This is a genomic window from Pseudomonas sp. MBLB4123 (genome assembly GCF_051904775.1).
Lineage (GTDB): Bacteria > Pseudomonadota > Gammaproteobacteria > Pseudomonadales > Pseudomonadaceae > Aquipseudomonas > Aquipseudomonas benzenivorans_B.
On sequence record NZ_CP196711.1, the window covers coordinates 1,586,686 to 1,702,028 of the forward strand.

Here is a 115,343-nt window from a genome sequence, read left to right on the forward strand (position 1 = left end):
GCAGAAACCCTGTCTCATTAAAAAATCAGGTTTTTTTTCATGGGTGCATAGTTATCGGCCGCGGATGAAATTAGCGCCGGCCCGTCCCGTGCCACCGGCGCTCGGCTGGCGTCCGGCCAAGAGAGCCGCCGCCGTCGGCGACGGGCGGCGAGCGGACCTGGCGCGGCCCTGCGGCGCGCCGGACAAGGCGGCCGAAAATCGCCTGCCGGCACTCTTGTCAAGCCGGACGCCTTGGTGCAGCATAGTGAAAAACACAATAATTATTTCACGAGGGTGTAAAAATGAAAAATACCATCTCCAGCGTGGACCCCGACGGCCTGCTCGAATACTCGGTGGTCTATACCGACCGTTCCCTCAACCATATGTCGCAGTCGTTCCAGCAGGTGATGAACGACATTTCCAGCACCCTGAAGGAGGTCTACAACGCCCAGGCCGTGGCGATAGTGCCGGGGAGCGGCACCTTCGGCATGGAGGCGGTGGCCCGCCAGCTGGCCACCGCTCGACACTGCCTGGTGATCCGCAACGGCTGGTTCAGCTATCGCTGGACGCAGATCCTCGAGATGGGCGACATCCCCGCGGCGACCACGGTGCTCAAGGCCAGGCCGCTGAGCGAGCAGCGCCAGGCCGCCTTCGCCCCGCCGCCGCTGGAGGAAGTGCTCGCCGCCATCCTGGCGCACAGGCCCCAGGTGGTATTCGCCCCCCATGTCGAGACCTCGTCGGGGATGATGCTGCCCGATGCCTACCTGCGCGCCGTGGCCGATGCCGTGCACGACGTCGGCGGTCTGTTCGTGCTGGACTGCATCGCCTCGGGCACCCTCTGGGTGGACATGCAGGCCTGCGGCATCGATGTGCTGATCAGCGCGCCGCAGAAGGGCTGGAGCGGATCGCCCTGCTGCGCGCTGGTGATGCTCAGCCAGCTGGCCGTCGAGCGCGTCGACGCCACCCAGAGCAGCAGCTTCGCCTGCGACCTGAAGAAGTGGCTGCAGATCATGCAGGCCTACGAGCAGGGCGGCCATGCCTACCACGCCACCATGCCCAGCGATGCGCTGCGGCGCTTCCGCGACGTGATGAAGGAAACCCAGGCCTACGGCTTCGCCAGCGTGCGCGCCGAGCAACTGGAACTGGGCGAGCGGGTACGGGCGCTGCTGAGCCGCAAGGGCTTCAAGAGCGTCGCCGCCCCGGGCTTCGAGGCGCCCGGGGTGGTGGTTTGCTACACCGACGATGGCGAGATCAAGAACGGCAAGAAGTTCGCCGCCCAGGGCCTGCAGATCGCCGCCGGCGTGCCCCTGCAATGCGACGAGCCGGGCGACTTCCAGACCTTCCGCATCGGCCTGTTCGGCCTCGACAAGCTGAACAACATCGAACGCACCCTGGCGACGCTCGAGCAGGCCCTCGATGGCGTCCTCGGCGCCTGAGCGCAGCCCCCGAATCACTACGAGACTGAGGTCGATAACAATGAAAATGGTACCCAGACTTACCCTGGCCGACGCCCAGGTCATCATGCAGGCCTGCGTGCGCAAGGCCAAGGAAATCGCCGTCGACATGGACATCGCCATCACCGACGACGCCGGCCACCTGCTGCTGTTCCAGCGCATGGACAACGCCCGCATCACCAGCATCGACATCGCCCTGGGCAAGTCCTTCACCGCCTCAGCCGCCCGCAAATCCACCCGCGCCTACGGCGAAGTGAGCGTGCCCGGCAAGCCGGCCTTCGGCATCAACACCAGCAACCAGGGGCGCTTCTCCATAGTCGCCGGCGGCCTGCCGCTGTTTCTCCACGAACAGATCATCGGCGGCATCGGCTGCAGTTCGGGCACCCCGGACCAGGACGAACTGGTCGCCCAGGCCGGCGTCGAAGCCTTCCAGGCCTACGTCATCAACTGACCCCCTGCCGGGTGCCGGGCGCGACCTGCGCCTTGGCCCCGGCCGCAGGAGATAGCACCCCATGTTCCGCAAACAAGACCAAATCCAGGGCTACGACGACGAACTGCTGGCGGCGATGAACGCCGAAGAAGCGCGTCAGGAGCATCACATCGAGCTGATCGCCTCGGAAAACTACTGCAGCAAGCGCGTCATGGAAGCCCAGGGCAGCGGCCTGACCAACAAGTACGCCGAAGGCTATCCGGGCAAGCGCTACTACGGCGGCTGCGAGCACGTCGACGTGGTCGAGCAACTGGCCATCGACCGCGCCAAGCAGTTGTTCGGCGCCGATTTCGCCAACGTCCAGCCGCACTCCGGCTCCTCGGCCAACAGCGCCGTCTACCTGGCCCTGCTCAACGCCGGCGACACCATCCTGGGCATGAGCCTGGCCCACGGCGGCCACCTGACCCACGGCTCCAAGGTCAGCTCCTCCGGCAAGCTGTACAACGCCGTGCAGTACGGCCTGGACACCGCCACCGGCCTGATCGACTACGACGAGGTCGAGCGCCTGGCCGTCGAGCACAAGCCGAAGATGATCGTCGCCGGCTTCAGCGCCTACTCCAAGACCCTGGACTTCCCGCGCTTCCGCGCCATCGCCGACAAGGTCGGTGCGCTGCTGTTCGTCGACATGGCCCACGTCGCCGGCCTGGTCGCCGCCGGCCTGTACCCGAACCCGATTCCGTTCGCCGACGTGGTCACCACCACCACCCACAAGACCCTGCGCGGTCCGCGTGGCGGCCTGATCCTGGCCAAGGCCAACCCGGAGATCGAGAAGAAGCTCAACGCCGCGGTCTTCCCCGGCGCCCAGGGCGGCCCGCTGATGCACGTGATCGCCGCCAAGGCGGTGTGCTTCAAGGAGGCCCTGGAGCCGGGCTTCAAGGACTACCAGCAGCAGGTGATCAGGAACGCCCAGGCCATGGCCAAGGTCTTCGTCGAGCGCGGCTATGACGTGGTCTCCGGCGGCACCGACAACCACCTGTTCCTGGTCAGCCTGATTCGCCAGGGCCTGACCGGCAAGGATGCCGACGCGGCGCTGGGCCACGTCGGCATCACGGTGAACAAGAACGCCGTGCCGAACGATCCGCAGTCGCCGTTCGTCACCTCGGGCCTGCGCATCGGCACCCCGGCGGTGACCAGCCGCGGCTTCAAGCAGGGCCAGTGCATCGAGCTGGCCGGCTGGATCTGCGACATCCTCGACCGCCTCGGCGACGAGGACGTGGAGGCCCGCGTCGCCACCCTGGTGGCCGACCTGTGCGCGGACTACCCGGTCTACGCCTAGCAGCGCCCTCCGCCACTGCCACTCCAAGAGGCCGGTCTATGGCTATCAGTCTGTTCGATCTGTTCAAGGTGGGCATAGGGCCCTCGAGTTCCCATACCGTGGGGCCGATGCGCGCGGCGCAGATGTTCGCCCAGCGGCTGCACAACGACGCGCTGCTCGAGCGCGTGGCGCGGGTGCGCACCGTGCTCTACGGCTCGCTCGGCGCCACGGGCAAGGGCCACGGCAGCGGCGCGGCGGTCCTGCTCGGACTGGAGGGACACGCCCCCGACCTGGTCGACCCGCAGATCATGGCACCGCGCGCCGAGGCCATCCAGGCCGGCGGGCGCCTGCGCCTGCTGGAGCGCCACGAGATCGCCTTCCAGGCCGAGGACGACCTGGTCTTCCACCGCAGCGAATCCCTGCCCTTTCATCCCAATGGCATGATCTGTACGGCCTTCGATGCCGCCGGCCACGAGCTGTGCCGCAAGACCTACTACTCGGTCGGCGGCGGCTTCGTCGTCGGCGAGGACAGCGCCGGCGCCGGCGTCATACAGGCCGCGACAGTGCCATTGGTGCACGACTACAAGTCGGCGGACCAGTTGCTGCAGATCTGCCAGGACACGGGCCTGTCGATCGCCGAGGTGACCCTGGAGAACGAGAAGCAGTGGCGCAGCGAAGAGCAGATCCGCCGCGAGATCCTGGCGCTCTGGCAGGTCATGCAGGACTGCGTCCAGCAGGGCATCCGCAACGAGGGCATCCTCCCCGGCGGCCTGAAGGTCAAACGCCGGGCCGCCGCCTGGTACCGGGACCTGAAGAACCGCCAGCGCATGGACCTGATCACCCCGTCCCTGGGCGCCATGGACTGGGTCAACCTCTATGCCCTGGCGGTGAACGAGGAGAATGCCGCCGGCGGGCGCATCGTCACGGCCCCGACCAACGGCGCCGCCGGCATCATTCCGGCGGTCCTGCACTACTACCTGAACTTCTGCCCGAACGCCGACGAGGAGGGGGTGATCCGCTTCTTCCTCGCGGCCTCGGCGATCGGCTTCCTGTTCAAGGCCAAGGCCTCGATCTCCGGCGCCGAAGTGGGCTGCCAGGGCGAGGTCGGCTCCGCCTGCGCCATGGCCGCGGCGGGCCTGGCCGAGGCCGTCGGCGCCACCCCGCAACAGGTGGAGAACGCCGCCGAGATCGGCATGGAGCACAACCTCGGCCTGACCTGCGACCCGGTCGGCGGCCTGGTCCAGGTGCCCTGCATCGAACGCAACGCCATGGCCGCCATGAAGGCCATCAACGCCGCGTCCATGGCCCTGCGCGGCGACGGCCATCACTTCGTCTCCCTGGACAAGGTGATCAAGACGATGCGCGACACCGGCCGGGACATGCTCGACAAGTACAAGGAGACCTCCCGCGGCGGTCTCGCGGTCAACGTCATCGAGTGCTGAGCGGCCCATGGCCTGGCGGGCGGCAGGCAAGCCGCCCGCCAGGCCAGGCCGCGACAGGACACGCAACGCCCTCCCCCTGCAGCCAGGCTCTGCCGATCCCCCTAGCCGGACTCGAGCCGGCTTAGACGCCTGGCGCAGATCACTGGCCAGCCTCCGTCCGGTTGCGCCATACCCCACCCCGATACGCCCGCCGGCAACCACACGCTGGGCTGGCCGGCCGAAGCCGCCAGCCCAGCGGAAAAGGGCCGCGCGCTCCCCAAAAAAAGCACGAACCGATGTTCGTGCCTCCAGGAAAGTGCCGCCTGCAAGGCTGACCGCCTTCCCAGCGCCCCCGCAGGCGCCAGAGGCGGCAGCACGGAGAACCCTCACATGTTCGGGTAGCTGGGGCCGCCGCCGCCTTCCGGCGCCACCCAGCGGATGTTCTGGGCCGGGTCCTTGATGTCGCAGGTCTTGCAGTGCAGGCAGTTCTGCGCGTTGATCTGCAAGCGCTTGCCCGCCTCCTCCTCGACCACCTCGTAGACCCCCGCCGGGCAGTAGCGCTGCGCCGGCTCGAGGTAGCGCGGCAGGTTGTGCTGCATCGGCACATCCGGGTCCAGCAATTGCAGATGGCAGGGCTGATCCTCGACGTGGTTGGTGTTGGACAGGAACACCGAGGACAGCTTGTCGAAACTCAGCACGCCATCCGGTTTCGGATAGTGGATCGGCGGGCAGAGCGCCGCCGGCTTCATCTGCGCATGGTCGGGCAGCGGGTCGCGCAGGCGGATCGGCAGCTTGCCACCGAACAGGTTCTGCTCGATGAAGTTGAAGGCGCCGCCCAGCACGGGGCCGAACTTGTGCAGCGCCGGCCCGAAGTTGCGGCTGGCCTGCAGCTCCTGGTACAGCCAGCTGGCCTCGAAGCGCGCGCGGTAGCCCGACAGCTCGTTGCCGCCAGCGTCGCCCTGGCGCAGCGCCTCGAACACCTCCTCGGCCGCCAGCATCCCCGACTTCATCGCCGTGTGGGTGCCCTTGATCTTGGCGAAATTCAGGGTGCCGGCGTTGCAGCCGATCAGCAGCCCGCCCGGGAAGCTCATCTTCGGCAGGGCATTGAAGCCGCCCTTGGCGATGGCGCGCGCGCCGTAGGCGACGCGCTTGCCGCCCTCCAGGTACTGGGCCAGCGCCGGGTGATGCTTGAGCCGCTGGAACTCGTCGAAGGGGCTGACGTGGGGGTTCGAATAATTCAGGTCGACGATCAGGCCGACGACGACTTGGTGGTTGTCGCCGTGGTAGAGGAAGAAACCGCCCGAGGTGCCGTCGCTCAGCGGCCAGCCGCTACCGTGCAGGACCAGCCCGGGGCTGTGCTTGCTCGGCTCGATGTCCCACAGCTCCTTGATCCCCAGGCCGTAGTGTTGGCTGTCGGCCTCGGCATCCAGGGCGAAGCGCTGGTACAGCGTCTTGCCCAGGTGCCCGCGGCAGCCCTCGGCGAACAGGGTGTACTTGGCATGCAGCTCCATGCCCGGCATGAAGCCGTCGCTGGCCTGGCCGTCGCGGCCGACGCCCATGTCGCCGGTGGCGATGCCCTTGACCGAGCCGTCCTCGCGGTACAGCACCTCGCTCGCCGCGAAGCCGGGGAAGATCTCCACGCCCAGGGCCTCGGCCTGCTCGGCCAGCCAGCGGCACAGGTTGCCCAGGCTGATGATGTAGTTGCCCGCGTTGTGCAGGGTCTTGGGCACCATCCAGTTGGGCAGGCGCAGGGCGCGCCGCGGGTCGCGCAGCAGCAGGATCTGATCCTGCGCCACCCGGGTGTGCAGCGGCGCGCCGCGCTCGGCCCAGTCGGGAAACAGCTCATCCAGCGCGCGGGTCTCCAGGATAGCCCCGGAGAGGATATGGGCGCCGACCTCCGAGCCCTTCTCGACCACACAGACACTCAGCTCCTGTCCCGTGGCCCGGGCCTGTTGCATCAACTTGCAGGCGGCGGCCAGCCCCGACGGCCCAGCACCGACGATGACGACATCGAACTCCATGGATTCACGCGCAGTCTGGCTCACGAAAATGTTCCTTGTTGTTATGGCTAGCCGCGACCGGCACGGCTAGCGGATTGACTCGGCTGCGCAAAACGGGCGCAGGGGCAGGCCGCCGCTGCGCGTCGGGACGCGCAGCGGATGGGCTTGTCTGGGGACTCGGGCGCCGCAGGCGGCGCGTTAGCGGATGCGCTGCCGGGCGGCGCTCAGGGTATTGCGCAACAGGCAGGCCACGGTCATCGGCCCGATGCCGCCGGGCACCGGCGTCAGCGCGCCGGCCACCGGCGAAGCCGCGGCGAAGTCGACGTCGCCGACCAGCTGCGACTGCCCCTGCGCGTCCTCGACCCGGTTGATGCCGACATCCAGCACCGTGGCGCCCGGCTTGATGTGCTCGGCGCCGATCAGCCCCGGGCGGCCGACCGCCACCACCAGGATGTCGGCCCGGCGGCACTCCTCGGCCATGTCGCGGCTGCGCGAATGCACGGTGGTGACCGTGCAGTGGGCATTGAGCAGCAGTTGCGCCATCGGCTTGCCGACGATATTGGAACGCCCGACCACCACCGCCTTGCGGCCGCTGAGGTCGCCCAGACGGTCCTGCAGCAGCAGCAGGCAGCCCAGCGGGGTGCAGGGCACCAGCCCCGGCTGCCCGGCGCTCAGGCGGCCGACGTTGTAGGGATGGAAGCCGTCGACATCCTTGTCCGGCGCGATGGCCTCGATCACCGCGGCCTCGCTGATGCCGGCCGGCAACGGCAGCTGCACCAGGATGCCGTCGACCCGCTCATCGCGGTTGAGCGAGTCGATCAGGGCCAGCAGCTCGGCCTCGCCGGTGTCGGCCCCCAGCAGGTGGGGGAAGGAGGCGATGCCCACCTCCGCGGCCTGGCGCATCTTGGTGCGCACATAGACCTGGCTGGCCGGGTCGCTGCCCACCAGCACCACCGCCAGCCCCGGCTGGCGCCCCGTCTCGCGCAGGAAGCCGGCCGCGCCCTCGGCCACCTCGCCGCGCAGCTTCGCGGCGAAGGCCTTGCCGTCGATCAGCTCGGCCGCGGCTGCAGCCGGGTGGATTTCGCTCGCCAGATCGCTCATCGGTGCCAGTCCTCTCTCTTAGAAAACAACGGTGCGCAGCCCGTTCAGGAACACGCGGTGGGACACGTGATACTTCACCGCCCGGGCCAGCGCCTGGGCCTCCATGTCACGACCGATCTGGGTCAGGTGCAGGGCATCGTGGGAGTGATTCACCCGGTCGACCATCTGCTCGATGATCGGCCCCTCGTCGAGGTCGCCGGTGACGTAGTGCGCGGTCGCCCCGATCAGCTTCACGCCGCGGTCGTAGGCCTGGTAGTAGGGCTTGGCCCCCTTGAAGCCCGGCAGGAAGGAGTGGTGAATGTTAATGCAGCGACCGGCCAGTTTCTGGCTCAGTTCGTCGGACAGCACCTGCATGTAGCGCGCCAGCACCACCAGCTCGGTGCCGGTGCCCTCGATGATCTCCAGCAGGCGGGCCTCCTGCTGCGGCTTGGTGTCCTTGGTCACCGGCAGGTGGATGTACTCGATGCCTTCGTGCTCGGCCATCGCCCGCAGGTCTTCGTGGTTGGAGACGATGGCGGTGATGTCGATCGGCAGCTCGCCGGTCGCCCGGCGGTAGAGCAGATCGCGCAGGCAGTGGTCGTACTTCGACACCATGATCAGCACCTTGGCGCGCTCGGAGGCGTCGTGGATCTCCCAGTCCATCTCGAAGCGCAGCGCCGTGACCTCGAAGGCCGCCTTCAGCTGTTCGACGCTGAAGGTGCGCTCGCCCTCGAAGACGAACTCGATGGTGGAGAAGAAGCGACCCGAGTCCAGGTCGTCGAACTGGTGAAGTTCCTTGATGAAACAGCCCCGATCGGCCATGAAGTTGCCGATGGCGGCGACGATGCCGACCCGCCCCGGGCAGGAAACCTTGAGGATATACGAGGGTTTGTTCTTCATTTCGTTTCTCTTCTGACTCGCACGGGTTGAATTAGAGCGCCGCCTCGAGCTGCGGCAGGACCTCGAACAGATCGCCGACAATACCGTAATCGGCCACCTGGAAGATCGGTGCATCGGCATCCTTGTTGATCGCCACGATCAGCTTGGAGTCCTTCATGCCCGCCAGGTGCTGGATGGCCCCGGAGATACCCACGGCGATGTACAGCTCCGGCGCCACCACCTTGCCGGTCTGGCCGACCTGCAGGTCGTTCGCGGCGAAGCCGGCGTCCACCGCGGCACGCGACGCACCGACCGCGGCGCCGAGCTTGTCGGCGACCGCCTCGAGCAGGGCGAAACTTGCACCACTGCCCATGCCGCGTCCACCGGAAATCACGATGCGCGCCGTCGCCAGCTCGGGCCCCTCGGACTTGGCCGCGGTGCGGCCGACCACCACGGCGCCCTCACGGGCCGCCGGAGCCGACCGGCTCAGCTGCTCGGCGGCGCCGCCGCTGGCAGCCACCGCCGCGAACTTGGTGCTGCGCACGGTGATCACCTTGACCGCCTCGCGACTGCGGTAGGTGGCCAGGACGTTGCCGGCGTAGATCGGCCGCTCGAACGTCTCGGCGTCGATCACCGCACTGATGTCGGAGAGCTGGGCCACGTCCAGCAGGGCGGCGACCCGCGGCATCAGGTTCTTGCCGAAGCTGTTGGCCGGGGCCAGCAGGTGGCTGTAGCCCTCGGCGCATTCGCGCACCAGCGGCGCCAGGTCCTCGGCCACCGGTTGCCCGAGGTGCTCGGCGTCGACGCTGATCACCCGGCGCACCCCGGGGATGGCCGCGGCCGCCTGGCTGACGGCGGCGCAGCCGTGGCCCATCACCAGCAGGTCGATGTCACCGCCGATCTGCTGCGCAGCGCCGAGGGTGTTGAAGGTGGCGGCCGCGATGGCGGCGTTGTCGTGTTCGACTATTACGAGACTGGACATTCTTCGACTCCCTAGAGCACTGCCGCTTCGGTTTTCAGTTTGGCCACCAGCTCGGCGGCATTGGCTACCAGTACCCCACCGGCCTGGCGCACGGGCGGCTCGGCCGCCGACAGCAGCTCCAGGCGTGGGCTCAGATCGACGCCCAGCTCGTCGGCCGTGACCTGCTCCAGGGGCTTCTTCTTGGCCTTCATGATCGCCGGCAACGAGGCGAAGCGCGGCTCGTTCAGGCGCAGATCGACGCTGACCACCGCCGGCAGCGCGAGGGCCAGGGTCTCCAGGCCGCCGTCGACTTCGCGCACCACCTCGAGCTTGCCGTCGGTCAGCTGCAGGCCCGAGGCGAAGGTGCCTTGCGGCCAGTCCAGCAGCGCCGCCAGCATCTGCCCGGTCTGGTTGCAGTCGTCATCGATCGCCTGCTTGCCGAGCATCACCAGTTGCGCCGACTCCTTGGCCACCAGCGCCCGCAGGGCCTTGGCCACCGACAGCGGCTCGGTGATTCCACCGTACGGGATGAGAATCGCCCGGTCGACGCCCATCGCCAGGGTCTGGCGCAGGGTTTCCTGGGCCTTCTCCGGGCCGATGGACACGGCCACCACCTCGCTGGCGATCCCGGCCTCCTTGAGCCTGATCGCCGCCTCGACGGCGATCTCGTCGAAGGGGTTGATCGCCATCTTGGCGTTGTCCAGGTCCACGCCCGAGCCGTCCGGTTTGACTCGTACCTTTACGTTGTGGTCGATGACCCGCTTCACGCCTACCAAGATCTTCATGCGCTGTTCTCCTGCTTGAATGCCTAATCAATCAACACTTGATGCGTTCGTTAGTCGGGTCGTAGAAGGGCCGCAGCGACGGCTGCACCTTGTAACGCACGCACTCCACCTCGATCTCGAACTGGGCGTTCTCCAGCCATTCCTTGGTCACGCCCGGGCCATGCTCGACATAGCCCATGGCGATGCCGGTGCCCAGGGTGTGGCCGAACATCCCGGCCGTGGTGCGGCCGACTATCCGGCCATCGGCGTAGATCGGCTCCTCGTGGTAGCACAGCGGTTCGGGATCCTCGAACAGGAAGGCCACGAAGCGCTTGCTCAGGCTGCCCTTGGCCTTCTGCGCCAGCAGCGCTTCCTTGCCGATGAAGCCGCCGGGCTTGTCGAAGTCGACGGCGAAGCCCAGGCCGGCTTCGAGCGGCGTGTCTTCGTCGGTGATGTCGTGGCCCCAGTGGCGGTAGCCCTTCTCCATGCGCAGCGAGTTCATGGTGTGGTAGCCGTAGGGGCGGATGCCGAACTCCTGGCCCGCGGCCAGCACCGCCTCGTACACGCTCGGCGCGTACTCGGTGGGGATATACAGCTCCCAGCCCAGCTCGCCGACGTAGGTGATGCGCGAGGCGCGCACCACGGCATAGTTCAGGTCGATCTCCCGCGACGTGGCGAAGGGGAAGCCCTCGTGCGACAGGTCGGCCTCGGTCAGCTTGCTCAGGGTCTCGCGCGAGCTCGGCCCCATGACCGTGACCACCGCGTAGGCCGAGGTCATGTCGGTGATCGCCACCCGGGCGTTCGCGGGCTTGTTGCGCTTGAGCCAGTCGAGGTCGCGGTTCTGGCAGGCCACCCCCGAGACCACCAGGAAGCGGTCGGCGGCCAGGCGGGTGACGGTGACGTCGGCCTCGATGCCGCCGCGCTCGTTCAGCCACTGGGTGTAGACCATGCGGCCCACCGCCACCGCGACGTTGTTGGCGCAGATGCGGTTGAGGAAGGCCTCGGCGTCGGCCCCCTCGACCTGGTACTTGGAGAAGGAACTCTGGTCGATCACGCCGACCGCGTTGCGCACGGTGGCATGCTCCAGGGCATTGTTGGCGAACCAGTTCTGCCGGCCGAAGGAGTATTCGTACTCCGCCTTCTGCCCCTCGGCGGCGAACCAGTTCGCCCGCTCCCAGCCGTTCTCCACGCCGAAGCAGGCGCCCTGGGCCTTGAGCTGCTCATGCAGCACGGAGCGGCGCACGCCGCGGGCGGTCTTGAACTGCTTGAACGGGTAGTGGGTCTCGTACAGCAGGCCCAGGGACTCGGTGGTGCGCTCGTACAGGTAGCGCTGGGTGCCCTGGAACGGCATGTTGCGGCGGATGTCCACGCCCCACAGGTCGCGCGGCGCATGGCCCTTGTGAATCCACTCGGCGAGCATCTTGCCGGCGCCGCCGGCGGACTGGATGCCCACCGAGTTGAAGCCGGCGGCGACGAAGTAGTTCTTCAGCTCCGGGGCCTCGCCGATGTGGTAGCGGTCGTCCGGGGTGAAGGATTCCGGGCCATTGAAGAACACCTGCAGACCGGTGCGTTCGAGCACCGGCAGGCGGTGCATCGCCGACTCCAGATAGGGCTCCAGGTGGGCGAAATCGGTGGGCAGCTCGTCGAAGCAGAAGCTCTCCGGGATGCCCTCCATGCCCCAGGGCTTGGCGTTGGGCTCGAAGGTGCCGATCAGCAGCTTGCCGGCATCCGGCTTGTAGTAGTTGAAGCCGTCCATGTCGCGCAGGGTGGCCAGGTCGCGGCCCAGCTCGGGGATGCTTTCGGTCACCACGTAGTAGTGCTCCGCCGCGTGCAGCGGCACGTTGACCCCGGCCTTGCGGCCGAACTCGCGGGCCCACATGCCGGCGCAGTTGACCACGTACTCGGCGTCGATATCGCCCTGCTCGGTGACCACCCCGGCGGCGCGGCCGTCGCGGATCTTGATGTCCAGCACGCGGGTGTTCTCGAAGATCCGCGCGCCGCCCAGGCGCGCGCCCTTGGCCAGCGCCTGGGTGGTGTCGACCGGGCTGGTCATGCCGTCCATCGGCAAGTGGATGGCGCCGATCACGTCGTCGATGTTCAGCAGCGGCCACAGCTCCAGCGCCTGCTCCGCGCCGATCAGGTGGCAGGGAAAGCCCGCCACCTTGGCCATCGAGGCGCCGCGCTTGATCTCCGCCAGGCGCTCCTGGTTGGTGGCGATGGTCAGCGAGCCGTTGCGCACGAAACCGGTGGCCTGGCCGGTCTCGGCCTCCAGCTGCTCGTAGAGGCTGGCGCTGTAGTTGGCCAGCATGGACATGGTGTAGTTGGCGCGCAGGGTCGGTACCAGGCCGGCGGCGTGCCAGGTGGTACCGCAGGTCAGGGTCTTGCGCTCGAGCAGCACGACATCGCGCATGCCCAGCTTGGTCAGGTGGTAGGCCAGACTGCAGCCGATCACGCCGCCACCCACTATCACCACTTGCGCCTGATTCGGCATTGAGCTGCTCATAAACCCTCTCTCTTGTTCTCGTTGGCCGGTTCGCAATGGGAGGCTCGCGTGCATCGACCCCGGCGCGCGAAGACGCCCCGCCGCAGCCGCTCCCTCCTCGCTCGATCTGCCTGGACAAGCCGCACGCCAACCAGGCAAAGCAATCGCCCAAAAGCGTGAACTTGAAGATCATCTACCCGGGCAAAATGATGCTATACACAATAAAAAAATGTATCAATGAAAAACATAAATATTTTTTCATTTTATTGAAAACAAAGAGCGCGAAATCACTCCTATAGACGCCGACTCGTCAGGACCTTCAGCTAGCCGGCCAGAAACCAAGCGGTCAGCGTCGGGGTTTCGGCTTCAAGCCCGCGACATTCCCCTATAAACTCGCCCTTTTCAGCCCGCCGGAAGCCCACCCCATGTCCGCAGCCCCACTCGACCTCCTCCTGCTCCCCACCTGGCTGGTGCCGGTGGAACCGGCCGGCGTGGTGCTGCACGAGTACGGCCTGGGCATCCGCGACGGGCGCATCGCCCTGCTCGCCCCCCGCGCCGAAGCCCTCAAGCAGCCAGCCCTGGAAGTGCGCGAACTGCCGGGCCGCCTGCTGACGCCGGGCCTGATCAACGCCCACGGCCATGCCGCCATGACCCTGTTCCGCGGCCTGGCCGACGACCTGCCGCTGATGACCTGGCTGCAGGAGCACATCTGGCCCGCCGAGGCCAAATGGGTGGATGAGGACTTCATCCGCGACGGCACCGAACTGGCCATCGCCGAGCAGCTCAAGGGCGGCATCACCTGCTTCTCGGACATGTACTTCTTTCCCGCGGCCGCCAGCGAACTGGTGCACAAGAGCGGCATTCGCGCCCAGATCACCATTCCGGTGCTGGACTTCCCCATCCCCGGCGCCCGCGATGCCGATGAAGCGCTGCGCAAAGGCCTGGAGCTGTTCGACGACCTCAAGCAGCACCCGCGCCTGAAGGTGGCGTTCGGCCCCCACGCCCCCTACACCGTGAGCGACGACAAGCTGGAGAACATCCGCATGCTCGCCGAGGAGCTGGATGCCGGCATTCACATGCACGTGCAGGAGACCGCCTTCGAGGTGCAACAGAGCCTCGAACTGCACGGCGCGCGCCCCCTGGCACGCCTGGCACGCCTCGGCCTGCTCGGCCCGCGCTTCCAGGCCGTGCACATGACCCAGGTCGACGACGATGACCTGGCGCTGCTGGTGGACAGCAACAGCAGCGTGATCCACTGCCCCGAGTCCAACCTCAAGCTGGCCAGCGGCTTCTGCCCGGTGGAGCGGCTCTGGCAGGCCGGCGTCAACGTCGCCATCGGCACCGACGGCGCGGCCAGCAACAACGACCTGGACCTGCTCGGCGAGACCCGCACCGCCGCCCTGCTGGCCAAGGCCGTAGCCGGCTCGGCCACCGCCCTGGACGCCCACCGCGCCCTGCGCATGGCCACCCTGAACGGTGCCCGCGCCCTAGGCCTGGACGCGCAGATCGGCTCACTGGAACCGGGCAAGCTCGCCGACCTGACCGCCTTCGACCTCTCCGGCCTGGCCCAGCAACCGGTCTACGACCCGGTCTCGCAACTGATCTATGCCAGCGGGCGCAACTGCGTCGAACATGTCTGGGTGGCCGGCAAGTCGCTGCTCGACGGCGGCCGCCTGACCCGCCTGGACGAACAGCGCATCATCGCCAATGCCCGCGCCTGGGGCGCGAAAATCGCCGGCCGGGCTTAGGCGCTGCGACAAACTGACATACATTGAGCCACCCGCGAGCGCGCACCGCACGCGAGGAAACTGGCACCATAGGCGCCCGAGCCCCGAACCTCCGGCCTGCCGCTCTACCCAGGAAACCCCATGAGCAACGTCGATCACGCCGAAATCGCCAAATTCGAAGCCCTCGCCCACCGCTGGTGGGATCGCGAGAGCGAGTTCAAGCCGCTGCACGACATCAATCCGCTGCGGGTCAACTGGATCGACGAGCGCGTCGGCCTGGCCGGCAAGCGCGTGCTCGACGTCGGCTGCGGCGGCGGCATCCTCAGCGAGGCCATGGCCCTGCGCGGCGCAAGCGTCACCGGCATCGACATGGGCGAGGCGCCGCTGGCGGTGGCCCAGCTGCACCAGCTGGAGTCCGGGGTATCGGTGGAGTACCGGCAGATCACCGCCGAGGCGATCGCCGCGGAACTGCCCGGGCAGTTCGACGTGGTCACCTGCCTGGAGATGCTCGAGCACGTGCCGGACCCGGCCTCGGTGATCCGCGCCTGCCACGCCCTGGTCAAGCCCGGCGGCCAGGTGTTCTTCTCCACCATCAACCGCAACCCCAAGGCCTACCTGTTCGCGGTGATCGGCGCCGAATACCTGCTGCGCCTGCTGCCGCGCGGCACCCACGACTTCAAGAAGTTCATCCGCCCCTCCGAGCTGGGCGCCTGGAGCCGCGCCGCCGGCCTGGAGGTCAAGGACATCATCGGCCTGACCTACAACCCGCTGACCAAGCACTACAAGCTGGAAGCCGACGTCGACGTCAACTACATGATCCAGACCCTGAAGGAGGCCTAGGGCGTGCCATTGGTTATTTCCCTGCTGCGTTGCCGCCAGAAAACCGGCCAGGCTAGGCGCTGGCCGCAGGCAATGGTTGCTCCATTGCCAAGGACAGCAACAACGCATGGCCGATTTTCTGACGCAACCCATAGGGCCGGGTCTGTTTTGGCGCGATGCGGCGTTTCTCGCCGCTCATTTGAAACAACCAAACTTCACGGCTCGTGCCTTGCCTCGCGCCAAAACAGACTCCGGCGCAGCGAGGGAAATGGCCAATGACACGCCCAATGCGCCTGCGCGCGGTTCTTTTCGACATGGACGGCACCCTGCTCGACAGCGCGCCGGACTTTATCGCCATCTGCCAGGCGATGCGCGCCGAACGTGGCCTGCCCCCCATCGCCGACAAGCTGATTCGCGACCAGATCTCCGGCGGCGCCCGCGCCATGGTTGCCGCCAGCTTCGCCCTGGACCCGCAGGACGCGCTGTTCGAACCCCTGCGCCTGGAATTCCTCGAGCGCTATCAGCAGCATTGCGCCGTACTCACCCGCCCGTTCGACGGCATCGAACAGCTGCTCGCCGACATCGAGCGAGCCAGGCTGATCTGGGGCGTGGTCACCAACAAGCCGCTGCGCTTCGCCGAACCGATCATGCAGCAACTGGGCCTGGCCGAACGCTCGGCCATTCTGATCTGCCCGGATCACGTGACCCGCAGCAAACCCGACCCGGAGCCCATGACCCTGGCCTGCAGCCGCCTGGACCTGGAGCCGGCCAGCGTGCTGTTCGTCGGCGACGACCTGCGCGACATCGAGTCGGGCCGCGCCGCCGGCACCCGCACCGCGGCGGTGACCTATGGCTACATCCACCCCGAAGACAACCCGAGGAACTGGGGCGCCGACGTGGTGGTCGACCACCCGCTGGAATTGCGCGCCGTGCTCGATCGCGCGCTGTGTTCCTGCTGAGGGGCCGCGCCACAGATTCTTCGGTGCGCTCGGCCGCCCCGGGCCAACCACTAAACTCAGCCACTACCACGCATAAACGAGGCGCTTCCCCATGTTCGACTATTCCGCCCGCCCCGACCTGCTCAAGGATCGCGTGATTCTGGTCACCGGCGCCGGCCGCGGGATCGGCGCCGCCGCCGCCCAGACCTTCGCCGCCCATGGCGCCACCGTGCTGCTGCTGGGCAAGACCGAAGAACACCTGAGCAAGGTCTACGACGCCATAGAAGCGGCCGGCCACCCGCAACCCGCGGTGATCCCCTTCAACCTGGAAACCGCCTTGCCGCACCAGTACGACGAGCTGGCGGCGATGATCGAGCGCGAGTTCGGCAAGCTCGACGGCCTGCTGCACAACGCCTCGATCATCGGCCCGCGCACGCCGCTGGAGCAGCTCTCCGGCGACAACTTCATGCGCGTGATGCAGGTCAACGTCAACGCCACCTTCATGCTCACCAGCACCTTGCTGCCGCTGCTCAAGCTCGCCCCGGACGCCTCGGTGGTCTTCACCTCCAGCAGCGTCGGGCGCAAGGGCCGCGCCTACTGGGGCGCCTACGCGGTGTCCAAGTTCGCCACCGAGGGCCTGATGCAGGTGCTGGCCGACGAACTCGACGGCATCGCCAGCGTGCGCGCCAACAGCGTCAACCCGGGCGCCACCCGCACCGACATGCGGGCCCAGGCCTACCCGGGGGAGAACCCGGCGAGCAACCCGGCGCCCGAGGCGATCATGCCGGTCTACCTGTACCTGATGGGGCCCGACAGCAACGGCGTCAACGGTCAGGCCTTCGACGCCCAATGAGGGCTTCGCCGCTCGCCAGGGCGGCAAAAAATTGGCGCATCGCCGCTCACCGGCAGAGGATTGCCGCCAAATAATCATGGCAAACAGCCATTAGCGGCCAATGGCCTTTATGCGCAACGCATAAAGGCCTGAATTAAAAAGCTTTTCCGCCGAATATGAACCTTTGGCACGATATTCGCTCCTACCCCTCTGTCCACGCACTAAAGCGCCAGAGGTTTAGCGTTTATGGGTCCTTCGAGCCAGACCAACACCATAGATTTCGATGCAGCGAAGCTGAAGCGCCTGGGCTTTTCCAATCAGCACACCCGCCCCCTGCGCCGAACCAACCTGGCGCAACTGCGCCAGCAGCTCGCCCTGCAGCTGCAGACCAGCCTGGACGCCGAGCGCGTGCTGTCGCTGTTCTTCGCCGCCGTGCAGCGCCTGGTGCCCCTGGATGCCCTGAGCTACCAGCAGCCGATCAGCGACCTGCGCCTGGAACTGGGTGAACGCGCCAGCCACTCCGCCGCCTACCGCCTCAGCCATGACGGCGAGTACCTCGGCGAGCTGGTGTTCCGTCGCAAGCTGCGCTTCAGTGACGAGGAGCTCGCTCAGCTGGAGTCGCTGCTGGCCAGCCTGCTGTTCCCCCTGCGCAATGCCCTGCTCTATCGTGCGGCCATCCAGGATGCCCTGCGCGACCCGCTGACCGGTACCGGCAACCGCATCGCCATGGACCAGACCCTGGCGCGCGAGGTCGAGCTGGCGCGGCGCAACCTGTTGCCGCTGTCCTTGCTGATGCTGGATCTCGACCACTTCAAGCAGGTCAACGACAAGCATGGCCACAGCGTCGGCGACGAAGTCCTCAAGGCGGTCGCCACCACCCTGAAGAATCAGCTGCGCAACGTCGACATGGTGTTCCGCTATGGCGGCGAAGAGTTCCTCGTGCTGCTGTCCGGCACCCCTCGCGAGGCCGCCGGGATGATCGGCGAACGCCTGCGCCACGCCGTGCTGGAACTGCAGTGCCTGGACCAGGGGCGACCCATCGAGCTGTCGATCAGCCTCGGCTGCGCCACCCTGCTGCCCGGCGAGGCGGCAGACAGCCTGCTACGCCGCGCCGACAGCGCGCTCTATGTCGCCAAGCGCGACGGCCGCAACCGCCTGACCATGGCCGGCTGATACGACCGAAACGAAAAAAGGGGCTCGATGAGCCCCTTTTTGCCGCGACCGCCCGCTTACTGCGGCTTGCGGCTACCGCGGCCGGACCCCGGACGCTGACCCTCTCCGGCCGGCTGACCGCGACGCTTGCTCGGCGCCGCCGCTGGCTTGCGGGCCGGGCGCTCGGCCAGCTCCACGCCCGGGCGCTTCTTGCGCACGTCCTGAGGACGCTCGGCCACCGGCGTGCTCCGCCCGGAGCGGCTCGACTCGGCCTCGGCCGGCCCGCCATGGGCCGGGCGCAGGGTACGCGGCTGACGCTCGCCGCGGCCGACCGGCTTGGCCGATTTGCGCTGCAGGCGGTCGAGCTTGTCGCGCACCTTCTCCTTCATCTGCGGCAAGGCCTGGGGCTTGAGGCCGACCTCTGCGCTGAGGATGTCCACCTCGCGCTGGCTCATTTCCCGCCAGCGCCCCATGGTCAGGTCGGAGGTCAGGAACACCGGACCGAAGCGCACCCGCTTCAGGCGGCTGACCACCAGCCCCTGGGACTCCCACAGGCGGCGCACCTCGCGGTTGCGCCCTTCCATCACCACACAGTGATACCAGTGATTGAAGCCCTCTCCCCCCGGCGCCTCCTTGATGTCGGTGAACTTGGCCGGACCGTCCTCGAGCATCACCCCGGCCTTCAACCGCTCGAGCATCTCCTCGTCGACCTCGCCGCGCACGCGCACGGCATACTCGCGGTCCATTTGATAGGAGGGATGCATCAGGCGATTGGCCAGCTCACCGTCGGTGGTGAACATCAGCAGACCGGTGGTATTGATGTCGAGGCGGCCGATATTGATCCAGCGTCCGTCCTTCGGTCGCGGCAGGCGGTCGAACACGGTCGGCCGGCCCTCGGGATCGTCGCGGGTGCAGATTTCGCCATCGGGCTTGTTGTAGATCAGCACGCGGCGCACGCTCTCCGCGGCCTCTTCGCGCTTGATCAGCCGACCATCGACGGCGATGGCATCATGCAGGTCGACCCGCGCGCCGAGGCTGGCGGTGACGCCATTGACCTTGACCCGGCCCTGCTCGATCCAGGCCTCGATTTCCCGGCGCGAGGCCAGGCCCATGCGGGCCAGGACCTTCTGCAGCTTCTCGCCAGCGGGGCTATGTTGTTCGGCTTCACTCATCTGGGCACCTCCCGGTGTTTCTCTAGTGAGGGACGACGGCATGTCGTCGAAGGGGCGCGCATGATACGCCGTTCGCCGGCCGCGCGCACGGACTGAGACTGGTCGCAGGGCGACTGCCCGTCGGTTTTCCAACGAGCGCCGAGCCGAGGCCGCTGCCGCGCTCAACGCCCGCCGAGATCGGCTTCGTCCGCCGGCTCCTCTAGTTCTTGCGGAACGCCGTCCGAACCGGCTTCCGGCAAGTCGTCGAAATCGCTCTTGAGCCCCTGCTCCATGGCGTCCAGCTCGGCCAGCAGGCTGCCGAAGCTGGTTTCCCCGCGCGCCTCGCCGGCCGGCGCATCGGCCGCCGCCAGGTCGGCACGTGCCTGCAGCCCGGCCGGCACCGCCGGATCATCGTCCAAGGGCAGCGGCTCGGGCTCCAGTTCGCGTAGCGCCGCCAGCGGCGGTAGCTCGTCGAGGCTCTTGAGGTTGAAATGGTCGAGAAAGGCCTTGGTGGTCGCAAACATTGCAGGCCGGCCCGGCACGTCGCGATGGCCGACCACGCGGATCCACTCGCGCTCCAGCAGGGTCTTGACGATCTGGCTGTTGACCGCCACCCCGCGCACATCCTCGATCTCGCCGCGGGTGATCGGCTGGCGGTAGGCGATCAGCGCCAGGGTCTCCAGCATGGCCCGGGAATAGCGCTGCGGGCGCTCCTCCCACAAACGGCCGACCCAGGGGGCGAAGCGCTCGCGCACCTGCAGGCGGTAACCCGAGGCCACCTCCTTGAGCTCGAAGGCACGTCCCTCGCAGGACTGCCGCAGCAGCTCCAGGGCCTCCCTGAACACCGTCGAGGGCGGCCGTTCGCGCTCCTCGAACAGCTCGCACAGACGCTCCAGGGATTGCGGCTTGCCGGAGGCCAGGAGGAAGGCTTCCAGCAGGCCGGCCAGTTCGCGGGGATCGCTCAGGTTCATGTCATTCGGCTCGCGCACGTACGTGGATAGGCCCGAAGGCCTCATTCTGCACCAGCTCGACCAGGGATTCCTTGATCAGCTCGAGCACCGCCATGAAGGTCACCACCACCCCCAGACGCCCCTCCTCCGCGGCGAACAGCTCGACGAAGGGCACGAAGGCGCCGCCCTTGAGGCGCTCGAGTACCTCGCTCATGCGCTCGCGGGTGGACAGCGCCTCGCGGGTCACCTGGTGGCTCTCGAACATGTCGGCCCGCCGCAACACCTCGGCCATCGACAGCAGCAGCTCTTCCAGGCTGACGTCCGGCAGCAGCTTGCGCGCCCGCGCCTGGGGCGCCTCCAGATGCGGCACCGTGTGATCGCGGCCGACCCGCGGCAACAGGTCGAGCCCCTCGGCCGCGGCCTTGTAGCGCTCGTACTCCTGCAGGCGGCGGATCAGCTCGGCGCGCGGGTCCTCTTCGTCTTCCTGCGCCTCGCTGGAGCGCGGCAGCAGCATGCGCGACTTGATCTCCGCGAGCATGGCGGCCATCACCAGGTATTCGGCGGCCAGCTCCAGGCGCACCGACTGCATCAGCTCGACATAGCCCATGTACTGCCGGGTGATCTCCGCCACCGGAATGTCCAGCACGTCGATGTTCTGCTTGCGGATCAGGTACAGCAGCAGGTCCAGGGGCCCCTCGAAGGCCTCGAGGAAGACCTCCAGCGCATCCGGCGGGATATACAGGTCCAGAGGCAGCTCGGTGACGGCCTGGCCATAGACCAGGGCGAACGGCAACTCCTGCTGGGCGCCGGCCTGGCTATCGGCGGGTTCATCGGGCGGCGCTGGGTTCATGGGCAGAATCGACTCAGCGGTAGTTCAGGCCCATGGCCAGACGCACTTCGGCCAGGGTCTCGCGCGCCTCGTTGCGCGCGCGCTCGGCGCCCTCGGCGAGGATGCGGCGGACCAGATCGAGGTCGCTCTGGTAATCCACGGCGCGCGCCTGCAGCGGCTTCAGTTCCTCCTGCACCGCTTCGATCAACGGCCCCTTGCACTCCAGGCAGCCGATCCCCGCACTCGTGCAGCCCTGCTGCACCCACTCGCAGGTCTGCTCGCTGGAGTACACCTGATGCAGGGGCCACACCGGGCAGTGCGCCGGGTTGCCGGGGTCGCTGCGGTGCACCCGGGCCGGGTCGGTCGGCATGCGGCGGATCTTCTCCTCCACCTCGACGGCGCTGTCGCGCAGGAAAATCGCGTTGCCGTTGCTGTTGGACATCTTGCCGCCATCCAGTCCCGGCAGCTTCGGCGCTTCGCCGAGCAGGGCCTGGGGCTCGGGCAGCAGCACCTTGCCGCCGCCCTCCAGGTAGCCGAACAGGCGCTCCTTGTCGCCCAGGGTGATGGTCTGCTGCTCCTTGAGCAGCGCCCGGGCGGTCTCCAGGGCCTCGACATCGCCCTGCTGCTGGAAGGCCTTGCGCAGGTTGTTGTACAGCGTCGCGGTCTTCTTGCCGAGCTTGCCGATGGCCGCCTCGGCCTTGTCCTCGAAACCCGGCTCGCGGCCGTAGAGATGGTTGAAACGCCGCGCCACCTCGCGGGCGAACTCGATGTGCGCCACCTGGTCGGCGCCGACCGGCACCACACCGGCGCGGTACAGCAGGATGTCCGCCGCCTGCAGCAGGGGGTAGCCGAGGAAGCCGTAGGTGCCGAGGTCCTTGCCCCGGGGTTGCTCCTGCTGTTCCTTGTAGGACGGCACCCGCTCCAACCAGCTGAGCGGGCAGATCATCGACAGCAGCAGATGCAGTTCGGCGTGCTCGGGCACTTGGGACTGGATGAACAGGGTCGCGGAGCTGGGGCTGACACCGGCGGCCAGCCAGTCCACCGCCATGTCCATGACATGCTGGGAGAGCTGGCCGACCTGTTCGTAGTCGGTGGTGAGCGCATGCCAGTCGACGATGCAGAAATAGCATTCGTAGGCGTGCTGCAACTTGACCCAGTTCTTCAGCACACCGTGATAGTGGCCGAGGTGCAAACGGCCACTGGGGCGCATGCCGGACAGCACGCGGCGCTCGGAGTCAACAAGGCTCAAACCGGTTTACCTGAAGGTTCCCACAAAGGCGCGAAGTATAGCGGGGCCGAAGGCCACAACGAAACCAAGGACGCGGGAACCGGCCGACCGGCGCATCTGTCCAAATTACGATGCCGTCTGGCGCATGCAGTGAGGCGCGCGGGCAGCTCTCCGCACAGCCCCAGGCGGCTGCCTGCGGCTACCATCCCGCCCTGGGAGAATCGCATGAAAATCTTCGCCAAGACCTTGGGGCTCGCCTTCCTTGTCGCCTGTCTAGGCGCCGCCCTGCAGATGCCGGCCCATGCGCAGATGATCGGCACCGCCGAAGTCCTTGCCGCACAAACCGACCCGGCCGATCGCGACGCACTTCGGCAGTTTCTCGATCGCCACGACGTCGCCGAACAACTGCAAGCCATGGATGTGCCTGCCGTAGAGGCGCGCAAGCGGGTCGATGCACTGACCCCCGCAGAGGCAGCCAGCCTCGTCCAACGGATCGATGCATTGCCGGCCGGCGGTGCGCTGAGCGGCAGCGATGTGATCATCATCTTGCTGGTGGCGATTCTGGTGGTGTTGATTCTCTGAACACCGGCTGAACGGTCCGCGTAAAGTGCCGCGCGCCTACTGGCGTACACCACCGGCACTAGTCCTCGACGAACGGCTTCGGGTCGCCGCAGCCTATGCGCAGCACCTGTGCCTCGTCCTCGAGCAGGCTGACCACGGTCGATGCCTCCAGCCCGCCAACGCCGCCGTCGATGATCAGGTCGACCTGATGCTCGAGAATCTGGCGCATCTCATGGGGATCGCTCAGCGGCAGCGTATCGCCCGGGAGTATCAGGCTGATACTCATCAGCGGCTCGCCGAATTCCTCCAGCAGCGCCAGGGCGATCGGATCACCCGGCACACGCAGACCAATGGTACGGCGCTTGGGGTGCAGCAACATGCGCGGCACCTCGCGGGTGGCATTGAGGATGAAGGTGTAGGGGCCCGGGGTATGGTTCTTCAGCAAGCGAAAGGCGCCGGTGTCGACCTTGGCGAACAGGCTGAGCTGGGACAGGTCGCGGCACAACAGGGTGAAATTGTGCTTGTCGTCGAGCTGGCGCAGGCGGCGGATGCGCTCCAGTGCGTTCTTGTCGCCGATACGGCAGCCAACCGCATAACAGGAGTCGGTCGGGTAGATCACCACGCCGCCCGCCCTGATGATCTCCACCGCCTGCCTGATCAGGCGCAACTGCGGGTTTTCCGGGTGAACCTGGAAAAATTGACTCACACTAACTCCCTGTTCAGATTGCGGCAGACTGCTGGACATTTCGAAAACGCGCCCAAAGGGGCGGGAGGTCTTGCGGAACGGGACGGTACATCCCCAGCTCCGACCACTCGCCAGGTGCATGGAAATCGCTGCCGGCGCTCACCAGCAGACCGAATTCACGGGCCAGGATCGCCAGGCTGCCCACCTGCTCGGCCGGTTGCATGCCATTGACCACCTCCAACGCATGACCGCCGGCCTGGACGAAATCGGCAATCAGCTTGCGCCGCTTACTACGAGTAAAGTCGTAGTGCCACGGGTGTGCCAGGCTGATCCAGGCGCCGGCCTGGCGCAGGGTGTCGACGGCCTCGACCAGGGTCGGCCAGTGCTGTTTGACGTCGCCCAATTTGCCCGAGCCGAGCCACTTGCGAAAGGCCTCGGCACGATCCTTGACGTGCCCGGCGCGCACCAGAAACTCGGCGAAATGCGGGCGGGCCGGGGCGTTGCCGCTGTCCCCCAACGCCTGCTGCACCGCCCGCGCGCCCTCCAGGGCACCCGGCATGCCCTTGGCCTCCAGGCGCCTGGCAATTTCCTCGGCACGCAGCCAGCGCCCCTGATGCAGGTCGGCAATCGCCTGACACAGGGCCGGCGCGTCGCAGTCGAAGGCATACCCCAGCACATGGATGGTTGCCCCGCCCCAGGTGCAGGACAGCTCGATGCCGCTGACCAGGTGCATATCCAGGGATTGTGCGGCCGCGCGCGCTTCAGCCAGCCCTTCGAGGGTGTCATGGTCGGTCAAGGCGAGCAGCCTGACGCCCCGCTCATGCGCCCGAGCGACCAGCACGGCAGGCGCCAGTGCGCCGTCGGAGGCCGTGCTGTGGCAGTGCAAATCAACTTCCATAGGAGCATTTTCCGAATATTTATGTTTGTTATTATGCCGTCACCTGCCGGCTTGCGCCGCCACAACGCGACATTTCCTCGACTCGCCCCATCGCCGCCAACTGCCTGCAAGCTGCACCTGTCGGCCAGTTCGCCAGACGCCAACAAGGACCCGAAATGCTCTACGCCATTATCGCCACCGACGTCGAAAACTCCCTGGAGAACCGCCTGGCCGCCCGCCCCGCCCACCTCGCGCGGCTGGAGCAGCTGAAGCAGGAAGGCCGCCTGGTCCTCGCCGGCCCGCATCCGGCGATCGACAGCAACGATCCGGGCCCCGCCGGCTTCACCGGCAGCCTGATCGTCGCCGAGTTCGACTCCCTCAACGCGGCACAGAGCTGGGCCGACGCCGATCCCTACCGCGCCGCCGGCGTGTATGCCTCGGTGCAGGTCAAGCCCTTCAAGTTGGTCCTGCCGTAAGCAGAACAACAGCCACGCTGCACGCCGATATCCGTCAGGAAATAGGAGTTCCGATGCGCCCAGGCCTTAAACCGTTGCTCTTTACCCTATGGCTAGCGCCCTTGCACCTGCATGCCGAGGAAGAGGCCGGGCAGCCCCTGCCCCAAGCCGAGGCCGTGCAGGCACAGCTGCAAACCCTGGAGCAGCGCCTGGCGGCCAGCGAGCAGCAGCGCGAGGCGCTGAAGGCCGAGTTGCAGGCCAACAACGGCGAGCGGGAATCGGCGCAGCTGCGCCGTCTGCGCCAGGAGAACCAGCGCCTCAAGCTGCAGCTCAAGAAAGTCCAGGCCGAGTCGCCGACGCACTTGCTCAGCGAGCAGCAAACCTGGTTTGCCATCGGCGCCGGAGCGGGACTGCTCGGGGTGCTCATCGGCGCGCTGCTCAGGGGCAATCGTCGCACCCGCCGCGAATGGATCAATTGAAGCCCCATGAATGAGCTGCTGTTGATCGATGACGACATCGAACTGTGCGAACTGCTGGCCAGCTGGCTGACCCAGGAAGGCTTCCAAGTCAGGGCCTGCCATGACGGCAACGGCGCCCGCCAGGCCCTGAGCGACCAGCGTCCGGACGCGGTGGTGCTCGATGTGATGCTGCCCGACGGCAGCGGCCTGGAACTGCTCAAGCAACTGCGCGGCGAACATCCTGAGCTGCCGGTCCTCATGCTGTCCGCCCGCGGCGAGCCGCTGGACCGGATTCTCGGCCTGGAACTCGGGGCCGACGATTACCTGGCCAAACCCTGCGACCCCCGCGAACTCACCGCCCGCCTGCGTGCCGTGCTGCGACGCAGCTCGCCCCCGGCAGTTGCCAGCCAGTTGGAGCTGGGCGACCTGCGCTTCAGCCAGGCCCGCGGGGTGGCCAGCATCGGCGAGCACGAAGTCGCCCTGACGCTCTCCGAAAGTCGTGTGCTCGAAGCCCTGCTGCAACAACCGGGCGAATCGGTCGACAAGCAGGAGCTGGCGCAACTGGCCCTGGGCCGCAAATTGACGCTCTACGACCGCAGCCTGGACATGCACGTCAGCAATCTGCGCAAGAAGCTCGGCCCTCACCCGGACGGACGCCCGCGCATTCTCGCCCTGCGTGGCCGCGGCTATTACTACAACGCCTGAAGGGACGGCCGCATACCTGGCCGGCAGCGTCTTTACCCAGGCTTTACCCTGGCCTGACCGCCCTTGACCTTGCCCGCCCTAGACTGGGCTCATCCGGCAACCGGCCGGTTCCCAGACTCAGGAGATCCATGATGCGCAAGACAATCACCGCCGCGCTGCTCGCACTGTCCCTACCGACCCTGGCCCTGGCCATGCCCGAAGGAGGCCCGCGCCACGGTGGCGAACACCAGATGCGAATGTTCCACGAACTGGACCTGAGCAAGGCGCAACAGCGCGAGATGCGCAAGTTGATGGGCGAGCAGATGAAGAACCGCCACGCCATCACCCAGCGCTACCTCGACAAGCTGCCCGCCGCCGAGCGCAAGGCCATGCAGGACGAGCTGCAGGCCGCCAAGCAACAGCAGCACAGCGCCATGCGCGCCCTGCTCAAGCCCGAACAACGCAAAGCCTTCGACGAACAGCTGAAGAAGAGGGAAGAGCGACGCGCCGAGCGCGAGGCCTTCAAGGCCTGGAAAGACGAACAGGCGAAGAAGGCCGAGTAGAACTGCCACAGCCCCGTCCTCCCGACTCGATGGGGCTGTCACTTGATCGAGGAGTCATCGTGCGCTCATTGTTCTGGCGGATCTTCGCCAGTTTCTGGTTGGCCGCCGCCCTGGTGGCCGGCCTGTCCATGCTCCTGGGCCGTGCACTGAATCAGGATGCCTGGATTCTCAGCCAGCACCCGGCCCTGGACGGCCTGGCCGAGACCTGGACCCGGCACTACGAACAGCAAGGCGCCGACGCCGCCCAGGCGTTTCTGGAACAACGGCGCAAAGCCTTCCGCGTTCACGTCCAGGTGCTCGGCGACAACGGCCAGCCTCTGGTCAAAGGCACCTTCCCACGCCGTGCCGCGGCCCTGGAGGCACGCCAGGCGCATGACCGACGCCTGCCCTGGCGCCGCCTGAGCGCCGAGTACAGCAGCCCCCGGAGCGGCGAAAGCTACCTGTTCATCTACCGCATTCCCCACCCGGAGCTGCTCGCCTGGCACCGCGGCAGCCTGCTCTGGCCACTCAGCGCACTGGGCATCGCCCTGGTGGTGCTGACCCTCACCAGCCTGTTGCTGACCCTGTCGATCACCCGCCCTCTGAATCGCCTGCGCGGGGCGGTGCATGACCTGGGACAAACCGCCTATCAGCAAAACAGCCTGGCCCGCCTGGCCCGCCGCCACGACGAGCTGGGCGTGCTGGCCCGCGATTTCAACCGCATGGGCGCACGCCTGCAGGGGCTGATCGGCAGCCAACGGCAACTGCTGCGCGACGTCTCCCACGAACTGCGCTCGCCCCTGGCTCGCCTGCGCGTCGCCCTGGCCCTGGCCGAACGCGCGCAACCCGCAGAGCGGGAGAAGCTCTGGCCACGCCTGGCCCAGGACTGCGACCGCCTGGAGGCCCTGATCGACGAGATACTGGCCCTCGCCCGCCTCGACGCCGACCCCGGTCCCGCCCAGCCGATCGACCTGGGCGCCCTGCTGCGCAAGCTGGAGGAAGACGCGCGGCTCAGCGCCCCGCAACAACGAATCAGCGTCCGAGTAGCGACCGACGCCCAGCTGCGCGGCTGGCCGGACATGCTCGAACGCGCGGTCGACAACCTGCTGCGCAACGCCCTGCGCTTCAACCCGGCCGGGCAGCCGATCGAACTCAGCGCGACACAGGAAGCAGGCGAACTGTGCATCACCGTACGCGACAAGGGACCGGGGGTCGCCGTCGAACACCTGAGACAGCTGGGCGAGCCCTTCTACCGCGCCCCCGGCCAGAGCGCACCGGGGCACGGCCTGGGCCTGGCCATCGCCCGCCGTGCCGCCGAGCGGCATGGCGGGCGGCTGCTGCTGGAGAACCGCCCGGCAGGCGGCTTCAGCGCCAGCCTGCGGCTGCCACCGAACGCCGCGGCCGGCGCCTAGTGGCGCGCAGGCCCGGCGCAGGCGTGGATCAAGCCGGCCAGGCGCTGACGAAGTCCGCCACCTGCACCGCTGCCGGCGTGCGCAGCTCGCGCTCCGGGGTGCCCATGTAGAGGAAGCCGACGATTTGCTCATCGGCACTCAGCCCAAGGCCTGCGGCGACCCTGGGGTCATAGGCCATCTCGCCGGTGCGCCAGACCGCGCCGATGCCCTGGACATGGGCGGCGAGCAGGATGGCGTGGGCCGCGCAACCGGCGGCGATCACCTGCTCCTGGGGCGGCACCTTGGGGTGCTCCTGCAGCCGTGCGATCACCACCACCAGCAAGGGGGCACGCAGCGGCATGGCCCGCGCCTTGGCCAGGGCCTCCTCGCCGGCATCGGCGCTGCGCGCCAGCAGCGCCTGGGCAAACAGTTCACCCAGCTGCTCGCGCGCGTCGCCCTCGACGGTCAGAAAGCGCCAGGGCCGCAGCAGGGCATGATCCGGCGCCCGCAGCGCGGCGCGGAACAACAGCTCACGCTGGGCCGCGTCGGGTCCGGGCGCCCGCAAACGCGGCGCGGAAACACGGTTAAGCAGGGCATCGAGCGCATCCATCGGCCACCTCCAGAAGAAAAGAAGCGGCAATTCTAGAGGCACGGCCCCGCCCGTTGGGGAAAAACTGCGGGCTGACGCTTAGGCCACGCGCTCCGGCGACACACTCGGCTGCAGCGGCGGAGTCAGCGGCGGCAGACCATGGGCGCGGCGGGCATCGTCGCAGCGCGGGTTGTGTTCGCCGTTGGCCCAGGATGCCTCGAACTCGCGGCAGGGGCTGGAGCGCTGCTCGTACAGGGTGCAGCGCACGCCCTGGCCGACATCGCCGAGCAGGGCGACGCAGCGCGCCGGCTTGGCCTCGGTGCCGCGCATGGCGACCCGGTGCGGGGTGACCTGGATTACCTGCTCATCCGGCACCAAACCGCCGGCCGACTGGCACTCACCCCAGAAGAAAGACACACGAAAATGCGCGCAGCAGGCGCCGCACGTAAGGCAAGGATTAGCATTCGACATGATTTTAGAGGGCTCAGAAACCGGCAAGGGCCGGCACCTGGCGCGCTATTCTATGCAGCGCCGAGCACTTGTAAAGCGCGGCATGCTGGCGGCTGTATTGCGCTCACGACAGGGGTAGAATGGCGCCCTTTGACGTCACCAGCCCGAGCCCATTTCATGGCCTTGCCGACCCTACGAGTCATCGCGTTCATCAACGGCATCTTTCTGATCACCCTGGCCATCAGCATGGTCGTGCCGATGCTCACCCTGCTGGTCTTCGAGCGCGCCCACGAGCTCAACGCCTTTCTCTGGTCGAGCCTGATCACCTTCGTCGCCGGCCTGGCCATGGTCGCCCAGGGCCGCCCGAAAGATACCCAGCTGCGCCCGCGCGACATGTACATGCTGACCGTGTCGAGCTGGCTGCTGGTCTGCGTGTTCGCCGCCATTCCCTTCATGTTCACCCAGCACATCAGCTACACCGACGCCTTCTTCGAGAGCATGTCCGGCATTACCACCACGGGCGCCACCGTGCTCAGCGGACTGGACAGCATGTCGCCGGGCATCCTGATCTGGCGCTCGCTGCTGCAGTGGCTCGGCGGCATCGGCTTCATCGCCATGGCCGTGGCGATCCTGCCGATGCTGCGCATCGGCGGTATGCGCCTGTTCCAGACCGAGTCCTCGGATCGCTCGGAAAAAGTCATGCCGCGCTCGCACATGGTCGCCAAATACATGATCGCCGCCTATCTCGGCCTGAGCCTACTCAGCGCTCTCGCCTTCTGGCTGGCCGGCATGGGCCTGTTCGACGCGATCAACCACGCCATGTCCGCCATCGCCACCGGCGGCTTCTCCACCTCCGACCGCTCCCTGGGCAACTGGAGCCAGCCGGCGGTGCATTGGGTGGCGGTGGTGGTGATGATCCTCGGCAGCCTGCCGTTCGCACTGTACGTCTCGACCCTGCGCGGCCACTACCGTGCCCTGCTCAGGGACCAGCAGGTGCAGGGCTTTCTTTCCATCCTACTGTTCACCTGGCTCGCCCTCGGCACCTGGTACTGCCTGACCAGCGAGCTGCATTGGCTGGAGGCCGTCCGCCATGTGGCGGTCAACAGCACCTCGATCATGACCACCAGCGGCTTCGCCGTGGGCGATTACACCCTGTGGGGCGGCTTCGCCGGCATGCTGTTCTTCTATCTGGGCTTCATCGGCGGCTGCTCCGGTTCCACCGCCGGCGGCCTGAAGATCTTCCGCTTCCAGGTCGCCTACGTACTGCTCAAGGCCAACCTGCAGCAGCTGGTGCACCCGCGCGCGGTGATCAAGCAGCAATACAACATGCACCGCCTGGACGAGGACATCGTCCGCTCGATCCTGACCTTCTCCTTCTTCTTCACCATCACCATCGCCGCCCTGGCCCTGGCCCTGACCCTCTGCGACCTGGACTGGATCACCGCGCTGAGCGGCGCCGCCAGCGCCGTCTCCGGCGTGGGCCCGGGCATGGGGCCGATCATCGGCCCGTCCGGCAACTACGCCCCGTTACCGGACATCGCCAAATGGCTGCTGACCCTGGGCATGCTGCTCGGTCGCCTGGAGATCCTCACCGTGCTGGTGCTGCTGATGCCGTCTTTCTGGCGCCACTGACGCCCCCAGAGGATTAGAGACGGGCGCGGTATTCGCCGGGGGTGCGAGCGAACCAACGACGGAAGGCGCGAAAGAAGTTGCTCGGGTCGGCGAACCCCAGCAAATAGGCAATCTCCAGCAGGGTCAGGTTGGGCTGGCCGAGGTACTGCTCGGCCAGTTCGCGGCGAGTGTCGTCGAGCAGCTGCTGGAAGCTGGTGCCCTCCTCCTGCAAGCGCCGCTGCAGGGTGCGCTGCGACAGGTGCAGCGCCTGGGCCACCGCCTCACGCTTGGGCTCGCCCTGGGGTAGTTGGCGACACAGTACCTGACGGGCCAGATGGGTCACCCGGCTCTCCGAAAAACGCGCCAGGTATTCACCGGCAAACCTGTCGTGCAACTGCGCCAGCGCTTCGTTGGCAGTCGGCAGTGGCGTGTCCAGATCCGCCCGCTCGAACAGCAGGGCGTAGTGCGCCGCATTGAACCTAAGCGGAGCCTGGAACACCTGTTCGAACGGCTGCAGGTCGGCCGGCGGATCGCCCTGGAACAGGATCTGCTGCGGGCGCAGCGGCTTGCCGGTCATCCAGCGGCAGAACGCCAGGGCATAGGCCAGCGAGGCTTCGGCACTCTGACGCGCCGGCGGCAGGCGATCACCATGGATCGCCAGCACCAGCTCGTAGCCCCGGGGGGTCGGACGAAAGCTCAGGTCGGCGCCCTCGGCGATGATCCGCTGGTAGCGCACCAGGCGCGTCAGCCCCTCCTTCAGTGTGCGGCTGGACATCAGCGCATAGCCGACCACGTGAAACGACGCGGGACGTACCACCTTGGCCATGTTCAAGCCGATCGCCGGATTACCCGACAGCTCGACCGCACGCTGCCACAATCGGGTCATGCCGTCTTGCGCGAAGCGGGCGTCGGGGTCCTGCAGGGCGGCATAGTCCAACCCCAGCTCAAGAAAGAGTGTCCGGCAGTCGACACCGCCCATTTCCAGCGCCTGGACGATGCCCAGGGCCCAGCTCGACGAGGTAGTGCGTTCGCTCATGGCGTTTTTCTTATTAGGCTGTGGATGACACTCCCAACGGGCCGGCGACGCAAGGGTACTAAACTGGCACTCAATGTCACTGGCCCGGCCCGAAGGCCGGCTTAGACTGCAGAAAAGCCCCGCCGGCTTCAATGGCCGGTGCGGCCAAAGCATCGACAGGAGGCAAGCCATGACCCGCCAGACCCAACAGCGATACCGCAGCTTCGCCGAGTTCTACCCCTATTACCTGCAGGAGCACAGCAACTCTGTCTGCCGCCGCCTGCACTATGCCGGCAGCCTGTTGGTATTGGGCATCCTCGGTTATGCCCTGGCCACCCAGCAGTGGCTATGGCTGCTTGCCCTGCCCTTTGCCGGCTACGGCTTCGCCTGGATCGGCCATTTCGTCTTCGAGAAGAACCGCCCGGCGACGTTCCAGTACCCGCTGTACAGTTTCATCGGCGACTGGGTCATGCTCAAGGATGCCTTTACCGGACGCATCAGGTTTTAAGGAGACTCAGCCAGACCGCCGTCCCTGCGACCGCCCGCCACCCGCAGCCCACCGCTGAGCCATGATGCTTGGCTATCGCCGCGAGCCTTGGTTATGATCCCAACCTTGTCCCAAGCTTGGCCCAGAGCTTGCAGACCCTCCAGGCGTCCAGCAGAGGCGTCAGAAAATCAGCAGGGATCGTCTCCACCCAATGAATGCCACCACTCGGCCCCATGCATTGCCGGCGCCGCCGCTGCGCGAGTACTACTCCCGCGTGCTGGCCTATATCGCAGTAGCCGCCAGCATTGCCGCCGGCACTCATGCCCAGCATTTCGCCTACAGCATTCTGTGGATGGTGCCCTACGCCCTGCTCTATCCGCACCTGGCTCATCACCTGAGCCTGCGCTTCAAGCGCAACCACCCACAGCGTACGACCCTGACTCTGCTGTTTGTCGACGCCCTGCACTGCGGCGCCGCACTCGCCTTGCTGGGGTTCTCGGTTGTGCCCAGCCTGATGTGCCTGCTGACCCTCGCCTTCAGCTCCCTGGTTATTGGCGGTTTGCGCCATATGGGCCTGGCCCTGCTGGTCGCGCTCAGCGGAACCCTGCTCAGCTGTGCGCTGATCGACCTGCAAATCAACCCCCAATCACCGGCCCTGGTCTCCCTGGTCAGCATCGTCTTCACCACCCTGTACATCTGCATCACCGCCTATTTCGTGCACCAGCAGGGCCTGCGCCTGGCCCAGGTGCGCAGCGAAATCAAGCGCGAGCAGGAAAAGGCCGCGCGCCTGGCGCGCAACCTGGCCAAATACCTGTCGCCCCAGGTGTGGGAGTCGATCTTCAGCGGCAAGAAGAGCGTGCGTCTGGAGACCCAGCGCAAGAAGCTCACGGTGTTCTTCTCCGACATCAAGGGCTTCACCGAGCTGTCCGAGGAGCTGGAAGCCGAGGCCCTGACCGACCTGCTCAACAGCTACCTCAACGAGATGTCGAAGATCTGCCTGAAATATGGCGGCACCATCGACAAGTTCATCGGCGATAGCGTCATGGTGTTCTTCGGCGACCCGTCCAGCAAGGGCGCCAAGAAGGACGCGGTGGCGGCGGTGTCGATGGCCATCGCCATGCGCAAGCACATGAAGGTGCTGCGTCAGCAATGGCGCAGCCAGGGCATCACCAAACCCCTGGAGATCCGCATGGGCCTGAACACCGGCTATTGCACGGTCGGCAACTTCGGCGCCGACACCCGCATGGACTACACCATCATCGGTCGCGACGTGAACCTGGCCAGCCGCCTGGAGAGCGCCGCCGAAGCCGGCGAGATCCTCATCTCCCACGAGACCTATTCCCTGGTCAAGGACCTGATCATGTGCCGCGACAAGGGCCAGATCGGCGTCAAGGGCTTCACCCGCCCCGTGCAGATCTATCAGGTGGTGGATTTCCGCCGCGACCTGGGCGCCACCTCCAGCTACGTCGAGCATGAGCTGCCCGGTTTCTCCATGTACCTGGACACCAACGGCATCCAGAACTTCGACAAGGAACGGGTCATCCAGGCCCTGCACCAGGCCGCGGAGAAGCTCCGCGACAAAGTGATCATGTGAGCATGCGGGGCCGCCGGAAGGCGGCCTCGTCATCAGAGGCCGGGAGACTCACGCCCCTAGGGCCTGGTCGCAACGGCCGCTAGATCGAGGCATGGCTCGCCGTCGAGCAGCCGCTGTTGCGCCAGAAACTCCAGGGCCGAGGCCCGCCAGGACTGACGCGCCGCCAGCTCGGCACACCGCGCGCGATCCAACTCCAGCGCAGCCAGGCAGGCCTCGCGCAAGTCCTCGGCCATCACCCCGTTGACGCCCTGCTCCAAGACATCCAGCGGCCCCGGGACCGGAAAGGCAGCCACCGGCGTGCCGCATGCCAGCGCCTCGAGCATTACCAGACCGTAGGTGTCGGTACGCGAAGGAAACACCAGCACGCTGGCCTGGCGATAGGCCTCGGCCAGGGCCTCCCCATGCCGGTAGCCGAGAAACCTCACCCGCGGAAAGCGGGCCTGCAGCTCCTCGCGCTGCGGACCATCACCCACCACCTGCAGCTCCCCCGGCAGGTCGAGAGCAAGGAAGGCCTGCAGGTTTTTCTCCGCGGCGATGCGCCCGACACAGAGAAATACCGGCTGCACGGGACCAGCCCCCCGCTCCCCGGGATGAAACAGCCGCGTGTCGACCCCCTTGCGCCACAACACCAGACGCCTGATTCGCCACTCCGCCAGCTCGCCCCGCAATCGCTCGGTACTCACCAGCACCGCCTGGCTCGGCCGATGGAACCAGCGCAGATAGGCATAGCCCCAGCTCAGCGGCAGCCAGGACCAGCGGGTGTTGAGATACTCCGGAAAGCGCGTGTGGACAGCGCTGGAGAACGCCAGCCGGCGCTTGCGCAGCCAGCGCCGCGCGGCCCAGCCCAGAGGGCCTTCGGTGGCGAGATGAACGCAATCCGGACGAAACTCGCGAATCGCCGGCCCGACTCGCCAGAGATCCCACACCAGGGGAATCTCCGGGTAGGTCGGGCAGGGCCGCGAACGAAAATCCGAGGGCGACAGCAGCTTGACCTGATGGCCCAAGCCACGCAGCTCGGCGACCAGAGCCTGCAGGCTGGTGACCACGCCGTTGACCTGCGGCGACCAGGCGTCGGAGACGATCAGTATCCTCATGCCAGCGGCTCGGCGAGGGCCGGCTGTTCCGCCTCCAGCTGCCCCTGCTCCTCGGCGAGCCGGTAGAGCAGAATGCTGCCATCCAGCTGCTCGATCAGCGCCGTGCAGGACTCGACCCAGTCGCCGCAGTTCATGTATTCGACGCCGCCCACCCTGCGGATCTCGGCGTGATGGATATGGCCGCAGACCACCCCATTGAAGCCGCGCTTGACGCACTCGTGAGCGATGGCCTCCTCGAAGTCGCTGATGAAGTTCACCGCGCTCTTGACCTTGTGCTTGAGGTAGGCCGACAGCGACCAGTAACCGTAGCCATAGCGCTGGCGCCAGTGATTGAGCCAACGGTTGAGGGTCAGGGTGAACTCGTAGGCCGAGTCGCCGAGGAAGGCCAGCCAGCGGTGGTAGCGGGTGATCACGTCGAACTGGTCGCCATGGATCACCAGCAGCCGGCGGCCGTCGGCAGTGAGGTGCTCGGCCTCGTCGACCAGCTGGATGTTGCCCAGCACCAGGCTGGAATAGCGGCGCAGGAACTCGTCGTGGTTGCCGGTAACATAGATCACCTCGGTGCCGCGCTTGCTCATGGTCAGCAGACGGCGGATCACGTTGCTGTGCGCCTGGGGCCAGTAGATGCCGCCGCGCAGCTTCCAGCCGTCGATGATGTCGCCGACCAGATAGACCCGGTCCGCCTGGTAGCGCTTGAGAAAGGCGGCCAGATGCTCGGCCTGGCAGTCCCGGGTGCCCAGGTGGACATCGGAGATCCACAGGGTGCGGACACGTTGCTTACGACTCGGCTTCACCAGCTGTGCGCTGCTCATGGGCGGCCTCCGCCAGGGTTTCGACGAGCATGGCCGACAGGGGTGAAGCCCTTATGACCGCTAGACTTCAATCGGATGACTGCGCCATTGGTCGGCCACAGGGAGTAGACTGACGGCCTTGCTCGAGGAACCGACCATGCCTTCGCTGCTTTCCCTGCGCCACTACAGCCACGAGCTGCTCAGCCATAGCCACGGCCATGCCCAGCTGGTGTTCGGCCTGAGCGGTCAGCTGGACTTCGAAGTGGCGGGCCGCGCCAGCCAGGTGATCCGTCAGACCCTGGCGGTGGTGCCCGCCGATGCCCGACACGCCTGCGGCAGCCGAAACGGCAGCCAATGCCTGGTGCTCGATGTGCCCTCGCAGCACTGGCTGCAGCAGCGCCTGGGCGGCCACGCCGACGCCAGCCTGCACCTGCTCGACCGCCCCGGCGCGCTGCAGCTCAGCCCGGCGCAGGGCCAACTGGTCAGCTGGCTCGCGGCCAGCCCGATCAACGACCCGGTCATCGCCGAGCAGGGCGCCGCCCTGCTCCTGGCCAGCCTGGCGGCCGAGACCCAGCCCCTGGGGGAGAGCCGCCGCCTGCCCCTGGCCGCCCTCGACGCCCATATCGACCGGCACGCCGCCCACCCCCTGCAAGTCGGCGACCTGGCTCGGCTGGCGGGCCTGTCCACCGCGCGCTTTCATGCCCGCTTCCTCGACGAAGTCGGGCAGACTCCGATGGAATACGTGCGCGGCCGACGCCTGCAACTCGCCCGCCACCTGCTGCAACACAGCCACCTGAGCGTCGGCGACATCGCCGCGCGGGTCGGCTACAGCTCGCAGAGCGCCTTCACCGCCGCCCTCTCGCGCCAGTTCGGCACCACCCCGCGCGCCCTACGCCGCGCCTGCGAGTGACGCGACAAAGCCCGCGACTCGCGCGACAGACAACGCCCATGACGCCCCCTAGACTGCACCCGAGATCAACAGTGGAGGCGTTATGCAGTCTATCGAATGGGACGATTTCCAGCGGGTCGAGTTGCGCGTCGGCACGGTAGTGTCCGCCGAACCCAATGCCAAGGCGCTGAAACCGGCATACGTGCTGCGCGTCGACCTCGGCGAACTCGGCGTCAAGACCTCCAGCGCCCAGCTGACCGCACACTACGGCTGCGACGAGCTGATCGGCCGGCAGGTGCTGTGCGTGTGCAACTTCGCCCCCAAACGCATCGCCGGGGTTCGCTCGGAAGTGCTGGTGACCGGTGTGTACGATGCCGCCGACAAGGTGGTGCTCGCCGGATTCGACAAACCGCTGCCCAACGGGGCGCGGCTGGCATGAGCGAAGGCAAGGCGCTGCTGGCGATCCACCTGGGCGCCCTGCTGTTCGGCCTCTCGGGGATATTCGGCAAGCTGGCCGACAGCGCCCCGCTGGTCATAGTGGTCGGCCGCGCGCTGTTCGCCGTACTGGCCCTGGCCCTGTTCGCCCAGCTGTTCGGGCAGGCCCGCGGCAAGCGCCCCAGCGGAACCCAACTGGGCCTGTTGGGGCTCGGCGGGCTGTTGCTCGGTGCTCATTGGATGACCTTTTTCCAGGCGGTCAACGTTTCCGGCGTGGCCATCGCCACCCTGGGCTTCGCCAGTTTCCCAGCCTTTACCGTGCTACTGGAGGGCCTGCTGTTCCGCGAGCGCACCCGGCCCAGTGAGTTTCTGATGGTGGGCGTGGTCTGCCTGGGCCTGGTGCTGGTCACGCCGAGTTTCGACCTGAACAGCCAGGGCACTGCCGGGCTGCTCTGGGCCGTGCTATCCGGCCTGCTGTTCGCCCTGCTGTCGCTGCTCAATCGGGCCAGCACCGGTGGCATCGACCCGGTCCGGGCCGCGCTGTGCCAGAACTTCACCGCACTGGCCTGCTTCATGCCCTTCGCCTGGCCGCTGCTAGCAGACCTGAGCCTGCTCGACTGGTTCTGGCTGGCCATGCTCGGGGTGCTCTGCACGGGATTGGCCCACAGCCTGTTCGTCGCCAGCCTGCGGGTGATCAAGGCGCGTAGCGCCGCGGTGATCTTCGCCCTGGAGCCGGTCTATGGCATCGCCTTCGCCTGGTGGCTGTTCCAGGAGGTGCCAACCCCGAGCATGTTCGCCGGCGGCGCGCTAATCATCCTGGCGATCTTCGCCTCGGCGCGTATGGCGCGCTGATCAGGCGTCGCGCGGGCGGTCGCTATGCCCCAGGTCGCGCTGGGGATCGATCTGGTCGCGCACCCGCTGCTTGAGCACCTTGGCCTCGGGAAAACCGCCATCGGCCTTGCGCTCCCAGATCTGCACCGTGTCGCAGGTGATGCGGAACACCCCACCAGTTCCGGGCTCCAGGCTGACCCTGGCCAAGTCATCGGCGAAGGTCGATAGCAGTTCCTGGGCCAGCCAGGCGGCGCGCAGCAACCACTGGCATTGGGTGCAATAGGTGATCACCACTTCCGCTTTGTGACTGGACATGGAACGACTCTGGTTGACGGGACGCGGTCATGATAGCGCCAGCGCGGACCTGACCGGGCAGAAAAAAGCCCGCGCAGATATATCTGAACGGGCGTGTTCGATGAGGCCACTCGGCGCCGATGACGCTAGGCGATCTTGGCCAGCAACTCGCGGGCTTGCTGCTTCTGCACCTCGTCGCCCTCGCTGAGCACCTGATTGAGAATGCCGCAGGCGCTGTCGAGGCTGCCTTGCTCTATATAGGCCAGTGCCAGGTTGAGCTTGGTGAGGTTGTCGCGGTCGCCCTCCAGTTGATCGAGCCCGACCAATAACGAGCCGTCATCCACCGAATCCTGCCGACTGAACTCTTCGGCCACCTCCTCCTGCAACCAGTCCTCGGCACTGGCTTCTTCGACCAGCATGGTCTCGGCAAAGGGACTGCGCACGTCCTGGGAGTCCTTCAGGCCCTTGCCAGGAGCGGCGTCGCCCGCCTCGCCTGGCGCCGCAGACTTCTTGCTGGACGGTGACTCGAAGGCGGTGACCAGATCCCAATCTGCGTCGAGCGACAGGTCGTCCAGATTGAGCTGGAAGTCTTCCTCCGCCGCGATCTCCATCCCCTGCGGCTCCTGGTCCTCGAACACCAGCACCGCATCATCCAGGGGCTCGCTGGCCGGCCGCTCACTCATTTGCGGGTAGCGTGCCTTGAGCTCATCGACACGCGACGAAGAGGAGCCTCCTTCGCGAAAGAGCGCCTCTTCCTGGGCGAAGGCCTGGACATCCCCCAGTTGAGCCAAGACCTCCAGCAACCGGAAGCGGATATCGTTGCGTTCCGGCTGGGCATCGAGTGCCTTGCGCAGGGCATCGGCAGCCGCACCGAAACGACCATAGGCGATGTAGATATTGGCACCTTCCAGTGCATCGGCAGGAGCGGCCTGACGCGCCGGCGCGGCACCCGTCAGCCGGATCTCGGGTTCGACCGCGGCCGCCTTCGGTGGCTGCACGAGCGGTGCCGGCGCTTCCTCCTCGACGGCAGCCATGACCCGAGGCTCGGGCTCGGGCTGCAGGGCCTCGAGTTGGGCCCGCCGTCGGTTGGAGCGCCAGAGCAGCCCCGCCAGGCTCGCCAACACCAGGAGCAAGGCCGCGACTCCGGCCCCGAACCAGTTGCGCCCCTGAATCGCGGCGGGTTCGTCCTGGGCCTGCTCGCTCAGAGCAGGCGCGGTGGACTCCGCGGCCTGACCGGCAGGCGTATCGGCCACCCCCTGGCCCTCACGCAGCCTGGCCTGCAAGGCAGCCAGCTGCTGGTCCTTGCTCTCCATCTGCGCCTGCAGCTGTTGAATCTGCGCCTGCACCTCGGCCAGCTGCTGCTGCAGTTGCAGGTTCTCCGCCGCCTGACCGGCCAGCTCCTGCTCCACGCGCCGCTGCGCCTGAGTGATCAGTTCGACCTGGGGATCGATGGGTTGAGGCGCGGGTGACTCGTTCGAGACGAGCGTCTTGGCGTCGGCTGTTTGCTCCGCCGCTGCGGCGGCAGCCTCGGCCTGCACAGAGGAAACCGCGCTATCCGGCAGCAGCAGCTCGACGCTGGCCAACAACTGGTTGATGTCGCCGCCGGCAAAGGCCTGGGGGTTGAGGGCATGAATATCCGCCATCAAATCCTGTTGCCTTGCCTGACTGCCCTCGGCACGCAAACGTGCGGCGATCTTCCACAGGCTGTCGCCGCGCACGACACGATAGCGCTTGTCCAGAATCGCCGGCGGCTTGGGCCCTGTTGTGCGAGGCGCAGCCGGAGGGGGCGCCACCCTCGCCCGCGCCCCGACCGACGCGGCAGGCGCCGAGGTCAGGGTGCGATAGGCCGAGGAGCCGGGCGGGTCCAGCAACAGGGTGTATTCACGCAGCAGCCGGCCATTGGGACGGGCCACTTCGACGATGAAGTTCAGGTACGGCTCACGCACCGGCTGGTTCGAACGAACCCGGATAATCCCGCTGCCATCGCGCAGCAAGGGAGTGAAGCGCAAGTCATTGAGAAAGTAGAAGCGCTCGACCCCGGAGCGACTGAAGACCTCGGCGGGCGCGAGCCTGACTTTCAGGTCGTCGGCGCTCAGATCGGCAATTTCGAGTAATTCGATATCCGCTTCGAGTGGTTGATTCAACGCCGAGTGCAGCGTGATTTCGCCCAACCCCAAGGCCGGTACCAGGCCTGAATAAAGTGCCGAACTGGATGCCAGGCCAAGCAATAATTGGCGAACCCTAGCCATATGACCCCCCCGGAAACTCCGTTCTTGAATGACTCACCACCTAGCGGCCGGCTATGCACTTCCTGTGAGCGATGAGAAGAAACGGTTTAGCAAAAAAGTGCATTGAGAAAGACGAGCCATGTCGAACTCAACTTGTCAGTGAGTATGGTCACAATATTCGATTTTGCGCAGTTTAGAGGGTAAACCAGGGTTCAGCCTATGGCTCTGGCCCGCAAAGTAGCAAAATCCCATCGACTCAACGACGAGTGACGCCCGCGCCTTGATCGGCGCTCGGACGCACGCCCACAGCGGCCAGCACAGTCAGGACGAACACCGCCGCCATCAGCCAGAAACTCTGCTGGAAGGCCAGAGCCTCGGCCATCCCGTGGCCACCCTCGGCGGCATGACGCCACTCGAGGAAGAAGGTCAGCAGGTTGACGCCGAACGCCCCCCCCAGTTGGCGCACGAAGGTGATGGCCCCGGCCCCCTGGGCCAGCTCCTGCGGGCTGAGGATGTCCAGCGAGCCGGTGCTCAATGCCGGCAACAGCAAGCCTAGGCCCACCCGGCCGACACAGGCCCAGAAGCACAGCAGGACGAACGGGGCTCCGGGTTCGAGCCAGGCCAGCCCGGCTGCCGACAAGGCGAAGATCAGCAGGCCGCTGGCCAGCAGCAACGCCGCCGAGGAGCGGTCGCTCAACCAGCCGCCGGCAAAGGAGGCGGCCCCCATCAGCACCCCGGTCGGCAGCAACAAGGCGCCGGCCAGACCGGCGCTGTAGCCCTGGATGGTCTGTAGATAGAGCGGGATCAGATAGGTCGAGCCGTACAGCCCTACCCCCAGCGTCAGTGCGACCCAGCTGGCGCTGCGAAAGCCCGCATGGCGCCACAGGTCGAGGGGCAGCAGCGGCGTGCCGCTGCGCCGGCTGCGGGCGAAGAAGCCGGCGAGCGCCACGGCCCCGATCACAGCCGGCAGCCATACCCGCGGTGTGTCCCAGGCGAAACGTTGCGCCTCGGCCAAGGCACCGAGGGCGGCGAACAGGGCCACGCACATCAACGCGAAGGCACCGACATCCAGCATGGGCGTGGTTCGCTCCCGCTGGCTGGGCAACAACCACTGCCCCGCCAACAGCGCCAGGACGCACAGGGGCAGCGGCAACCAGAACACCGCCGGCCAGCCGAAGTGATCGACCAGGTAACCGCCGATACTCGGGCCCAGCGTCGGCGCGACCATCACCCCGAGGCCGTAGATACCCAGGGCCATGCCACGCCCGGAGACGGCGAACACGCGGAAGATCAGGACCATAGCCAATGGCTGGACGATGCCCGCGCACAGGCCCTGGACGATGCGCAAGGCGATCAGCTGCCAGGCCGTCTGGGCGACTACGGCCAGCAACGAGGTCAGGATAAAGAGTGCCAGGCCGATCTGCGCGGTACGCCGCGCCCCCCAGCGCGCCTGCGCCCAGGCGGACAACAGCAGGCCGGCGGTCATCGCCGCGAGGAACCCGGTCGACAACCACTGCACCAGGGGCCGGCCAATGGCGAAGTCCGCCATGATCGCCGGCAAGGCCACGTTGATGGTGGTCGAGGCCAGGACCATGGCCATGCTGCCGAGCATCAACACGCCCAGCAACCACTGTGGGTAACGGGCGCCGAATCGAACCTGCAAAGCGTGCAGGTCTTGGGCCATCAGCGCTTTTCCAGGTTAGCCAGAACCCGGGCATGCACTTGCTGGCAGCGCCGCAGCTCCTCCTCGTCGATACCGGCGAAGCATTCCTTGCGCAGCTGGGTGGAGATGGCCTCGATCTGCTCGATCAACGGCTGGGCTTGCGGGCTCAGACTGATCTTCTTGGCCCGGCGGTCTTCGGGAACCGCCTGACGGCTCACCAGTCCTTGCGCCTCCAGGCTGTCGAGCAGGCGTGCCAACGTAGGCCCCTCGACGCCGACGCTCTTGGCCAGCTCGCGCTGGGTCGGCAGTTCGTCGAAACGGGCCAGGTGCAGGAGCACCAGCCAGCGGGCCTGAGAGAGCCCGAGCCCGACCAGTCGGCGGTCCAGCTCTGCGCGCCAGGCGCGGGACAATTGGGCGATCTGCATGGCGAAACGGTGTTGATCGGTGTGCGACATGGGTGAGCGGCTCTTATAATCATAAAAACTAATAATTAGCCAGCTAATCATAACCGCGCACCGAGAGCAAGCTTTCTCGACCGCCTCACCACTTCACATATTGATCCTCGACAAACCCCCACTGCCCGTCGATCACCACCTCAGGTCGTCCAGACGGGCGCAGGACGCCGCTGAACTGGCCGAAGATCTGCTTGAAGTTGCTGGCCAGGATGCCCAGGTTCATCCGCTCCTGGTGCAGGCCGCGGGCGTCGAATCTCAGGGCCACCTGGCCGTCGTGGGAACTGATGTGCCAGGGCTGCAGCGGCTGTTGCCGGTCGAAGGCGAAACGCACCGTGTCGACCTTGAGCAGCTCGCCGTCGAGCCAGTAGCAGTTCTCGGTGAAGCTGGTCTCGTTGACCCCGCACGACAGGTTCAGGCCGACACGCCGTCCCGCCGCCAGGCCGGACAGGCAGGCCCAGTTCCAGTGGGTCTCCGGGCGCATATAACCGGCCGACCAGTCGTGGTGGGCAAAGGCGCCGATGGCGGCCAGGTCGAAGTCGCCCAGGCTGCTCTTGACCTGGCCGGTGCAGCGCACGCCCGCCACCTTCTGCGCGTAGACCCAGCCGTTCACCGCGGTGGGCGTATTGATGCACATGGGCTGGAAGGCCGGCGCAACCTCGGAAAAGCAGGCGTCGATGCGCGTCCCGTCGTCCAGCTCGACCAACAGGCGCTTTTCCCTCGGCTGCGCACGGTTCTCCAGGCGCAGCCAGTTACGCCCGCTGCGCAGCTCGCACAGGCCGTCGTCGGGGCACTGGGAAAAGCGCGTGCCCAGACTCAGCGGCAGCTTGAACTGGCGCTCGATCATGCGGCCGCTGGGCGGATGGAACAGGTAGACGAAGCCTATGCCCGCCAGGCTCAGATTGGCCAGGGCGCAGCCGCCGATCAACTGATCGCTGATCAGGCCGAAATACTGGAACTGATGGAAGCGCCGCCATTTGGCCAGGGCGCCCAGGCGCCGGCCCATCGGCGAGCGGAACACGAAATCGCGGTAGTTGATCAGCCCCGGCGCGGCGGCAAAGATGCCGTAATGGGGTTGGCCATCGGCTTGAATCAGTCGCTCCATCGCAGGACGCCTCTCGGAAAAACCGCACGATGCTAGCACCGGCGATTCGCCTCGAGCACTGACGCCCTGCGCCATCGGCGCGGCAAAATCGGCCAGGCCGTGCGACAGCCCTGACTTAAGCGCCGATCAGACCTCGAACTCCGCCTGCAGCGCGGCGCGCACGCAGTGCAGCACGCCCTCCTCCAGGCGCCCGACGAACAACGGGGCAATCGCCGCCACCGGCGGCAGCTCGCCCTCGCCGTCGAGGAAGGCATCCTGCACCTCGCCGAGCAGGTCCTCGGGCAGGTCCAGGGCCTGCTCCAGGGACAACTGCTGGCGCCCGATGGCCTCGGCCAGCAGGTTGAAGACATTCTTCTCGCTGCACCTGAGTTGGCTGGCAATCTGCGCCGGGGTCATGCCGGCGCGGGCCAGGCTGATCAGCTCGTGGCGCAGGTCGACCACCACCGGCGGCGCGTCCGCGGCGCCGCCGAGCACCTCGAGGAAGGCCTCGCCATAGCGCTCCAGCTTGCGCGCGCCGACGCCGCTGACCCGGGCCATCTCGGCCAGGGTGCCGGGCTGGCTGCGGAGCATTTCCAACAGCGTCGCATCGGGGAAGATCACGTAAGGCGGCACCCCGTGCTCCTCGGCCAGCTTGCGCCGCAAGGCGCGCAGGGCCTCCCACTGCTCGCGCTCCTCGCCTCGAACCAGCTGACTGGCCGCACTGCTGGAGCCCTTGGCGCTGTGCTGGGGCTTGAGGTCGCGGCGCAGCTGCAGACTGACCTCGCCGCGCAGCAACGGTCGGCAGCTGTCGGACAGGCGCAGGCCGCCGTAGCCTTCCAGGTCGACATCGGCCAGGCCGCGGGCCACCAACTGGCGAAACAGCGAGCGCCACTCCCCCTCGGCCAGCGCCTTGCCGACGCCGAATACGCTCAGGTGCTGATGCCCCAAGCTGCGCACCTTGTCGTTGTCGCGGCCGAGCAGCAGGTCGACCAGGTGGCCGACGCCGTAACGCTGGCCGCTGCGATAGATCGCCGACAGGGCCTGGCGCGCCGGCTCGGTGGCGTCCCAGGTCTGCACGTCGTCGCTGCAGGTGTCGCAATGCCCGCACGGCTGCGGCAGTTCCTCGTCGAAATAGGCCAGCAGCGCCTGACGCCGGCAGCGGGTCTCCTCGCACAGGGCCAACATGGCGTCGAGCTTGTGCTGCTCGACGCGCTTGTGGCGCTCGTCGCCCTCGGAGTTGTTGAGCATCTGCTTGAGGAAGATCACGTCCTGCAGGCCATAGGCCATCCAGGCGTCCGCCGGCAGGCCGTCGCGGCCGGCACGACCGGTTTCCTGGTAGTAGGCCTCCAGGGATTTCGGCAGGTCGAGGTGGGCGACGAAGCGCACGTTGGGCTTGTCGATGCCCATGCCGAAGGCGATGGTCGCCACCATGATCAGGCCCTCCTCGTTGAGGAAGCGCTTCTGGTGGTAGGCGCGCAGCTCGTTGCTGAGGCCGGCGTGGTAGGGCAACGCCGGGAAGCCCTGCCCGGAGAGGAAGGCCGCCACCTCTTCGACCTTCTTGCGCGACAGGCAATAGACGATGCCGGCGTCGCCCTTTCGCGCCGCGAGGAAGGCCAGCAGCTGCTTGCGTGGCTGCTCCTTGGGCACGATGCGATAGAAGATGTTGGGCCGGTCGAAGCTCGACAGGAAGCGCTCGGCCTGCTGCAGATGCAGGCGGTTGACGATTTCCTCGCGGGTGCGCATGTCCGCGGTGGCGGTCAGGGCGATGCGCGGCACAGAGGGGAACAGTTCGGCCAGCTGGCCCAGCTGCAGGTATTCGGGGCGGAAGTCGTGCCCCCACTGCGACACGCAGTGGGCCTCGTCGATGGCGAACAGAGCGATCTGCGGCAGGCGCTGCAGGAAGGCCAGCATGCGCGGCTGTACCAGGCGCTCGGGAGCCAGGTAGAGCAGCTTGATCTCACCACGCTCGATACGCGCAGCGATCTCGCGCTGGGCCTCGGCATCCAGGCTCGAATTGAGTGCCACCGCCGCCACGCCCAACTCGTCGAGGGTGGCGACCTGGTCGTCCATCAGGGCGATCAGCGGCGACACCACCACCGCCAGGCCCTCGCGCAGCAGGGCCGGAACCTGAAAGCACAAGGACTTGCCGCCGCCGGTGGGCATCAGCACCAAGGCGTCGCCGCCATTGGCAACGCGCTCGATGATCGCCCCCTGATTTCCCCGGAAGGCATCGTAGCCGAAGATGTCTTTGAGGATGCGCTGGGCCTGTTCGAGCATAGAAACTCCCTATTGGCGGGGCCGGCTCCATCCCTGGAGCGGCCCCGAATCCGCCCACGGCGTGGACGCGGCGCCCTGGCGCCGTGACAAAGCCGCGCATTATACGCCAGTGGCCGGGCACACAGACCCACGCCTATCGGCCTCAGCGCGCGGACCAGCGAACGCTGGCGGCAGCCCGTTCCTGCCGCCCGCCTGCCGGGCCTCATGGGGAAGTTGGCGGATAAAAAAATCTGCCGGGCAGGCGCCGACACAGGGTGATCCGGGCTAAAATTCAGCCTCGTATACTCCTTCAAGGTAGCCCCCACGATGTCCTTCGCCGAGCAACTGTCCCGCCTGCAAGCCTTCCTAGATGCCGATGAGCTGCACGATGAGGCCTTGGACTATGTGGCCGCCCATGGCTACCTCACGGCTCTGTCGATCTGCCCGGAGCCGATTCCGGAGCGCGAATGGATCGACGCACTGTTCGCCGAGCCGCCGCATTATCGCAGCGACGCCGAGCGCGAGGAGATCGAAGCGACCCTGCTGCAACTCAAGGCCCACATCGCCCGTCAGCTGGCCAGCGACGATGATCCGGAGATGCCTTGCGAACTCGACCTGGGCGACGACCCGGACGACTCCGACCTGCGCGGCTGGTGCATCGGCTTCATGGAGGGGGTATTCCTGCGCGAATCGATCTGGTTCGAAGACGCCGAAGACGAGGTCAGCGAACTGCTGCTGCCGATCATGGTCGGTTCGGGCCTGTTCGACGAACAGCCGGAGTTCGCCGAAATCGCCCGTGACCAGGACCTGGTCGACAGCATGGTCGAGCAGATCCCCGAGCTGCTGACTGCGCTGTTCCTGCTGTGTCATGCCCCGGAAGAGAAGCCGGCACTGCTCAAGCCACGCCACCACTAAGCGACCGCGCCATGGCGCACGGCGATATCCGCGAAAGCAACCACCGCAGCGTGCGCTATGCGCTGCTCGCGGTGGGCTGGCTGTGTGTGCTGCTCGGGGTAGTCGGCATCTTCCTGCCGGTGCTGCCGACCACGCCCTTCCTGCTCCTGGCTGCGGCCTGTTTCGTGCGTAGCTCCAAGCGCTTCTACCACTGGCTGGTGTGTCACCCACACCTGGGGCCATGGATTCGTGACTACCTCGAGGGCCAAGGCATCCCGCGCCGCGCCAAGGTCTATGCCCTGACCCTGATGTGGCTGAGCATCGCCTTCTCCTGCTACCTGGTGCCACTACCCTGGGCGCGCGCCTTCATGCTGACCAGCGCGGTGCTGGTCAGCCTGTACATCCTCAAGCAGAAGACCCTGCCCAACCCTTGATCCGCCTCTCCGTTCGGGCGTGACGCATTGCCCGAGCCCGTCAAAAGCAGCGAAGCCTCGCGCCAGCTCCTAGACTAGATCCATCTTCTGCAGAGGCGCGGCACATGCAGCCACGGCAGCGCATTCATGGATGGAACCTGCGTCTGCACAGGCTGTGGATCGGCTTCGGGGTGCTGTGCATTGGACTGAGCGGCGCCCTGGCCAACTGGGACTTCGCCCTCGTTCTGCTGAATGCCGAGAGACGCTATGGCGAGCTCGGCACGGCCAGACAACGGATCGAGGCGTGGGATGCGTTGATCAAAGCCAGCGCCAACCTGCCAGAAAGGGCCCTGCTCGACGAGGTCAATGGCTTCTTCAACCGCCAGCTGCGCTTCGTCGGCGATGACCGCAACTGGCGACAAAAGGACTACTGGGCCACCCCGGTCGAGTCCTTGGTCAAGGGCGCCGGCGACTGCGAGGACTATTCCATCGCCAAGTACTTCACCCTGCGGCGCCTCGGCATTCCCAGCGACAAACTGCGCATCACCTATGTCAAGGCCCTGCGCCAGAACCAGGCGCACATGGTGCTGACCTATTACAGCAGTCCCGCCGCCGATCCCTTGGTGCTGGACAACCTGATCAATGGAATCCAGCCGGCATCGCAACGCAAAGACCTGCTCCCGGTATACGCCTTCAATGCCGAGGGCCTGTATCTGCCGGGCTCACGCATCAGGAAGAGCGACACCAAGAAACTCTCGCGCTGGCAGAACCTGCTGCAGAAGATGCGCGCGGAGGGCTTCGCCATCGGCGATGGCTAACGAGCACGCATGACGCACTGCGCGACTCGACTCTGCCCGGCACGCCCCGAGGCTTCAGTACGGCAGATGCTGCTGCTCGTCCACCAGTTTGCCGAGATCGTCCAGCTGCGCGCGCGCCTGGGCCCGGTGGCTGAGCTTGCTGCGCGCCGCCTCGGGCAGATCGGTGTAGCGGATCAAGCCGCGGCTGACCAACACGCTGACCAGGTCTTCGATTACCCGCACCAATTCCAGATCCGAGTGCTGCAGCGACATCAGGTGTGAATGCAGAGCATGGCTCGCCAACCAACTGCGTATCTCGGGATCGCCGGCCGACGCCTCTCCGGTCATCGCATCGAACGGCTCATGCTCGACCCGCAGTAGCCTTCCGTGCTCGTCGCGCTGTACATAGGCCATGGACGCCTCCTGCTTCTGCCCATAAGAAACCCGCCACCCGAAGATGGCGGGCGGCTCCGTTCCTGCAAGCCTAGACGGTGTCTACCTTCAGGGCATGATCGTCGAGGAGGTTCGCGATGAGTGTCGCCTCATCGCTCGTCCCGTAGAGCGTCGACAGATTGACGTTGTCCAGCACCACCTGCTGCTCCACCGGCCCTGCCGCCACCGTGCGTACGTCAATCGTCGTGGTGGTACCGCCGAAGGCGAAGTCCAGATAGCTCTGCAAGATATTTGAATCCGCTCCCACGTCAGACAACAGCTGCGACAGGTCCAGCGTGTCGGAATTGACCCCACTGAGATCGACATTGAAGTCGGTGATGTGGTCGACACCGCCACCCAGACCGCCTTTCTGCCAGATGTAGGTATCTTTGCCACTGCCGCCGGTCATGATGTCGCCACCCAAGCCGCCGACGAGGAAGTCATCGCCGCCATTGCCCAGCAAGGTATCGTTGCCGGCTCCACCGAACAGGTAGTTGACGCTGCCGTTGCCCGTCAAGGTGTCGGCGAAACTCGACCCGACCAGGTTTTCAATGCTGTTAAGCGTATCGGTGCCGGCACCGCCGGTGTTCTGCGCCACGGCGACACCGAGGTTGACACTCACACCGGCCGTGGCATCGATATAGCTGGCCGTATCCACGCCATTGCCACCATTCAGGGTGTCGTTGCCGGCGCCGCCTGCCAAAATGTCGTTGCCATTGCCGCCGTTGAGGGTGTCACCACCACCAAGGCCGATGAGGATGTCGTCGCCATCGTTGCCGTTGAGTACGTCACCGACGCCATCGCGCCCCAGTAGGATCTCGTTGCGGAAGGTCCCATCCAGAGTGTTCTCTCCATGCTGCCCGCGGTCCAGAGTGACGGTGGCGCTGTCCACTGCGGTGCTGCCGTTGAGCGATGCCGCGTAGTTGAACGTACCGCCGTCCCGACCACTGTTGCCGTTGGACGCACCCTCGGTGAAGCGTACGTAGTCCCCATTAAGGGCCGCGACGCCACTGGTCGCACCGGCCACGGACAATAGCGACAACAGCGAGCTGCTCGGGCCGCTATCGTTGGCCAAGAGTGCCCACTTCGGAATGTCGATGACATCCTGGCCGCTCTGCGTATCCACGTTGGTCAACACCAGGTCGTCGCGAATGACCATCGGCCCCTGCCCCGGGCTGATGGAAATATTGAGATTGGCAGAGGCCGTGTCGCCATCGTTGTCCATCAACGTGAAGGCGATGCTGGCGGCGATCACCATATTGATCGCGCTGGGTGGTGTGTAGGTATACGCCCCCGTCAGCATGTTCACCGCGATGCCCGCCCCTGCCCCCATGGAGACCGTCAACGTGGCTCCTGAAAGGCTGCCATTATTGGGACCTGGACCGCTGGCGACGAAGCTATTGGTGACTTTGTCATAGGTGTAGGTCTTGCCCTCCACCAGTAGGGTACGCACGAAGCCTCCATCGGCGCCAAAGCCTCCGCCCGTGGTGAGATTGCCTATCAGTGGCGAGGCCTGGGCAGTGGCCACCAGAGTCGCGGTAAGGTCGTTAAAGTCGTTGACCACTATCGCATTGGTATTGCTACCGCCATTGGTGCCGTTGTAGGCGATCGGGTTCAGCGCGCTGGCGTCCACACCAGTTCCCATCCCCAAGGCATAGGCGCGGATGTTGTTAGCAGTCAGGAAGTTGATCCAGGCCTGCTCCTCCGAAACCCCACCGTTGGAATAGGGGGTCGGCCATCCAGCAGCCGTCCCTGGTGCGTTGGAGATGCCGCTGTCACCACTCGGTGCATTGGGGAAGCCGTCCGAAAGGAAGTAGGCAACATTCTGCACGTTGCCGCTGGCGAGCTTGCCTCCGTCGCTGCCGGTTTGCCCGTAGGCAGTGATGGCATCGATCAGCGCATCATCGTAGTTGGTCAAATTGGTCGGGTTAAGCGCTAACAGGGCGGCTTTGGCATCGGCGATATTGACCCAGACTTCCTCGATGGTTGCGTTGGTGGAGAAGGAAACGAAGCTGACTTTCACATTGCCCAGGGCATCGTATTGCTCGAACAGTTCGAGCAGCGCATTCTTCGCTACTTCCAGGCGGGTCATACCACCGACACCCGAACCGTTGCCCATACTGCCGGAGTTGTCCAACACGATCAGCAGATTGGTGTTCAAGCTAGTGCTGGCCTGACCGGACTGGTTCTGGTTGAACGCCGTCGGGGCGTCGTCCCTGAAGCTGATGGCGAAGCCCAGATTCAGGGACGCGCTGGCCGAGTCCCCGTCCCAGTCGGTGACGGTGGAGGTCAGTTGCACCAGATCGGCCGCGCTCAGACTGACTGCCTGATCCGGCCCACTGTTCGGGCTGTGGAGAACAGCACGCGCCTGGTCCAGAGTCACCGCGCCGGTGCCACTGTTCACCGAGACGCTGAAGGCCACAGCCCCTGATGCGCTGCCGACCTTGCCAACTACGTTGCCGCCCTCCAGATACAGCAGGATGTCCTGCCCGGTGAGTGAATCATCCAGACCACTGTCGACACCCTGCGCACTGACCTTCAGCCCATAAACGGTGCTACCCGGGCCATCCGCACCATAGCTGCCGTTAAACAGCGAACTGAAGTTGCTAGTGGTATCGCCCGTCAGATTACTTTCGTCCACCTGCAGCGACTCGGCCTGAGCCGATCCTGCGCTGACGCGGGGCACATCGTCCTCGACCTGTATCAGCAGGTCCCCGGCCAAGGGCAGAGGGTTGACCCCATCACTGGCCACCAGAGCGCCCACCAGGTTCAACGTCAAGAGCTCATTGTCGTCACTGTTGTCGTTGGGATGATCCAGAGGCCCGAGCAATGTGAAGGTGTAATCCCCGTTGGGCTGTACGACGAGGGTAAATACGGTCAGCGCACCGGCACTGGCGGTAAGCGTGTTACCGGCCACCGCATAGGTGACGTTCACCCCACCCGACTGCAACGACGGCAAGCCGACCGGCGCAGGCGCCAGACCGAACTGCCCGACGTTAGTCCCCACCAGCAGCTCGCTCAGATTGCCGCTGGCCACCGTAGTCACGGCGTCGCCATCGGTAATGCCATTGGGCAATTCGTCCTCGTCGACCATGCCTATGACCGGTGAGGCATCCTCGATGTTGATGGTCAGCAAGGCCGTGGATGGATCGCCATCGGCATCGACTATGGTGTAGCTGAAAGATTCACTGGTATCGGCCACTACCGTCTGCGGCGCGACATAGCTCCAGGCACCGGTGGCGAAATTGAAGCTCAGCTTGCCGCCTTCGGCCGTGGCGATCTCGCTCAGTTGATTGCCGGCGATATCCGGCCCACTGCTAACGTCGATATTGCCCACGCCATCCCAGGTGTAGGTAACGCCATTGATGACGATGGACTGGATATAGCCGGGGCCGTCGGCGCCGAAGCCATCGTCGTCACCGCCGCCCACGGCATTGTCGCTGCCCAGCAGCACATTGCCGGACACCAGACCGCCGAGCACCTGGCCGACCAGAGTATCGATCAGGTCATCGAAGTCGTTCACCAGGATCGGCGCCCCCATCCCGTCCACATCGATATCCTGCAGCCTGTCAGTATCGATACCGTTACCGACGCCAATCGAGGTTACGTTGATGCCGTTATCGTCAACGAAGTTGTTCCAGGCCGTGGCTGTGGCGCTGGTTAGCGAGGTTCCCCCCGGCCCGGTTTGCTGATTGGGGTTACCGTCGCTGATGAAGAACACCTGGTTGCTCCAGCCCGCAATCGGACTGTATACCGCCATGGTTTCGATGATCGCGTCGGTGAAGTCGGTCTGGCCGTTGAACGGACGGGTGCCGCCTTCCGCCGGATTGAGGCTTGCAATCAGGCTGTCCAAAGACGCGAAGTCGGTCACCTGCGGGTAGGAGGTCGCCGTGCTGGAGAACGCCACGAGCTGGATGTTCACATCACCCGTGGTGCCGCTGAACAGGGTTTGGCCCGCCGCCCGCACGGCTTGCAGCATCTGATTCAGCTCGGTGTTATCGATACTGCCGCTGAAATCCAGCACGAAGACCACATTGAAGTCCTGGCCGCTGGCCTCGGCAACGTTGGCCACATCGTTCAACGCCATCGGCGTATCGTCGTCGACATCCACCGTCAGGCTACCGTTGGCGGTGTCACCATCCTTGTCGGTGACCTGATAGGTCAGGTTGAAGGATTGGTTGTTCTCATCGTCCCCCTCCGGGTGAGAGATCGGTGCATTCTGGGTAACGCTATAGGCCCCCGTCGAGGGATCCAGCGTCACCGTCACGACAGTGGTCGCGCCCTGCATGATCAGCAGGTCATCTCCCGCTTTGACATAGGTGAAGCCTGCCGGGCTGCCCGATGTCAGCCATTGCACGCTACCGGGCCCGTCCGCGCCGTAGTTGAAGCCTAGGGTGCCGCTGGTGTTCAGTGCGTTGACGTCATCGCCAATGCCATCGGGGATGCCGCCAGACAGCGCATCATCGTCCAGTCGCACGGTCGGGTTGGCCGAGGTGGTCGGCACATCGTCCTCGATCTGCAGCAGGAAGTTGCCAGCCAGAGGCACCGGATCGCCGCCGCTGCTGGCCTGGAGGATGCTGGCGAAGTCCATCACCAGCAGCTCGTTGTCATCGCCGTTGCCCAGCGGGTGGTCCAGCGGACCGCTGAGGGTGAAGGTGTAGTCGCCGTTGCTCTGCACCTGCAGGGTGAACACCGTCGGGCCGGCCATGCCGGCCGTGGCGGTCAGGGTGTCACCGGCCACGCTGTAGACCAGGGCAACTCCACCGGAAGCCGCCGGCGCCAAACCACTGGTGTTCGTCGACAGGCCGAACTGGGCGCTGACCGAGGGACCGACCAGCAGATCGCTCAGGCTCCCCGTAGCCACGGTGCCGACCGAATCGCTGTCGGTGATCCCGCCGGGCAGCTCGTCTTCGTCGACCCGGGCGATGACCGGCGAACTGTCTTCGACATGGATCGTCAGATTGGCGCTGGCCGGGTCACCGTCGTTGTCGACGATGGTGTAGGTGAAGGTCTCGGTCTTGTCGCCGTTGACCATGACCGGTGCCTGATAGCTCCAGGCGCCGGTAGCGAAGTCGAACGACAATTTGCCGCCTTCGGCCGTGTCGATGTCCGTCAGCTGGCTGCCGGCGATGTCCGGCCCGGTGCTGGCATCGATGTTCCCCACGCCGTCCCAAGTATAGGTGACCCCGTTGATGACGATGGATTGGATATAACCGGGGCCGTCGGCACCGAAGGCGTCGTCATCACCGCCGCCCGCGGCGTTGTCGCTGCCCAGCAGCACATTGCCGGATACCACGTCGCCGAGGATCTGATCGACCAGGGTATCGACCAAGTCATCGAAGTCGCCCACCAGGATCGGCGCACCCGAGCCATCCACGTCAATGTCCTGCAACCGTGCGGTATTGATGCCCCCACCCACGCCAATCGAGGTTACGTTGATGTCGTTACCGTTGACGAAACTATCCCACGCCGCGGCCGTGGCGCTGGTCAGCGAGGTACCTCCCGGCCCGGTTTGCTGATTCGGGTTACCGTCGCTGATGAAGAACACCTGGTTGCTCCAGCCCGCAATCGGACTGTACACCGCCATGGTTTCGGTGATCGCATCGGTGAAGTCGGTCTGGCCATTGAACGGACGGGTGCCGCCTTCCGCCGGGTTGAGGCTTGCAATCAGGCTGTCCAGGGACGCGAAATCGGTTACCTGCGGATAGGAGGTCGCCGTGCTGGAGAACGCCACCAGCTGGATGTTCACATCACCCGTGGTGCCGTTGAACAGGGTTTGGCCCGCCGCGCGCACCGCTTGCAGCATCTGATTCAGTTCGGTGTTGTTGATACTGCCGCTGAAATCCAGCACGAAGACCACGTTAAAGTCTTGCGCCTGTCCCGCCAGCACGCTGGCGGAGTCGTTCTGCGCCAGCGGAATATCGTCCTCGACATCGATGGTGAAGCTGCCCGGGGCAAACCCACCTACCGGGTCGCCATCACCGTCGGTGGCGCTCAGTACCCCGGAGAAGTCGATGGGCAGACTGAGCAACTGATTGTCATCGGTGCTACCCGGCAACGGATGATCCAGCGGCCCTTCGAGGTTGAAGCTGTAACTGCCGTCGGCATTTACCTGCAGTGTGAAGATGGTCTGCGCGCCTGAGCTGGCCGTCAGCAAGTTACCCACGACGCTGTAGCTCAGCGCTGTGCCGTCGGACATGAGGCCTTGGGCCACCATCGAGTCGATTGCCGCCTGGCTGTCGGACAAGCCAAACTCACCGGGACCGTCGGCACCGAAATCGACCAACGCATTGAGGGCCCCGACACCGCCGCTGGCGGAAGTGGTCTGTCCACCTTCGTCATTACCCTCATGAGGCGCACCATCGGCCAGGGTCAGGGCGTCCTCCTGCACTTGCCCCTGCACCGTTGGCCGCTGACCTTGAGTGCCCGACTGCACCGGCACATCATCCTGCACGTCGATGGCGAAGCTGCCCGGATCGAAGCCACCCACCAGCGGGTCGCCGTCACCGTCGGTGGCAGTCAGTACGCCGGAGAAGTCGATGCCCGGGCCAGCCAGGGTCTCGCTGTCGTTACCGTCCATGTCGGGATGGTCCAGCGGGCCGCTGAGGGTGAAGGTCCAGCTGCCGTTGCCGTTCACCTGCAGGGTGAAGATGGTGTGGCCGTTGGCACTGGCGGTCAGCAACCCGCTGTTGGTGTCCACCGTGTAGCTCAGCGCGGTGCCTTCGGAGCTGAGGCCTTGCGCCGTCAGGCTGCTGAGGTCGGCCGCCAGGCCGAAGTCGCCGGGGCCGTCGGCGCCGAAGTCGACCAGCGCGTGCAGGGAGCCCGCCGCGCCGCTGGCAACCAGGGTCTGGCCGCCTTCGCTGTTACCCGGGTAGGGGCTGCTCAGCACGTCTTCGTGCACCAGGCCGCTGATCTGCGGGCGCGCCTGCTCGGAGCCGGCCAGCACCGGACCATCGTCCTCGAAGCGGAACACACCGGCCACGCCCAGGTCGATCGAGGCGCTGTCACTGTCGCCGTCGCCATCGGTCAGGGTCTGTACCAGTTCCAGTACGCCAGCCGGCAGCTCCAGTACCTGGCCGTCGTCGTGGTCAGTGGTATCGCCGTGCCAGATGTTGTCCAGCAGCGCCAGGGTCACCTCGCCGGTCGCCGGGTCGATGGTCAGGGTGAAGTAGTCATTACCGCCCACGCTGCCGGTGATCACATTGCCCAACTGGTTGAGCACGATCTCCGCGCCCTTGCCGTCCGGCGCGGCCGCATCCACCGCGAACAGCCCACTGGGCACGTCGTCACCATCCAGCACCAGGCTGTAGCTCGTCGTACCCGGACCGTCGGCACCGAAGGAGCTGTCGAACTGCGCCTGCACCAGCGCCGCGCTCAGCACCGCCGTGGCCTTGCCATCACCACCCTCGCCACCGAAGGCCGGCAGGCTCTCGTCCACCCAGTCCGCGCCCAGTTCCGGCGCTTGCTCGCTCAGGCTGGCATCCGGACCGTCGTCCTCGAAGCGGAACACACCGGCCACGCCCAGGTCGATCGAGGCGCTGTCACTGTCACCGTCGCCATCGGTCAGGGTCTGTACCAGTTCCAGTACGCCAGCCGGCAGCTCCAGTACCTGGCCGTCGTCGTGGTCAGTGGTATCGCCGTGCCAGATGTTGTCCAGCAGCGCCAGGGTCACCTCGCCGGTCGCCGGGTCGATGGTCAGGGTGAAGTAGTCATTACCGCCCACGCTGCCGGTGATCACATTGCCCAACTGGTTGAGCACGATCTCCGCGCCCTTGCCGTTCGGCGCGGCCGCATCCACCGCGAACAGCCCACTGGGCACGTCGTCACCATCCAGCACCAGGCTGTAGCTCGTCGTACCCGGACCGTCGGCACCGAAGGAGCTGTCGAACTGCGCCTGCACCAGCGCCGCGCTCAGCACCGCCGTGGCCTTGCCATCACCGCCCTCGCCACCGAAGGCCGGCAGGCTCTCGTCCACCCAGTCCGCGCCCAGTTCCGGCGCTTGCTCGCTCAGGCTGGCATCCGGACCGTCGTCCTCGAAGCGGAACACACCGGCCACGCCCAGGTCGATCGAGGCGCTGTCACTGTCACCGTCGCCATCGGTCAGGGTCTGTACCAGTTCCAGTACGCCAGCCGGCAGCTCCAGTACCTGGCCGTCGTCGTGGTCAGTGGTATCGCCGTGCCAGATGTTGTCCAGCAGCGCCAGGGTCACCTCGCCGGTCGCCGGGTCGATGGTCAGGGTGAAGTAGTCATTCCCACCCACGCTGCCGGTGATCACATTGCCCAACTGGTTGAGCACGATCTCCGCACCCTTGCCGTTCGGCGCGGCCGCATCGACCGCGAACAGCCCACTGGGCACGTCGTCGCCATCCAGCACCAGGCTGTAGCTCGTCGTACCCGGACCGTCGGCACCGAAGGAGCTGTCGAACTGCGCCTGCACCAGCGCCGCGCTCAGCACCGCCGTGGCCTTGCCATCACCGCCCTCGCCACCGAAGGCCGGCAGGCTCTCGTCCACCCAGTCCGCGCCCAGTCCCGGCGCTTGTTCGCTCAGGCTGGCATCCGGACCGTCGTCCTCGAAGCGGAACACACCGGCCACACCCAGGTCGATCGAGGCGCTGTCACTGTCGCCGTCGCCATCGGTCAGGGTCTGTACCAGTTCCAGTACGCCAGCCGGCAGCTCCAGTACCTGGCCGTCGTCGTGGTCAGTGGTATCGCCGTGCCAGATGTTGTCCAGCAGCGCCAGGGTCACCTCGCCGGTCGCCGGGTCGATGGTCAGGGTGAAGTAGTCATTACCGCCCACGCTGCCGGTGATCACATTGCCCAACTGGTTGAGCACGATCTCCGCGCCCTTGCCGTTCGGCGCGGCCGCATCCACCGCGAACAGCCCACTGGGCACGTCGTCGCCATCCAGCACCAGGCTGTAGCTCGTCGTACCCGGACCGTCGGCACCGAAGGAGCTGTCGAACTGCGCCTGTACCAGCGCCGCGCTCAGCACCGCCGTGGCCTTGCCATCACCACCCTCGCCACCGAAGGCCGGCAGGCTCTCGTCCACCCAGTCCACGCCCAGTTCCGGCGCTTGCTCGCTCAGGCTGGCATCCGGACCGTCGTCCTCGAAGCGGAACACACCGGCCACACCCAGGTCGATCGAGGCGCTGTCACTGTCGCCGTCGCCATCGGTCAGGGTCTGTACCAGTTCCAGTACGCCAGCCGGCAGCTCCAGTACCTGGCCGTCGTCGTGGTCAGTGGTATCGCCGTGCCAGATGTTGTCCAGCAGCGCCAGGGTCACCTCGCCGGTCGCCGGGTCGATGGTCAGGGTGAAGTAGTCATTACCGCCCACGCTGCCGGTGATCACATTGCCCAACTGGTTGAGCACGATCTCCGCACCCTTGCCGTTCGGCGCGGCCGCATCCACCGCGAACAGCCCACTGGGCACGTCGTCGCCATCCAGCACCAGGCTGTAGCTCGTCGTACCCGGACCGTCGGCACCGAAGGAGCTGTCGAACTGCGCCTGTACCAGCGCCGCGCTCAGCACCGCCGTGGCCTTGCCATCACCACCCTCGCCACCGAAGGCCGGCAGGCTCTCGTCCACCCAGTCCACGCCCAGTTCCGGCGCTTGCTCGCTCAGGCTGGCATCCGGACCGTCGTCCTCGAAGCGGAACACACCGGCCACACCCAGGTCGATCGAGGCGCTGTCACTGTCGCCGTCGCCATCGGTCAGGGTCTGTACCAGTTCCAGTACGCCAGCCGGCAGCTCCAGTACCTGGCCGTCGTCGTGGTCAGTGGTATCGCCGTGCCAGATGTTGTCCAGCAGCGCCAGGGTCACCTCGCCGGTCGCCGGGTCGATGGTCAGGGTGAAGTAGTCATCCCCACCCACGCTGCCGGTGATCACATTGCCCAACTGGTTGAGCACGATCTCCGCACCCTTGCCGTTCGGCGCGGCCGCATCGACCGCGAACAGCCCACTGGGCACGTCGTCGCCATCCAGCACCAGGCTGTAGCTCGTCGTACCCGGACCGTCGGCACCGAAGGAGCTGTCGAACTGCGCCTGCACCAGCGCCGCGCTCAGCACCGCCGTGGCCTTGCCATCACCACCCTCGCCACCGAAGGCCGGCAGGCTCTCGTCCACCCAGTCCACGCCCAGTTCCGGCGCTTGCTCGCTCAGGCTGGCAACCGGAACATCGTCTTCCACGTCGATGGCGAAGCTGCCCGGATCGAAGCCACCCACCAGCGGGTCGCCGTCACCGTCGGTGGCGGTCAGCACGCCGGAGAAGTCGATGCCCAGGCCCGCCAGGGTCTCGCCGTCGTTACCGTCCATGTCGGGATGGTCCAGCGGGCCGCTGAGGGTGAAGGTCCAGCTGCCGTCGGCGTTCACCTGCAGGGTGAAGATGGTGTTGCCGTTGGCACTGGCCGTCAGCAGGCCGCTGTTGGTGTCCACCGTGTAGCTCAGTGCGGTGCCTTCGGAGGTGAGGCCTTGCGCCGTCAGGCTGCTGAGGTCGGCCGCCAGACCGAAGTCGCCGGGGCCGTCGGCGCCGAAGTCGACCAGGGCGTGCAGGGAGCCCGCCACGCCGTTGGCGACCAGGGTCTGGCCGCCTTCGCTGTTACCCGGGTAGGGGCTGCTCAGCACGTCTTCGTGCACCAGGCCGCTGACCTGCGGACGCTCCTGTGCGATGCCGGCCAGAACCGGCACGTCGTCCTGCACGTCGATGGCGAAGCTGCCCGGATCGAAGCCGCCCAGCAGCGGGTCGCCGTCACCGTCGGTGGCGGTCAGCACGCCGGAGAAGTCGATGCCCAGGCCCGCCAGGGTCTCGCCGTCGTTACCGTCCATGTCGGGATGGTCCAGCGGGCCGCTGAGGGTGAAGGTCCAGCTGCCGTCGGCGTTCACCTGCAGGGTGAAGATGGTGTTGCCGTTGGCACTGGCCGTCAGCAGGCCGCTGTTGGTGTCCACCGTGTAGCTCAGTGCGGTGCCTTCGGAGGTGAGGCCTTGCGCCGTCAGGCTGCTGAGGTCGGCCGCCAGACCGAAGTCGCCGGGGCCGTCGGCGCCGAAGTCGACCAGCGCGTGCAGGGAACCCGCCGCGCCGCTGGCAACCAGGGTCTGGCCGCCTTCGCTGTTACCCGGGTAGGGGCTGCTCAGCACGTCTTCGTGCACCAGGCCGCTGACCTGCGGACGCTCCTGGCCGCTGCCGGCCAGTACCGGCACGTCGTCCTGCACGTCGATGGCGAAGCTGCCCGGATCGAAGCCACCCACCAGCGGGTCGCCGTCACCGTCGGTGGCGGTCAGCACGCCGGAGAAGTCGATGCCCAGGCCCGCCAGGGTTTCGTTGTCGTTACCGTCCATGACGGGATGGTCCAGCGGGCCGCTGAGGGTGAAGGTCCAGCTGCCGTCGGCGTTCACCTGCAGGGTGAAGATGGTGTTGCCGTTGGCACTGGCCGTCAGCAGGCCGCTGTTGGTGTCCACCGTGTAGCTCAGTGCGGTGCCTTCGGAGGTGAGGCCTTGCGCCGTCAGGCTGCTGAGGTCGGCCGCCAGACCGAAGTCGCCGGGGCCGTCGGCGCCGAAGTCGACCAGGGCGTGCAGGGAACCCGCCGCGCCGCTGGCAACCAGGGTCTGGCCGCCTTCGCTGTTACCCGGGTAGGGGCTGCTCAGCACGTCCTCGTGCACCAGGGCGTTGAGGGTCGGACGCTCCTCACCCACAACCGCAACCGGCACGTCGTCCTCGACGTCGATCACGAAACTGCCGCTGTTGAACGCACCGACCGAGTCGCCGTCGCCGTCGATGGCCGTCAGCATGCCGGAGAAGTCGATCGGCAGACTCAGGAGCTCGTCATCATTGCCATCGGCCAGGGGATGGTCCAGCGGTCCAATCAGGCTGAAGGTCCAGCTACCGTCGGCGTTCACTTGCAGGGTAAAGATGGGCACTGTACCGGCCGAGGCGGTCAGCAGGTTGCCGACCACGCTGTAGGTCAATGCCGTACCGCCGGAGGTGAGACCTTGGGACTCAAGAGAGGAAAGCGCCGAGGTGCTACCTGACAGGCCGAAGCTACCGGGGCCATCGGCACCGAAGTTGACCAGAGTGTTGAGGCTACCGGCCGCACCGCTGGCGACGTTGGTGATGGTGTCTCCATCGCTGATGCCAGCGGCGGTTTCATCCTCGTCGACTTGGGCGGAAACCGCAGCTGCCTCCCCCTCTGCCAGGGTCGGCCCGTCATCGTTGATCAGCACATCGAGGGACACGGTCGGCGAGACATCGCCATCCAGGTCGAACACCCGCACCAGAAAGCTTTCACCCACCTGGTCATCCGCCCCCGTGGCGTTCGGGTCGCTATGGTCGTGGGTGTTACCGCTCAGTGTGTAGGTCCAATTGCCGGCGGCATCCACGGTCAGCGTGCCGTATTGTCCCTGCACGACGCCGCCGTTGGTGACGTCTATCCAGACACCGTTGACGTCGAGGACCTCCAGCGCGGAAACACCATCTGGAGAAGTGATGATGAAACGCCCACTGGCCTGTTCGGCGGGGCTACTCGGATTGGTGCCATTATCCAGGGCTTGTTCATCGACCAACGCGGGGCCGACGATCACCGAACCGTTGAAATCCTGATGCTCGACCTCTATTCCCGGGACTCCATCGGCTGGCGGCGTATCATCCTCAGAGACAGCAGGGTCGGGGTCGGGGAACTCCGGGCCGGAGCTGAGGCCGACCGTGGGAAAGCCGATCACAGGCTCAACGGCGCCGGCGGTTTCATCCAGCAGCACGAAACTATGGCCACCGCCCCCGGGGCCGGCTGCGCCTCCCGCACCGGGCCCGGCGGCAGTCGCCTCGCCGGCCACGGTCGGGTCGACTCCGGCTTCGATGGCGGCCTGCAACTGCTCGACCTCGCTCAGATCTTGAGCACTGGGAGCATCGACAGCCGACTGCTGTCCGGACCCGACCTGATCGGCTGGCTGCGCGAGCAACTGTTCACTGAGACTCAGACTGCTGTCACGCCCAAGCGTCAGTTGCCGACCGTTACTCAAGGCTACTGCGACGGCACCCGTCGCGCCGGTGACCAGCTGTTCGCCGGCATAGACCCTATCGCCTTCGAACAGTGGTCGACGTGATCCATCGCCCGCTACTGCAAAGACCTCGCCTACGACCTGACTGACGACACCAATCAAAGTAGCCATGATTCCCTCCTCACTACAGCTGTCGACCACCGCCGACACGTTTCAAAAAGGCTCAGAACACCTTCTCGAACACGGAGCGCGTCGAAAAAACTGATAGTGAAATGGGACGGCGTACATGGCCCACAAACCAACCGGTACAGCACTAAGTCTCACGCAGCCCGCGTCACGCTACTCCATCAGAATCATCCCCGCCCTATGCGCCCTATGCATTTAACCTGTTCTCGCCCGCCATCGGCATGCACAGACTGACCGCCTGTACATGCCTCTTGTGGAAAAACACTGGGATGCTTTCCTCGAAATGCATAAGACTTTTTTGTCATAACACTTGTGCGCTTTTTTTCTGAACTTCTCGAAAAGATGTTCTTAGCTGTGATGTTAAAGGCTCTAAGCGGCTCTCCGAGCATAAGGGTCATTTTTCTGGCGACAGGAATAGAACACCTACAAGGAGATTCACCCCATGCGCGCTATCAGTCCCCTTTGGGCCAGCATGCTGCTAGCAATGGCTTGCACCCAGCCCCAGGCGATGACCCTGTCGGAGGCGATCCAAACCACCCTGGATAATCACCCCGAGATTCATGCTGGAATCAACAGTCGTCTCTCGTCGGATGAAGAAGTCAGAATCGCCAAGGGCGGCTACCTGCCGACCGTCGACCTGCTGGTGGGCTACGGCCGCGAGCACACCGACAGCCCGACCACTCGTGCACGAGTACCGGGCTCCCACAACACGGAAACCCTCAACTACCAGAACGCCGAACTGCGCCTACGGCAGATGCTGTTCGACGGTTTCAACACCCCCAATGAAGTGGCCCGCACCGAGGCGGTGGTCAACTCGCGCGCCTACCGCGTGCTCGGCACCTCGGAAAGCCTCGCGCTACGCACCGTGGAGGTTTACCTCGATATCCTGAAGCGCCGCGAGCTGGTCAGCCTGGCGAAGAACAACCTGCTCGCCCATCAGCGCATCAACGACCAGATCGACCTGCGCAGCCGCCAGGGCGTCGGCAGCGCCGCCGACCTCGACCAGTCCCAGGCTCGCCTGGCTCTGGCCGAGAACAACCTGTACACCGAACAAGTCAACCTGGCCGACGCCGAGGCGAACTTCTTCAGCGCCGTCGGCCGGATTCCCGATGAACTGGCCTCCCCTGCCAGCGTACGGGGCGACATGCCGGCGGACCTGGCCAGCGCCCGGCAGCTGGTGATGGATAACAACCCCTTCCTGAAATCGGCCCAAGCCGATGTTCACGCCGCCGAGAAGCAGTACGAAGTGGCCAAATCGCCGTTCTACCCGCGCTTCGACGTGGAACTGGCGACCAATGCCAACGACAACGTGCAAGGCGATGAGGGGCACTCCAACGGTTGGCGTGCCGCGGTGGTGATGAACTACAACCTGTTCAATGGCATGCGCGACAAGGCCCGTTTGCAATCCACCGCGCACCAGATCAACGAATCCATGGATATCCGCAACAACGCCTTGCGCGTACTCAACGAGAATCTCGCCCTGGCCTGGAACGCCATGGAGAACGCCCGCCTGCAAACGCCCAAGGCACGCGACTACGCCGACTACACTGCAAGGGTGCGCGAGGCCTATCAACAGCAGTTCCGCCTGGGCCAACGCACCCTGCTCGACCTGCTCGACAGCGAGAATGAGCTCTTCACCGCCAACCGTCGCTACACAGAGGTGCGTTACACCGAAGAGTTCGCCATGTACCGCGTGATCGCGGCCATGGGGGATCTGCTGCGCCAGCAACAGGTCGTAGTGCCGGCCGAAGCCGTCGCCCTTTCGGAGGTAAAGAGCGAGGCACGCCTGCCGGAAATGAAGTAGTACCGGCCCGAGGAGCAGTAATACGTGACGAGCATGGAACAGACCGGGGCCGCCAGTGATCCGCGCTTGAGCCACGACGATCCGTTGCTCGATGGCCTGCTGATTCTCTGTCAACTGCACAGCTGCACGGCCAGCCGCGCGAGCCTAACGGCCGGTCTGCCGATGCCCGAACAGCGTCTGAATGCCGAGCTGCTGCCCCGCGCGGCGGCTCGCGCCGGCCTGCAAGGACGACTGCTGAACCGCCAACTGGGTGCCATCTCGGCCTTGAACCTACCGGTTCTGCTGCTGCTCAAGGGCGGACGCAGTGCGGTACTGCGCAAGTGGGGCGACAAGGGCCAGGCGCTGATCCTGCCCTGCGAGGCGGAGGGCGGCGAGCAGTGGGTCAGCCGTGAAGTGCTGGCCGGCGAGTACAGCGGCCAGGCCCTGTTCGCCCGCCCCCGGCATGAGCTGGAAGAAGCACGTCAGCCACTGATTCCTCGCATCGACGCCTGGTTTCGCGACACCCTGAAGCTGTCGCGCTGGCTCTACTCCGACGCCATGCTCGCCAGCCTGCTGATCAACGCACTGGGCCTTATGGTTCCGCTGTTCGTCATGCAGACCTATGACCGGGTGGTGCCCAACCAGGCCACCGCGACCCTCTGGGTACTGGTCATCGGCCTGTTCATCGGCACCGGCTTCGAGCTGCTGCTGCGCGTACTGCGCGCGCACCTGCTGGATAGCGCCGGCAAGAAGACCGACGTGGTGCTGTCGGCCACGCTGTTCGAGCGCATCAGCGGCATGGCGATGAAGGCGCGGCCTGCCACGGTTGGCGGTTTCGCCCAGAGCATCCACGACTTCCAGGGCCTGCGCGAATTCCTCACCGCCGTGACCCTGACCAGCCTGATCGACCTGCCGTTCGCCCTGCTGATGATCACGGTCATCTGGCTGATCGGCGGCTGGCTGGTCGTCATCCCCCTGCTGGCCTTCCCCCTCACCGCGTTGTTCGCCCTGATCATCCAGTCGCGTCTGCGCGACACGGTGCAGAGAAGCCTGGTACTCGCCTCGCAGCGCCAGGCCCTGCTGATCGAGACCCTCGGCGGGCTGGAAACCCTCAAGGCCTTTGGCGCCGAGAGCGAGCGGCAGCATGAGTGGGAGAAGATTCACGGCGCCGTCACCCGCCTGGACAGCCACGCTCGCTTCCTGTCGGCACTGGCGACCAACGGCACCCTGTTCCTGCAACAGCTCTCCGGCATGTCCATCATCGTCGCCGGGGTCTACAGCATCATCGCCGGCGACCTCAGCGTCGGCGCCCTGGTCGCCTGCTACATGCTCGGCAGCCGGGTGCTCGCGCCACTGGGACAGATCGCCGGGCTGATCACCCGCTACCAGCAAGCCCGCCTGACCATGACCAGTACCGACGCACTGATGGCCCTGCCCCAGGAACGCCAGGCCAAACAGCGGCCCCTGGAGCGCACCCAGCTCAAGGGCGAGCTGGACATACGCCAGGTGACCTTCCGCTACCCCAACCAGAGCGCGCCGGCGCTGGCCAACGTCAGCCTGCGCATGGCCGCCGGCGAGCGCATCGGCATCATCGGCCGCAGCGGCTCGGGCAAGAGCACCCTGGCCCGCCTGCTGATGGCCCTGTACACGCCCGAGGAGGGCCAGATCCTGCTCGACAACCTCGACCTGCGCCAGCTCGACGTCGCCGACCTGCGCCACCAGATCGGCTATGTCGCCCACGACCTGCCGCTGCTGGCCGGCAGCCTGCGCGACAACCTGACCCTCGGCGCCCGCTACGTCAGCGACGCGCGCATGCTCGAGGTGGCCGAGCTGACCGGCGTCAGCGATTTGGCCCGGCAGCACCCGCAGGGCTTCGATCGGCCGGTCGGCGAACGCGGCCAACTGCTCTCCGGCGGGCAACGCCAGGCCGTGCTGCTGGCCCGGGCCATCCTCCTCGATCCGCCCATCCTGCTACTCGATGAACCCACCAGCGCGATGGACAACAGCAGCGAGGAGATCCTGCGCAACCGCCTGCATACCTGGGCCCAGGGCAAGACCCTGCTGCTGATCACCCACCGCGCCTCGATGCTCAACCTGGTGGACCGCCTGGTGGTATTGGACAACGGCCACATCGTCGCCGACGGCCCGAAGGAGTCGGTGATCGAAGCCCTGCGCAAGGGCCGCGTCGGCCCGGCGGCGGTCTAGGGTCTGTTCCCGTTTCACTTGCGGTCGCGCCGGAGCCGGTTTTTGCGCGAGGCCAGGCACGAGACACGACGTTTGGTTGTTCCAAATAAGTGTCGAAGAAACGCAGCATCGCGCAAAAACCGGCCCGGCCCGCAGGGTTGTGCGGGAAATGGTCCCCGCTGTTGTTGCAGGACTTGGCAAGGGAATAACCATTACCTGCGTCCTGCGCCTAACCGGGGGGCCATTTCCCGCGGCAACGCGCCTCGCGATGAAACGGGAACAGACCCTAGGACATGCCCATGCAAGCCAATCAGTCGACAAGCGATTACTTCTCCAGCCTGCGGCGACAGAAGCTGGACACCGAGTTCATGCCGGAGGTCGAGGGCACCGTGCTGGAAGCGCCGCCCTGGTTCTCGCGAATCACCCTGTGGCTGGTCGCCGCCTGCCTGCTCGCGGCTTTGGTCTGGGCACATTTCGCCGTGCTGGAGGAAGTCACCACCGGCGAAGGCAAGGCGATTCCCTCGAGCAAGGTTCAAGTCATACAGAATCTCGAAGGCGGCATCGTCAGCGAGATTTTCGTGCGCGAAGGCCAGGTGGTGAACAAAGGCGATGTGCTGCTGCGCCTGGACGACACCCGCTTTCTCTCCAACCAAGGCGAAACCGAGGCCGACCGCCTGGCACTGATCGCCCGCATCGAACGGCTGAGCGCCGAAGCCGAGGGCCGGCCCATGGACCTGCCGGACGACATCGCCGCCAGCGCACCGCAACTGGCCGAGGACGAGCGGGCCTTGCACCGCTCGCGTCAGGAGCGCCTGCACAGCGAACAGCGCACGCTCGGCAAGCAGCTGCGGCAGAAGGAGCAGGAACTGGCGGAATTCCGTTCCAAAGCCCAGCAGTACCGCTCGAGCCTCGGCCTGCTGCAGCAGGAGCTGAACATGTCGCAGCCGCTGGTCGCCAGCGGCGCGATCTCCCAGGTGGAGATCCTCCGCCTGCGCCGCAGCGCAGTGGAGGCCCGCGGCTCGCTGAATGCCACCAACCTGGCCATTCCCCGGGCCGAGGCCGCCATCGGCGAGATCAAGAGCAAGATCGAGGAGTCCGAGTTGGCCTTTCGTGCCGAAGCCTTCAAGGCACTCAACGAAGCGCGTACGGAACTGAAGAAGATCACCGCCACCAGTTCCGCCATCGAGGACCGGGTCAGTCGCACCACGGTGGTTTCCCCGGTCAAGGGCGTCATCAAGCAACTGAAGATCAACACCATCGGCGGCGTCGTCCAGCCCGGCAGCGACATCCTGGAGATCGTGCCGCTGGAAGACAACCTGCTGGTAGAAGCCAAGGTGCGCCCCCAGGACGTGGCCTTCCTGCACCCGGGACAGAAGGCCATGGTCAAGTTCAGCGCCTACGACTACACCATCTACGGCGGCATGAAAGCCAACCTGGAGCTGATCAGCGCGGACACCATCACCGATGAAGAAGGCAACAGTTTCTACCTGATCCAAGTGCGTACCGATAAGAGCCACCTGGGCAGCGACGAGCAACCGCTGCTGATCATCCCCGGCATGATCGCCACGGTCGACATCATCACCGGCGAGAAAAGCGTGCTGGACTACCTGCTCAAGCCCGTGCTCAAGGCCCGCGCCGAAGCGCTGCGCGAGCGATAAGGACACTTAAGGGCCAAGAGGCCGTGCCAGAGCCGCCGCATCTGCGTGCGCCGCCGGGGCGACGGCTCACCTCAATTGCCACGACAGCCTGCGGCCAGGCGTTTATCGACCACGCATGGCATCGATGCTGATGGCCCCCGCCCCATGCACATACAGCATGAGCAAGCCGCCGGCCATGGCGAAGTTCTTCATGAACTGGATCATCTGCATCTGTTCGTCGAAGTTCGTGTGAAAAATCACCGCGGCCGCCACCGAGAAGCCGGCCAGCGCCAGGGCTGCCCAACGGGTGAGGAAGCCGAATATCAAGGCCAGGCCGCCGCCGACCTCCAGCAGTATCACCAGCGGCAACAACGCCCCCGGCACCCCCATGCTTTCCATATAACCCTGGGTGCCGGCGTAGCCACCGATCTTGTTGATGCCAGCCAGTAGGAAAATATGTGCAAGCAGCAGTCGAGCGAGCAAGACGATTGCATTGTTCATACACTCACCTCTAAGAGCGGAAACCGCGTCATCCAGCGCCTAATACACAACGCCCACCTCAACGGAGCCAGGCCAATCGGGGTGCGCGGACACACTCGAACAACGCGACGGCTCAACGGCATAACTGGCCAAGTGCTTTCATCGGCACCCAGAATTGACCCTAGCAGCGCCGATCCCTGCCCGCCAGGCACGACCCGCTTATACCGAACCGCGACGGCCGCCACAGCACAACTCCACGCGAGGCTTGCGGCCGCTCACGCTAACCCGGAAGCTAGAGCCATCGGCCACTGAATGGCGAGGACCGGCCTTGGACTGGCAAACCCTGCTCACCCGCGAACGACTCGGCAAACCGGCGCACAGCGCCGACGAACTGGGCCGCAGCCCCTTTCACAAAGACCACGACCGCATCATCTTCTCCGGTGCCTTCCGCCGCCTGGGGCGCAAGACCCAGGTACACCCGGTCTCGAGCAACGACCATATCCACACGCGCCTGACCCACTCCCTGGAAGTCAGCTGCGTCGGCCGCTCCCTGGGCATGCGGGTCGGCGAGATGATCCGCGACGCCCTGCCCGACTGGTGCGAGCCGAGCGATCTGGGCATGGTCGTGCAGTCGGCCTGCCTGGCCCACGACATCGGCAATCCGCCATTCGGCCACTCCGGCGAGGACGCCATTCGCCACTGGTTCCATCAGGCCGCCGGGCGCGGCTGGTTGGACGCCATGAGCGAGGCCGAGCGCGCCGACTTCCTCAACTTCGAGGGCAATGCCCAGGGCTTTCGCGTGCTCACCCAGCTGGAGTACCACCAGTTCGACGGTGGCACCCGCCTGACCTACGCCACCCTCGGCACCTACCTCAAGTACCCCTGGACGGCGCGTCACGCCGAGGCGCTGGGCTACAAGAAGCACAAGTTCGGCTGCTACCAGAGCGAGCTGCCGCTGCTCGAACAGATCGCCCACAAACTCGGCCTGCCGCAACTCGAGGAACAGCGCTGGGGCCGCCATCCGCTGGTGTACCTGATGGAGGCGGCCGACGACATCTGCTACGGCCTGATCGACCTGGAGGACGGCCTGGAGATGGAGCTGCTCGACTACAGCGAGGTCGAGGCCCTGCTGCTCGACCTGGTCGGCGACGACCTGCCGCAGACCTATCGCCAGCTCGGCCCCCAGGACTCCCGCCGGCGCAAGCTGGCGATCCTGCGCGGCAAGGCCATCGAACACCTGACCAACGCCGCCGCCCAGGCCTTCGTCGCCCAGCAGCCGGCCCTGCTCGCCGGCACCCTGCCGGGCGACCTGGTCGAGCATATGCACGGCCCGGCCAAGCGCTGCGTGCAGAGCGCCAAGGCCATGGCACGACAGAAGATCTTTCAGGACAAGCGCAAGACCCTGCACGAGATCGGCGCCTACACCACCCTGGAGATCCTCCTCAATGCCTTCTGCGGCGCGGCGCTGGAGCAGCAGGGCGGTCGCTCGCCGTCGTTCAAGCATCGGCGCATCCTCGACCTGCTCGGGCACAACGCCCCGCACCCGGACTGGCCGCTGCACAAGTCCTTCCTGCGCATGATCGACTTCATCGCCGGCATGACCGACAGCTACGCTACTGAAATGGCCCGCGAGATGACGGGACGCTCGAGCCCGGTGTAATAGATGAGACAGCTCCTGCGCGAAACCTTCAGCTGGCATGCCGGCCCACCCGCCTGGGGCGCGGCGATGGTGGCCGGGCTCGGCTGTGCGCTGCCCCTGCTGTTGGGGCTGTTCAGCGGCCATACCGGCTTCCTCTGGGCCTCGGTCGGGGCCTTTCAGGCCGCCCAGGCCAGCCCCCTGCATCGCTTCGGCATGCTCAGGATGCTGCTGCTCACCGGGCTCGGCGCCTGCAGCGCCGCCCTGGGCTTCTGGTCGGCCGGCGACCCGCTGCTCGGCCTGGGCCTGTTCGCCAGCTTCGGCCTGCTGCTGGCCTGGCTGCAACGCTTCGGCAGCGAGGCCGGCAAGATGGGCCTGGGCCTGGTCGTCTGCCTGTGCCTGGGCCAGGGTCAGCACGGCATCGGCAACCTCAACAACCCCCATGCGATCGCCACCCTGTTCATCCTCGGCGGCCTCTGGGCCATGCTCCTGGCATTCGGCCTGCGCGGCCTGCATGGCCTGCGCATGTGGCCGTACATGCCGCGCTTCATCAGCATCCTCAGGGTACTCAGGCGCCACGCCAGGCGCCTGCCGCGCCGGCAGTGGCGCTTGCACGCCCTGGGCTGCACCCTGGCCATGGGCCTGGCCGGGTTGGTGGTCAGCCTCGCCGGGCTGCACCACGGCTACTGGCTGACCCTCACGGTGCTCACCACCCTGCAACTGGAGTTCCAGGGCAGCCTGGTGCGCGCCTTGCTAGCGAGCCTGGCCAGCATGACCGCGGCCGGTCTGTTGATTCTGCTCGGCCACAGCCTGCAGGACCCGACGCTGATGGTACTCAGCCTGATTCCCTTGATCATGCTCAGCCGAGCACTGCAGGCCAGCCATTACGCCCTGTTCGTGATGCAGAGCGCCATCGGCTTCGTCCTGCTCGCCGAGAGTCTCTCCCTGGACTGGCAGCAGGCCCAGCTGCGCCTGCTCAACGTCCTGTTCGGCGTGGTCCTGGCGCTGTTCGTGGCGCTGCTGGTGTACGGCCTGCGTCAGCTGCTGGAACGGCGCACGCCACGCAGCGCGGCGGCCCCGTGAACGACCGGCGCGGCAGCTGCATGACCGTTGCCCGGCGCCTCCAGCCCCCCTCCACTATGCTTAGGAGCTCAACGGCGCAACCGATGGAGTGAGCGCTATGCCCCGCAGATTCTGGCCCCGCGACCGCCGGTTTCCCCTGCATGTGCACATCAGCCTGCTCTTCACCCTGCTGCTACTCCTGACCGGCACCTTGCTCGGGCTGTTCAACCATCGGCAGACCACCCAGATCATCTTCGCCAGCAGCACCAAGCTGTTCGAGCAGGTCCAGCAGAACGTCCAGCTCGACCTCGAGCACACCTACCAGCCGATCCGCCAACTGCTCAGTCTGCTGGCCCTCAACGAGGCCAGCCAGGCCGGCAACCTGCCGGGCCGCCTGCCCCTGCTCAAGCCCTTCGCCCAGGCCCTGCGCGACAACCCGCAGATGGCCTCGCTGTACCTCGGCGACGACGACGGCGACTTCTTCATGGTCCGGCCGCTGCGCGACGAGGCCATGAAGCTGCGCTTTTCCGCGCCGGACAACGCGGCCTTCCAGGTCTGGTCGATCGACCGCAGCGCCGGGGACGTCGAAGCCGCCTATCTGTTCTACGACGGCTCGTTGAACCTGATCAACCGCCGCGCCCGTCCTGAGGAAGACTACGACCCGCGCACCCGCCCCTGGTACCGCCGCGCCCGGGTGGACGGCGGCCAGATCACCACCGCACCCTACGTGTTCTTTGCCAGCCCCGAAGTCGGCACCACCCTGGCCAGGCGCAGCGGCCTGACCCGGGTAATCGCGGCAGACCTGACCCTGGCCGAACTGTCCGCCACCCTGACCGATCAACGGATCACCGCCAGCAGCCAGATCCTCCTCTACGACCCCGCCGGCAATGCGGTGGCCTACCCCGACAGCGCCCGCCTGACGATGATGATCGATGGCGAGGCGATACTCAGCCCGGCCCGCGAACTCAGCCCAGAAATCGACGCCCTGCTGGCCGATGACACCGGCGAGCTGCAACAGAGCGTGCTCGAGCTGGGCAAGCGCCGCTGGGTGGCCTCGCGCAGCCGCCTGCTGGAAGGCGGCCCCCAGGGCCTGTTCCTGGCCCTGCTGGTACCGGAAGACGAGCTGCTGGAGGACGCCTACCGCATGCGCTGGCAAGGCGCGCTGATCACCCTGACCACCCTGCTGCTATGCCTGCCGCTGGGCTGGCTGACCTCGCGCATCGTGGCCAAGCCGCTCAAGGCCCTGGTCGCCGAAGCCGAGGCGATCCGCCGCTTCGACTTCAAGCAACCCACCAGCGGCCACTCGCCGGTACTGGAGGTCGACCAGCTGGCGGTGTCCATGAAACAGATGAAAGAAACCATCGCCAGCTTCCTGGAGATCGCCGCCAGCCTGTCCGCCGTGACCCGCTTCGACACCCTGCTCGAACGGGTGCTGGAGGAAACCGTGGGCATCAGCCAGGCCCAGGGCGGCCTGATCTACCTGATCGACACCGACAAGGGCCGGCTCGAACCCCGTGGGCTGTTCCTCGACGGCCAGCGCCACGACCTCGCTCGGCACGACATCCCCGGCTACGAGGTGAGCGCCGAAGCATTGCCGCAGTGGCTGCGCGGCCCGGCAGGCGGTGGCCCCAGCACGGTGCTGTCCCTCGGCTTCGACCAGGCCGGCGACTACCGCAGCCTGCTACGCGCCCTCGACAGCCCGCGGGTCCATCTGGTCGCCGCCGGCCTGCACAACCGCCAGGGCGACACAGTCGGCGTGCTGGTGCTGCTGCACTGCGACCGCGGCGAGGCCGACGAGCCGGCCATGCCGCGCCGCGAACGCGTGGCCTTCGTCGAGGCGGTCTCCGGGGTCGCCGCCCTGTGCATCGAGAGCCAGCGCCTGCTGCTGCGGCAGAAGAAGCTGCTCGATGCCATCATCCAGCTGGTCGCCGGCGCCATCGACGCCAAGAGCCCCTACACCGGCGGCCACTGCCAGCGCGTGCCGGAGATCGCCCTGATGCTCGCCCGCGCCGCGGCAGACAGCGACGCTCCGGCCTTCCGCGACTACCGGCCGAATGCCGAGGAATGGGAGGCCCTGCATATCGCCGCCTGGCTGCACGATTGCGGCAAGGTGACCACCCCCGAATACGTGGTGGACAAGGCGACCAAGCTGGAGACCCTGTACGACCGCATCCACGAGGTGCGCATGCGCTTCGAGGTGCTCAAGCGCGACGCCTGGATCGCCTACTGGCAGGGCCGTGCCGAGGGCGGCGAGGAGGCACTGCTGGCCGCCCGGCGCGACGAGGCGCTGAGCCACCTGGACGAGGACTTCGCCTTCGTCGCCACCTGCAACCTGGGCGGCGAAACCATGGCCGAGGCCGATCTGCAGCGGCTCCGGCAGATCGCCGCGCGCACCTGGACCCGCACCCTGGACGACCGCCTCGGCGTGTCCTGGGAGGAGGCCCGGCGCCAGCAGCGCCGCCCTGCGCAGGAACTGCCGGTGGAGGAAGCCTTGCTGGCCGACAAGCCCGAGCACCTGGTCGAACGCCCGGCCGACGAGCTGATCCCGGCGGACAACCCCTGGGGCTTCCACCTGGAGGTGCCGCAGTACAAGTTCAACCGCGGCGAACTGCACAATCTGAGCACCGGGCGCGGCACCCTGACCGACGAGGAGCGCTACATCATCAACCACCACATCGTGCAGACCATCCTCATGCTCGATCGCCTGCCCTTCCCGCCGCACCTGCGGGAGGTCAGCGAGATCGCCGGCGGTCATCACGAGAAGGTCGACGGCAGCGGCTATCCGAAACGCCTGCGCCGCGAACAGATGAGCCTGCCGGCGCGGATGATGGCGATCGCCGACATCTTCGAGGCGCTGACCGCGGTGGATCGCCCCTACAAGAAAGGCAAACTGCTGTCGGAGTCACTGACGCTGATGGCCGAGATGTGCCGCACGGGGCATATCGACCCCGAGCTGTTCGGCCTGTTCGTGCGGGCGCGGGTCTATCGCGAGTATGCCGAACGCTTCATGCAGAAGGCGCAGATCGATGCGGTGGACGAGGCAGAGGTGCTGGCCAAGGCCGGCCTGGCGGGCTGAAAGCAGACGGTGGAAGCGCTCGGGCATGCCTGGCGCATGCCCGAGTCGGGGGACATCAGGCCGGATTGATCGGGTTTTCCGGGTACCAGACATCCAGCAGCGGGCTGGCGCTGAAGTCGATCAGCTCGCTACGGCCCTTCAACCAGGCCTCGACCTGGGCGCGCTGCGCCTCGCTCACCGAACCACGCTTGGCCAGGCAGACCAGACCGTAGTCGTCGCCACCGACGTAGCCCAGGCCGTTGGCTTCCATGGCGTCACGCAGGAACTGGTCGAGGAAGTCGTCGACGGCCTCGTCGGTCAGGTCCTCTTTGAAATTCAGGTTCAGCTCGAAACCCAGCTCCTGGAATTCATCCACACAGAGCTTCTTGCGCAGACGACGGGAACGGTTGGTAGCCATGGAAGGATCCTCAAGAGTAATTACGCGCGGCACTCTAACAGCTTGCCGGCAAACATGCCCGTCCCAGCGCCCGCCTGCCTCTTTCGGGGTGCAAAAAAGTCCTTCACGCCGGTCGCCGGACGGCCCTGGCGCAATGGCCTTCGGGCATAATGCGGGGCTGTTTGACGAACCGCTGTGGAGTCCTCCGCACATGTCGACCGCGCCCTTCCCCCCTAGCACCGAGTCCCTCCGCTCATGACCCGCACCCTGCGCCACCTGCTGATCGCCAGCCTGCTGCTGCCGCTCGCCCTGCCCCTGCACGCCGCCGACAATAGCCGTCTGCCGAGCCGGGTCGAGAAGGCCCTGAAAGCCAACAAGATCAACCCCCGCGCCCTGTCGGTCATGACCGTGCCACTCACCGGCCCCGGTACCCGCACGGTGATCAATGCCGACATCTCGGTCAATCCGGCCTCGGCCATGAAACTGGTGACCACCTACGCCGCCTTGGAGCTGCTGGGCCCGACCCACCAGTGGACCACCGAGTTCCACACCGATGGCCCGCTCAAGGACGGCGTGTTGCAGGGCAACCTGTACCTCAAGGGCGGCGGCGACCCCAAGCTGAACATGGAAAAGCTCTGGTTGCTGCTGCGCGACCTGCGCGCCAACGGCGTACGCCAGGTCAGCGGCGACCTGGTGCTCGACCGCAGCCACTTCGTGCAACCCAAGCTGCCGGTGTTCAACGACGACGGCGGCGACGCCAACAAGCCCTACCTGGTGACCCCCGACGCCCTGCTGGTCAACCTCAAGGCCCTGCGCTTCATCGCCCGTGCCGAGAACGGCAAGGTGCGCATCGCGATCGAACCACCGCTCGCCGATATCCGCATCGACAACCGCGTCAAGCTGCTCAAGCCGGGCAAATGCCCCGGCTGGCCGGACGTGCGCTACAACCCGGTGACCCAGTACGACGGCACCACGGTGATCGTCAGCGGACAGCTGGCCGAGGGTTGCAGCGCCCAGACCTACCTGTCGCTGCTCGACCACCCGGACTACGCGGCGGGCGCCGTGCGCGCCATCTGGCAGGAGCTGGGCGGCAGCATTCTCGGCCAGGACCGCCTCGCCGATGTGCCGAAGAGCGCCCGCCTGCTGGCCCGCGCGCACTCCCCCGACCTGGTGGAGATCATCCGCGACATCAACAAGTACAGTAACAACACCATGGCCCGTCAGCTGTTTCTCAGCCTCGGTGCGCAGTTTCGCAACGCCGCCGATGGCGACGATGCCAAGGCCGCGCAACGGGTGATCCGCGCCTGGCTGGCACGCAAGGGCATCACCGCCCCGCATCTGGTGATCGAGAATGGCTCGGGGCTGTCACGGGCCGAGCGGGTCAGCGCCCGCGAACTGGCGGCGCTTCTCCAGGCCGCCTGGAAGAGCCCCTATGCCGCCGAGTTCATCAGCTCCATGCCGCTGGTGGGGATGGACGGGACCATGCGCAAGCGCCTGAAAGGCACCGCCCTGGAGGGCCAGGCCCATATCAAGACCGGCACCCTGAACAATGTGCGCGCCATCGCCGGCTACAGCCGCGACAGCAACGGCCACAGCTGGGCGGTGGTGGCCATCCTCAACGACCCCAGGCCCTGGGGCGCCTCGGCGATACTCGATCAGGTCTTGCTCGACCTGTACCGGCAAGCCAAGTGAGGCCACGGGCGGGCCGTCCGAGATAGAGGGACTGCCCGCCGGCATCGGTCAACCGCGCGGGGTCAGGCGCCAGGCGCGGTGGATCTTCGGGTTGCGGGCGAAGTCCGGATCCAGGGTGTCGGCGCTGATCTCTTCCACCCCGTAGCGCGCCGCCAGCCCCTCATCGAGCTGGAACTTGCGGAAGTTGTTGGAGAAGTACAGCACGCCGCCCGGCGCCAGACGGGCCATGGCCAGGTCCAGCAGCTGCACGTGGTCGCGCTGCACGTCGAACACCCCCTCCATGCGCTTGGAGTTGGAGAAGGTCGGCGGGTCGATGAAGATCAGTTCGTACTCGCCGCGATCCTCGGCCAGCCAGGCCATCACGTCGCCCTGCTCCAGCCTGTGCTTGTCCGAGTAACCGTTGAGCGACAGGTTGCGCCGCGCCCAGTCCAGATAGGTCTTCGACAAATCGACGCTGGTGGTGCCGCGCGCGCCGCCCTTGGCCGCATGCACGGTGGCCGTGGCGGTATAGCAGAACAGGTTGAGGAAGCGTTTGCCCGCGGCCTCGCGCTGGATGCGCAGACGTAGCGGCCGATGGTCGAGGAACAGCCCGGTGTCGAGGTAGTCGGTGAGGTTGACCAGCAGCTTGGCGCCGCCTTCGGCGACTTCCATGAACTGGCCCTGACTGCCCTGGCGCTGATACTGCTTGGTACCGGTTTGGCGCTCGCGGCGCTTGATGATCACCTTGCTCTTGTCCACGCCCAGCGCCTGGGGGATCGCCGCCAGAGCATCGAACAAACGCGCCTGAGCCTTCTCCGGGTCGATCGAGCGGGGCGCGGCGTATTCCTGCACATGCACCCAGTCGCCGTAGAGGTCCACCGCCAGAGCGTACTCCGGCATGTCTGCGTCATACAGCCGGTAGCACTCGACCCCCTCCCGGCGCGCCCACTTGCCCAGCTGCTTGAGGTTCTTCTGCAGGCGGTTGGCGAACATCTGCCCACCTTCGCTCAGGCGGGCCTGTTCGACAACCGGGGCCGGCGCCGGCTTGATCGGGTTGCCGTTCCTGTTGAACTGACGCGCCTGGGGCGCGGCCTGCGTCTTGGCGATCTCGGCCTGCTCACGCTCGCGCTCGCGCTGCTCCGGGGTGCGCCGCTCGCCGGTGACGAACTGCTCGGGCTGCACCTTGATCAGCAGCAGCTTGCACGGCAAGGCGCCGTTCCAGAAGGCGTACTGCTTGTGGCTGCGGATGCCCATGCGCTTGCCCAGTTCCGGGGCGCCGGTGAACACCGCGGCCTCCCAGCCCAGACAGGCCTGACGCAGGCGCTCGCCGAGGTTCTGGTAGAGATACAGCAGGCTGGCCTCGTCGCCGAGACGCTCGCCATAGGGCGGGTTGCTGATCACCAGCCCCTTCTGGGCCTGGTCCGGACGCGGCTCGAAGGTGGCCAACTCGCCTTGGTAGACCTTGACCCAGTCGCTCAAGCCGGCCCGCTCGATGTTGTTGCGGCCCGGCTGGATCAGGCGCGGATCGGCCTCGTAGCCGCGAATCCACAACGGCGGTTTGGCCAGACCGGCGGCGGCCCGCTCCTGCGCCTCGGCATGCAGCTTCTTCCACAGTGCCGGCACGTGCCCCAGCCACTGGTCGAAGCCCCAACGCTCACGCTTGAGGTTCGGCGCGATGTCCGCGGCCATCATCGCCGCCTCCACCAGGAAGGTACCGACCCCGCACATGGGGTCGGCCAACGCCCCGCCCGCGGCGGCGATGCGCGGCCAGCCGGCACGGATCAGGACCGCAGCGGCGAGGTTCTCCTTGAGCGGCGCGGCGCCCTGCTGCAGACGATAACCGCGCTGGTGCAGGCTATGGCCGGACAGGTCGAGGGAGAGGATCGCCTCGCCGCGCTCCAGACGCAGGTGCACGCGCAAGTCGGGGTTGAGTTTATCGATCGAGGGCCGCGTACCGTCGGCCTGGCGCAGCTTGTCGACTATGGCGTCCTTGACCTTGAGCGCGCCGAAATGAGTGTTGTCGATGCCCGAACCGTGACCGCTGAACTCCACGGCCAGGCTGCCGCCCGGCTCCAGGTGCTCGAACCAGTCAACCGCCAGTACGCCCTGGTACAGGCTCTCGGCATCCCGCACGGGAAACCGCGCCAGTACCAGCAATACGCGGTTGGCCAGGCGCGACCAGAGGCACAGGCGGTAGGCACTCTCCAGCCCGGCCTCGCCACGAATGGCGGAGGTCTGCTCGCGCGCGCCCTCTAGCCCCAATTGGCTGGCCTCTTCGAGCAGCAAGCCTTCCAGGCCCTTGGGGCAGGTGAGAAAGAGTTCGTAGCGATCCGACATGAAAATATCCAGTGCCTAAGGCAGTGAGCGGCGAGCGCGTGAGGCGACACGGCCAAAATAAGTGACAAAAAGTCGCAATGCGACCCTTCGTCGGAATAAAAAACCCTCGCAATCGAAATCCAGTTGCGATGGCACAACACCAGCACGGGCGGCGCAAACGCCCAGCCCGTGCGGGGTCTTGCAGAACACCGGCGAACAAGTCGCCGAGCCTTATGGTCTCACCCTCGGAAGCATTACGCCCTTATGACAAAACGATCATTCACAGGCCCCCGAGCATTAGATAGAAATCTACCTAGGCCGTCGCCGCAATGGCGAAGGCACAGGACGCTCGCGACGCCGGCAGCGGGCTCCGCTGGCAGACTCTTTTTTCTGCCTGGCCTCGCCACGAGGTCTACGGGACATAACAGTCAACAGTGAGGGCAACACCCTATGAGAAGACTTAAGCGTGATCCGTTAGAAAGAGCTTTTTTGCGCGGCTATCAGTACGGTATCAATGGCAAATCCCGCGAACTGTGCCCCTTCACCCTGCCTTCGGTTCGTCAAGCCTGGATGAACGGCTGGCGCGAAGGCCGTGGCGACAACTGGGATGGGCTGACCGGGACCGCCGGTATTCATCGACTCAACGAACTTCACGCTGTCGGCTGATCGAGTAAAGGAACCTACCGTCTTTACCAAGCACGCCCCAGTTCGGGCGGCGGGCGCAAGCCCAAGGGCTCCCTCAGGGAGCCCTCTTTATTTCCCCCGCGATCAACCCCGCTCAGCGCCGCGCGGCCACTATGGCATCGACCGCCTCGCGGATCAGCGCCGGCCCCTTGTAGATGAAGCCCGAATAGACCTGCACCAGACTGGCCCCCGCGGCGATCTTCTCGGCGGCATGGCGGCCCTCGGTGATGCCGCCCACGGCGATGATCGGCAGTCGTCCGCCCAGCTCGCCGGCCAGCACCTCGACCGTATGGGTACTCTTGTCCCGCACCGGCGCACCGGACAGCCCACCCGCCTCGTCGGCGTACTCCAGGCCCTTGACCCCGTCCCGGGACAGGGTGGTGTTGGTGGCGATCACCGCATCCATGCCGGTCTCGAGCAGTGCCGCGGCCACCTGGGCGGTTTCCTCATCGCTCATGTCCGGGGCGATCTTGATCGCCAGCGGCACCCGCTTGCCGTGCTGCCGGGCCAGGTCCTCCTGACGCGTGCGCAGGGCCTCGAGCAGCTGCTTGAGCGAGTCGCCGAACTGCAGGCTGCGCAGCCCCGGGGTATTCGGCGAACTGACGTTGACCGTCACATAGCTGGCGTGGGCATAGACCTTGTCCAGGCACAGCAGGTAGTCGTCCACCGCGCGCTCCACCGGGGTATCGAAGTTCTTGCCGATATTGATGCCCAGCACGCCCTCGTACCGGGCCGCCCGCACCCGCGCCAGCAGATGGTCGACACCGTGATTGTTGAACCCCATGCGGTTGATGATCGCCTCGGCCTCGGGCAGGCGGAACAGCCGCGGCTTGGGGTTGCCCGGCTGCGGGCGCGGCGTCACGGTGCCGATCTCGACGAAGCCGAAGCCCAGCTGGGCGAAGCCGTCGATGGCATCGCCGTTCTTGTCCAGGCCGGCCGCCAGGCCGACCGGATTGGCGAACTCCAGGCCCATGACCTTGACCGGCAGACTCGCCGGCGCCTTGGTCAACAGACCATTGAGGCCCAAACGACCGCCGGCGCCGATCAGGTCGATGGACAGTTCGTGGGAGGTTTCCGGGGAGAGTTTGAACAGCAGCTCGCGGGCCAGGTTATACATGCTCAGCTCGATAGTGGCGAAATCGCAAAGGCGGCGATTATACAGGCCACGCCACCTGGCAGCGAGGCGCACGGCCGGCTTCAGTCCAGGCGCCGCAGGCTGAGCAGCTCGCCCTGGGGGCTGAACTCCAGGACGAAGGCGCCGTAGACCCCTTCATGGCTCAAGAACGGGCGGATATGATGGGCCGGCAGACTGACCCGTCGACCATCACGGCTCTCCAGCAGGATACGGTTGGCGCGTCCTTGGTAGACTGCACGCAAACGCTCGGCAGAGAGCGCGATATCCAGGAGTAGACAGGGCATGGAGGCACCTAAGCAGATGAATCCGGTAATCTTGCCACAAGCGCCGCACCGGCCCCTGCTCACCCGCACCGAGTCGCCCGCGCCTGCCCGTGCAGCGCCGGCTCGCCTCTGCCACACTGACACGGGTGCCCCTGGAGTTCCTAGTCGGCCATGAGTTTGTCCCAGCAGCCCAGTTCCCTGAGTTCACGCCTGACCGCTCTGGCCCAGCGCCTGGGCCTGATCGGCCGTGGCCAACGGCAGATACTCGAACGCGCCAGCCAGCTGCGCCTGCCTTTCAGCCCGCTGACGCCCCCCCGCGAGAGCATCTGCTGGCAGGAGGGACCACAACTGCACCGCCTGGTCGACCTGCCGCGCGATGCCCTGTCCGGACCGGTGCAGGAGGACAAGGCACAGGCCCGCGCCACGCTCATGCGCGTGGTCGAACTGGAGAAGCGATCCGTGGCTTCGCTGGATCTGCGGCAGATCGACGGGCTCTGCTGCGGCGATCCGCAACAGGCCTCTTTCACCTGCTTCGAGCAGTACGCGGCCAGCCAGACCTGCCGCCCGGTGCGCATCATCAGCTACAAGGACTTCATCAGGACCATCAGCCTGGCCCTGCCACGCTTTCTCGCCGGAGAACGCATCGAACTGCGTCAGGCCGACTGGCATGGCCAGCGCCTGTTCTGGGCCGGGGAACAGCACGGAGAGGCCTTCGCCTGCGCGGTCGCCTATGCACGCCGGCGCGGGCTGGAGATCGCCCTGCCAGCCGACCTGGCCCACTACCGCCTGAGCCCCGACGGCCTGGCGCAGCTGCAGCAGCACTACCATGTCCACGCCATGCCCGCCGCCGCCTGGAGCGACCCGACCTTCATGGGCCTGCTGCTGGACAAGGGCCTGCCCTATGCCCGCCTGTCGCTGCAGCGCAGCCCCGGTGCCGCCGAGTACCTGCTATTGCCCAAGCACTCGGCCGAGGCCCGGGCCCTCGGCGAGGGCCTGCGCCTGGCCGGCGCGCCGGATGTGGTCGCCCACCTCAAGACCCTGACCGACAGCCGCCCGCACACTCGAACCGCACCGGAATAAAAAAGGCTATGTCCCAATAGCGTGTTGCATGGTTCGTCCTACCGCCTCCTGGATGCAGTGAACCGGCCGAATGCCGTGCTGATAGCGCTCCAGCATACGGCGCCAGCCCAGATAGTTCGGGAGGTAGCGGGTGGCCACGCCATGAAAGCGGGTCATCCAGTTCTTCAGTCGACTGTGGTAGGCATTGACGTTCTGGATATGGAAGGCGCCCTGGCGCACGCGCTGGCCGGGGCGGGCATGCACGACCTGATGGGTGATGCCCTGCACCCGGGCGAAACTGGCATAGACCGCCGCTCCGTCAGTGCACAGCACGGACTCCTGATCGATCAGCGGCGCCAGCGCTTTGCGTACATGCACAGCATCGAGCTTGGCCAGTGTGAAGTCAGCGGTATGCCCCTCCCGGTCGCGCACCACCATCACCGGGATTTGGTCTTTCCCCGTGCCGCGGGTCACGCTGACCCCGCCTCGCTTACGCGGCGGCCGCGGTAAGTGTCGCTGACCTTTGAATGACTCCAGAAAGAACGTTTCATCCACTTCGACAATCCCGGTCTCATGGGTGGCGTGATGCTCGGCGGCTGCCGCCAGGAAACGGTGCCTCCAGAGAAACGCGGTGTTCTTAGTGATGCCGCACGCCTTGGCAGCCTTGCGCACGCTCAGCCCATTAATCAGTGCCTGGGCATAGTCTTTCCAGTGCTCGGGGTAGTGCAGGCGGGCAAGGCCGGTTGCCGACAACGCGGTACACGTCCGTCGGCAGCTACGGCAGCGATAGCGACGCAGACCACGCGACCACCCCCAGGGCGCGAGGTGTCTCGCAGCGGCCTGGCAATGCGGGCAACTCTGCAGCGCCGGCAGGTCATCAAGCACCGATGTTGTGGGCGGGCTCTGCAGGGCTTGATGAAGCGTGGATTTCTGCTGGGGGCTGAGCTGGCCTAGTTGAGCCAGCCAGTGGTGAAAGGCTTGAGTGTCCATGATGGGCAGACCTCCCGAGCGGATGCCTGCCTTTCAGATTAGTTCTTGCAACACATTGTTGCGACATAGCCATAAAAAAGCCCCGCACTAGGCGGGGCTCGATGACGCATCAGCCGCTACTCAGGGAATGCACACCCCGTGCTGGGCGCTCTGGGCCAGGTCCATCAGCTCGCGATTGGCCACCGCATACATGGCGTAGTCGGTCCCCGTCGCCGCGCGCAGCTCGCCCAGCATGGACTTCCAGCGGTTGACCAGCAGGCGATGCTGGTCCAGCCAGTGGGCCACGCGCGCCTCGATCTCCTCCGGCCCTTCGCCCATCTGCAATACGGAAACGGTGATCGCCCGCTGCTGCCAGTCCAGATCGTCGCGGAAGGCTTCCCGCGCCAATGCCTGCCAGTTGTTCTCCACCGGCAGGCTGGAGATCTGCTGCAGGTACCAGGACAGCTCCAGGGCTCCCCCCCCCACGGTGAAGTAGGCCGCGGCCACCTGGGCCGGCTCCTGGCCGGTGACATCCGAGGCCTCGATGATCGGCAGCAGGGTGTACAGGTGGCTGGTGCCGGCCACTACCCGCGCCAGCTCCTCCGGTACACCGGCCTCGACATAGCCCTGGAAGCGCGCCAGCCACTGTTCCCGCGCCGGCCCTTCGAGCAGCTCGTCCAGGCACAGCGCCAGGGCTTCGACGCGCGGCGCGAAGTGCGCCACGTCGCGCGCCGCATCCAGCTCGTTGCGCCGGCTGCGCAGGAACCAGCGGGTCGCGCGGCGCCCCAGGCGCATCAGCTCGTCCATCATCTGCAACTGCAGCTCGGCCGGCACCTGGTGGTCCAGCGCCTCGATCTGCTTCCACCAGTGCGGCAGGCGGAACACGTCACGCACTATCACATAGGCCCCGGCCACGTGGGCCGCCGTCATCCCGGTGCTTTCCTTCAGGCGCTGGACGAAGGTGATGCCCATGTGGTTGACCAGGTCGTTGGCAATCTGGGTGCTGACGATCTCGCGCTTCAGCCGATGGCTGCGCATGGCCTCGCCGAACTTGTTCGCCAGTTGCGGCGGGAAGGCGGTCTCCACCTCGCGCGCCAGGTACTCGTCGTCCGGCACCGTGGACTTGAGCAAGGCTTCCTTGAGGTCGATCTTGCTGTAGGAGATCAGCACCGACAGCTCGGGCCGGGTCAGGCCATGGCCGCTGGCCACGCGCTCGGCCAACTGTTCATCGCTGGGCAGGTATTCCAGGGCCCGATCCAGCTTGCCGGCCATCTCCAGCGCGCCGATCAGGCGGCGATATTCGCCGATCCGCTCGCGGGCGCGGCGTTGCGCCAAAGACAGCGCCTGGGTCTGCTTGTAGTTGTTGCCCAGCACCAGGTTGCCGACCGCATCGGTCATCTCGGCCAGCAGCTTGTTGCGCTGCTTGCCGGTCATGTCGCCGGCGGTCACCACCTCGTTGACCAGGATCTTGATATTGACCTCGTGGTCGGAGCAGTCCACACCGCCGGCGTTGTCGATGAAGTCGGTGTTGCTGGCGCCGCCGCACAGGCCGAACTCGACTCGGCCGAGCTGGCTCATGCCGAGGTTGCCGCCCTCGCCCACCACCTTGGCACGCAGTTCGTTGCCGTTGACCCGCAGGGCGTCGTTGGCCTTGTCGCCGACATCGGCGTGGCTCTCGCTGCTGGCCTTGACGTAGGTGCCGATGCCGCCGTTCCAGATCAGGTCGACCGGGGCCTTGAGCAGGGCATTGAGCAGCTCGGTCGGGGTCAGCTTGTCGGCCTGGATGGCGAAGCGTTCCTTCATCTGCGGGCTGATGGCGATGCTCTTGGCGCTGCGCAGGAAGATGCCGCCGCCGGCGGAGATCAGGCTGGTGTCGTAATCGGCCCAGGACGAGCGCGGCAGATTGAACAGGCGCTGACGCTCGATGAAGCTGCTGCCGGCATCCGGATTGGGGTCGATGAAGATGTGCAGGTGGTTGAAGGCCGCCACCAGCTGTAGCTGCTCGGACAGCAGCATGCCGTTGCCGAACACGTCGCCAGCCATGTCGCCGATGCCGATGACCGTGATGTTGTCCTTCTGCACGTTGATGCCGCGCTCGCGGAAATGCCGCTGTACCGAGACCCAGGCGCCCTTGGCGGTGATGCCCATGCCCTTGTGATCGTAGCCGGCCGAACCGCCGGAGGCGAAGGCGTCGCCGAGCCAGAAGCCGTAGTCGGCGGCGATGCCGTTGGCGATGTCGGAGAAGGTCGCGGTGCCCTTGTCCGCGGCGACCACCAGGTAGGGGTCGTCCTCGTCGTGGCGCACCACATTGGCCGGTGGCACGACCTCGCCTTCCTTGAGGTTGTCGGTGATGTCCAGCAGACCGGAGATGAAGATGCGGTAGCAGGCGATGGCCTCGGCCTGGACCTCGTCACGACCGCCGCCCAGAGGCAGGCGGCGCGGAACGAAACCGCCCTTGGCGCCGACCGGCACGATCACCGCGTTCTTCACCTGCTGGGCCTTGACCAGGCCGAGCACCTCGGTGCGGTAGTCCTCCTCGCGATCCGACCAGCGCAGACCGCCACGCGCCACCTTGCCGCCGCGCAGGTGCACGCCCTCGACTCGTGGCGAGTAGACGAAGATCTCGTACTTGGGCACCGGCTTGGGCATCTCCGGGATGGCCCGCGGGTCCAGCTTGAAGCTGAAATAGTCCTTGGCCTTGCCCTTGGCGCCCGGCTGGTAGTAGTTGGTGCGCAGGGTCGCCTTGATCAGGTCCAGGTAGCGACGCAGGATGCGGTCTTCGTTGAGCACCGCAACATCGTCCAGGGCGGTGAGGATGGCCTGCTCGAGCTTCTGCTGCTTGTCTTCCAGGTCCTCGGCGCTGAGCTTGCGCGCCAGGTAGAAGCGGGTCTTGAACAGGCGCACCAGCTCGCGGGCGATGTCCACGTGGTTGACCAGGGTGCTGGCGATGTAGCCGAGGTCGAAGCCCAGACGGATCTGCTTGAGGTAGCGGGCATAAGCACGCAGCAGCGCCACGTCGCGCCAGGCCAGCCCTGCGGTCAGTACCAGGCGGTTGAAGGCGTCGTTTTCCGCCGCGCCCTGGCTGATGCTGACGAAGGCGTCCTGCAGGTTGTCGTTGAGCTCCTGGATATTGATGTCCAGGTCTTCGGCATGGGTGAAGGAGAAGTCGTGGATCCAGTACTCGCGGCCGTCCCTGTTGCGCATATGGAAGGGGAACTCGCCGAGCACGCGCAGGCCGAGATTCTCCAGGATCGGCAGCACATCGGACAGCGGCAGCGGGGTGTCGGCATGGTAGAGCTTGCAGTGCAGCTGACGGTGACCCTGGGTCAGGGGCCGGTAGAAGCTCATCACCAGGGGGCGCTTCTCGTTAAGCTCGAGCAGGTGCTCCATGTCCACCACCGCCGAATGCGGCGCGAAGCGCTCGCGGTAGCCGGCCGGGAAGCCGCCGGGAAAGGCGGCCAGCACGTTGGTGCCCTGGGCTTCGCCGAAGTTCTCGACGATCAGGCTGGCATAGTCGTCCTTCCACGAACGGCAGGCCTGGATCACCTCCTGCTCGAGGCGCTGCGGGTCGATCTGCACCTTGCTCTTGGGGTCGACGCGCAGGATGAACTGCACCCGCGCCAGCACCGACTCGGAGAAGAAGGTCCAGAACTCGCAATCGCTGGCCTGCAGGCGCTCCATCAGCACCTGCTGGATCTTCTGGCGGATTTCGGTGGAGTAGATGTCCCGCGGCACATAGGCCAGGCAATAGTAGAAGCGACCGTAGGGGTCCTTGCGCACGAACACCCGCAGCTTGTTGCGCTCCTGGATCTGCACGATGCTCATGGTGGTGCTGAACAGGTCGTCGACCGGGGTCTGGAACAGGTCGTCGCGCGGCAGCACTTCCAGCACCTGCTCCAGTTCCTTGCCCTGGTGTCCCTTGCTGTCGAAGCCGGAGCGCTGAATGATCTCGGCGACCTTGCGGCGGATATAGGGAATGCGGTTGACGCTGGCGGCATACACGGCCGAGGTGTAGAGGCCCATGAAGCGGCACTCCTTGACCACCTGGCCCTTGTTGTTCAGCTCGCGGATGGAGACGAAGTCCGGGTAGGCCGGGCGGTGCACGCGGCTCGGCTGCGCGGCCTTGGCGAAGGACAGCAGTAAGGGTTCGCGCAGGTAGCTGACCGCCTCCGGCTCGATATGCAGCTCGTCGCTCTTGAGCCCGCTGCGCAGGGTCTTGGACAGGCCGAGCAGGGACTTCTCGTCATACACCAGGGCGCCGCCACCGGCCTCGTCGACCACGCTGAACTCCTCGTAACCGAGGAAGGTGAAATTGTTGTCCAGCAGCCAGGTCAAGAACACCTTGATCTCGTCCACTTCGCCGGCGTCCACCTTGAGCTTGGCCTTGTCCAGCCAGGCCAGCAGTTCGTGGGCCTTGGCCTTCATCGGCTCGAAGTCGGCCACCGCCAGGCGCACGTCCCCGAGCACCTCCTGCAGGGCCGCCTCCAGGGTGTGCAACTCGGCCTGGCTGGCGCAGCGATCGATCTCCAGGTACATCAGCGCCTCGAGCTGCATGTCCTGGGCCTGCCCCCCCTTGGGCAACAGCTCCACCAGCTCGCCGGCGGCGTTGCGGCGCACGTTGAGCACGCTGTTCTGCAGGGTGTGGATGCTGTAGCCACGGCGATTGAGCTCCATGCGCACCGAGTCGACCAGGAACGGCTGGTCGCGGTGCAGGACCTCGACGGCGGTATGGGTCGACTGCCAGCCGTGCCGTTCGTAGTCCGGGTTGAACACCCGCACTTCGGTGTGCGCAGGGTCGAAGCGTGCCAGCAGGCGCCAGGCCGAAAGCGTGCAGCCGACCAGGTCGGAGAGGCGTCGCTCGGTGAGTTCCTCGAGAGAGATGATGCCGAAGAATCGCTCGGCAAACAGGCTGATCTGGGACAGGGCCTGCTCACTGACGTGCTGCGCCAAGGCCGCTTGCAGTTGTTGCTGGAAGTCGGCTTTGCTGGCAGCCGTAAAGAACGCCATGGTTGTGCTCCATTTGGCTTGTGATTCGACTTAAGGCAGTCGTGGACCGTGACTGACACCGCAACGTGTAGCTCAACGTTAGTTCATGCAGAGGCTGCTACCTCAACCGAGCCCCTCTACACCCAGACCGGGCCCAAGACCCACTGGTCACATTTGCCGACGAGCTTAACGAGCGAGGCCCGTGCCGCGCTTCTGGCGCTGCGACATTTTCTTTCAAGGCTGCTCCCAAGCAGGCCGCAGCCGCACTCGTACGCCGGCATCGAGGCTGGATATCGCGGTACGGGCACAAGACACCGGTGGCCAGACCCGCGGCAACCGCATAGCCGGCGCCCCGGCAAATGCATTAAAGTCTAGGCCGTCGTTGCGCCCGGCACGACACGCAGCCCCCTCCTGAAAGAGCCCGACGATGGAACACCGTGAAGCGCTCGTCGCCCTGCGACACTTTCTTGCGAGCCAGATCCTCGGCCAGGAAAAACTCATCGAACGCCTGTTGATCGCCCTGCTCGCCGACGGCCACCTGTTGGTCGAGGGCGCTCCGGGCCTGGCCAAGACCAAGGCGATCAAGGAGCTGGCCGAAGGCATCGAAGCCGAGTTCCACCGCATCCAGTTCACCCCCGACCTGCTGCCCGCCGACATCACCGGCACCGAGATCTACCGCCCGGAAACCGGCAGCTTCGCCTTCCAGCAAGGGCCGATCTTCCACAACCTGGTGCTGGCCGACGAGATCAACCGCGCCCCGGCCAAGGTGCAGTCGGCGCTGCTCGAGGCCATGGCCGAACGCCAGGTCAGCGTCGGCCGCAGCACCTACGAGCTGTCGCCGCTGTTCCTGGTGATGGCCACGCAGAATCCGATCGAGCAGGAGGGCACCTACCCGCTGCCCGAGGCCCAGCTCGACCGTTTCCTGATGCATGTGCGCATCGGTTTCCCGGACGCCGCGGTGGAACGCAAGATCCTCCTGCAGGCCCGCGGCGAGGCACTGCACGGCGAGGCCAAACCGGAGCAGCGGGTCAGCCAGCAGGCGATCTTCGCCGCCCGCCGGGAGATCCTCGGCCTGTACATGGCCGACGCGGTGGAGGAGTACCTGGTGCAGCTGGTGATGGCCTCGCGCACCCCGGCCAAGTACGACCTGGAGTTGGCCGAGTGGATCGCCTACGGCGCCAGCCCGCGCGGCACCATCGCCCTGGACCGCTGCGCGCGGGCCCACGCCTGGCTGGCCGGACGCGACTTCGTCAGCCCGGAAGACATCCAGGCGGTGCTGTTCGACGTGTTGCGCCACCGCATCATCCTGTCCTTCGAGGCGGAAGCCGCCGGCGTCGACCAGGACCGCGTGGTGCAGCGCATTCTCGATGTGGTCGCCGTCGCTTGAACCCTCTGCATGCCCTGCCCACGCAACCCGGGGTGCGGGTCAATCTCGCCGAACTGATCGAGATGCGCCACCGCGTGCGCGAGGTGCAGCTGTTCTCCACGCCGGCGCGGCGCAGCCCGCTGATCGGCCTGCACCACTCCAAGCTGCGCGGCCGCGGCGTCGACTTCGACCAGGTGCGCGTCTACCAGGCCGGCGACGACGTGCGCAGCATCGACTGGCGGGTGACCGCGCGCACCCAGGAACCGCACACCAAGCTGTTTCACGAGGAGCGCGAGCGGCCCACCTATATCCTGGTGGAGCAGAGCCAGCGCCTGTTCTTCGGCTCCGGCCTGGTATTCAAGTCGGTGCTCGCCGCCCAGGCCGCGAGCCTGATCGGCTGGGCCGCACTGGATAACAACGACCGCATCGGCGGCCTGGTGTTCGGTAATCACGAACAGCACGAAATCAAGCCGCGGCGTAGCAAACAGAGCCTGCTGCAACTGCTCAATCGCCTGGCGCAGGCCAACCAGACCCTGCACAGCGAGCTGGCTCAGCGCCGCGACGACCTCGGCCTGGCCCTGCGTCGCGCCCGCGAGGTGCTGCGTCCCGGGAGTCTGGTGGCACTGCTGTGCGACGAACGCAGCCTCAACGACAGTGCCGAGCAGCAACTGCAACTGCTGGCCCGGCACATCGACCTGCTGCTGCTGCCGCTGTCCGACCCGCTCGATCACGCCCTGCCGGCCGCCGGTCTGCTGCGTTTCGCCGAACGCGGCGCACAGCTGGAACTCGATACCCACGACGCCGAGCTGCGCCAGGCCTACCGGGCCCAGGGCGAAGCCCGCCAGGCACGCTGGCAACGCCTGGCGCAGAAACTCGGCGTACCCTTGTTGCCGCTGAGCACCCAGAGCGAGATGATCGAGCAACTGCGCAGCCACCTCAACCTGCACCCGCCGAGGAAGCAGCCTTGAATCCGCTGGACCGGCTCGAACCGCTGATCGCCCCCGCCCCCGTCGGCTGGTGGCCGCCGGCGCCCGGCTGGTGGCTGCTCGCCCTGCTCCTGCCACTGCTGCTCTGGGGCCTGGTCCGACTGCTCAGGCGCCTGATGAGTCAGACCGGAACACCCGCGAACGAGCGGCTCGACCCCGTGCGTCAGGCCGCCCTGACGGAGCTGGAGCGGCTCGCCAGACCCTACTACGGCGCCGAAGCCGGCCCCTGGCTGCAACAACTCAACGCCCTGCTCAAGCGTCTGTGCCGCCAGCGCTACCCGGACAGCCACAGCCACACCCTGAGCAGCCGTGCCTGGCTGGCCTTCCTCGACAACCGTTGCCCGGCGGCCGGGCTGACCCGCTGGATGATCCTGGTCGAAGGCGCCTACCGCCCCCAGTGCCGCCTCGACGACAAGGCCATCGATGGCCTCAACCAGGCCGTCGCCACCTGGATCCGCAAGCATGTTTGAGTTCGCCTGGCCCTGGCTGTTCCTGCTCGCCCCCCTGCCCTGGCTGCTGCGCCTGGTGCTGCCGGCGGCCGACAGCGGGGAGGCGGCGCTCAGGGTCGGCTTCCTCGACGAACTCGAAGCCCTGGCCGGACGCCGCGCCCGCGCCCGCCTGCCGGCCTGGCGCCAGCAGGCCCCCTTTGCCCTGCTGTGGTTGCTGCTGCTCGGCGCCGCCGCCCGCCCGGAATGGGTCGGCGAACCGCTGCCGCTGCCGGCCAGCGGTCGCGACCTGTTGCTGGCGGTGGATGTGTCGGGATCGATGGACTATGCCGACATGCGTTGGGAGGACGAGGAGGTCAGCCGCCTGACCCTGGTCAAACAGCTGCTCGGCGACTTCATCGAAGGCCGTCGGGGCGACCGGGTCGGCCTGATCCTGTTCGGCAGCCAGGCCTACCTGCACGCCCCGCTGACCTTCGACCGCCGCACCGTGCGCACCTGGCTGGAGGAGGCGGTGATCGGCATCGCCGGCAAGAACACCGCCCTCGGCGACGCCATCGGCCTGGCGGTCAAACGCCTGCGCCAGCGCCCGGCCGACAGCCGGGTGCTGGTGCTGATCACCGACGGCGCCAATACCGGCGGCGAGATCGAGCCCCTGACCGCCGCCCGCCTGGCCGCCGAGGAAGGGGTGCGGATCTACCCAGTCGGTATCGGCGCCGACCCGCAGCAGGGCGGCGTGCTCGGCCTGTTCGGCCTCAACCCGGGCCTGGATCTGGATGAGCCGACCCTGCATGCGATCGCCGAGGCCACCGGTGGCGAGTACTTCCGCGCCCGCAACGGCGACGACCTGCGCCGCATCGAAGCCAGCCTCGACCGCCTCGAGCCGGTGAGCCAGCAACCGACCCTGACCCGTCCGGCCATGGCCCTGTATCCCTGGCCACTGGGCGTCGCCCTGCTGTTCAGCCTGCTGCTGGTGGCCCGAGAACAGGGGACCGCCATTCGCCAGCGGCTCCAACGCCTCGCCCCGCACCACTGGCGCAAGCAGCCATGATCGAGCTGGCTCCCACCGCCCTGTGGCCCCACTGGCTGAGGCCCTATTGGCTACTGCTGCTGCCCCTGCTGGCCTGGTCGCTCTGGCAACTCTGGCACCGCGAGAAGCGCGCCGGCCGCTGGCAACTGCTGCTGCCGGCGGCCTTTCATGCAGCCCTGCTCAGCAGCGGCCAAGACCGCACCAGCCGCCTGCCCTGGATCACCCTCGGCCTGGCCTGGCTGCTGGCCCTGCTGGCCCTGCTCGGTCCGAGCTGGCAGCGGCTCGAGCAGAGCGCGCTGAAACCGGCCGATCCGCTGGTGGTGCTGCTCGAGCTGACGCCGGCGATGCTCGCCGGCGACGCCCCGCCCAACCGCCTGGAACAGGCAAAACGCAAGGTGCTCGACCTGCTCGCGGCTCGCGAGGACGCGCAAACCGCGATCGTGGTCTACGCCGGCAGCGCCCACACCCTGGTGCCGCTGTCCGACGACCTGGCCACCAGTCGCAATCTGCTGGAAGCGCTCAAACCCTCGATCATGCCCGAGCCGGGCCGACGTGCCGACCTGGCCGTGGCGAAGGCCCTGAGCCTGCTCGAGCAGGGCGGCCAAGGCCAGGGTCGCCTGCTGCTGATCGGCAGCGCACTGGACGAACAGGAGCGCCAGGGCATCGCCGAGGCGCTCGAGGACCGCCGCGAACGCCTGCACCTCCTGGGTGTCGGCACCCCCCAGGGGGCGCCCATCGTTCAGGAGGACGGCAGCTTCCTCAAGGACGCCCAAGGCGGCATCCTCATCCCGCGTCTGGACAGCGCCAACCTCAGCCGCCTGGCCCGGGACGTCGGCGGGGCTTACCGCAGGCTCAGCCTGGACGACCGCGACCTGCGCGACCTCGGTCTGCTCGCGCCCTCCCAAAGACTGCGCGACGATGGCGACGCCGTGCCACTGCAAGCCTGGGCCGACCAGGGCCATTGGCTGCTCCTGCCGCTGCTCTTGCTGGCGGCCTGCGCCGGCCGCCGCGGCTGGCTGTTCTGCCTGCCGCTGCTGCTGAGCCTGCCCCAGACCGGCCTGGCCGCGAGCCTGGACGACCTCTGGCTGCGCCCCGACCAGCAGGGCCAACGCCTGCTCGAGGCCCAGCGTCCGGCCGAGGCGGCCAAGCGCTTCGACAACCCGCAATGGCAAGGCCTGGCCCTGTACCAGGCCGGCGACTACGCGGCGGCCGCCGAGCGTTTCGCCCAGGGCAGCGACGCCACCGCCCATTACAATCGCGGCAATGCCCTGGCCCACAGCAACGAGCTGGAGGCCGCACTGGAGGCCTACGACCAGGCCTTGGCGCTGCAACCCGACCTGCTCCAGGCGCAGAAGAACAAGGCCTTGATCGAGCAACTCCTGCAAGGACAGCCGCCGCAGCCCCAGGAGCAGGAGCAAGACCAAGCCGAAGCGCAGAACGATCCGGCCGAGGCCAAGTCAGCCCAGGTCGGCCAGCCCGAGGGCCAACCCGCCAGCCCGCAGCCCGGCCAGCCCCCCCCTGGCGGCCCCCAGGAGCCGGCCGCTCAGTCGCAACCGAGCCAAGGGGAAGAGGCCTCGCCGGAACCGGAGCCGACCCAGCCAAGCGACAGCGACGCGGTAGAGCGAAGCGCCGCCGAAGCCTTGGATGGCGAGCGGCGCCAGGCCCTGGAACAATGGCTGCGGCAGATTCCCGACGATCCGGCGGAACTGCTCAAGCGCAAGTTCTGGTACCAACAGCAACAACGCCAGGAACAGATTCGATGATCCGCCTGCTCTGCACCCTGCTCCTCGCCCTGCTGGCCCTCCAGGCCAACGCCCAGGGCCTGAGCGCCAGCGTCGACCGCACCCGCCTGAGTGCCGGCGAAAGCGTCGAGCTGACCCTGGAGTCGAGCGACGTCACCCAGTTCGGCAAGCCGGAACTGGCACCGCTCGACGAGCTGTTCGAGGTACTCGGCACCCGCCAGTTCAACCGCCTGAGCACGCTGGACGGCGAGTCGCGGGCCACCACCCGCTGGGTCATCACCCTGCAGCCCAAGCGCAGCGGTTATGTGGTGGTGCCACCGCTGCGCCTGGGTGAGTGGCACAGCCAGCCGATCACCCTGCATGTGCTGGAGCCAGAGGCCGCAGCACCCGGCAATCGCATGGCGCCGGTATTCATCGACGCCAGCCTGGACCAGGAAAGCGTCTACGTGCAGGCCCAGAGCGTGCTGACCCTGCGTATCTACCATTCCGTCTCGCTGTACGACGACAGCAGCCTGACACCCCTGGAAATCCCCGAGGCGCGGGTCGAAGCCCTGGGCAAGCCACGCACCTACGAGAAGGACATCAACGGCATCCGCCATGGCGTGATCGAGCTGCGCTACGCGATTTTTCCGCAGCGCAGCGGCGAGCTGACCATCCCAGCACAGGTGTTCACCGCCACCCTGGTCGACCGCTCGCGCAACAACCAGTACCAGCCGTTCGGCCCCCGGCCAGGCAAGGTGACCCGGGTGAGGTCGCCGCAGATCCCCCTGCGGGTCAAGGCCAAGCCGGCCGAGTACCCGAGCGACGCGCCCTGGCTACCCGCCCGCGCCCTGAGCCTCAGCGAGGCCTGGAATCCCGAGCCACAAGGCGCCAAGGCCGGCGACTCGCTGACCCGCAGCCTGATGCTCAAGGTCGAGGGCCTGTCCAGCGCCCAGCTGCCGCCCCTGCCGGCGACCAGCGTCGAGGGACTGCGTCGTTACCCGGACCAACCCCAGCTGGGCAACCAGGCCGGCGAACAGGGCCTGATCGGCAGTCGCGAGGAACGTGAAGCCTTGGTACCCAGCCGCAGCGGCCAGTTCCAGTTGCCGGCGGTGGAGGTGCTCTGGTGGAACACCCGGGAGGATCGCCTGGAACGCAGCAGCCTGCCCGCACGCACCCTGAAGATCGCCCTCGACCCCAGCCTGGAGAGCGAGCCCCTGCCCGCCGAGGTAGCCGCTCCCCTGGCCGAGAGCGGACCGGCACTCTGGCCCTGGCAACTGAGCAGCGTCCTGCTGAGCCTGACCACGCTGCTCGGCTTCGGCCTGTGGTGGCACGCCCGCAGTCAACCCGCGGTGCACCGAGCTGGCCAGACCGGACCCAGCCCACGCACCCTGCTCGACGACCTCAAGCGCGCCTGCCTGGCCAACGACCCCCATGCCAGTCGCCATGCCCTCGACGCCTGGGCGCGGCAGCAACCGGAGACCCTGGCCGAGATGGCGGCGCGCTTCACGCCACTGTCCGACGCCCTGGACGACCTGAACGGGGCCCTGTACAGCGAAGCCGGCCAGCACTGGCAGGGCAAGGAGTTGTGGCAGGCGATCGGCCATCTGCCCATCGCCCTTGGCGATGGCGGCCAAGCCGCAACGGACACCAGCCCCCTGCCCCCCCTGTATCCACGCTAGCTAACGCTCTAAAGCGCCGTACCCGGCGCCCCGGCTCCTCGCCAACAGTCCCCTACGCCCAGTCCGGAAAGAGGCGAGCAGCGGATGACCGCGGCCCGTCGGCGCCGTCGAACATTTGTCCACCCGACCATAACCCATCGGCGCCCGCCTATAACCCCGCCGTCCGGACCGTGAAAAACCAAGCAAAAAAAACGCGGCCCGAGGGCCGCGTTCTTTCAACCGCGCTCGATCAGACCGTGGCCGCCGTCAGCGCCTTGGCCCGCAGTTTCTCCGGATTGATCAGGAAACGTGCCAGGGCCGGCAGCAGCCAGACCGCGCCGAGCATGTTCCAGAGGAACATGAAGGTCAGCATCAGACCCATGTCGGCCTGGAACTTGATCGCCGAGAAGATCCAGGTGGCCACGCCGATCGCCAGGCACACGCCGGTGAACAACACAGCCTTGCCGGTCGACTTGAGGGTCTCGTAGTAGGCCTCCTGCAGCGACAGGCCCTGGCGCAGGTAAGCCTCCAGGCGACTGTAGATGTAGATGCCGTAGTCGACCCCGATGCCCACGCCGAGGGCGATCACCGGCAGGGTGGCGACCTTCACGCCGATGCCCATGTAGGCCATCAGCGCGTTGCCCAGCACCGAGGTCAGCACCAGCGGCAGGATCACGCAGAGGGTGGCGGCGATGGAGCGGAAGGTCAGCAGGCACATGAAGCTCACGGCCGCGTACACCGCGATCAGCATGGTGGTCTCGGAGGCGGCGATCACCTCGTTGGTGGCCGCCTCGATACCGGCGTTGCCGGCGGCCAGTACGAACTGCAGGTTATCCGAGCTGTTCTCCTTGGCGAACGCCTCGGCCACCTTGACAACCCGCTCCAGGGTCTCGGCCTTGTGGTCGTTGAGGAACACCAGCACCGGCGCCACCGAACAATCGCTGTTGTACAACCCCTCGGCGCGGGCGATGGAGTTGTTCAGCACGTCCTGGTTGCGCGACAGGGTTTCCCATTTCAGGTTGCCCTCGTTCATCCCCTTGATCACCTGGCGCGACACCGTGACCATGGAGATCGCCGACTGTACGCCCTCGGTGTTCTCCATCTGCCACATCAGCTCGTCCATGGCGGCCATGGCCGGATAGGTCGAGCAACGTTCGGTGGCGGTCTTGGCCATCACCACCAGCACGTCGGAGCTGGTCGAGTAGTTGCGGATGACGAAGTCGTTGTCCAGGTTATAGCGCGAATCCGGGTGCAGCTCCGGGGCGCCCTGATCGAGGTCGCCGATCTTCAGGTTCTGGCCGTACCAGATGCCGCCGCCGAAGGCGCCGAGGGCGATGACCACGGAGATCGGTGCGACCATCGGGTGGGCGAAGTTGGAGATCAGGCGCCACAGCGGATGGTCCTTGGCGGCCTCCTCGCGACTCTTCTTCACCGCGCGCTGACCGATGCCGATATAGGAGATCAGCACGGGCAGCAGGATCAGGTTGGTCAGGATGATCACCGCCACGCCCATGGACGCACCGATGGCCAGCTCGCGGATCACGCCGATGTCGATCAGCAACAGGGTGACGAAGCCCACGGCGTCGGACAGCAGCGCCACCAGGCCCGGGATGAACAGCTGACGGAAGGCCATGCGCGCCGCCGACAGGGCATCGGTCGCCTCGCCCGAGGCCATGGCGATGCCGTTGATCTTCTGCACCCCATGGGAGATGCCGATGGCGAACACCAGGAAGGGCACCAGCATCGAATAGGGGTCCAGGCCGAAGCCCAGGGTGTGCAGCAGGCCGAGTTGCCAGATCACCGCCACCAGGGTGGTCGCCACCACGGCCAGGGTGCTCTTCACGCAATGGGTGAACCACAGCAGCAGGACGAAGGTGATGCCGATGGCCACGGCGAAGAACAGCGCCACGCCGATCAGGCCGTCGATCAGGTCGCCGACCTTCTTGGCGAAGCCGATGATGTGCACCTTGACGTTGGGGTTCTGCGCCTGGAACTTCTCGCGGATCTTCTCCTCCAGCTCATGGGAGAACTGCTGGTAGTCCAGACGCACCAGCTTGCTCTGGTCCTCGGGGTCCGGATAGGACTCGAGCAGCGGCACGTCGACGATGCTCGACTTGAAGTTGTTCGCCACCAGGCGGCCGATCTGCCCGGACTTGAGGATATTGCTGCGCAACTCCTCCAGGCTTTCGCCGGAGCCGTCGTAGGTCTGCGGAATCACCTCGCCGCCGGCGAAGCCCTCCTCGGTCACCTCGGTCCAGCGCACGCTGGGGCTCCACAGCGACTTCAGGCCGGAACGGTCGACCCCGGGGATGTAGAAGACCTCGTCATGGATCTGCCGCAGGGTCTCCATGTACTCCTTGCTGAAGATGTCGCCGTCGACCGCTTCCACCGAGATGCGCACGGTGTTGCCCAGGTTGGCCAGGTCGTTGCGATGCTCGAGCATCTTCTGGATGTAGGGATGGCCCAGGGGGATCATCTTCTCGAAGCTGGTCTGCGGGCGCACCTGCGCCGCCTGGTAGAACAGGAACAGGCTGATCAGCAGGCACAGCAGAATCACCGCCGGGCGGTTGTTGAAGATCAGGCGTTCGAGGAGCGACGCAGGTTGGTGTTGATGCTTACTCATGCGGAGGCTCCCGGCTTATTGTTGTTGGGCCAGTTCGGCGCCAGTCGGCGTGGCGGCATGCACACCGCCCTGCCCCACCAGAATCAGATTGCCGTTTTCCAGCGCGGTCACCCCGGCCAGGGACAAGCGGTCGGGTCGGTTGGTCAGGTTGAAACTGCGGCCGTTATCGCTGCTTTTGAGCACGGTGCCGCCATGCCCGACCACCACGATCGAGCCATCGGCCAGTCGGCCGCCGTCGGCCAGGCCGAACTCCAGCGGACCGTTGCTCGGGGTATGAACTTCGATCTGCTGCCAGCTGTCGCCGAAATCGACGGAGCGGAACAGATGGCCACGCAGGCCGTAGACCAGCAGGCCGTCCGCCTCGCCGGTAGCCAGGGCGCCGAACAGCGACCCCTCGTAGGGGCCCTGCAGGGTCTCCCAGGTCTGCCCGAAGTCCCGCGAGCGGAACATGGCGCCCAGTTCGCCGACGATGAACAGGCCGGCGTTCTCGACCTCGACTATGGCGTTGAGGTGGTAGCCATCCTCGTTGTCCATGCGCTCGCTGACGTCTTCCCAGCTCGCGCCGCCATCGCGGGTTTCCAGCAGCGCGCCATAGGCGCCGATGGCGAAACCCTGGTTGCGGTCCTTGAACCAGAGATCGAGCAGCGGCGCTTCGCGGTCGCGGTCCTCGAACTGCTTGACCCAGGTGGCGCCGCCATCGCGGCTGGCGAGGACCTGGGCATCGTGGCCGACGGCCCAGCCGTGCTGGTCGTCGACGAAGAACACGGCGGTGAGCATCTGCCGGGTCGGCACCTTGGCCTGGACCCAGGTGCTGGCGTTGTCGTCGGAGTAGAGGATATGCCCGCGATCGCCCACGGCGACCAGGCGCTTGCCGGCCCGGACCACATCCAGCAGCAGGCGCTGCGAGGCTTTCGCCGACTCGATGGCATAACGGGGAGCGGGTTCGGCGGCCTGCGCCGGCGCAGGCAAGGCGGAAAGCGTCAGAATGGACAGCGCGGTGCACAGCGAGAGCGCTTGGGCCAGCGGCGAGCGGACGCGCAGCGCCGACCAGCACGACAGCCGCGCAACATGTCCGGTGTGGGTGCGCCGCATGACGGGCTCACTCATATACCTTCCCCCTTGTTGTTATAGGTGGTTCTGCCTGTTGGCAGGCGCTTATGCTACTGAGCTTTGGAAAGGCCTGACAATCGGCGCGACGTTATGTTTTGTTAAGGGAAACCCCCGTGATTGACGGCCCATTCGACCCGCAGATGCAAAAAGGCCGCTACTGTTGTAGCGGCCTTCGTCTGACACTACGGGAGCTTAACGCGTGCCGCGGCGACGCAGGGCGGCCGGCTTGAAGTAGCCGTCGTCCGGAATCGGCTGGCTGAAGTCGATGGTGCTCGACTCCTCGTTATCCAGGTTCTGCACGTGGTAACGACGCGCCTGCAGGTCGTGGAACACATCCAGCGCGGACCAGGTGGTCGGCAGGTCGTAGTAGTTCTTCAGGTAGGCCAGCGACACGCGCCACAGCTCGCCGCGGCCGTCGTACTGGTCGACCACGGCGGCCTGCCAGCTGTCCTCGTCGAGGTACAGGGTGCGCTTGGAGTAGATATGCCGCGCGCCGGACTTCAGCGTGCCCTCGACCACCCACACGCGGTGCAGCTCGTTGCGGGTCAGCGCCGGATTGAGGTGACCCACCTGCAGCAGATCGGCGTACTTCACGTCCGGGCTGGTGACGGTGTAGTTGTTGTAGGGGATGTAGATTTCCTTCTTGCCCACCAGCTTCCAGTCGTAGCGGTCCGGCGCGCCGTTGAACATGTCGGTGTCGTCGGCGGTGCGCAGGCCGTCCGCGGCGGCGATCGGCGTGTCGTAGGCCAGGTTCGGCGCACGACGCACGCGGCGCTGGCCGGCGTTGTAGCCCCAGGCCTGGCGCGGCTCCTTGATCTGGTCCAGGGTCTCATGCACCAGCACCGCGCCACCGGCCAGGCGCGCCGGGCTCTTGGTGAAGGACAGGTAGTAGAACATGATGTTGTTCAGGTCGGCGTACGAACCCTGGGGGTTGTAGAACTTGAACATGGCCTCCTGCTGCGAGGTCACCAGGGAGTAGCTGCCATTGCGCTGCACCGCCACTTCCGAGGCACGACGCACGATGTAGCTGCCACGGTAGCGAGCGATATGGTTCCACAGCGCCTCGACGCCGTTCTGCGGAATCGGGAAGGGGATGCCGCCGTAGGCATCGGAGAAACCGTTGCCACCATCGACCAGCTTGGCACTGGTGGCGTTCTTGATGCTGTTGTCGTACACCCACTGCGGCGCGGAACCGGAGCGGCGGCTCTGGTACACCGGCATCTGGTAGCTGCTCGGGTAGGCGTTGAACAGGGCGATCTGACCCGGGGTCAGGTTGTCCTTGTACTGCTCCAGGTTGGACTTGGTGATGGTGAACAGCGGCTTGTCGCCGGCGAACGGGTCGACATGGTGCTGGCCCGGCTTGCTGTAGCCGGCCGGCGCCTGGGTGATCCCGCCGGTCCACTCGGGAATGGTGCCGGCGGCATTGCTCGCCTTCTCGGCGCCGAAAGGCGTCAGGCTGGCGCCCAGCTTGGCCGCTTCCTGCGGCGCAACCGCCGCCAGCGCGCTGCCGGCGGACAGCGCCAGGGCAACGGCAGCGCCCATCAAGGTGTGCTTTCTCAGCATCGCATTTCTCCGTAATCAGATTGCACCGGGCACCTGTCGGCACCCGGAAAATTTCTCGTTAGGACTTAGAAGGAGTACTTGACGTTGACGCCGATGTTGTCGCGGTCGCGCGTCGAGTTGTTCTGTCCGGCGCCATAGAACTCGGTGTATTGCAGTTCGGTTTCCAGGCTGTTGAGGTAGCTGGCGCGTAGGCCGACGGTGTAGGCCTTGCGTCCCTCGATGAAGTTGCCGGTCTGGTGCGAATTGCCTTCGAAGTCATGCTTGTACACGGCGAACGGCGACAGGTTGACCCCGGCGTAGACGTCGTTCCAGGTGCCCGACAGCATCAGGGTGTAGCCGTAGGCGTTCTTGTTGACCTGGTCGCCGCGATCGAAGCCCGAGACATAGGCGCTGTTGGGACGACCAGCGTAGTAACGCCTGGTGCCGTCGTACGCGTTGTAGTGCAAACTGTCGCCGCGAAGGTGTTCGGAGGCCAGTTCGGCGACACCGAACAGCGAATCGAAGCCCAGGGTCGGACCGAAGTTGTAGATAGTGCCCAGCGAGGTGTTGAAGGCCTCGACCCGGGTGGAGTTGTGAATCTCATCGGTTATCTGCACTGCTTGCCCACCGATATTCACGATACGGCCATCAGCCAACAGCGCGGCCTGACTGAGCAAATCACCCAACAGATCATTGGTAGCGGCGATACCGACAGGCAGGTTTGGCCGATAGGACAGCTCACCGAACACGGAGGCCTCACCTACGGTGGTGTTGAAGCTCATGCCGTACATGCGGATGTCTTCGGCGTATTCGCGACGACCATTGACCTGATTGGCCAAATCAACAGCCGCCGCGCCGTTCACCAGCCCCAGCACGGCTTCGGCGCCGGAGACCCCGGCCGCTTCGGCCGTGACCAGGTCATCGTAGCTGGCGAAACCGCCCAATCCCGCGAGCTGATCGATATCCAGACCGGCATAGCTGCGGCTCACATCCGCATAGATGGTCGGCTCCTTGGCGTGGTAGTTGACGAAGAAGAAGCCGAATTCGGTGGAGTTGAGCTCTTCGGCGATATAGCGGAAGGCCACGCCGAACTGGCCATCGTTCTTGGCGTTGAGATCGGAGCCGATACTGGCGACCTTGAACACGCCGGTCGAGTCAAGATACTGGGTGCCCTGTAATCCGGCGAAGTTGCTGGCAACCAATGCAGGATAGAGCGATTGAAAAAGCGGACTGCTCAAGTCTTCAACGGTGGTATAGGCCGTATTGCCACCATCGGCGAACAGGTCGGTCTCGGAGAAATAGGTGCCCACCGGGTCGATGGCCGACTCCTTCCAGTTGAACTGGTAGAAGGTCTCCATCGACAGGTTATCGGTCAGGCCGATGTTGAAGTTCAGCGCCTCCACCGGCACCAGCACTTCCTTCAGTTCGGAGCCGGGCAGGCGGAACTTGGCCGCGTCCACCGGATTGGTGGTGTTGATGCCGCCGCGGTAGAAGATGCCCTCGCCCCAGTTGAACACCTGGCGCCCCAGGCGCGCGGTCAGCGGCATGTCGCCGATATCCCAGTTGCCGTAGACATAGGCGTCGAGGATCTGTGCGTCGCGCCCGGCCTTGTGGCGGGTCTCGGAGGTGAAGTGATTGTCGTGCGGGAAGCTCTGGCTCGGCTGCACCGGATCGTTGGCGCCGAGATAGTCGTTGCGCTTGTCCATGATCTGGGTGTCATAGAACGCCGTGCCGCGGATGAAGGCCCCGTAGTTCTGGTAGGTCACTTCCAGGTCCGAAGTGATCTTGAACACCTCGGAAACCAGGCCGGTATCGAAGTTGCGATTGCCGTCGTTGGTGTTGATGTCGTTGTTGCTCTTGTCCCGACCCTGCACACGCCAGAGCTGACCATAGGAGACGGTGGTGTCGATGGAGCCGGCGATTTCGTTGTCGGCGAAGCTGAATTCCACCGCCTGGGCCTGGGCGGCTACCAGCAGCGGCAAGATGCCAGCAAAGGCGAAGCCGGCCTTGGCCGGCGCGAAACGCAATACGGGCTTGCGGGCATTAATTTCCATCGAGACTTCACTCCAGGACAGATCGTTCTTCTTTTCGCGCCCGATAACGGGACACGGCACAGCCGTACTGACGACGGCCTAGGTTGATTGGCAGGAAACGCCCAAGCGCGCTCACGCGCGGTTCAGCACTGGCATGCACCGATGCGGAGCCAAAACCCCGGCGGCTATTGCAACCATGGTGCCAATTAAAACGGTCGTATAAAAACAGGCCAGCATCCTGCGAGCCCGGCCCTAGAGCCACTTTGTGACCGATCAGACACTGATCAATGGGAATGAATACACATCAGGAACAGAGAATCCTGTCCTACGATCCGACAGCCTCAGTCATTCCTTCTATCGATAGACAGGTATTCGTTTTCAGGAAATGCAGACACAGTCAAGCCGCACCGCGGCAATCTAAAGTAAGAAAGCGCATAAGCGATGTCGTTTAAATTTCACTTGGTAACAAAAAAGTGTTACCAACCAAAGATCGGTAACACTTTCACGCGGGCGCGGATGAACCTCAGGCGAGGCTCTTGCTGACCACCTCGAAGACGTCGCTGGACAGCTCGCCGGAGGCCAGGATGCGCTCCAGCTCGGCCCTCATCAGGCCCTGACGGGCGCCGTCGTACTTGCGCCAGCGCGTCAGCGGCGCCAGCAGGCGCGCGGCGATCTGCGGGTTGAGGGCGTTGAGGCTGATCACCTGGTCGGCGAGGAAGCGGTAGCCGCTGCCGTCGGCCTGGTGGAAGCCCAGCGGGTTCTGCCCGGCGAAGGCGCCGATCAGGGCGCGCACCTTGTTCGGGTTCTTCAGGGTGAAGGCCGGGTGCTGCATCAGCTGCTGCACCCGCTCCAGCGCGCCGGGCAGGCTGCAGGCGGCCTGCACGCTGAACCACTGGTCCATGACCAGGGGGTTGTCCTTGAAGAACTCGGCGAAGCTGGCCAGAGCCTTGGCCTTCTCCTCCTCGTACGGCGAATTGACCAGCACCGCCAGGGCGGCGAGGCGCTCGGTCATGTTGTCGCACACCTCGAACTGCTCCAGGCAGGCGGCCAGCACCTCGGCCTTGCCGTCGAGCATCAGGTAGGACAGGGCGATGTTCTGCAGGCTGCGGCGGGCGAAGTGCGCGGCCTCGGCGACATAGGCACTGTTGCGCGACGCCTCGCGGTTGGCCTGGTAGCGCTGCCATAAGGGTTCGAACAGGGCCTCGGCCAGTTGCCGGCGGGCGAACTCGCGGGCGCCGTGGATGGCCTCGACATCGGCCACCTCGCTGATCTCGGTGAGATAGCCCTCCCCCGGCAGCGACAGCATCTCGGCGACCATGGCCTGATCCAGTTGCTCGTCCTCCAGCACGCTGCGCAGGGCGCTGGTCAGGCGCGGGTCCATGACCAGGGCTTCGCCGCGCTGCTGCTGGCCGATCAGCTCCTGCAGCACCTGCACCGCCAGCTGCTGGCCGGCCTCCCAGCGGTTGAAGCCGTCGCTGTCGTGCTGCATGAGGAACATCAGCTGATCGCGGCTGTAGGGGAAGCTCAGCTTGACCGGCGCGCTGAAGCCGCGCAGCAAGGAGGGCAACGGCTTGGCCTCGATGCCCTCGAAGACGAAGCGCTGCTCGGCCTCGGTCACCGACAGCACCCGCGAGGTGCCCACTGCTGCCGCCTCGCCGGCCAGGCGCAGCGGCAGGTCGTTGCCCGCCGCATCCAGCAGACCCAGCGCGACCGGGATGACGAACGGCAGCTTCTCGCTCTGCCCCGGGGTGGCCGGGCAGCTCTGGCGGAAGGTCAGGCTGTAGGTCTTGGCGCTGGCGTCATAGGCCTCGCTGACCGCCAAACGCGGCGTGCCGGCCTGGGTGTACCAGCGTTTGAACTGGCTGAGTTCCTGGCCGCTGGCGTCCTCCATGGCCTTGACGAAGTCGTCGCAGGTCACCGCCTGGCCGTCGTGACGCGCGAAGTACAGGTCGCTGCCCTGGCGGAACGCCTCGGCGCCGAGCAGGCAGTGGATCATGCGCAGCACTTCCGAGCCCTTCTCGTAGACCGTCAGGGTGTAGAAGTTGGAGATCTCCATGTAGGCGTCCGGGCGCACCGGGTGGGCCATGGGGCCGGCGTCCTCGGCGAACTGGTGGGTGCGCAGGTAGGCCACGTCCTCGATGCGCTTGACCGTGCGCGAGTTCATGTCGGCCGAGAACTCGGCGTCGCGGAACACGGTGAAACCTTCCTTGAGCGACAGCTGGAACCAGTCGCGGCAGGTCACCCGGTTGCCCGACCAGTTGTGGAAGTACTCGTGGGCCACCACCGCCTCGACCCGCTGATGGGCGGCGTCGGTGGCGGTCTCGGCGCGGGCCAGCACGCAGCTGGAGTTGAAGATGTTGAGGCCCTTGTTCTCCATGGCGCCCATGTTGAAGTCGTTGACCGCGACGATCATGAAGATGTCCAGGTCGTACTCGCGGCCGTAGACCTCCTCGTCCCACTGCATCGACTTCTTCAGGCTGTCCATGGCGTGCTGGCACTTGTCGATGTTCTCCGGCTCGACATAGATGCGCAGCGCCACCTCGCGGCCACTCAGGGTGGTGAAGCTGTCCTCCACGCACCAGAGGTCGCCGGCCACCAGGGCGAACAGGTAGGCCGGCTTCTTGAACGGATCTTCCCAGGTCGCCCAGTGCCGGCCGCCTTCCTCCGGGCCGCTGGCGACCGGGTTGCCGTTGGACAGCAGCACCGGGTAGCGATGCTGCTCGGCGCTGACCGTGGTGGTGAACTTGCTCATCACGTCCGGACGGTCGAGGTAGTAGGTGATCTTGCGAAAGCCCTCGGCCTCGCACTGGGTGCAGAACATGCCGCCGGACTTGTACAGGCCCTCCAGCGCGGTGTTGCTTTCCGGGTGGATGCGCACGCTGCTGTCGATGACGAAGCGTTCCTGCGTCGGTTGCAGGCGCAGGTGGCTGTCGTCGAGCTGGTAGTCGGTCTCGCTCAGTTCCTCGCCATCCAGCGAAAGCGACAGCAGTTCGAGCTGCTGGCCGTCGAGTATCAGGGGCGGCAGTTCGCCGCCGGCGCACGCGGGGTTGCGGCGCATCACCAGCTGGGCGTGTACCAGGCTGTGGTCCTCGAACAGCTCGAAGGTCAGGTGCGTCTCGTCGATCAGATAATCCGGCGCCTGGTAGTCCTTGAGGTAGATCATCTTCGGTTGTTCGGTACGCATGGCTTGTGGCCCTTCTGGTTCAGAGCCCGGTTCGGCCCGATCTGCGAGTTATGGTCGACGCCGCCCGGCAGGCGACCTATTGATACACGGCCAACTGGTAGCCGGTGTACTTGCGGATATTGATCACGCCACTGTCGAACATCAGGTACTGGCCCTTGATGCCTATCAGCGTGCCCTCGGCGACGGGATTCTTGTCCAGGTTGAAGCTGCTGATCTTGGCCGGATAGGCCTCGATCGGATAGTCGATCTCCACCACGGGCCGATCGAGCAGCGGCTGGATCGCCTGGAGGCCGAAACGCTGCTGCAGCGCCTCGAGCCCCTCGCCGCAGCTGTCGAACAGCCGGTCGCGCACCGCCGTCAGGTCGACCGGAGCGGCATCGCCCTTGAGCAGGGCGCGCCAGTTGGTCTTGTCCGCCACCTGGCTGCGCAGCAGGTCTTCGACGAAGCCGGACTGCTGGCGGGTCGCCACCCGCAGGATCGGCAGCGCCTGGCTGGCGCCCTGGTCCAGCCAGCGCGTCGGCACTTGGGTGGCACGGGTGATGCCGACCTTGACCCCCGATGAGTTGGCCAGATAGACCACATGATCGGTCATGCAGAACTGCTCGCCCCAGCTCGGCTCGCGGCAGGTGCCGGCCTCGTAGTGGCAGCGCTCCGGGCTCATGATGCACACGTCGCACTGGGCCAGCTTCTGCATGCAGGGGTAGCAGTAACCCTGACTGAAGCTGGTCTTGGTCTTGCGCCCGCAGTGGGTGCAGTGAATGGCGCCGAGGTACTCCAGGCGCAGCGTCCGGCCGATCAGCGGATTGACCGGCAGCTCCTGCTCGCCCAGGCGAAAGGCGTATTGGACCGGCGCCTCCAGGCGCGCCGCCATTTTGCTCAGCGAGCCACGTCCCAGCTCGATCATCAGTGCAGGCTTTCCGAGGACTTGAACAGCAGGTTCGGCACCGGCGCGGACTTGGAGTTGCACTCCTGCGGACCCATGTAGCCGATGCGCTGGTCTTCCGGCAGGTTCTGCATTTCCCAGGCGATCAGCGCCTGCAGGCTCAGCTCCTTCTGCTCCTGGGTCAGCTTGCGGCCGTCCGGCCACTTGCCGATCTCCACCGCCAGCTTCAGGCTCTGGTAGATCTCCGGGGTGATGTTTTCGATGGCTTCGAGAAAGGACGACATGGGCGGCTCCAGAAACAAAGGGGCAGTTTACCAGCCTGCTAGCGGCGTTGGCGCGCCAGTGCGCCGCCCAGCAGCCCGGTGGCGCAGCCGGCGAGCAGGCCGCCGACATGGGCGGCATTGGCGATGGCGGCGAAACGCAGCAGCTCGAAGATGCCGGTCATGCACAGCAGCAGCCAGCCGAGCATCAGCACCAGCAAGCCCGGCGGCAGGCGATACTCGGCGTTCGGCGCCAGGCGCTGGAACAGCCAGCAATGCCCGAGCAGGCCGTAGAGCACGCCGGACAGGCCGCCGAACAGCGAGGGACCGGCATACCAATACTGGGCGAAGTTGGCCGCCAGGCCGAACACCAGGGTCAGCCCCAGCAGCATCCAGATGCCCTGCCGCGCCTCGATGCGCCGACCCAGCACCCAGTACCACAGCGCGTTCATCGCCAGGTGCAGCACGCCGAAGTGGATCAGCATCGGCGTCAGCAGGCGCCACCATTGGCCGGTTGCCAGGGTCTCGCTCAGGTAGCTGAAATAGACGTAGTCGCCCTGCAGGCGGAAGTCGACGAAGCTCAGCCAGCGGATCGCGGCGAAATTCTCGCCGAGCAGGGTCAGGGCCGCGACCAGCAGGGTCAGGCCAAGCATGGCGGTCGTCAGCGGGCTGCCCTTGAGGCTCTGGAGGAAACCGACCGACGTTTGCGTCCCGGGCACCTGCGCCTCGGGATCGCCCTGGGGGTAACGTGCATAGAGCTCGCGGATCTGCTCGGCCAGCGCTTCGTCCGGCACCCAGAGCACCTGTTCGCCGGCCTCCTCGGTTACCCGATGCGGCACCTGCAGGCGCTGCAGCAAGGCCAGGAATGCGCCGAGGTCGATCTGCAGCGGCAAACGCAGGGCGGCGACCGGGCTCACCGCGGCGCCTCCGGACGCACCACCTCGACCCAGACGAACTTGCGCGGGTCCAGGCGTTTCTCCTGATCCAGGCGGTAGGCCACCAGCTTGCCGTAGAGCACCGCGCTGTAGTCCAGGCAGGCCAGGTTGGCGCGGATCGGCGCCGGTTTGCCGCTGCGCCAGTAATGGCCGACGAACAGCAGCGGCTGGTCGGCGCCGTATTTCAGCAGCTCGTTCTTCTGCAGCTCGGAGAGCGGCGTCTGGGCGGCCAGTTCCGGCAGGGCGTCGGGCTGGAACACGATGTCGCCGTAGGTCTGCGGGTTCTCTTCCCAGAACTTGGTGCGAAAGTGCGCACGGGTGAAGCCGTCGTCGCTGGTCAGGGTCAGGCCGTGGGGCAGGCGCATGTCGGTGCCGCGCAGCAGGCGATTGAACACCGTATTGGCGAAGCTGCCGTGCACCGCCGAGGTCTGGAGGAAATGCTCGTCGATACGGCCATCGGCAAACTGCGCACGCAGCGGCTCGATCAGCCCGGCGTCCCAGCAGGCATGCACCACGCGGAAACGCCCGGCATCGATGAACAGCGGCAGCTCGTAGAACCAGTCGAGAAAGGCTCGCCACTCGGCCGGATAAGCCTCGAACTGCTCCAGGGTCTCCTTGATCAGCCGCGCATGCCGCGGCGTGTGCTCGCGCACATGCTGGCGGCCGCTGCCCGGTGGTGCCGCGGTGCTCCAGGCCAGGGCGTTGTACTCGTGATTGCCCATCACGCACAGGGCCTCGCCGGCGACGACCATGCCATGGACCAGATGCAGGGCCTCGCGAATGCGCGGCCCGCGGTCGACCAGGTCACCGAGAAAGATCGCCTGGCGCCGCGGATGGCGCCATACGCCCGCCTGCAACCGGTAGCCAAGGGCATCGAGCAGACGCTCGAGGGTGTGGGCGCAGCCATGAATGTCGCCAATCAGGTCATAGCCACGTGTCGGGTCGAGCAGCATTCAACTCCCCCCGCCACCGAGGCGGCTGCCCCAGCCCAGCTTGGTGCGGCAGACCTCGTAGTAGTTGTGGTCCAGCGGATGGATGAGGCAGAGCTTCTGCGGCTTCTTGCTCACCGTGATGGTATCGCCGGGGGCGCAGGTGAAGTGGTGCTGGCCGTCGCAGGAAACCTGCGGGTAGATCTGCATGTCCTTGGACACCACTATCTTCAACTCGCTGTTGCCATCGACCACGATCGGCCGGCTGGACAGGGTATGCGGGTACATCGGCACGATGACGATGGCATCCAGCTTCGGATGCATGATCGGCCCACCGGCCGACAGCGCGTAGGCGGTGGAGCCCGTCGGCGTCGAGACGATCAGGCCGTCGGCCTTCTGGCTGCAGACGAACTGGCCGTCGATATACAACTCGAACTCGATCATCCGCGTCGACTTGCCGGGATGCAGCACCACGTCGTTGAGCGCGTCGCCCTGGCCGATCGCCTCGGCATGGCGACGCACCTCGGCCTCCAGCAGGAAGCGGTTCTCGGTGAGGTAGCTGCCTTCCAGCACCTCGGCGACCTTGACCTCCAGCTCGTCCGGGCGGATATCGGTGAGAAAGCCCAGGCTGCCGCGGTTGACCCCCAGCACCGGCACCTTGTGCCGGGCCAGGGAACGGGCCGCACCGAGCAGGCTGCCATCGCCGCCGACCACTATCACCAGATCGCACACCTCGCCGAGAATCTTCCGCGAGGAGGTCTGCAGGCCATGGCCCGGCAGCACTTCGGCGATGGTGTCTTCGAGGATCACATGCAGGTGGCGATCGAGCAGGAAACGCTTGAGCCGGCGAATGGTATCGAGCACCTGGGTGCTGCCGAGGCGGCCGATGATGCCGATATTGCGAAATTGCTCCATGGTGCTCCCGCAGCTCAGGGTCAAGAGAGCCCCGATTATGGGCGAAAGCCGATAACAGCGGCAAACCCGCGCCCCACCGATGATTAGGCGCTATGCTCGCAGCATGACGCCTTTCGCCTCGCTTGCCGACCTGCCCCAGCAGCTGCATCACCCTGCGGTACGGGACCTGGCCTGGGTGCTGCTGTCGCCGCCGATGCTCAGCCATACGCCCTGGCCGCAGCGCCACCCCCTCAGCGCCAGCCACTGGCGACGCAGCCCCGGTGCGTTGGCCGACTGGCTGCGGCGCCTGGATTACGACAGCAGCACGCTGACCGCCTGGCTGGAACAGGGCTCGGTGCGCCGCCTGGGTCTGTACTACGAACGTCTGTGGCAGTTCGCCCTGCAGGCGGCGCCGGGCATCGAGCTGCTGGCGGCCAACCTGCCGATCCGCCAGAACGGCCACACCCTCGGCGAACTGGATCTGCTGCTGCGCGATGACGAGGGCGAGCACCATCTGGAACTGGCGGTCAAGCTCTACCTCGGCCCCGAAAACGGCGACGGCGAGCAACCGGCCCAGTGGCTGGGCCCCGGCAGCCATGATCGCCTGGACATCAAGCTCGACCACCTCAGCCAGCACCAGCTGCCGCTGTCGGCCCGCGGCGAGGCTCGCGCGGCCCTGGCCGCCCTGGACCTGGCCGAAGCACAAGCCGCGCTGTGGCTCGGCGGCTACCTGTTCTACCCCTGGCCGCAGCACTGCCGTGCCCCGCAGGGCGCCAACCCTCAGCATCTGAGGGGGCGCTGGCTGCATCACCGCGACTGGCTTCGATTCCTGGAGCAGCACCACGAAGGGCCCTGGCAGCCCTTGCCACGCCCTGCCTGGCTGGCGCCGGCCCGGGTCGAGACGGAGGAGCTCTGGTCGCAGCAGCGCCTGCAGGCCTGGTTCGCCGAATTGACGCCCCAGGCCAATGCTCAGCTGCTGGTGAGGCTGCAAGCGGGCAGCCAGGGTGCCTGGCACGAGGTCGAACGGGTCTTCCTGGTCAACGACCAGTGGCCGGCGCAAACGGAATAAGTGCGGCGTCGCGTCAGCCGCTACGCTCGACGCGCCCACCGGAACGCACCAGATAGCCGGCACCGCTCTCGCACAGCAGGCCCTCGCGCTGCACCTCCGGCAGAGCGTCCAGACCACCGCGCAAGCCATAGCCATCGAACCCCAGCTGCGACAGCAAGAACACCGCGCTGGCGCTGCGCCGACCGCTGTCGCAGTAGCACAGATAGGTTCGACTCCTGTCCAGCAGCCGCGCCTTCAGGCGCAGCAGCTGCAGCGGCATATTCAGCGCCGAGACGGCGTGAGCCCGTTCGTACTCGCCCTGCAAGCGCACATCCAGCCACTGCGCGCCCGCCGTCAGCAGGCGCGCGGCTTCGCCGAGGCCGATCTCGTTCACCACCGGCTCCTTGAGCAGGGCGACGAAATCCCGACGGGCCAGGCGCAGCACCACCGCATCCTCCACGACGGTCACCGTGGCGTTGCGCGGGCGCTCGGCCAGCAGGGCCTCTTCGCCGAAACAGGCGCCGACCTCCAACTCGGCCAGCACCTGGCGCTCGGTGTCCGTGCCACGAATCACCTCGACGCGCCCGCTCTTGAGGAAATAGCAACAGTCGCCCGCCTCGCCTTCACGCAGCACCGTACTACCGGCCTGCAACTCGACGCGCTGCAGGCGTTCGAGCATCGCCCGCACATTGGCCGGCGGCACCCTGGCGAACAGCGGCGAGTCCAACAGGCGCTCGAGCCACTCCAGCTCCTCGTAGCTCGCCCCGAGTTCGAGCAACAGGTCCTGGTGAGCGAGACGCCAGGTCACCAGTCGATTCAAGGTTCCACTGTCCAGCGCCAACACGCTGAGGTCGGTCAGGGCTCGCGCATCCTGCAGGCGCGGCAAGCTGGGCGAGAGCGGATGGCAGCTGGCCTCGCTACCGGCGACCAGGCGCTGTCGCCGGCCGTCGGCGGCCTCCAGCTGCAACTCACCGGCCAGCAGGTAGTAAGTCAGTCGCGCCTGATCTCCGCGGCGAAACAGCAACTGGCCGGCCAACACCGGCTGGGGCACCAGCTGCCTGCGCAGCTCGCGCCACTGCTGCTCGGACAGCACATTGAGCGGCGTCAGGCTGCGCAGGTGTTCAGGGGTCAGGGCTTCGCTCATGGGATATCCGCACTCCGCTCTAAGGGCACTCGATGGCAGCGCTCGGCGACCCCGACAGGGACGCGCGATGAGCCCCATCCTGTCCGAGCAGCCCTGCCCTACGTCCTTGCAAACCTCCGGTATGCACAAACAACAGGCGACTGCCGCGGGCGACGTGCCCGACCTCGACAGCCTGCCGTAACGCCATCAGCGCCTTGCCGGTATAGAGTGGGTCCAGCGGCACGCCGCTGGCCTCCTCGCTGCTGCGGATAAAATCCGTCAACCGCTCATCGACCCTGGCGAATCCGCCGCGACAGGCGTCCAGCAGACGGTAGCCGCTGTCACCTACCCCTGCCTCATGCAGGATCGCCCCGACCTGCTGCGCCACCCCGTGATCGGCCGGCACCGCCATGGCGCCATAGACCGGGTGGGCACCGGCCTCGCCGAGCACCAGCCCCGCCAAGGTGGTGCCCGTCCCGGCGGCCAACCACCAGCCGTGGTAGTCGTCCCAGCCGAGCCCGCTCAGCTGCTCGCGCACCCTCGCCACCAGACAGGCGCAGCCCAAAGCCCCAGGCAGACCACCGCCGCCTTCGGGCAAGGGGTGCAGAGTGGGATAGAGCACGCGCCAGCGCTCCCAGAAACCCGCCTGATGGCGGGCGCGATAACCGCCATACCCCAGCCAGTGCAGGCGCATGCCGAACGCCTGCAGATCCCGCACCGTCGGCGTGTCCTGCTCCAGGCCACGCAACAGGCCCACGGTCGGGAAGCCGAAGCGTTGACCGGCGGCGGCCAAGGCATGCAGATGATTGGAATGGGCGCCGCCAAGACCGATCAGGCCTGCGGCCCCGGCAGCCGAGGCGGCCCGCAGGTGCGGAACGAGCTTGAACCACTTGTTGCCACTGATCAGCGGATCGATCAGGTCCAGGCGCAGCATCGCCACCTCGACACCAGCCGCCGACAACCAGTCCAGGTGCAGGCGCTCGAGCGGCGCCTCAGGCGTCCAGTCCGGAAGAGTCAGGGGCAAGGGTCAACCGACGGTACGCAGGCGGCTACTGGCCTTGTGCCGCGAACAGCAGTTGGAATCGCCGACGGCAAAGCGCCCGGGGCTGTCGACCCGGTCGATCGGGATGGCGCAGCGCTCGCCGCTGGGCAGCGTCGCCTCGCAGCTCGGCTGCTGGAAGTGCGCCAGCCATTGGCGATACTGCGCTTCGGAGACGAAGCACTTGGCCGCGGCATAGGCCATGGGATTGTCCTGATAGCGGGCGATGTCCTGCAGGGGGATGGTCAGGTGTCCGGCCCCCGGATGGTACACCACGAAGACCACACCGAGCGCGGCCAGACGCTCGAGAATCTGCTCGCCGCCCTGGCTGGCCAACTCGTCGCGCTCCTGCCTCAGTCGCTCCAGCTCCTGCTGCATTTGCACGTCCTGCTCGCGGCGATAGGCCAACTCCACGTCACGCACCGCAACCTGTTCCTTGTGCTCGACCACCGCCGCGGCGATTCTCGCCTCGATCTCGCTCTCGAGCTGCCTGCGCACGACGTCACTCTCGATACGGCCATGCTGTTCCAGCGTGCGCAGTTGTTCGGCCATTTCCTCGCGGGCAGAACGAAAGCTGGCGGCCTGGGCGGCCAGCTGTGCCTTGAGAGTGGTATTCAAGGCCTCCTGCTCGCGCAGAGCCTGATGCAGGCCGAGAATCTGCGCCTGCAGACTCTTGCTCTGCTCTTCGCTCGCCAGCTTGAGCTTGGCCAGCTCTTCCTCGCGCTGCTGGCTCAGGCTGGCGATACGCAAGCGCTGCTGCTTGATCAGCTGCGCGGTCTTCAGGCGGTGTTCCTGATCCAGTTTCTCCGAGAGCTTGGCGGCCGCCTCCTTGCCGCCCTCCGAGGCATACCAGCCGTCCTCGGAGGCCATCTGCAAACGTTCGGGCGATACCGCCTGTGCGGTTTCGTCCTCCACCAGCAGGCCCAGGCTGTTGCGCTTGGCCGCATCGCGCAGCAACGCCAGATCGTTCTGCCCGGGCGCCAGGCTCGGATCCCAAAGATGCATTTGATGCCAGGAGACGGGACACTGACTGCGGCACGCCAGACGAATCGGCCCGGCCCCCAGATCGGGGCCGCGCCCGGCCTTCTCGGCCAGGTGCTGCAAGGGGATGTTCCAGCCTCGGTCAGGCGCCCCCCTCTCGTCGAAATCCAGATAGAAGAACACCGCGGCCTTGATCAGCAGGCGCGGGTTGATCACCACATAGGCGACCCGGAGCTGCCGATCGGCGAACTCCGGCATGTTGACCACACCATCGAGCAGAGCCTCGAATTCGGGAAAGAGCATTTGTTTGCAGATACCGCCCCGCTCCCGGAAGAACATCACGGCCTCAACCATCTGCGGTTTTTTCTGCATGCTCATCGATTTCCCTCTAGCCCAGCCAAGTGGGACCCGCCCGGACGGGTGAAGTTCCTGGCCCGCAGGCCAAGCGCTGCAGCTCGGGACGCCACCTCGCTACTCAGGAAAGTCTAGGGGAAAAAGCAACGCCAGCAATGTGACTGGGTTGGCAGTCACCCTGCCATCACTGCGCGACAGAGCGACAGCAGGGCGAAACTGTGACGGACTTGGTGCGCCGGGCTCAGGAACCCCGGGCGGAGAGAAAAGGCGCCAAGCGCCGGGCCATCTCCTCGCCCAGCGCCTGCAGGCCGCTCATCGGCCGAATCATTACCTCGAACTCGACGATCCTGCCCTGCTCGTCGAAGCGAATCAGGTCTATCCCCTTGAGCTCGCGGTCGCCGACCCTGGCGGAAAACTCCAGCACCACGCCGAGGCCGTCGGCACTGACCAGCTCGCGGTGATAAACGAAGTCGACGAACACCTGACTGACGGTGTTGAGAATCAGCGTGACCAGCGCCACACCGGCGTAGGGCTTGAACGCCATAGGCGAGCGGAACACCGCCTGCGGGTGCAACAGCTCGGGCAGCTGACTCAGGCGCCGCTCGGCCAGCAACTGGTGCCAGCGCTGCAGCGTGTCAGCCGCGGCCGGCTGCAGGTGAGCATTGAGGGGCATGGCTACTCTTCCATATTGTCCTAGGCCGCGTAACGAACGCCCCGCACAGGGCGGGGCGTCGGTTGCTTACAGCTCGGCGGCGAGGCGCGAGCCCTGGTTGATCGCCCGCTTGGCATCCAGCTCCGCGGCCACGTCGGCACCGCCGATCAGGTGCACGCTCTGCCCCGCGGCGACCAGCCCCTCATGCAACTCGCGCAGCGGGTCCTGGCCGGCGCAAACGATCACCGTGTCCACCGGCAGTATCTGCGGCTCGCCGCCGGCGACACGAATGTGCAGCCCGGCATCGTCGACACTCAGGTACTCGACGCTGTTGAGCATCTGCACCCGCTTGTTCTTCAGGCCGGTGCGATGGATCCAGCCGGTGGTCTTGCCCAGACCGTCGCCGACCTTGGACTTCTTGCGCTGCAGCAGGAACACCTGGCGCGCCGGGGCATGGGGTTCGGCCTTGATCCCGGCCACGCCGCCGCGCGCCTCGAGTCCGGCGTCGATGCCCCACTCCTTCCAGAACGCCTCGCGGCTCAGGCTGCTGGCCTCGCCCTGATGAGTGATGAATTCGGACACGTCGAAACCGATGCCGCCGGCACCGATCACGGCCACGGACTGGCCGACCGGCTTGCGCTCGAGGATGGCATCCAGGTAACTCATCACCTTGGGATGGTCGATACCGGGAATCTCCGGGGTACGCGGGGCAATGCCGGTGGCCAGGATGATCTCGTCGAAGCCGCCCCGGGCCAGCTCATCGGCGCTGACGCGGGTGTTCAGGCGCAGGTCGACGCCGCAGGTCTCCAGCTTGCGCTTGAAGTAACGCAGGGTCTCGAAGAACTCCTCCTTGCCCGGCACGCGCTTGGCCACGTTGAACTGACCGCCGATTTCGCCGGCCGCATCGAACAGGGTCACGCCGTGACCCCGCTCGGCGGCCACGGTGGCTGCGGCCAGGCCGGCCGGGCCGGCCCCGACCACGGCGATCTTCTTCACGGCAGCGGTCGGGATATAGTTCAGCTCGGTCTCATGGCAGGCGCGCGGGTTGACCAGGCAGCTGGTCAGCTTGCCGCCGAAGGTGTGGTCCAGGCAGGCCTGGTTGCAGCCGATGCAGGTGTTGATCTCGTCGCTGCGACCGGCCGCCGCCTTGTTGACGAAATCCGGGTCGGCCAGGAAGGGGCGAGCCATGGAAACCATGTCGGCGTCCCCCTCGGCCAACACCTGCTCGGCCACTTCCGGGGTGTTGATACGGTTGGTGGTGATCAACGGAATCTTGACCTCGCCACGCAGCTTGGCCGTGACCTTGGTGAAAGCCGCACGCGGCACCTTGGTGGCGATGGTCGGGATACGGGCCTCGTGCCAGCCGATGCCGGTGTTGATCAGAGTCGCACCGGCCGCCTCGATGGCCTTGGCCAGCACGACGATCTCCTCCCAGGTGCTGCCGCCTTCGACCAGGTCGAGCATCGACAGGCGATAGATGATGATGAAGTTCGGGCCGACCGCCTCGCGCACGCGGCGGACGATCTCCACCGGCAGGCGCATGCGGTTCTCGTAGCTGCCCCCCCAGCGGTCCGTACGCTGGTTGGCATGGGCAACCAGGAATTGGTTGATGAAGTACCCCTCCGAGCCCATGACCTCGACGCCATCGTAGCCGGCCTCACGGGCCAGGCTGGCGCAGGTGACGAAATCCTGGATCTGCTTCTCGATGCCCTCCT

The 115,343-nt window shown here is 66.3% G+C and carries 88 protein-coding genes and 1 pseudogene (1 of these 89 running past the window's edge); 40 read left to right on the top strand and 49 right to left on the bottom strand.

The window, feature by feature from the left end; all coding sequences use genetic code 11:
* Positions 1-281: 281 nt before the first annotated feature.
* The 4 genes from ACSX1C_RS07360 to ACSX1C_RS07375 all read left to right on the top strand — a co-directional run bounded on the left by ACSX1C_RS07360 (position 282) and on the right by ACSX1C_RS07375 (position 4,620).
* Complete coding sequence (locus ACSX1C_RS07360) at positions 282-1,415, top strand: aminotransferase class V-fold PLP-dependent enzyme (protein WP_439888889.1); 1,134 nt, start codon at positions 282-284, stop codon at positions 1,413-1,415.
* Between the two features lie 40 nt (positions 1,416-1,455).
* Positions 1,456-1,884: a GlcG/HbpS family heme-binding protein gene (locus tag ACSX1C_RS07365; RefSeq protein ID WP_439888890.1), complete on the top strand. Its 429-nt coding sequence runs from the start codon at positions 1,456-1,458 to the stop codon at positions 1,882-1,884.
* 61 nt (positions 1,885-1,945) lie between these two features.
* Positions 1,946-3,199: a serine hydroxymethyltransferase gene (gene glyA / locus ACSX1C_RS07370; RefSeq protein WP_439888891.1), complete on the top strand. Its 1,254-nt coding sequence runs from the start codon at positions 1,946-1,948 to the stop codon at positions 3,197-3,199.
* 38 nt (positions 3,200-3,237) lie between these two features.
* Positions 3,238-4,620, top strand: a complete 1,383-nt coding sequence (locus ACSX1C_RS07375; protein ID WP_439888892.1) for an L-serine ammonia-lyase — start codon at positions 3,238-3,240, stop codon at positions 4,618-4,620.
* Positions 4,621-4,985: 365 nt separating this feature from the next.
* On the opposite strand, the gene ACSX1C_RS07380 is transcribed toward ACSX1C_RS07375, so the two are convergent.
* From ACSX1C_RS07380 to ACSX1C_RS07405, 6 genes are all read right to left on the bottom strand, one after another.
* Positions 4,986-6,620 (bottom strand): electron transfer flavoprotein-ubiquinone oxidoreductase, encoded by a 1,635-nt coding sequence (locus ACSX1C_RS07380; protein WP_439889382.1) that lies wholly within the window; start codon positions 6,618-6,620, stop codon positions 4,986-4,988.
* A 177-nt stretch (positions 6,621-6,797) separates the two neighbouring features.
* A complete protein-coding gene (gene folD, locus ACSX1C_RS07385; protein ID WP_439888893.1) occupies positions 6,798-7,700 on the bottom strand; it encodes a bifunctional methylenetetrahydrofolate dehydrogenase/methenyltetrahydrofolate cyclohydrolase FolD in 903 nt (300 codons plus the stop codon).
* Positions 7,701-7,718: 18 nt separating this feature from the next.
* Entirely contained in the window at positions 7,719-8,579 is an 861-nt protein-coding gene (gene purU, locus ACSX1C_RS07390; RefSeq protein ID WP_439888894.1) for a formyltetrahydrofolate deformylase, read from the bottom strand.
* Between the two features lie 31 nt (positions 8,580-8,610).
* Positions 8,611-9,540 (bottom strand): electron transfer flavoprotein subunit alpha/FixB family protein, encoded by a 930-nt coding sequence (locus ACSX1C_RS07395; protein ID WP_439888895.1) that lies wholly within the window; start codon positions 9,538-9,540, stop codon positions 8,611-8,613.
* Between the two features lie 11 nt (positions 9,541-9,551).
* Positions 9,552-10,304, bottom strand: coding sequence for an electron transfer flavoprotein subunit beta/FixA family protein (locus tag ACSX1C_RS07400; protein WP_439888896.1), 753 nt, complete (start codon positions 10,302-10,304; stop codon positions 9,552-9,554).
* A gap of 31 nt (positions 10,305-10,335) precedes the next feature.
* On the bottom strand, positions 10,336-12,786 hold the full coding sequence (locus ACSX1C_RS07405; RefSeq protein WP_439888897.1) for a GcvT family protein: 2,451 nt from the start codon (positions 12,784-12,786) through the stop codon (positions 10,336-10,338).
* Between the two features lie 404 nt (positions 12,787-13,190).
* Here ACSX1C_RS07405 and ACSX1C_RS07410 point away from each other — a divergent pair, with 404 nt between their 5' ends.
* On the top strand, positions 13,191-14,513 hold the full coding sequence (locus ACSX1C_RS07410) for a TRZ/ATZ family hydrolase (RefSeq protein WP_439888898.1): 1,323 nt from the start codon (positions 13,191-13,193) through the stop codon (positions 14,511-14,513).
* 120 nt (positions 14,514-14,633) lie between these two features.
* Positions 14,634-15,332: a bifunctional 2-polyprenyl-6-hydroxyphenol methylase/3-demethylubiquinol 3-O-methyltransferase UbiG gene (gene ubiG, locus ACSX1C_RS07415; protein WP_439888899.1), complete on the top strand. Its 699-nt coding sequence runs from the start codon at positions 14,634-14,636 to the stop codon at positions 15,330-15,332.
* Positions 15,333-15,384: 52 nt separating this feature from the next.
* Here the strand turns inward: ubiG and ACSX1C_RS07420 are convergent, their stop codons facing one another.
* Positions 15,385-15,510 (bottom strand): hypothetical protein, encoded by a 126-nt coding sequence (locus ACSX1C_RS07420; RefSeq protein ID WP_255838042.1) that lies wholly within the window; start codon positions 15,508-15,510, stop codon positions 15,385-15,387.
* A gap of 88 nt (positions 15,511-15,598) precedes the next feature.
* On the opposite strand from ACSX1C_RS07420, the gene mupP reads away from it, so the two are divergent.
* The 3 genes from mupP (at position 15,599) to ACSX1C_RS07435 (ending at position 18,254) form a co-directional block, all read left to right on the top strand.
* The gene (gene mupP, locus ACSX1C_RS07425) at positions 15,599-16,270 is read left to right on the top strand and encodes an N-acetylmuramic acid 6-phosphate phosphatase MupP (RefSeq protein ID WP_439889383.1); all 672 of its coding nucleotides are present in this window, start codon (positions 15,599-15,601) and stop codon (positions 16,268-16,270) included.
* Positions 16,271-16,361: 91 nt separating this feature from the next.
* Complete coding sequence (locus tag ACSX1C_RS07430; protein ID WP_318645929.1) at positions 16,362-17,102, top strand: YciK family oxidoreductase; 741 nt, start codon at positions 16,362-16,364, stop codon at positions 17,100-17,102.
* A gap of 225 nt (positions 17,103-17,327) precedes the next feature.
* Positions 17,328-18,254 carry a GGDEF domain-containing protein gene (locus tag ACSX1C_RS07435; protein WP_439888900.1) on the top strand — a complete coding sequence of 309 codons (927 nt, stop codon included), beginning with the start codon at positions 17,328-17,330 and terminating at the stop codon, positions 18,252-18,254.
* 56 nt (positions 18,255-18,310) lie between these two features.
* Here the strand turns inward: ACSX1C_RS07435 and rluB are convergent, their stop codons facing one another.
* The 4 genes from rluB to ACSX1C_RS07455 all read right to left on the bottom strand — a co-directional run bounded on the left by rluB (position 18,311) and on the right by ACSX1C_RS07455 (position 22,412).
* Positions 18,311-19,405: a 23S rRNA pseudouridine(2605) synthase RluB gene (rluB, locus tag ACSX1C_RS07440; RefSeq protein ID WP_439888901.1), complete on the bottom strand. Its 1,095-nt coding sequence runs from the start codon at positions 19,403-19,405 to the stop codon at positions 18,311-18,313.
* Between the two features lie 161 nt (positions 19,406-19,566).
* A complete protein-coding gene (gene scpB, locus ACSX1C_RS07445) occupies positions 19,567-20,355 on the bottom strand; it encodes an SMC-Scp complex subunit ScpB (RefSeq protein WP_439888902.1) in 789 nt (262 codons plus the stop codon).
* A gap of 1 nt (position 20,356) precedes the next feature.
* Positions 20,357-21,055 carry a segregation and condensation protein A gene (locus ACSX1C_RS07450; RefSeq protein WP_318646320.1) on the bottom strand — a complete coding sequence of 233 codons (699 nt, stop codon included), beginning with the start codon at positions 21,053-21,055 and terminating at the stop codon, positions 20,357-20,359.
* Between the two features lie 142 nt (positions 21,056-21,197).
* Complete coding sequence (locus ACSX1C_RS07455) at positions 21,198-22,412, bottom strand: tryptophan--tRNA ligase (RefSeq protein WP_439888903.1); 1,215 nt, start codon at positions 22,410-22,412, stop codon at positions 21,198-21,200.
* A gap of 204 nt (positions 22,413-22,616) precedes the next feature.
* Between ACSX1C_RS07455 and ACSX1C_RS07460 the strand changes: the two genes are divergently transcribed.
* Positions 22,617-22,973 (top strand): PA2779 family protein, encoded by a 357-nt coding sequence (locus ACSX1C_RS07460; RefSeq protein WP_439888904.1) that lies wholly within the window; start codon positions 22,617-22,619, stop codon positions 22,971-22,973.
* A gap of 58 nt (positions 22,974-23,031) precedes the next feature.
* Here the strand turns inward: ACSX1C_RS07460 and ACSX1C_RS07465 are convergent, their stop codons facing one another.
* The gene (locus ACSX1C_RS07465) at positions 23,032-23,658 is read right to left on the bottom strand and encodes an L-threonylcarbamoyladenylate synthase (protein WP_318645923.1); all 627 of its coding nucleotides are present in this window, start codon (positions 23,656-23,658) and stop codon (positions 23,032-23,034) included.
* 13 nt (positions 23,659-23,671) lie between these two features.
* Complete coding sequence (locus ACSX1C_RS07470) at positions 23,672-24,535, bottom strand: PHP domain-containing protein (RefSeq protein ID WP_439888905.1); 864 nt, start codon at positions 24,533-24,535, stop codon at positions 23,672-23,674.
* Between the two features lie 155 nt (positions 24,536-24,690).
* Between ACSX1C_RS07470 and ACSX1C_RS07475 the strand changes: the two genes are divergently transcribed.
* From ACSX1C_RS07475 to ACSX1C_RS07495, 5 genes are all read left to right on the top strand, one after another.
* Positions 24,691-24,990: a YciI family protein gene (locus ACSX1C_RS07475; RefSeq protein ID WP_318645921.1), complete on the top strand. Its 300-nt coding sequence runs from the start codon at positions 24,691-24,693 to the stop codon at positions 24,988-24,990.
* A 53-nt stretch (positions 24,991-25,043) separates the two neighbouring features.
* Positions 25,044-25,448, top strand: coding sequence for a translation initiation factor 2 (locus tag ACSX1C_RS07480; protein WP_439888906.1), 405 nt, complete (start codon positions 25,044-25,046; stop codon positions 25,446-25,448).
* A gap of 6 nt (positions 25,449-25,454) precedes the next feature.
* Complete coding sequence (locus tag ACSX1C_RS07485; protein ID WP_439888907.1) at positions 25,455-26,132, top strand: response regulator transcription factor; 678 nt, start codon at positions 25,455-25,457, stop codon at positions 26,130-26,132.
* Positions 26,133-26,263: 131 nt separating this feature from the next.
* Entirely contained in the window at positions 26,264-26,674 is a 411-nt protein-coding gene (locus ACSX1C_RS07490; protein WP_439888908.1) for a Spy/CpxP family protein refolding chaperone, read from the top strand.
* 59 nt (positions 26,675-26,733) lie between these two features.
* Positions 26,734-28,065: a HAMP domain-containing sensor histidine kinase gene (locus tag ACSX1C_RS07495; protein ID WP_439888909.1), complete on the top strand. Its 1,332-nt coding sequence runs from the start codon at positions 26,734-26,736 to the stop codon at positions 28,063-28,065.
* Positions 28,066-28,093: 28 nt separating this feature from the next.
* Here the strand turns inward: ACSX1C_RS07495 and ACSX1C_RS07500 are convergent, their stop codons facing one another.
* Together ACSX1C_RS07500 and ACSX1C_RS07505 are read right to left on the bottom strand one after the other, a co-directional pair.
* The gene (locus ACSX1C_RS07500) at positions 28,094-28,654 is read right to left on the bottom strand and encodes a nitroreductase family protein (RefSeq protein WP_439888910.1); all 561 of its coding nucleotides are present in this window, start codon (positions 28,652-28,654) and stop codon (positions 28,094-28,096) included.
* A 78-nt stretch (positions 28,655-28,732) separates the two neighbouring features.
* The gene (locus ACSX1C_RS07505) at positions 28,733-29,104 is read right to left on the bottom strand and encodes a YkgJ family cysteine cluster protein (protein ID WP_439888911.1); all 372 of its coding nucleotides are present in this window, start codon (positions 29,102-29,104) and stop codon (positions 28,733-28,735) included.
* Between the two features lie 156 nt (positions 29,105-29,260).
* On the opposite strand from ACSX1C_RS07505, the gene ACSX1C_RS07510 reads away from it, so the two are divergent.
* Complete coding sequence (locus ACSX1C_RS07510; protein WP_439888912.1) at positions 29,261-30,715, top strand: TrkH family potassium uptake protein; 1,455 nt, start codon at positions 29,261-29,263, stop codon at positions 30,713-30,715.
* Positions 30,716-30,728: 13 nt separating this feature from the next.
* On the opposite strand, the gene ACSX1C_RS07515 is transcribed toward ACSX1C_RS07510, so the two are convergent.
* Positions 30,729-31,730: an AraC family transcriptional regulator gene (locus ACSX1C_RS07515; RefSeq protein ID WP_439888913.1), complete on the bottom strand. Its 1,002-nt coding sequence runs from the start codon at positions 31,728-31,730 to the stop codon at positions 30,729-30,731.
* Between the two features lie 169 nt (positions 31,731-31,899).
* Here ACSX1C_RS07515 and ACSX1C_RS07520 point away from each other — a divergent pair, with 169 nt between their 5' ends.
* The gene (locus ACSX1C_RS07520) at positions 31,900-32,217 is read left to right on the top strand and encodes an Mpo1-like protein (protein WP_439888914.1); all 318 of its coding nucleotides are present in this window, start codon (positions 31,900-31,902) and stop codon (positions 32,215-32,217) included.
* A 190-nt stretch (positions 32,218-32,407) separates the two neighbouring features.
* Positions 32,408-33,790: an adenylate/guanylate cyclase domain-containing protein gene (locus ACSX1C_RS07525; protein ID WP_439888915.1), complete on the top strand. Its 1,383-nt coding sequence runs from the start codon at positions 32,408-32,410 to the stop codon at positions 33,788-33,790.
* Positions 33,791-33,846: 56 nt separating this feature from the next.
* Here ACSX1C_RS07525 and ACSX1C_RS07530 read toward each other — a convergent pair whose 3' ends face one another.
* On the bottom strand, positions 33,847-34,884 hold the full coding sequence (locus ACSX1C_RS07530; protein ID WP_439888916.1) for a glycosyltransferase family 4 protein: 1,038 nt from the start codon (positions 34,882-34,884) through the stop codon (positions 33,847-33,849).
* Positions 34,881-35,696, bottom strand: a complete 816-nt coding sequence (locus tag ACSX1C_RS07535; protein WP_439888917.1) for a UDP-2,3-diacylglucosamine diphosphatase — start codon at positions 35,694-35,696, stop codon at positions 34,881-34,883. Before ACSX1C_RS07535 ends, ACSX1C_RS07530 begins: the two co-directional genes overlap by 4 nt.
* A gap of 136 nt (positions 35,697-35,832) precedes the next feature.
* On the opposite strand from ACSX1C_RS07535, the gene ACSX1C_RS07540 reads away from it, so the two are divergent.
* The 3 genes from ACSX1C_RS07540 to ACSX1C_RS07550 all read left to right on the top strand — a co-directional run bounded on the left by ACSX1C_RS07540 (position 35,833) and on the right by ACSX1C_RS07550 (position 37,851).
* The gene (locus ACSX1C_RS07540; protein ID WP_439888918.1) at positions 35,833-36,585 is read left to right on the top strand and encodes an AraC family transcriptional regulator; all 753 of its coding nucleotides are present in this window, start codon (positions 35,833-35,835) and stop codon (positions 36,583-36,585) included.
* 82 nt (positions 36,586-36,667) lie between these two features.
* Positions 36,668-37,003: a tRNA-binding protein gene (locus ACSX1C_RS07545; RefSeq protein ID WP_439888919.1), complete on the top strand. Its 336-nt coding sequence runs from the start codon at positions 36,668-36,670 to the stop codon at positions 37,001-37,003.
* A complete protein-coding gene (locus ACSX1C_RS07550) occupies positions 37,000-37,851 on the top strand; it encodes a DMT family transporter (protein WP_439888920.1) in 852 nt (283 codons plus the stop codon). The genes ACSX1C_RS07545 and ACSX1C_RS07550 overlap by 4 nt, the downstream gene beginning before the upstream one ends.
* Here the strand turns inward: ACSX1C_RS07550 and ACSX1C_RS07555 are convergent, their stop codons facing one another.
* From ACSX1C_RS07555 to recQ, 6 genes are all read right to left on the bottom strand, one after another.
* Positions 37,852-38,145 (bottom strand): SelT/SelW/SelH family protein, encoded by a 294-nt coding sequence (locus ACSX1C_RS07555; protein ID WP_439888921.1) that lies wholly within the window; start codon positions 38,143-38,145, stop codon positions 37,852-37,854.
* Between the two features lie 125 nt (positions 38,146-38,270).
* A complete protein-coding gene (locus ACSX1C_RS07560; protein WP_439888922.1) occupies positions 38,271-40,373 on the bottom strand; it encodes a FimV/HubP family polar landmark protein in 2,103 nt (700 codons plus the stop codon).
* A 235-nt stretch (positions 40,374-40,608) separates the two neighbouring features.
* Positions 40,609-42,036, bottom strand: coding sequence for a DHA2 family efflux MFS transporter permease subunit (locus ACSX1C_RS07565; protein ID WP_439888923.1), 1,428 nt, complete (start codon positions 42,034-42,036; stop codon positions 40,609-40,611).
* Positions 42,036-42,470, bottom strand: coding sequence for a MarR family transcriptional regulator (locus tag ACSX1C_RS07570; RefSeq protein ID WP_439888924.1), 435 nt, complete (start codon positions 42,468-42,470; stop codon positions 42,036-42,038). The genes ACSX1C_RS07565 and ACSX1C_RS07570 overlap by 1 nt, the downstream gene beginning before the upstream one ends.
* An 85-nt stretch (positions 42,471-42,555) precedes the next feature.
* Positions 42,556-43,572 (bottom strand): DUF2804 domain-containing protein, encoded by a 1,017-nt coding sequence (locus ACSX1C_RS07575; RefSeq protein ID WP_439888925.1) that lies wholly within the window; start codon positions 43,570-43,572, stop codon positions 42,556-42,558.
* Positions 43,573-43,698: 126 nt separating this feature from the next.
* Positions 43,699-45,828: a DNA helicase RecQ gene (gene recQ / locus ACSX1C_RS07580; protein WP_439888926.1), complete on the bottom strand. Its 2,130-nt coding sequence runs from the start codon at positions 45,826-45,828 to the stop codon at positions 43,699-43,701.
* A gap of 306 nt (positions 45,829-46,134) precedes the next feature.
* On the opposite strand from recQ, the gene ACSX1C_RS07585 reads away from it, so the two are divergent.
* From ACSX1C_RS07585 to lapG, 3 genes are all read left to right on the top strand, one after another.
* A complete protein-coding gene (locus ACSX1C_RS07585; RefSeq protein WP_439888927.1) occupies positions 46,135-46,722 on the top strand; it encodes a UPF0149 family protein in 588 nt (195 codons plus the stop codon).
* Positions 46,723-46,733: 11 nt separating this feature from the next.
* Positions 46,734-47,135, top strand: a complete 402-nt coding sequence (locus ACSX1C_RS07590) for a YbaN family protein (RefSeq protein ID WP_318645897.1) — start codon at positions 46,734-46,736, stop codon at positions 47,133-47,135.
* A 104-nt stretch (positions 47,136-47,239) separates the two neighbouring features.
* Positions 47,240-47,932 carry a cysteine protease LapG gene (gene lapG, locus ACSX1C_RS07595; protein WP_439888928.1) on the top strand — a complete coding sequence of 231 codons (693 nt, stop codon included), beginning with the start codon at positions 47,240-47,242 and terminating at the stop codon, positions 47,930-47,932.
* Positions 47,933-47,986: 54 nt separating this feature from the next.
* On the opposite strand, the gene ACSX1C_RS07600 is transcribed toward lapG, so the two are convergent.
* The 3 genes and pseudogenes from ACSX1C_RS07600 to ACSX1C_RS07610 all read right to left on the bottom strand — a co-directional run.
* Positions 47,987-48,325 carry a tryptophan synthase subunit beta gene (locus ACSX1C_RS07600; protein ID WP_439888929.1) on the bottom strand — a complete coding sequence of 113 codons (339 nt, stop codon included), beginning with the start codon at positions 48,323-48,325 and terminating at the stop codon, positions 47,987-47,989.
* Positions 48,326-48,395: 70 nt separating this feature from the next.
* Positions 48,396-60,914, bottom strand: a complete 12,519-nt coding sequence (locus tag ACSX1C_RS07605; protein WP_439889384.1) for a DUF5801 repeats-in-toxin domain-containing protein — start codon at positions 60,912-60,914, stop codon at positions 48,396-48,398.
* 177 nt (positions 60,915-61,091) lie between these two features.
* Positions 61,092-61,499 (bottom strand): annotated as a pseudogene (locus ACSX1C_RS07610) (retention module-containing protein); the annotation flags it as partial.
* Positions 61,500-61,956: 457 nt separating this feature from the next.
* Between ACSX1C_RS07610 and ACSX1C_RS07615 the strand changes: the two are divergent.
* The 3 genes from ACSX1C_RS07615 to ACSX1C_RS07625 all read left to right on the top strand — a co-directional run bounded on the left by ACSX1C_RS07615 (position 61,957) and on the right by ACSX1C_RS07625 (position 67,139).
* The gene (locus ACSX1C_RS07615; RefSeq protein ID WP_439888930.1) at positions 61,957-63,318 is read left to right on the top strand and encodes a TolC family outer membrane protein; all 1,362 of its coding nucleotides are present in this window, start codon (positions 61,957-61,959) and stop codon (positions 63,316-63,318) included.
* 24 nt (positions 63,319-63,342) lie between these two features.
* The gene (locus ACSX1C_RS07620; protein WP_439888931.1) at positions 63,343-65,502 is read left to right on the top strand and encodes a type I secretion system permease/ATPase; all 2,160 of its coding nucleotides are present in this window, start codon (positions 63,343-63,345) and stop codon (positions 65,500-65,502) included.
* 278 nt (positions 65,503-65,780) lie between these two features.
* Positions 65,781-67,139: an HlyD family type I secretion periplasmic adaptor subunit gene (locus tag ACSX1C_RS07625; RefSeq protein ID WP_439888932.1), complete on the top strand. Its 1,359-nt coding sequence runs from the start codon at positions 65,781-65,783 to the stop codon at positions 67,137-67,139.
* Between the two features lie 102 nt (positions 67,140-67,241).
* On the opposite strand, the gene ACSX1C_RS07630 is transcribed toward ACSX1C_RS07625, so the two are convergent.
* Positions 67,242-67,619, bottom strand: coding sequence for a DoxX family protein (locus ACSX1C_RS07630; RefSeq protein WP_439888933.1), 378 nt, complete (start codon positions 67,617-67,619; stop codon positions 67,242-67,244).
* A 307-nt stretch (positions 67,620-67,926) separates the two neighbouring features.
* Between ACSX1C_RS07630 and ACSX1C_RS07635 the strand changes: the two genes are divergently transcribed.
* The 3 genes from ACSX1C_RS07635 (at position 67,927) to ACSX1C_RS07645 (ending at position 73,372) form a co-directional block, all read left to right on the top strand.
* Positions 67,927-69,258, top strand: coding sequence for a deoxyguanosinetriphosphate triphosphohydrolase (locus tag ACSX1C_RS07635; RefSeq protein WP_318645890.1), 1,332 nt, complete (start codon positions 67,927-67,929; stop codon positions 69,256-69,258).
* Between the two features lie 3 nt (positions 69,259-69,261).
* Positions 69,262-70,317, top strand: a complete 1,056-nt coding sequence (locus tag ACSX1C_RS07640) for an FUSC family protein (protein ID WP_439888934.1) — start codon at positions 69,262-69,264, stop codon at positions 70,315-70,317.
* A gap of 97 nt (positions 70,318-70,414) precedes the next feature.
* Complete coding sequence (locus tag ACSX1C_RS07645) at positions 70,415-73,372, top strand: HD domain-containing phosphohydrolase (protein ID WP_439888935.1); 2,958 nt, start codon at positions 70,415-70,417, stop codon at positions 73,370-73,372.
* A gap of 55 nt (positions 73,373-73,427) precedes the next feature.
* Here ACSX1C_RS07645 and ACSX1C_RS07650 read toward each other — a convergent pair whose 3' ends face one another.
* The gene (locus ACSX1C_RS07650; protein ID WP_318645887.1) at positions 73,428-73,769 is read right to left on the bottom strand and encodes a YggL family protein; all 342 of its coding nucleotides are present in this window, start codon (positions 73,767-73,769) and stop codon (positions 73,428-73,430) included.
* A gap of 234 nt (positions 73,770-74,003) precedes the next feature.
* Here ACSX1C_RS07650 and dacB point away from each other — a divergent pair, with 234 nt between their 5' ends.
* Positions 74,004-75,440 (top strand): D-alanyl-D-alanine carboxypeptidase/D-alanyl-D-alanine endopeptidase, encoded by a 1,437-nt coding sequence (gene dacB / locus ACSX1C_RS07655; RefSeq protein WP_439888936.1) that lies wholly within the window; start codon positions 74,004-74,006, stop codon positions 75,438-75,440.
* Positions 75,441-75,488: 48 nt separating this feature from the next.
* Here the strand turns inward: dacB and rlmKL are convergent, their stop codons facing one another.
* Entirely contained in the window at positions 75,489-77,756 is a 2,268-nt protein-coding gene (gene rlmKL / locus ACSX1C_RS07660) for a bifunctional 23S rRNA (guanine(2069)-N(7))-methyltransferase RlmK/23S rRNA (guanine(2445)-N(2))-methyltransferase RlmL (protein WP_439888937.1), read from the bottom strand.
* 429 nt (positions 77,757-78,185) lie between these two features.
* On the opposite strand from rlmKL, the gene rmf reads away from it, so the two are divergent.
* Entirely contained in the window at positions 78,186-78,401 is a 216-nt protein-coding gene (gene rmf / locus ACSX1C_RS07665) for a ribosome modulation factor (protein WP_318645884.1), read from the top strand.
* Positions 78,402-78,513: 112 nt separating this feature from the next.
* On the opposite strand, the gene ACSX1C_RS07670 is transcribed toward rmf, so the two are convergent.
* Positions 78,514-79,536 carry a quinone-dependent dihydroorotate dehydrogenase gene (locus tag ACSX1C_RS07670; RefSeq protein ID WP_439888938.1) on the bottom strand — a complete coding sequence of 341 codons (1,023 nt, stop codon included), beginning with the start codon at positions 79,534-79,536 and terminating at the stop codon, positions 78,514-78,516.
* An 80-nt stretch (positions 79,537-79,616) separates the two neighbouring features.
* The gene (locus ACSX1C_RS07675) at positions 79,617-79,838 is read right to left on the bottom strand and encodes a DUF2835 domain-containing protein (protein WP_439888939.1); all 222 of its coding nucleotides are present in this window, start codon (positions 79,836-79,838) and stop codon (positions 79,617-79,619) included.
* Between the two features lie 150 nt (positions 79,839-79,988).
* Here ACSX1C_RS07675 and ACSX1C_RS07680 point away from each other — a divergent pair, with 150 nt between their 5' ends.
* Entirely contained in the window at positions 79,989-80,897 is a 909-nt protein-coding gene (locus tag ACSX1C_RS07680) for a DUF6685 family protein (protein WP_439888940.1), read from the top strand.
* Between the two features lie 6 nt (positions 80,898-80,903).
* On the opposite strand, the gene ACSX1C_RS07685 is transcribed toward ACSX1C_RS07680, so the two are convergent.
* Both ACSX1C_RS07685 and ACSX1C_RS07690 read right to left on the bottom strand, forming a co-directional pair.
* A complete protein-coding gene (locus ACSX1C_RS07685; RefSeq protein ID WP_439888941.1) occupies positions 80,904-81,866 on the bottom strand; it encodes an IS1595 family transposase in 963 nt (320 codons plus the stop codon).
* 120 nt (positions 81,867-81,986) lie between these two features.
* Entirely contained in the window at positions 81,987-86,852 is a 4,866-nt protein-coding gene (locus ACSX1C_RS07690; protein WP_439888942.1) for an NAD-glutamate dehydrogenase, read from the bottom strand.
* Positions 86,853-87,258: 406 nt separating this feature from the next.
* Between ACSX1C_RS07690 and ACSX1C_RS07695 the strand changes: the two genes are divergently transcribed.
* The 6 genes from ACSX1C_RS07695 to ACSX1C_RS07720 all read left to right on the top strand — a co-directional run bounded on the left by ACSX1C_RS07695 (position 87,259) and on the right by ACSX1C_RS07720 (position 94,059).
* Entirely contained in the window at positions 87,259-88,218 is a 960-nt protein-coding gene (locus tag ACSX1C_RS07695; protein ID WP_318645879.1) for an AAA family ATPase, read from the top strand.
* A 62-nt stretch (positions 88,219-88,280) separates the two neighbouring features.
* The gene (locus tag ACSX1C_RS07700) at positions 88,281-89,165 is read left to right on the top strand and encodes a DUF58 domain-containing protein (RefSeq protein WP_439889385.1); all 885 of its coding nucleotides are present in this window, start codon (positions 88,281-88,283) and stop codon (positions 89,163-89,165) included.
* The gene (locus tag ACSX1C_RS07705) at positions 89,162-89,653 is read left to right on the top strand and encodes a DUF4381 domain-containing protein (RefSeq protein ID WP_439888943.1); all 492 of its coding nucleotides are present in this window, start codon (positions 89,162-89,164) and stop codon (positions 89,651-89,653) included. The genes ACSX1C_RS07700 and ACSX1C_RS07705 overlap by 4 nt, the downstream gene beginning before the upstream one ends.
* A complete protein-coding gene (locus tag ACSX1C_RS07710) occupies positions 89,646-90,677 on the top strand; it encodes a vWA domain-containing protein (RefSeq protein WP_439888944.1) in 1,032 nt (343 codons plus the stop codon). Before ACSX1C_RS07705 ends, ACSX1C_RS07710 begins: the two co-directional genes overlap by 8 nt.
* Complete coding sequence (locus ACSX1C_RS07715; protein ID WP_439888945.1) at positions 90,674-92,419, top strand: VWA domain-containing protein; 1,746 nt, start codon at positions 90,674-90,676, stop codon at positions 92,417-92,419. Before ACSX1C_RS07710 ends, ACSX1C_RS07715 begins: the two co-directional genes overlap by 4 nt.
* Positions 92,416-94,059 (top strand): BatD family protein, encoded by a 1,644-nt coding sequence (locus ACSX1C_RS07720; protein ID WP_439888946.1) that lies wholly within the window; start codon positions 92,416-92,418, stop codon positions 94,057-94,059. Before ACSX1C_RS07715 ends, ACSX1C_RS07720 begins: the two co-directional genes overlap by 4 nt.
* A 229-nt stretch (positions 94,060-94,288) precedes the next feature.
* Here ACSX1C_RS07720 and ACSX1C_RS07725 read toward each other — a convergent pair whose 3' ends face one another.
* The 10 genes from ACSX1C_RS07725 to ACSX1C_RS07770 form a co-directional block, all read right to left on the bottom strand.
* A complete protein-coding gene (locus ACSX1C_RS07725; protein WP_439888947.1) occupies positions 94,289-96,661 on the bottom strand; it encodes an efflux RND transporter permease subunit in 2,373 nt (790 codons plus the stop codon).
* A gap of 15 nt (positions 96,662-96,676) precedes the next feature.
* Positions 96,677-97,768, bottom strand: a complete 1,092-nt coding sequence (locus tag ACSX1C_RS07730; protein ID WP_439888948.1) for a WD40/YVTN/BNR-like repeat-containing protein — start codon at positions 97,766-97,768, stop codon at positions 96,677-96,679.
* A gap of 195 nt (positions 97,769-97,963) precedes the next feature.
* Positions 97,964-99,334 (bottom strand): DUF1329 domain-containing protein, encoded by a 1,371-nt coding sequence (locus tag ACSX1C_RS07735; protein WP_439888949.1) that lies wholly within the window; start codon positions 99,332-99,334, stop codon positions 97,964-97,966.
* 65 nt (positions 99,335-99,399) lie between these two features.
* Positions 99,400-101,367, bottom strand: a complete 1,968-nt coding sequence (locus tag ACSX1C_RS07740; protein WP_439888950.1) for a DUF1302 domain-containing protein — start codon at positions 101,365-101,367, stop codon at positions 99,400-99,402.
* A 502-nt stretch (positions 101,368-101,869) separates the two neighbouring features.
* Entirely contained in the window at positions 101,870-104,530 is a 2,661-nt protein-coding gene (gene pepN / locus ACSX1C_RS07745; RefSeq protein ID WP_439888951.1) for an aminopeptidase N, read from the bottom strand.
* Between the two features lie 76 nt (positions 104,531-104,606).
* On the bottom strand, positions 104,607-105,434 hold the full coding sequence (locus ACSX1C_RS07750) for a DUF2797 domain-containing protein (RefSeq protein ID WP_439888952.1): 828 nt from the start codon (positions 105,432-105,434) through the stop codon (positions 104,607-104,609).
* Positions 105,434-105,697: a YeaC family protein gene (locus tag ACSX1C_RS07755; protein WP_439888953.1), complete on the bottom strand. Its 264-nt coding sequence runs from the start codon at positions 105,695-105,697 to the stop codon at positions 105,434-105,436. The genes ACSX1C_RS07750 and ACSX1C_RS07755 overlap by 1 nt, the downstream gene beginning before the upstream one ends.
* A 38-nt stretch (positions 105,698-105,735) precedes the next feature.
* Positions 105,736-106,590, bottom strand: a complete 855-nt coding sequence (locus ACSX1C_RS07760) for a rhomboid family intramembrane serine protease (RefSeq protein ID WP_439888954.1) — start codon at positions 106,588-106,590, stop codon at positions 105,736-105,738.
* A complete protein-coding gene (locus ACSX1C_RS07765) occupies positions 106,587-107,561 on the bottom strand; it encodes a metallophosphoesterase (RefSeq protein WP_439888955.1) in 975 nt (324 codons plus the stop codon). The genes ACSX1C_RS07760 and ACSX1C_RS07765 overlap by 4 nt, the downstream gene beginning before the upstream one ends.
* The gene (locus ACSX1C_RS07770) at positions 107,562-108,452 is read right to left on the bottom strand and encodes an NAD(+) kinase (protein WP_439888956.1); all 891 of its coding nucleotides are present in this window, start codon (positions 108,450-108,452) and stop codon (positions 107,562-107,564) included. It lies immediately after the preceding gene.
* A 103-nt stretch (positions 108,453-108,555) separates the two neighbouring features.
* Between ACSX1C_RS07770 and ACSX1C_RS07775 the strand changes: the two genes are divergently transcribed.
* On the top strand, positions 108,556-109,500 hold the full coding sequence (locus ACSX1C_RS07775; protein WP_439888957.1) for a DUF1853 family protein: 945 nt from the start codon (positions 108,556-108,558) through the stop codon (positions 109,498-109,500).
* Positions 109,501-109,513: 13 nt separating this feature from the next.
* Here the strand turns inward: ACSX1C_RS07775 and ACSX1C_RS07780 are convergent, their stop codons facing one another.
* The 5 genes from ACSX1C_RS07780 to ACSX1C_RS07800 all read right to left on the bottom strand — a co-directional run.
* Positions 109,514-110,623, bottom strand: a complete 1,110-nt coding sequence (locus ACSX1C_RS07780; RefSeq protein ID WP_439888958.1) for a cyclic nucleotide-binding domain-containing protein — start codon at positions 110,621-110,623, stop codon at positions 109,514-109,516.
* A gap of 19 nt (positions 110,624-110,642) precedes the next feature.
* Positions 110,643-111,626: a 1-aminocyclopropane-1-carboxylate deaminase/D-cysteine desulfhydrase gene (locus tag ACSX1C_RS07785; RefSeq protein ID WP_439888959.1), complete on the bottom strand. Its 984-nt coding sequence runs from the start codon at positions 111,624-111,626 to the stop codon at positions 110,643-110,645.
* A 3-nt stretch (positions 111,627-111,629) separates the two neighbouring features.
* Positions 111,630-113,000 carry a chromosome partitioning protein ParA gene (locus ACSX1C_RS07790; RefSeq protein WP_439888960.1) on the bottom strand — a complete coding sequence of 457 codons (1,371 nt, stop codon included), beginning with the start codon at positions 112,998-113,000 and terminating at the stop codon, positions 111,630-111,632.
* Between the two features lie 217 nt (positions 113,001-113,217).
* Positions 113,218-113,649, bottom strand: coding sequence for a nuclear transport factor 2 family protein (locus ACSX1C_RS07795; protein ID WP_439888961.1), 432 nt, complete (start codon positions 113,647-113,649; stop codon positions 113,218-113,220).
* A gap of 66 nt (positions 113,650-113,715) precedes the next feature.
* Positions 113,716-115,343, bottom strand: the 3' portion of a protein-coding gene (locus ACSX1C_RS07800) for an FAD-dependent oxidoreductase (RefSeq protein ID WP_439888962.1). Its footprint extends 406 nt past the window's final position; the window shows 1,628 of its 2,034 coding nt (coding positions 407-2,034); the start codon falls outside the window, past its right edge — the gene reads right to left on this strand; the stop codon is at positions 113,716-113,718.

Excerpts from the sequence above, each read along its gene's own strand:
- purU (WP_439888894.1), bottom strand. The coding sequence starts at position 8,579 with ATGAAGAACAAACCCTCGTATATCCTCAAGGTTTCCTGCCCGGGGCGG.
- ACSX1C_RS07420 (WP_255838042.1), bottom strand. The coding sequence starts at position 15,510 with ATGAGCGGCGAGAAACGCCGCATCGCGCCAAAACAGACCCGGCCCTAT.
- ACSX1C_RS07525 (WP_439888915.1), top strand. The coding sequence starts at position 32,408 with ATGAATGCCACCACTCGGCCCCATGCATTGCCGGCGCCGCCGCTGCGC.
- ACSX1C_RS07535 (WP_439888917.1), bottom strand. The coding sequence starts at position 35,696 with ATGAGCAGCGCACAGCTGGTGAAGCCGAGTCGTAAGCAACGTGTCCGC.
- ACSX1C_RS07380 (WP_439889382.1), bottom strand. The coding sequence starts at position 6,620 with ATGGAGTTCGATGTCGTCATCGTCGGTGCTGGGCCGTCGGGGCTGGCC.
- ACSX1C_RS07375 (WP_439888892.1), top strand. The coding sequence starts at position 3,238 with ATGGCTATCAGTCTGTTCGATCTGTTCAAGGTGGGCATAGGGCCCTCG.
- ACSX1C_RS07795 (WP_439888961.1), bottom strand. The coding sequence starts at position 113,649 with ATGCCCCTCAATGCTCACCTGCAGCCGGCCGCGGCTGACACGCTGCAG.
- ACSX1C_RS07725 (WP_439888947.1), bottom strand. The coding sequence starts at position 96,661 with ATGAGTAAGCATCAACACCAACCTGCGTCGCTCCTCGAACGCCTGATC.
- ACSX1C_RS07715 (WP_439888945.1), top strand. The coding sequence starts at position 90,674 with ATGATCGAGCTGGCTCCCACCGCCCTGTGGCCCCACTGGCTGAGGCCC.
- ACSX1C_RS07500 (WP_439888910.1), bottom strand. The coding sequence starts at position 28,654 with ATGGATGCGCTCGATGCCCTGCTTAACCGTGTTTCCGCGCCGCGTTTG.
- ACSX1C_RS07485 (WP_439888907.1), top strand. The coding sequence starts at position 25,455 with ATGAATGAGCTGCTGTTGATCGATGACGACATCGAACTGTGCGAACTG.
- ACSX1C_RS07530 (WP_439888916.1), bottom strand. The coding sequence starts at position 34,884 with ATGAGGATACTGATCGTCTCCGACGCCTGGTCGCCGCAGGTCAACGGC.
- ACSX1C_RS07405 (WP_439888897.1), bottom strand. The coding sequence starts at position 12,786 with ATGAGCAGCTCAATGCCGAATCAGGCGCAAGTGGTGATAGTGGGTGGC.
- mupP (WP_439889383.1), top strand. The coding sequence starts at position 15,599 with ATGCGCCTGCGCGCGGTTCTTTTCGACATGGACGGCACCCTGCTCGAC.
- ACSX1C_RS07470 (WP_439888905.1), bottom strand. The coding sequence starts at position 24,535 with ATGGAAGTTGATTTGCACTGCCACAGCACGGCCTCCGACGGCGCACTG.
- ACSX1C_RS07700 (WP_439889385.1), top strand. The coding sequence starts at position 88,281 with ATGCGCCACCGCGTGCGCGAGGTGCAGCTGTTCTCCACGCCGGCGCGG.
- ACSX1C_RS07475 (WP_318645921.1), top strand. The coding sequence starts at position 24,691 with ATGCTCTACGCCATTATCGCCACCGACGTCGAAAACTCCCTGGAGAAC.
- ACSX1C_RS07625 (WP_439888932.1), top strand. The coding sequence starts at position 65,781 with ATGCAAGCCAATCAGTCGACAAGCGATTACTTCTCCAGCCTGCGGCGA.
- ACSX1C_RS07695 (WP_318645879.1), top strand. The coding sequence starts at position 87,259 with ATGGAACACCGTGAAGCGCTCGTCGCCCTGCGACACTTTCTTGCGAGC.
- ACSX1C_RS07565 (WP_439888923.1), bottom strand. The coding sequence starts at position 42,036 with ATGGCCCAAGACCTGCACGCTTTGCAGGTTCGATTCGGCGCCCGTTAC.
- folD (WP_439888893.1), bottom strand. The coding sequence starts at position 7,700 with ATGAGCGATCTGGCGAGCGAAATCCACCCGGCTGCAGCCGCGGCCGAG.
- ACSX1C_RS07775 (WP_439888957.1), top strand. The coding sequence starts at position 108,556 with ATGACGCCTTTCGCCTCGCTTGCCGACCTGCCCCAGCAGCTGCATCAC.
- ACSX1C_RS07515 (WP_439888913.1), bottom strand. The coding sequence starts at position 31,730 with ATGAGCGAACGCACTACCTCGTCGAGCTGGGCCCTGGGCATCGTCCAG.
- ACSX1C_RS07570 (WP_439888924.1), bottom strand. The coding sequence starts at position 42,470 with ATGTCGCACACCGATCAACACCGTTTCGCCATGCAGATCGCCCAATTG.
- glyA (WP_439888891.1), top strand. The coding sequence starts at position 1,946 with ATGTTCCGCAAACAAGACCAAATCCAGGGCTACGACGACGAACTGCTG.
- ACSX1C_RS07490 (WP_439888908.1), top strand. The coding sequence starts at position 26,264 with ATGCGCAAGACAATCACCGCCGCGCTGCTCGCACTGTCCCTACCGACC.
- ACSX1C_RS07710 (WP_439888944.1), top strand. The coding sequence starts at position 89,646 with ATGTTTGAGTTCGCCTGGCCCTGGCTGTTCCTGCTCGCCCCCCTGCCC.
- scpB (WP_439888902.1), bottom strand. The coding sequence starts at position 20,355 with ATGAACCTGAGCGATCCCCGCGAACTGGCCGGCCTGCTGGAAGCCTTC.
- ACSX1C_RS07360 (WP_439888889.1), top strand. The coding sequence starts at position 282 with ATGAAAAATACCATCTCCAGCGTGGACCCCGACGGCCTGCTCGAATAC.
- ACSX1C_RS07730 (WP_439888948.1), bottom strand. The coding sequence starts at position 97,768 with ATGAGTGAGCCCGTCATGCGGCGCACCCACACCGGACATGTTGCGCGG.
- rmf (WP_318645884.1), top strand. The coding sequence starts at position 78,186 with ATGAGAAGACTTAAGCGTGATCCGTTAGAAAGAGCTTTTTTGCGCGGC.
- pepN (WP_439888951.1), bottom strand. The coding sequence starts at position 104,530 with ATGCGTACCGAACAACCGAAGATGATCTACCTCAAGGACTACCAGGCG.
- ACSX1C_RS07780 (WP_439888958.1), bottom strand. The coding sequence starts at position 110,623 with ATGAGCGAAGCCCTGACCCCTGAACACCTGCGCAGCCTGACGCCGCTC.
- ACSX1C_RS07460 (WP_439888904.1), top strand. The coding sequence starts at position 22,617 with ATGAAAATCTTCGCCAAGACCTTGGGGCTCGCCTTCCTTGTCGCCTGT.
- ACSX1C_RS07435 (WP_439888900.1), top strand. The coding sequence starts at position 17,328 with ATGGGTCCTTCGAGCCAGACCAACACCATAGATTTCGATGCAGCGAAG.
- ACSX1C_RS07690 (WP_439888942.1), bottom strand. The coding sequence starts at position 86,852 with ATGGCGTTCTTTACGGCTGCCAGCAAAGCCGACTTCCAGCAACAACTG.
- ACSX1C_RS07680 (WP_439888940.1), top strand. The coding sequence starts at position 79,989 with ATGAGTTTGTCCCAGCAGCCCAGTTCCCTGAGTTCACGCCTGACCGCT.
- ACSX1C_RS07410 (WP_439888898.1), top strand. The coding sequence starts at position 13,191 with ATGTCCGCAGCCCCACTCGACCTCCTCCTGCTCCCCACCTGGCTGGTG.
- ACSX1C_RS07630 (WP_439888933.1), bottom strand. The coding sequence starts at position 67,619 with ATGAACAATGCAATCGTCTTGCTCGCTCGACTGCTGCTTGCACATATT.
- ACSX1C_RS07735 (WP_439888949.1), bottom strand. The coding sequence starts at position 99,334 with ATGCTGAGAAAGCACACCTTGATGGGCGCTGCCGTTGCCCTGGCGCTG.
- ACSX1C_RS07750 (WP_439888952.1), bottom strand. The coding sequence starts at position 105,434 with ATGATCGAGCTGGGACGTGGCTCGCTGAGCAAAATGGCGGCGCGCCTG.
- ACSX1C_RS07395 (WP_439888895.1), bottom strand. The coding sequence starts at position 9,540 with ATGTCCAGTCTCGTAATAGTCGAACACGACAACGCCGCCATCGCGGCC.
- ACSX1C_RS07430 (WP_318645929.1), top strand. The coding sequence starts at position 16,362 with ATGTTCGACTATTCCGCCCGCCCCGACCTGCTCAAGGATCGCGTGATT.
- ACSX1C_RS07755 (WP_439888953.1), bottom strand. The coding sequence starts at position 105,697 with ATGTCGTCCTTTCTCGAAGCCATCGAAAACATCACCCCGGAGATCTAC.
- ACSX1C_RS07585 (WP_439888927.1), top strand. The coding sequence starts at position 46,135 with ATGTCCTTCGCCGAGCAACTGTCCCGCCTGCAAGCCTTCCTAGATGCC.
- ACSX1C_RS07520 (WP_439888914.1), top strand. The coding sequence starts at position 31,900 with ATGACCCGCCAGACCCAACAGCGATACCGCAGCTTCGCCGAGTTCTAC.
- ACSX1C_RS07650 (WP_318645887.1), bottom strand. The coding sequence starts at position 73,769 with ATGGCTACCAACCGTTCCCGTCGTCTGCGCAAGAAGCTCTGTGTGGAT.
- ACSX1C_RS07765 (WP_439888955.1), bottom strand. The coding sequence starts at position 107,561 with ATGCTGCTCGACCCGACACGTGGCTATGACCTGATTGGCGACATTCAT.
- lapG (WP_439888928.1), top strand. The coding sequence starts at position 47,240 with ATGCAGCCACGGCAGCGCATTCATGGATGGAACCTGCGTCTGCACAGG.
- ACSX1C_RS07550 (WP_439888920.1), top strand. The coding sequence starts at position 37,000 with ATGAGCGAAGGCAAGGCGCTGCTGGCGATCCACCTGGGCGCCCTGCTG.
- ACSX1C_RS07600 (WP_439888929.1), bottom strand. The coding sequence starts at position 48,325 with ATGGCCTATGTACAGCGCGACGAGCACGGAAGGCTACTGCGGGTCGAG.
- ACSX1C_RS07540 (WP_439888918.1), top strand. The coding sequence starts at position 35,833 with ATGCCTTCGCTGCTTTCCCTGCGCCACTACAGCCACGAGCTGCTCAGC.
- rluB (WP_439888901.1), bottom strand. The coding sequence starts at position 19,405 with ATGAGTGAAGCCGAACAACATAGCCCCGCTGGCGAGAAGCTGCAGAAG.
- ACSX1C_RS07645 (WP_439888935.1), top strand. The coding sequence starts at position 70,415 with ATGCCCCGCAGATTCTGGCCCCGCGACCGCCGGTTTCCCCTGCATGTG.
- ACSX1C_RS07590 (WP_318645897.1), top strand. The coding sequence starts at position 46,734 with ATGGCGCACGGCGATATCCGCGAAAGCAACCACCGCAGCGTGCGCTAT.
- ACSX1C_RS07510 (WP_439888912.1), top strand. The coding sequence starts at position 29,261 with ATGGCCTTGCCGACCCTACGAGTCATCGCGTTCATCAACGGCATCTTT.
- ACSX1C_RS07560 (WP_439888922.1), bottom strand. The coding sequence starts at position 40,373 with ATGGCTAGGGTTCGCCAATTATTGCTTGGCCTGGCATCCAGTTCGGCA.
- ACSX1C_RS07770 (WP_439888956.1), bottom strand. The coding sequence starts at position 108,452 with ATGGAGCAATTTCGCAATATCGGCATCATCGGCCGCCTCGGCAGCACC.
- ACSX1C_RS07400 (WP_439888896.1), bottom strand. The coding sequence starts at position 10,304 with ATGAAGATCTTGGTAGGCGTGAAGCGGGTCATCGACCACAACGTAAAG.
- ACSX1C_RS07675 (WP_439888939.1), bottom strand. The coding sequence starts at position 79,838 with ATGCCCTGTCTACTCCTGGATATCGCGCTCTCTGCCGAGCGTTTGCGT.
- rlmKL (WP_439888937.1), bottom strand. The coding sequence starts at position 77,756 with ATGTCGGATCGCTACGAACTCTTTCTCACCTGCCCCAAGGGCCTGGAA.
- recQ (WP_439888926.1), bottom strand. The coding sequence starts at position 45,828 with ATGCTCGAACAGGCCCAGCGCATCCTCAAAGACATCTTCGGCTACGAT.
- ACSX1C_RS07575 (WP_439888925.1), bottom strand. The coding sequence starts at position 43,572 with ATGGAGCGACTGATTCAAGCCGATGGCCAACCCCATTACGGCATCTTT.
- ACSX1C_RS07480 (WP_439888906.1), top strand. The coding sequence starts at position 25,044 with ATGCGCCCAGGCCTTAAACCGTTGCTCTTTACCCTATGGCTAGCGCCC.
- ACSX1C_RS07670 (WP_439888938.1), bottom strand. The coding sequence starts at position 79,536 with ATGTATAACCTGGCCCGCGAGCTGCTGTTCAAACTCTCCCCGGAAACC.
- ACSX1C_RS07555 (WP_439888921.1), bottom strand. The coding sequence starts at position 38,145 with ATGTCCAGTCACAAAGCGGAAGTGGTGATCACCTATTGCACCCAATGC.
- ACSX1C_RS07505 (WP_439888911.1), bottom strand. The coding sequence starts at position 29,104 with ATGTCGAATGCTAATCCTTGCCTTACGTGCGGCGCCTGCTGCGCGCAT.
- ACSX1C_RS07740 (WP_439888950.1), bottom strand. The coding sequence starts at position 101,367 with ATGGAAATTAATGCCCGCAAGCCCGTATTGCGTTTCGCGCCGGCCAAG.
- ACSX1C_RS07545 (WP_439888919.1), top strand. The coding sequence starts at position 36,668 with ATGCAGTCTATCGAATGGGACGATTTCCAGCGGGTCGAGTTGCGCGTC.
- ACSX1C_RS07720 (WP_439888946.1), top strand. The coding sequence starts at position 92,416 with ATGATCCGCCTGCTCTGCACCCTGCTCCTCGCCCTGCTGGCCCTCCAG.
- ACSX1C_RS07685 (WP_439888941.1), bottom strand. The coding sequence starts at position 81,866 with ATGGACACTCAAGCCTTTCACCACTGGCTGGCTCAACTAGGCCAGCTC.
- ACSX1C_RS07365 (WP_439888890.1), top strand. The coding sequence starts at position 1,456 with ATGAAAATGGTACCCAGACTTACCCTGGCCGACGCCCAGGTCATCATG.
- ubiG (WP_439888899.1), top strand. The coding sequence starts at position 14,634 with ATGAGCAACGTCGATCACGCCGAAATCGCCAAATTCGAAGCCCTCGCC.
- dacB (WP_439888936.1), top strand. The coding sequence starts at position 74,004 with ATGACCCGCACCCTGCGCCACCTGCTGATCGCCAGCCTGCTGCTGCCG.
- ACSX1C_RS07640 (WP_439888934.1), top strand. The coding sequence starts at position 69,262 with ATGAGACAGCTCCTGCGCGAAACCTTCAGCTGGCATGCCGGCCCACCC.
- ACSX1C_RS07790 (WP_439888960.1), bottom strand. The coding sequence starts at position 113,000 with ATGAGCATGCAGAAAAAACCGCAGATGGTTGAGGCCGTGATGTTCTTC.
- ACSX1C_RS07615 (WP_439888930.1), top strand. The coding sequence starts at position 61,957 with ATGCGCGCTATCAGTCCCCTTTGGGCCAGCATGCTGCTAGCAATGGCT.